Annotated in this window: 99 protein-coding genes (2 of these 99 running past the window's edge); 12 read left to right on the top strand and 87 right to left on the bottom strand. The window is 46.1% G+C overall.

The window, feature by feature from the left end:
- From dctA to MKY66_RS12595, 10 genes are all read right to left on the bottom strand, one after another.
- Window positions 1–475 carry the beginning of a C4-dicarboxylate transporter DctA gene (dctA, locus tag MKY66_RS12640; RefSeq protein ID WP_036670619.1) on the bottom strand. 881 nt of this gene lie to the left of the window's left edge, so only the first 475 of its 1,356 coding nucleotides appear in the window; it begins with the start codon at window positions 473–475; its stop codon lies off the left edge, out of view.
- 238 nt (window positions 476–713) lie between these two features.
- Window positions 714–1,406 carry a metal-dependent hydrolase gene (locus tag MKY66_RS12635; protein WP_076217117.1) on the bottom strand — a complete coding sequence of 231 codons (693 nt, stop codon included), beginning with the start codon at window positions 1,404–1,406 and terminating at the stop codon, window positions 714–716.
- 98 nt (window positions 1,407–1,504) lie between these two features.
- Complete coding sequence (locus tag MKY66_RS12630) at window positions 1,505–3,196, bottom strand: alpha-glucosidase (protein WP_143760412.1); 1,692 nt, start codon at window positions 3,194–3,196, stop codon at window positions 1,505–1,507.
- A 368-nt stretch (window positions 3,197–3,564) separates the two neighbouring features.
- Window positions 3,565–4,023: a VanZ family protein gene (locus MKY66_RS12625; RefSeq protein ID WP_083657435.1), complete on the bottom strand. Its 459-nt coding sequence runs from the start codon at window positions 4,021–4,023 to the stop codon at window positions 3,565–3,567.
- Between the two features lie 41 nt (window positions 4,024–4,064).
- Window positions 4,065–4,934: an effector binding domain-containing protein gene (locus MKY66_RS12620; protein ID WP_076217118.1), complete on the bottom strand. Its 870-nt coding sequence runs from the start codon at window positions 4,932–4,934 to the stop codon at window positions 4,065–4,067.
- A gap of 264 nt (window positions 4,935–5,198) precedes the next feature.
- On the bottom strand, window positions 5,199–7,631 hold the full coding sequence (locus MKY66_RS12615; RefSeq protein WP_076217119.1) for a glycogen/starch/alpha-glucan phosphorylase: 2,433 nt from the start codon (window positions 7,629–7,631) through the stop codon (window positions 5,199–5,201).
- Between the two features lie 560 nt (window positions 7,632–8,191).
- Window positions 8,192–9,295: a glucose-1-phosphate adenylyltransferase subunit GlgD gene (glgD, locus tag MKY66_RS12610; protein ID WP_076217120.1), complete on the bottom strand. Its 1,104-nt coding sequence runs from the start codon at window positions 9,293–9,295 to the stop codon at window positions 8,192–8,194.
- A 25-nt stretch (window positions 9,296–9,320) separates the two neighbouring features.
- Complete coding sequence (locus MKY66_RS12605; RefSeq protein WP_076217121.1) at window positions 9,321–10,490, bottom strand: glucose-1-phosphate adenylyltransferase; 1,170 nt, start codon at window positions 10,488–10,490, stop codon at window positions 9,321–9,323.
- Between the two features lie 525 nt (window positions 10,491–11,015).
- The gene (locus MKY66_RS12600) at window positions 11,016–12,167 is read right to left on the bottom strand and encodes an iron-containing alcohol dehydrogenase (protein ID WP_076217122.1); all 1,152 of its coding nucleotides are present in this window, start codon (window positions 12,165–12,167) and stop codon (window positions 11,016–11,018) included.
- 245 nt (window positions 12,168–12,412) lie between these two features.
- Complete coding sequence (locus MKY66_RS12595; protein WP_076217123.1) at window positions 12,413–14,107, bottom strand: M3 family oligoendopeptidase; 1,695 nt, start codon at window positions 14,105–14,107, stop codon at window positions 12,413–12,415.
- 660 nt (window positions 14,108–14,767) lie between these two features.
- Here MKY66_RS12595 and MKY66_RS12590 point away from each other — a divergent pair.
- Window positions 14,768–15,469 carry a hypothetical protein gene (locus MKY66_RS12590; RefSeq protein ID WP_339807150.1) on the top strand — a complete coding sequence of 234 codons (702 nt, stop codon included), beginning with the start codon at window positions 14,768–14,770 and terminating at the stop codon, window positions 15,467–15,469.
- 105 nt (window positions 15,470–15,574) lie between these two features.
- Window positions 15,575–15,799 carry a hypothetical protein gene (locus MKY66_RS12585; RefSeq protein ID WP_339807149.1) on the top strand — a complete coding sequence of 75 codons (225 nt, stop codon included), beginning with the start codon at window positions 15,575–15,577 and terminating at the stop codon, window positions 15,797–15,799.
- A gap of 50 nt (window positions 15,800–15,849) precedes the next feature.
- Here the strand turns inward: MKY66_RS12585 and MKY66_RS12580 are convergent, their stop codons facing one another.
- Entirely contained in the window at window positions 15,850–18,597 is a 2,748-nt protein-coding gene (locus MKY66_RS12580; protein ID WP_076217125.1) for a PAS domain S-box protein, read from the bottom strand.
- Between the two features lie 210 nt (window positions 18,598–18,807).
- Here MKY66_RS12580 and MKY66_RS12575 point away from each other — a divergent pair, with 210 nt between their 5' ends.
- The gene (locus MKY66_RS12575) at window positions 18,808–19,632 is read left to right on the top strand and encodes a protein-glutamine gamma-glutamyltransferase (RefSeq protein ID WP_076217126.1); all 825 of its coding nucleotides are present in this window, start codon (window positions 18,808–18,810) and stop codon (window positions 19,630–19,632) included.
- 139 nt (window positions 19,633–19,771) lie between these two features.
- Here MKY66_RS12575 and infC read toward each other — a convergent pair whose 3' ends face one another.
- The 22 genes from infC to MKY66_RS12465 all read right to left on the bottom strand — a co-directional run bounded on the left by infC (window position 19,772) and on the right by MKY66_RS12465 (window position 44,214).
- On the bottom strand, window positions 19,772–20,263 hold the full coding sequence (gene infC / locus MKY66_RS12570) for a translation initiation factor IF-3 (protein ID WP_076217127.1): 492 nt from the start codon (window positions 20,261–20,263) through the stop codon (window positions 19,772–19,774).
- Window positions 20,264–20,383: 120 nt separating this feature from the next.
- Complete coding sequence (locus MKY66_RS12565; RefSeq protein WP_076217128.1) at window positions 20,384–21,316, bottom strand: manganese-dependent inorganic pyrophosphatase; 933 nt, start codon at window positions 21,314–21,316, stop codon at window positions 20,384–20,386.
- A 515-nt stretch (window positions 21,317–21,831) separates the two neighbouring features.
- Window positions 21,832–22,584, bottom strand: a complete 753-nt coding sequence (locus tag MKY66_RS12560) for a metallophosphoesterase family protein (RefSeq protein WP_076217129.1) — start codon at window positions 22,582–22,584, stop codon at window positions 21,832–21,834.
- A gap of 99 nt (window positions 22,585–22,683) precedes the next feature.
- Window positions 22,684–23,691 carry an LLM class flavin-dependent oxidoreductase gene (locus tag MKY66_RS12555; protein WP_076217130.1) on the bottom strand — a complete coding sequence of 336 codons (1,008 nt, stop codon included), beginning with the start codon at window positions 23,689–23,691 and terminating at the stop codon, window positions 22,684–22,686.
- Window positions 23,692–23,926: 235 nt separating this feature from the next.
- Window positions 23,927–25,864, bottom strand: a complete 1,938-nt coding sequence (locus tag MKY66_RS12550; protein WP_076217131.1) for an LTA synthase family protein — start codon at window positions 25,862–25,864, stop codon at window positions 23,927–23,929.
- A 115-nt stretch (window positions 25,865–25,979) separates the two neighbouring features.
- Entirely contained in the window at window positions 25,980–28,352 is a 2,373-nt protein-coding gene (locus tag MKY66_RS12545) for a putative PEP-binding protein (protein WP_076217132.1), read from the bottom strand.
- Between the two features lie 261 nt (window positions 28,353–28,613).
- Window positions 28,614–29,708: a fibronectin type III domain-containing protein gene (locus MKY66_RS12540; RefSeq protein WP_076217133.1), complete on the bottom strand. Its 1,095-nt coding sequence runs from the start codon at window positions 29,706–29,708 to the stop codon at window positions 28,614–28,616.
- A gap of 520 nt (window positions 29,709–30,228) precedes the next feature.
- Window positions 30,229–30,408 (bottom strand): YolD-like family protein, encoded by a 180-nt coding sequence (locus MKY66_RS12535; protein ID WP_076217134.1) that lies wholly within the window; start codon window positions 30,406–30,408, stop codon window positions 30,229–30,231.
- A 10-nt stretch (window positions 30,409–30,418) separates the two neighbouring features.
- Window positions 30,419–31,735, bottom strand: a complete 1,317-nt coding sequence (locus MKY66_RS12530) for a HAMP domain-containing sensor histidine kinase (RefSeq protein WP_076217135.1) — start codon at window positions 31,733–31,735, stop codon at window positions 30,419–30,421.
- Window positions 31,722–32,417, bottom strand: a complete 696-nt coding sequence (locus MKY66_RS12525; RefSeq protein WP_076217136.1) for a response regulator transcription factor — start codon at window positions 32,415–32,417, stop codon at window positions 31,722–31,724. The genes MKY66_RS12530 and MKY66_RS12525 overlap by 14 nt, the downstream gene beginning before the upstream one ends.
- A gap of 26 nt (window positions 32,418–32,443) precedes the next feature.
- Window positions 32,444–33,565, bottom strand: coding sequence for an arginine deiminase family protein (locus tag MKY66_RS12520; protein ID WP_083657438.1), 1,122 nt, complete (start codon window positions 33,563–33,565; stop codon window positions 32,444–32,446).
- Window positions 33,566–34,120: 555 nt separating this feature from the next.
- Entirely contained in the window at window positions 34,121–34,501 is a 381-nt protein-coding gene (locus MKY66_RS12515; RefSeq protein WP_083657439.1) for a VOC family protein, read from the bottom strand.
- A 40-nt stretch (window positions 34,502–34,541) separates the two neighbouring features.
- Window positions 34,542–36,095: a helix-turn-helix domain-containing protein gene (locus MKY66_RS12510; RefSeq protein ID WP_256704408.1), complete on the bottom strand. Its 1,554-nt coding sequence runs from the start codon at window positions 36,093–36,095 to the stop codon at window positions 34,542–34,544.
- A 213-nt stretch (window positions 36,096–36,308) separates the two neighbouring features.
- Window positions 36,309–37,307: an ABC transporter substrate-binding protein gene (locus MKY66_RS12505; protein ID WP_076217137.1), complete on the bottom strand. Its 999-nt coding sequence runs from the start codon at window positions 37,305–37,307 to the stop codon at window positions 36,309–36,311.
- A 176-nt stretch (window positions 37,308–37,483) separates the two neighbouring features.
- Window positions 37,484–37,858: a hypothetical protein gene (locus MKY66_RS12500; RefSeq protein ID WP_076217138.1), complete on the bottom strand. Its 375-nt coding sequence runs from the start codon at window positions 37,856–37,858 to the stop codon at window positions 37,484–37,486.
- A gap of 22 nt (window positions 37,859–37,880) precedes the next feature.
- A complete protein-coding gene (locus MKY66_RS12495) occupies window positions 37,881–38,543 on the bottom strand; it encodes a 3'-5' exonuclease (protein ID WP_076217139.1) in 663 nt (220 codons plus the stop codon).
- Between the two features lie 60 nt (window positions 38,544–38,603).
- Window positions 38,604–39,182, bottom strand: coding sequence for a histidine phosphatase family protein (locus MKY66_RS12490; RefSeq protein WP_256704407.1), 579 nt, complete (start codon window positions 39,180–39,182; stop codon window positions 38,604–38,606).
- On the bottom strand, window positions 39,179–41,401 hold the full coding sequence (locus MKY66_RS12485; RefSeq protein WP_076217141.1) for a class I SAM-dependent methyltransferase: 2,223 nt from the start codon (window positions 41,399–41,401) through the stop codon (window positions 39,179–39,181). The genes MKY66_RS12490 and MKY66_RS12485 overlap by 4 nt, the downstream gene beginning before the upstream one ends.
- Before the next feature lie 17 nt (window positions 41,402–41,418).
- Complete coding sequence (locus tag MKY66_RS12480; protein ID WP_076217142.1) at window positions 41,419–42,264, bottom strand: aminoglycoside phosphotransferase family protein; 846 nt, start codon at window positions 42,262–42,264, stop codon at window positions 41,419–41,421.
- A gap of 2 nt (window positions 42,265–42,266) precedes the next feature.
- Window positions 42,267–42,860, bottom strand: a complete 594-nt coding sequence (locus MKY66_RS12475) for a GNAT family N-acetyltransferase (protein WP_076217143.1) — start codon at window positions 42,858–42,860, stop codon at window positions 42,267–42,269.
- 8 nt (window positions 42,861–42,868) lie between these two features.
- Window positions 42,869–43,315: a RidA family protein gene (locus MKY66_RS12470; RefSeq protein ID WP_047842646.1), complete on the bottom strand. Its 447-nt coding sequence runs from the start codon at window positions 43,313–43,315 to the stop codon at window positions 42,869–42,871.
- Window positions 43,312–44,214 (bottom strand): AraC family transcriptional regulator, encoded by a 903-nt coding sequence (locus tag MKY66_RS12465; protein WP_076217144.1) that lies wholly within the window; start codon window positions 44,212–44,214, stop codon window positions 43,312–43,314. The genes MKY66_RS12470 and MKY66_RS12465 overlap by 4 nt, the downstream gene beginning before the upstream one ends.
- Before the next feature lie 127 nt (window positions 44,215–44,341).
- On the opposite strand from MKY66_RS12465, the gene MKY66_RS12460 reads away from it, so the two are divergent.
- Together MKY66_RS12460 and MKY66_RS12455 are read left to right on the top strand one after the other, a co-directional pair.
- Window positions 44,342–45,631 carry a Gfo/Idh/MocA family oxidoreductase gene (locus MKY66_RS12460; protein ID WP_076217145.1) on the top strand — a complete coding sequence of 430 codons (1,290 nt, stop codon included), beginning with the start codon at window positions 44,342–44,344 and terminating at the stop codon, window positions 45,629–45,631.
- Window positions 45,632–46,009: 378 nt separating this feature from the next.
- On the top strand, window positions 46,010–47,656 hold the full coding sequence (locus tag MKY66_RS12455) for a hypothetical protein (protein WP_076216109.1): 1,647 nt from the start codon (window positions 46,010–46,012) through the stop codon (window positions 47,654–47,656).
- Between the two features lie 174 nt (window positions 47,657–47,830).
- On the opposite strand, the gene MKY66_RS12450 is transcribed toward MKY66_RS12455, so the two are convergent.
- Window positions 47,831–48,175 carry a hypothetical protein gene (locus MKY66_RS12450; protein ID WP_076216112.1) on the bottom strand — a complete coding sequence of 115 codons (345 nt, stop codon included), beginning with the start codon at window positions 48,173–48,175 and terminating at the stop codon, window positions 47,831–47,833.
- A 123-nt stretch (window positions 48,176–48,298) separates the two neighbouring features.
- Between MKY66_RS12450 and MKY66_RS12445 the strand changes: the two genes are divergently transcribed.
- Window positions 48,299–48,721: a hypothetical protein gene (locus MKY66_RS12445; RefSeq protein ID WP_076216115.1), complete on the top strand. Its 423-nt coding sequence runs from the start codon at window positions 48,299–48,301 to the stop codon at window positions 48,719–48,721.
- A 199-nt stretch (window positions 48,722–48,920) separates the two neighbouring features.
- Here the strand turns inward: MKY66_RS12445 and MKY66_RS12440 are convergent, their stop codons facing one another.
- From MKY66_RS12440 to MKY66_RS12380, 13 genes are all read right to left on the bottom strand, one after another.
- A complete protein-coding gene (locus tag MKY66_RS12440; protein WP_076216118.1) occupies window positions 48,921–52,094 on the bottom strand; it encodes a bifunctional cytochrome P450/NADPH--P450 reductase in 3,174 nt (1,057 codons plus the stop codon).
- A gap of 300 nt (window positions 52,095–52,394) precedes the next feature.
- Complete coding sequence (locus MKY66_RS12435; RefSeq protein ID WP_076216121.1) at window positions 52,395–52,949, bottom strand: glutathione peroxidase; 555 nt, start codon at window positions 52,947–52,949, stop codon at window positions 52,395–52,397.
- 215 nt (window positions 52,950–53,164) lie between these two features.
- Complete coding sequence (locus MKY66_RS12430) at window positions 53,165–53,890, bottom strand: LUD domain-containing protein (protein WP_017688925.1); 726 nt, start codon at window positions 53,888–53,890, stop codon at window positions 53,165–53,167.
- Window positions 53,880–55,400, bottom strand: a complete 1,521-nt coding sequence (locus tag MKY66_RS12425; protein WP_076216139.1) for a LutB/LldF family L-lactate oxidation iron-sulfur protein — start codon at window positions 55,398–55,400, stop codon at window positions 53,880–53,882. The genes MKY66_RS12430 and MKY66_RS12425 overlap by 11 nt, the downstream gene beginning before the upstream one ends.
- Window positions 55,397–56,125 carry a (Fe-S)-binding protein gene (locus MKY66_RS12420; RefSeq protein WP_076216142.1) on the bottom strand — a complete coding sequence of 243 codons (729 nt, stop codon included), beginning with the start codon at window positions 56,123–56,125 and terminating at the stop codon, window positions 55,397–55,399. Before MKY66_RS12420 ends, MKY66_RS12425 begins: the two co-directional genes overlap by 4 nt.
- Window positions 56,126–56,396: 271 nt before the next feature.
- Window positions 56,397–57,158: a DeoR/GlpR family DNA-binding transcription regulator gene (locus tag MKY66_RS12415; RefSeq protein WP_076216144.1), complete on the bottom strand. Its 762-nt coding sequence runs from the start codon at window positions 57,156–57,158 to the stop codon at window positions 56,397–56,399.
- A gap of 1 nt (window position 57,159) precedes the next feature.
- Window positions 57,160–58,653, bottom strand: a complete 1,494-nt coding sequence (locus MKY66_RS12410; RefSeq protein WP_076216147.1) for a rhamnulokinase family protein — start codon at window positions 58,651–58,653, stop codon at window positions 57,160–57,162.
- A 235-nt stretch (window positions 58,654–58,888) separates the two neighbouring features.
- On the bottom strand, window positions 58,889–59,404 hold the full coding sequence (locus tag MKY66_RS12405) for a DUF2500 domain-containing protein (protein WP_256704335.1): 516 nt from the start codon (window positions 59,402–59,404) through the stop codon (window positions 58,889–58,891).
- A 111-nt stretch (window positions 59,405–59,515) separates the two neighbouring features.
- Window positions 59,516–61,318, bottom strand: coding sequence for an oligoendopeptidase F (gene pepF / locus MKY66_RS12400; RefSeq protein WP_076216149.1), 1,803 nt, complete (start codon window positions 61,316–61,318; stop codon window positions 59,516–59,518).
- Window positions 61,319–61,637: 319 nt separating this feature from the next.
- Window positions 61,638–61,997 carry a helix-turn-helix domain-containing protein gene (locus MKY66_RS12395; protein WP_062833989.1) on the bottom strand — a complete coding sequence of 120 codons (360 nt, stop codon included), beginning with the start codon at window positions 61,995–61,997 and terminating at the stop codon, window positions 61,638–61,640.
- A gap of 267 nt (window positions 61,998–62,264) precedes the next feature.
- The gene (gene hxlB / locus MKY66_RS12390) at window positions 62,265–62,828 is read right to left on the bottom strand and encodes a 6-phospho-3-hexuloisomerase (protein WP_076216152.1); all 564 of its coding nucleotides are present in this window, start codon (window positions 62,826–62,828) and stop codon (window positions 62,265–62,267) included.
- A 4-nt stretch (window positions 62,829–62,832) separates the two neighbouring features.
- Window positions 62,833–63,465 (bottom strand): 3-hexulose-6-phosphate synthase, encoded by a 633-nt coding sequence (gene hxlA / locus MKY66_RS12385; protein ID WP_036670570.1) that lies wholly within the window; start codon window positions 63,463–63,465, stop codon window positions 62,833–62,835.
- 379 nt (window positions 63,466–63,844) lie between these two features.
- A complete protein-coding gene (locus MKY66_RS12380) occupies window positions 63,845–64,927 on the bottom strand; it encodes a lactonase family protein (protein WP_076216155.1) in 1,083 nt (360 codons plus the stop codon).
- Window positions 64,928–65,141: 214 nt separating this feature from the next.
- Between MKY66_RS12380 and MKY66_RS12375 the strand changes: the two genes are divergently transcribed.
- On the top strand, window positions 65,142–66,071 hold the full coding sequence (locus MKY66_RS12375; protein WP_076216157.1) for an AEC family transporter: 930 nt from the start codon (window positions 65,142–65,144) through the stop codon (window positions 66,069–66,071).
- Here MKY66_RS12375 and MKY66_RS12370 read toward each other — a convergent pair.
- The 5 genes from MKY66_RS12370 to MKY66_RS12350 all read right to left on the bottom strand — a co-directional run bounded on the left by MKY66_RS12370 (window position 66,049) and on the right by MKY66_RS12350 (window position 70,078).
- Entirely contained in the window at window positions 66,049–66,639 is a 591-nt protein-coding gene (locus MKY66_RS12370) for a DUF2062 domain-containing protein (RefSeq protein ID WP_076216160.1), read from the bottom strand. The two genes, MKY66_RS12375 and MKY66_RS12370, sit on opposite strands and share 23 nt — an antisense overlap.
- Before the next feature lie 58 nt (window positions 66,640–66,697).
- Window positions 66,698–67,156, bottom strand: coding sequence for an OsmC family protein (locus MKY66_RS12365; RefSeq protein ID WP_076216163.1), 459 nt, complete (start codon window positions 67,154–67,156; stop codon window positions 66,698–66,700).
- A gap of 20 nt (window positions 67,157–67,176) precedes the next feature.
- On the bottom strand, window positions 67,177–67,944 hold the full coding sequence (locus MKY66_RS12360; RefSeq protein ID WP_036608860.1) for a DeoR/GlpR family DNA-binding transcription regulator: 768 nt from the start codon (window positions 67,942–67,944) through the stop codon (window positions 67,177–67,179).
- Window positions 67,945–68,081: 137 nt separating this feature from the next.
- Window positions 68,082–69,212 (bottom strand): NADH-dependent flavin oxidoreductase, encoded by a 1,131-nt coding sequence (locus MKY66_RS12355; RefSeq protein WP_076216166.1) that lies wholly within the window; start codon window positions 69,210–69,212, stop codon window positions 68,082–68,084.
- A gap of 188 nt (window positions 69,213–69,400) precedes the next feature.
- Window positions 69,401–70,078, bottom strand: a complete 678-nt coding sequence (locus MKY66_RS12350) for an SOS response-associated peptidase (RefSeq protein WP_036608866.1) — start codon at window positions 70,076–70,078, stop codon at window positions 69,401–69,403.
- 228 nt (window positions 70,079–70,306) lie between these two features.
- On the opposite strand from MKY66_RS12350, the gene MKY66_RS12345 reads away from it, so the two are divergent.
- Window positions 70,307–70,828 (top strand): hypothetical protein, encoded by a 522-nt coding sequence (locus MKY66_RS12345; RefSeq protein ID WP_076216169.1) that lies wholly within the window; start codon window positions 70,307–70,309, stop codon window positions 70,826–70,828.
- A gap of 43 nt (window positions 70,829–70,871) precedes the next feature.
- The gene (locus MKY66_RS12340) at window positions 70,872–71,543 is read left to right on the top strand and encodes a hypothetical protein (RefSeq protein WP_076216172.1); all 672 of its coding nucleotides are present in this window, start codon (window positions 70,872–70,874) and stop codon (window positions 71,541–71,543) included.
- A gap of 133 nt (window positions 71,544–71,676) precedes the next feature.
- Here MKY66_RS12340 and MKY66_RS12335 read toward each other — a convergent pair whose 3' ends face one another.
- The 10 genes from MKY66_RS12335 to MKY66_RS12290 form a co-directional block, all read right to left on the bottom strand.
- Window positions 71,677–73,587, bottom strand: a complete 1,911-nt coding sequence (locus MKY66_RS12335) for an AraC family transcriptional regulator (RefSeq protein WP_076216174.1) — start codon at window positions 73,585–73,587, stop codon at window positions 71,677–71,679.
- Between the two features lie 236 nt (window positions 73,588–73,823).
- The gene (gene msrB, locus MKY66_RS12330) at window positions 73,824–74,912 is read right to left on the bottom strand and encodes a peptide-methionine (R)-S-oxide reductase MsrB (RefSeq protein WP_076216177.1); all 1,089 of its coding nucleotides are present in this window, start codon (window positions 74,910–74,912) and stop codon (window positions 73,824–73,826) included.
- Window positions 74,913–74,928: 16 nt separating this feature from the next.
- Window positions 74,929–75,510 (bottom strand): redoxin family protein, encoded by a 582-nt coding sequence (locus tag MKY66_RS12325; RefSeq protein ID WP_076216180.1) that lies wholly within the window; start codon window positions 75,508–75,510, stop codon window positions 74,929–74,931.
- A gap of 18 nt (window positions 75,511–75,528) precedes the next feature.
- Complete coding sequence (locus tag MKY66_RS12320; RefSeq protein ID WP_339807147.1) at window positions 75,529–76,254, bottom strand: cytochrome c biogenesis protein CcdA; 726 nt, start codon at window positions 76,252–76,254, stop codon at window positions 75,529–75,531.
- A 34-nt stretch (window positions 76,255–76,288) separates the two neighbouring features.
- Entirely contained in the window at window positions 76,289–77,329 is a 1,041-nt protein-coding gene (locus tag MKY66_RS12315) for a HAMP domain-containing histidine kinase (RefSeq protein WP_076216184.1), read from the bottom strand.
- The gene (locus tag MKY66_RS12310) at window positions 77,326–78,030 is read right to left on the bottom strand and encodes a response regulator transcription factor (RefSeq protein ID WP_074094715.1); all 705 of its coding nucleotides are present in this window, start codon (window positions 78,028–78,030) and stop codon (window positions 77,326–77,328) included. The genes MKY66_RS12315 and MKY66_RS12310 overlap by 4 nt, the downstream gene beginning before the upstream one ends.
- A 77-nt stretch (window positions 78,031–78,107) precedes the next feature.
- On the bottom strand, window positions 78,108–78,587 hold the full coding sequence (locus MKY66_RS12305; protein ID WP_076216189.1) for a hypothetical protein: 480 nt from the start codon (window positions 78,585–78,587) through the stop codon (window positions 78,108–78,110).
- Between the two features lie 166 nt (window positions 78,588–78,753).
- Window positions 78,754–81,303 (bottom strand): glycoside hydrolase family 2 protein, encoded by a 2,550-nt coding sequence (locus tag MKY66_RS12300; RefSeq protein ID WP_076216191.1) that lies wholly within the window; start codon window positions 81,301–81,303, stop codon window positions 78,754–78,756.
- 247 nt (window positions 81,304–81,550) lie between these two features.
- Window positions 81,551–82,582 carry a LacI family DNA-binding transcriptional regulator gene (locus MKY66_RS12295; RefSeq protein WP_076216193.1) on the bottom strand — a complete coding sequence of 344 codons (1,032 nt, stop codon included), beginning with the start codon at window positions 82,580–82,582 and terminating at the stop codon, window positions 81,551–81,553.
- Between the two features lie 188 nt (window positions 82,583–82,770).
- Complete coding sequence (locus tag MKY66_RS12290; protein ID WP_076216195.1) at window positions 82,771–83,718, bottom strand: DMT family transporter; 948 nt, start codon at window positions 83,716–83,718, stop codon at window positions 82,771–82,773.
- A 165-nt stretch (window positions 83,719–83,883) separates the two neighbouring features.
- Between MKY66_RS12290 and MKY66_RS12285 the strand changes: the two genes are divergently transcribed.
- A complete protein-coding gene (locus tag MKY66_RS12285; RefSeq protein ID WP_076216197.1) occupies window positions 83,884–84,759 on the top strand; it encodes a LysR family transcriptional regulator in 876 nt (291 codons plus the stop codon).
- A gap of 45 nt (window positions 84,760–84,804) precedes the next feature.
- On the opposite strand, the gene MKY66_RS12280 is transcribed toward MKY66_RS12285, so the two are convergent.
- The 5 genes from MKY66_RS12280 to MKY66_RS12260 form a co-directional block, all read right to left on the bottom strand.
- Complete coding sequence (locus tag MKY66_RS12280; RefSeq protein ID WP_076216199.1) at window positions 84,805–85,002, bottom strand: hypothetical protein; 198 nt, start codon at window positions 85,000–85,002, stop codon at window positions 84,805–84,807.
- Window positions 85,003–85,032: 30 nt separating this feature from the next.
- On the bottom strand, window positions 85,033–85,515 hold the full coding sequence (locus MKY66_RS12275) for a tetratricopeptide repeat protein (protein ID WP_076216201.1): 483 nt from the start codon (window positions 85,513–85,515) through the stop codon (window positions 85,033–85,035).
- A gap of 239 nt (window positions 85,516–85,754) precedes the next feature.
- Window positions 85,755–86,612 (bottom strand): heme o synthase, encoded by an 858-nt coding sequence (gene cyoE, locus MKY66_RS12270; RefSeq protein ID WP_076216203.1) that lies wholly within the window; start codon window positions 86,610–86,612, stop codon window positions 85,755–85,757.
- Window positions 86,613–86,768: 156 nt separating this feature from the next.
- On the bottom strand, window positions 86,769–87,335 hold the full coding sequence (locus MKY66_RS12265) for a hypothetical protein (RefSeq protein ID WP_076216205.1): 567 nt from the start codon (window positions 87,333–87,335) through the stop codon (window positions 86,769–86,771).
- Between the two features lie 546 nt (window positions 87,336–87,881).
- Entirely contained in the window at window positions 87,882–88,235 is a 354-nt protein-coding gene (locus tag MKY66_RS12260) for a DUF3243 domain-containing protein (RefSeq protein ID WP_076216207.1), read from the bottom strand.
- A gap of 246 nt (window positions 88,236–88,481) precedes the next feature.
- On the opposite strand from MKY66_RS12260, the gene MKY66_RS12255 reads away from it, so the two are divergent.
- Window positions 88,482–88,697 (top strand): hypothetical protein, encoded by a 216-nt coding sequence (locus MKY66_RS12255; RefSeq protein WP_076216209.1) that lies wholly within the window; start codon window positions 88,482–88,484, stop codon window positions 88,695–88,697.
- Between the two features lie 111 nt (window positions 88,698–88,808).
- Here the strand turns inward: MKY66_RS12255 and MKY66_RS12250 are convergent, their stop codons facing one another.
- From MKY66_RS12250 to MKY66_RS12190, 13 genes are all read right to left on the bottom strand, one after another.
- Window positions 88,809–89,726, bottom strand: coding sequence for an NAD(P)/FAD-dependent oxidoreductase (locus MKY66_RS12250; RefSeq protein WP_076216211.1), 918 nt, complete (start codon window positions 89,724–89,726; stop codon window positions 88,809–88,811).
- Window positions 89,727–90,113: 387 nt separating this feature from the next.
- Window positions 90,114–91,745: an S-layer homology domain-containing protein gene (locus tag MKY66_RS12245; RefSeq protein WP_256704337.1), complete on the bottom strand. Its 1,632-nt coding sequence runs from the start codon at window positions 91,743–91,745 to the stop codon at window positions 90,114–90,116.
- Window positions 91,746–91,839: 94 nt separating this feature from the next.
- On the bottom strand, window positions 91,840–92,439 hold the full coding sequence (locus MKY66_RS12240; protein WP_076216213.1) for a nitroreductase family protein: 600 nt from the start codon (window positions 92,437–92,439) through the stop codon (window positions 91,840–91,842).
- 147 nt (window positions 92,440–92,586) lie between these two features.
- The gene (locus tag MKY66_RS12235; protein WP_076216215.1) at window positions 92,587–92,841 is read right to left on the bottom strand and encodes a hypothetical protein; all 255 of its coding nucleotides are present in this window, start codon (window positions 92,839–92,841) and stop codon (window positions 92,587–92,589) included.
- Window positions 92,842–92,977: 136 nt separating this feature from the next.
- Window positions 92,978–93,841 (bottom strand): AraC family transcriptional regulator, encoded by an 864-nt coding sequence (locus MKY66_RS12230; RefSeq protein ID WP_339807146.1) that lies wholly within the window; start codon window positions 93,839–93,841, stop codon window positions 92,978–92,980.
- 65 nt (window positions 93,842–93,906) lie between these two features.
- Window positions 93,907–94,455 (bottom strand): glutathione peroxidase, encoded by a 549-nt coding sequence (locus tag MKY66_RS12225; RefSeq protein ID WP_076216217.1) that lies wholly within the window; start codon window positions 94,453–94,455, stop codon window positions 93,907–93,909.
- Window positions 94,456–94,644: 189 nt separating this feature from the next.
- A complete protein-coding gene (locus tag MKY66_RS12220; protein ID WP_235200745.1) occupies window positions 94,645–95,541 on the bottom strand; it encodes a carbohydrate ABC transporter permease in 897 nt (298 codons plus the stop codon).
- Window positions 95,542–95,558: 17 nt separating this feature from the next.
- Window positions 95,559–96,440 carry a sugar ABC transporter permease gene (locus MKY66_RS12215; RefSeq protein WP_074094700.1) on the bottom strand — a complete coding sequence of 294 codons (882 nt, stop codon included), beginning with the start codon at window positions 96,438–96,440 and terminating at the stop codon, window positions 95,559–95,561.
- A 209-nt stretch (window positions 96,441–96,649) separates the two neighbouring features.
- Window positions 96,650–97,966: an ABC transporter substrate-binding protein gene (locus MKY66_RS12210; protein ID WP_076216219.1), complete on the bottom strand. Its 1,317-nt coding sequence runs from the start codon at window positions 97,964–97,966 to the stop codon at window positions 96,650–96,652.
- A 168-nt stretch (window positions 97,967–98,134) separates the two neighbouring features.
- On the bottom strand, window positions 98,135–98,986 hold the full coding sequence (locus MKY66_RS12205) for a helix-turn-helix domain-containing protein (RefSeq protein ID WP_076216221.1): 852 nt from the start codon (window positions 98,984–98,986) through the stop codon (window positions 98,135–98,137).
- Window positions 98,987–99,168: 182 nt separating this feature from the next.
- A complete protein-coding gene (locus tag MKY66_RS12200; protein ID WP_076216222.1) occupies window positions 99,169–100,989 on the bottom strand; it encodes a sensor histidine kinase in 1,821 nt (606 codons plus the stop codon).
- A 201-nt stretch (window positions 100,990–101,190) separates the two neighbouring features.
- On the bottom strand, window positions 101,191–103,482 hold the full coding sequence (locus MKY66_RS12195; protein WP_339807145.1) for an endo-1,4-beta-xylanase: 2,292 nt from the start codon (window positions 103,480–103,482) through the stop codon (window positions 101,191–101,193).
- 392 nt (window positions 103,483–103,874) lie between these two features.
- Window positions 103,875–104,639: an AraC family transcriptional regulator gene (locus MKY66_RS12190; protein ID WP_076216226.1), complete on the bottom strand. Its 765-nt coding sequence runs from the start codon at window positions 104,637–104,639 to the stop codon at window positions 103,875–103,877.
- A gap of 146 nt (window positions 104,640–104,785) precedes the next feature.
- Between MKY66_RS12190 and MKY66_RS12185 the strand changes: the two genes are divergently transcribed.
- Window positions 104,786–107,035, top strand: coding sequence for an FAD-dependent oxidoreductase (locus MKY66_RS12185; protein WP_076216228.1), 2,250 nt, complete (start codon window positions 104,786–104,788; stop codon window positions 107,033–107,035).
- A gap of 59 nt (window positions 107,036–107,094) precedes the next feature.
- Here the strand turns inward: MKY66_RS12185 and MKY66_RS12180 are convergent, their stop codons facing one another.
- The 7 genes from MKY66_RS12180 to MKY66_RS12150 all read right to left on the bottom strand — a co-directional run.
- Window positions 107,095–108,165 (bottom strand): glycoside hydrolase family 88 protein, encoded by a 1,071-nt coding sequence (locus MKY66_RS12180; protein WP_076216230.1) that lies wholly within the window; start codon window positions 108,163–108,165, stop codon window positions 107,095–107,097.
- Window positions 108,166–108,200: 35 nt separating this feature from the next.
- Window positions 108,201–110,708 (bottom strand): hypothetical protein, encoded by a 2,508-nt coding sequence (locus MKY66_RS12175; protein ID WP_339807144.1) that lies wholly within the window; start codon window positions 110,706–110,708, stop codon window positions 108,201–108,203.
- Window positions 110,709–110,761: 53 nt separating this feature from the next.
- Window positions 110,762–111,586, bottom strand: coding sequence for a carbohydrate ABC transporter permease (locus MKY66_RS12170; RefSeq protein ID WP_017688979.1), 825 nt, complete (start codon window positions 111,584–111,586; stop codon window positions 110,762–110,764).
- Window positions 111,586–112,491, bottom strand: coding sequence for a sugar ABC transporter permease (locus tag MKY66_RS12165; protein ID WP_036609058.1), 906 nt, complete (start codon window positions 112,489–112,491; stop codon window positions 111,586–111,588). The genes MKY66_RS12170 and MKY66_RS12165 overlap by 1 nt, the downstream gene beginning before the upstream one ends.
- 91 nt (window positions 112,492–112,582) lie before the next feature.
- A complete protein-coding gene (locus tag MKY66_RS12160; protein WP_076216234.1) occupies window positions 112,583–113,854 on the bottom strand; it encodes a sugar ABC transporter substrate-binding protein in 1,272 nt (423 codons plus the stop codon).
- Window positions 113,855–113,876: 22 nt separating this feature from the next.
- Window positions 113,877–114,758 (bottom strand): AraC family transcriptional regulator, encoded by an 882-nt coding sequence (locus tag MKY66_RS12155; RefSeq protein ID WP_076216236.1) that lies wholly within the window; start codon window positions 114,756–114,758, stop codon window positions 113,877–113,879.
- Window positions 114,759–114,996: 238 nt separating this feature from the next.
- Window positions 114,997–115,343, bottom strand: partial view of a phosphotransferase gene (locus MKY66_RS12150; RefSeq protein WP_076216238.1) — the 3' end only. Its footprint extends 448 nt past the window's final position; the window shows 347 of its 795 coding nt (coding positions 449–795); the start codon falls outside the window, past its right edge; its stop codon occupies window positions 114,997–114,999.

Here is a 115,343-nt window from a genome sequence, read left to right as displayed (position 1 = left end):
CGAACAGGCATGCCACGAGCAATACTTGCAGAAGTGCATTTTGTGCAAAGGCATCCACAACACTTGTCGGAATAATATTCATGATAAAGTCTACCGTATGCGGTAACTCGGAACCATTGGTTTTCGCTTCAATGCCGCTTGCATCTATGGTTGAAGGGTCCACGTTCATTCCGGCACCTGGGCGAAGCAGATTGGCTGTTCCCAATCCAAGTACCAGCGCCACTGTAGTTGCAATCTCGAACCACACGATGGCTTTCAGTCCGATGCGACCCACTGACTTCAGATCACCGATCTTGGCAATACCTGTCACAATCACCATGAAAATCAGTGGTGCGATGATCATCTTGATTAATTTGATGAAACCTGTTCCGAGCGGTTGCAGCAAGCTACCCAGATCCGGCCACAGGATGCCTACGCCAATCCCGATGATTACCGCTACAATAATTTGAAAAAATAATGATTTCATAAATGACATGAACGCTCCCCCTGTTTGCGGTCAATTCGGATTTCCGTTTGGTTTCCGTGTAACTTTTTATATCATTCTAAAAGGGAGTTCAACAATGGAATTTCAATGTTTTTGTCATTTGTACCAACTCTATCGGTGGAAATTGAACCTGGAACCGAAAAAAGACGAATATCACGTCAGTTATCTTGACGTGATATTCGTCTTTATCCATAAATTCATTATTTATTGAACAGGGGTTAAATGTGCATCACAGGGTAATAGATTCTCCCGGGGTCAGCACACGTCCTTCCAACCCTCTTGCAGCTAGTTGTTGCACGAAGTGTTCCGCATCCTGACGAATCACCGGGAATGTATCATAATGGACCGGAATCGTCAGTTTGGCATTAAACCATTCGGCCGCTTGCAGCGCATCCTCAGGTCCCATGGTGAAATGTCCACCAATCGGCAAGAAGGCTACATCAATATCATGACGATCACCGATCATTTTCATATCCCCGAAGAGACTTGTGTCTCCGGCATGCAAAATCGTTTTACCACCAATATTAATGATATATCCAGCAGGCAACCCTGCATACATGATCCGTTGTTCTTCTTCCAGCACAATCCCGGAAGTATGGAACGCCTGAATCATTTTGGCTTGAGCAAAATCAAGATCTACCGTTCCGCCCATGTTCATGCCGAGTGTATCCAGACCTTTCCAGGACATATATGTAGCCAATTCCACAATAGCCACAACTTTGGCGTTATTTGCTTTGGCAATAGGTTCAGCATCGAGGATGTGATCCATATGTGCATGTGTCAGCAACACAACATCGGTCTTAATATCTTCAGGCTTCGTGACGGCAAGCTCGTTGCCACGCAGGAAGGGATCAATGATCAGAGACTTTTCTTCTGTGCCCAGCTGAACACTGGAGTGACCGTGGAACGTAATATTCAACAACTTGGATTCCTCCCGACATATGTTTTGATTATTTTGAAAACCACTATTTATTATAAATCATAGCTCTTTACCAACGCAAAATTACGCTAGCCTCCGTGTCACCGTTGCTTACGATATACCCTTGCTTCATACGGCTGAAGCTGAATCGCGCCTTCATCGGTAGAGTAACGTCTGCTTACATTGCTGATGATCAGCTTGGCATGCTCGGAATCCCAGCCTTCCGGCCAGTGCATCTCCGGTTCATGCCCACGGAAATTCAGAATGACCAGCATCTGCTCATCTTCCAGCGTTCGGGTATAGGCATAGATATCCGGATCATCCGGCAGTAGCAGTTCATACGCGCCATAGATAAGCACTTTATGTTGTTTGCGAAGGGCAATTAACTTACGGTAATAATGCAAAATGGATTGCGGATCACTTTCGGCATCAGCCACATTAATCTCTGGATAATTATCATTCACCTGAATCCACGGCTGCCCCTGGGTAAACCCTGCGTGTTCCGTCTCATCCCATTGCATCGGCGTGCGGGCATTATCGCGACTCTTCAGCCAGATCGCCTGCATGACTTCATGCTTCGACTTACCTTGACCAATGTAATGATTGTAATAATTTTTGGTCTCGATGTCCCGGTATTGTTCGATATCAGGGAAAGTGACATTGGTCATACCGATCTCTTCTCCTTGATAGATGTAGGGGGTCCCTTCGAGTGTAAGCATCCATGTCGCCAGCATCTTAGCAGAACGTACCCGATATTTACCATCATCACCAAAACGGGAAACCGGACGTGGCTGATCATGGTTGCCCATATAATTGGCGTTCCAGCCTCTACCATGCAAAACCGTTTGCCACCGGCTCATGATTTCTTTGAGATCTGTCAATTTCCATTCCTTATAGTTCCATTTACCAATTCCGGAGGATTTAGCATCGATAAACATATGCTCAAACTGGAATACCATATTAAGCTCATCACGATCCGTCCCGACATAAGCCAAGGCCTGCTCAGGCCCAAGTCCCGAAGTCTCGCCAACTGTCATGGGTCCGTAGGGTTTCAGGATCATGTTATTCAGCTTCTTCAAGATCGAGTGTACCTGTTCCAAGTTGGAAAAGAGCTGATACGCTGGAACTACCGGCAGATTATCCGGATTGTGTGCACTTGGCAGACCCTCTGCCTTGGCGATATGCGCTACTGCATCGAAACGGAATCCGTCTACCCCTTTTTCCAGCCACCAATGCACCATCTCATACATCTCTTCTGCCATCTGTGCATTGTTCCAGTTGAGATCCGGTTGCTGTTCGGAATACAGATGCAGATAATACTCATTTGTCTCGGGATCATGCTTCCACACCGAACCTCCAAAATAGGACTCCCAATTATTCGGCACCTGCCCATTTTTACCTGAACGCCAAATATAATAATCCCGTTTCGGATTCATCTTTGATGAACGCGATTCAGCAAACCAAGCATGTTCATCTGACGTATGATTCAGCACCAGGTCCATCATGATCTTGAGACCACGCTTGTGTGCCTCTGCCAATAATCGATCAAAATCCTCCATCGTCCCATACTTGCGTAAAATGCCGTAGTAATCCCGGATATCATATCCGTTATCATGTCCTGGTGAATCGTAAATAGGACAGAGCCAGATCACATCTACACCTAAATTCTCCAAATAATCGAGCTTCTCATAGATTCCCTGCAAGTCGCCATATCCATCTCCGTCCGAATCTTTAAAGCTGCTCGGGTAAATCTGGTATACCACACTCTCTTTCCACCAAACGATGTCGCCCACCTCGCTCTCATCATTGTTCAATATATAAATTGAACGAAAGAATATTTACACTGGACACTCCGATGACAGAACAACCTTCCGATCGCTGTTATCCCCAAATTTTATGAATTCCCCTTATAAGGGGAAAATCCGGGGATAGCTTATGCTTCCGATGCAGCTTTCTTTCAGAAAGCTTTTAGGCGAACGCTTTCGCTTCTTCAGGTTATTTCTGTCCTCTCCGTTTCGTGTAAATGTTTAGTTAAATTTATATATAATCTCTGCTCACGATATAAATAAGCCGTTAATATGTTTTATCCGAAATGATTCCCTTGTAAACATTTGAAAGGTATCTTATGCAAAAGACCCGGTCATGGACCGCGATCTGCGGTTCAATTCCGAGTCCTTTTTTGTGAACATAAGACTAACTTAAATACGGCGTATCCGATCCAGGCACCGATCGTGTTCAGAATAATGTCATCCACATCAAACGAACCTACACGTGTAATCAATTGTGTGACCTCAACACCCAGCAGAAGCAAAACTACTGTTGATGTAAATGTCAGGAACGAACGACACCTCCGAAACAACCATGGAATCCAGATGCCCAGCGGAATGAACAATACGATATTGCCAAACAGGTTTTTGACCCAGGTATCTGTATTGTACCTCTCCCTCTCCAATAGAAGTGGCCGAATGGTCTCGAAGGGTACGAGATTATATTGATAATACATGCCTGGTGTTCGGCCGCTGATGAACAGTAAAATGCCCATAATCAGTATGTAAAGGACTGCCATGCAAGTAACAATGGTCAGCATCCACTTGGAGTGGAGCCACGACTTTTCGCTCATCCATCTGTCCTCCGACCTTGAATTCCGCGAAGCGGTAAGGTCTATTTTAACGGGATATAGATCTTCATGTCCAGTTGTTCAGGGGTCGATTTCCAGACATCCGTCACTTCAAAGTCCGGCCCTTCCCTCCGTTCATAGTTCGACTGCGGCAGCCAGCTGCCATAGATCATTTTACGAATATCCTGCCCGGAGCCTTCCACGGTGAACTCTGCATACAAGCCGCCCGGAATTTCAATCGAAGTAAAACCGGGTTCAAGTACCTGCGATGCTCCACCGCTTTCTTCACCCACAATAAAAGAAAATGCTCCATCCTCTTCAAAATGACAGGCCACACCGTATGCCATATCAGGGCGTGTCCTCTCCGGGATAACCATGAATCTCTGTTCCAACCCAAAATCGTGATAAAATCCCGGTATCTCGGCATAATGCTGATTGTCATTCAGGTTGGTCTTATAATCATAGCCGACAATCCAGTTTGGTTCCCGTGTGACCAGACGGGGTGTGTTCATGTGGAATGTTCCACCAAGCGAAGTTCGATATTCATTAAAATCAATGTTCTGTTGCATATTCAAAAGAGACCACTGATCCGCTTCCAGCTTACGCAGCTTCGCCGGTGTCATTCCAAAATAAGCTGAAAATGCACGTGTAAATGCCTCTTGAGATTGATAGCCAAAGCTCATCGCAATGTCCAATATGCCTTCCGATGTGCCCCGCAACATCGCAGCAGCCTCCGTTAATCTGCGTCTGCGCACATATTCCAGTACCGTAAATCCCGTGATCGCCTGGAATAAACGCTGAAAATGAAACGCCGAAAAGCTCGCAGCCGCGGACGTCTCTCTGATATTAAAATCATCTTGCAAATGCTGCTCCAAATACTCAATAGCAAGCTGAATTCGTGTGTAATGATCCATAGTGACGGCTCCCCTATCTAATTCAAAATATCAAACGATTTCTTATGTAGTATGACTGAGATCCAGATCTTTTTTTTGATTTTGTGTGCGAACTTGTATGATGAAAAATACGCGAGTTTCGCTTATCTTCAAGTTGAATGACACTATGATACACTGTATGCCAAAATCCCCTTGTTCTACAAGGAGATGCTCTCTACGATGGTTGATTTACCAGCAGAGATGTCTCTTGTGAACAAGGGGACTTGTTAGTCTAACAATCTATTCTTAACCTTTCCAGTTCCCGGACACGGGATGAATACCCCAGATATCTGTCGCATACTCACTAATGGTACGATCACTGGAGAATATGCCGGAATGAGCCGTGTTTAATATCGCTTTCCGAGTCCAGCCCGGAATATCCCGATACGCCTGGTCAATCGCAGCATGCGCGTCTGCATAAGCAGCAAAATCACGCAATACAAAGTATTCATCACCATGGGCCAGCAAGGAGTCATAAATATCCCAGAACTCCCCGTCACGATAACAGAATGCACCTGGATGTACTAATTGCTCCACAACCTCGCGAATGCGTTCATCGTGCTGCACAATCTCATTCGGACGATAGCTACCCGAACGATAGTACTCAAGCACTTCGTCTGCACGCAGACCATAGATGAACATATTTTCTTCCCCAACCTGCTCCGCCATCTCCACGTTGGCTCCATCCATCGTACCAATCGTTAAAGCACCGTTCATCATAAATTTCATGTTGCCCGTACCGGAAGCTTCCTTACCTGCGGTTGAGATCTGTTCACTAACATCCGCAGCGGGAATGATTTTCTCTGCGAGAGAGACGGAATAATTTTCGAGGAAAAATACCTTCAAGCGGTCATTCACGGCCGCATCCCGATTCACTGTGTCAGCCACGGTGTTGATCAGCTTAATAATTTTCTTGGCAAAATAATAACTCGGCGCTGCCTTGGCACCAAAGATGAACGTTCGTGGTACCATATCAAACGAAGCATCATTCTTAAGCCGGTTATACAGATGCATGACATGCAGAATGTTCAACAGTTGACGTTTGTACCCGTGCAGCCTCTTCACCTGTACATCAAAGATGGAATCCGGATTCACTGCTGTCCCGGTATGGTCCAGAATATACGCAGCTAGCCGCTCTTTGTTATCCCGCTTAATCAAACGGAACTGCTCCTGAAATGATGTATTATCCGCAAAGCCAGCCAACTGCTCCAGCTTGCCCGGCTCTGTTATCCAATCGTTACCGATTGTATCCGTAATCAGATCCGACAGTTTCGGATTGGCATGCATCAACCAGCGGCGATGGGTGATACCATTGGTTTTGTTATTGAAACGCTCTGGATACAGTTCATAGAAGGGAGCCATCTCACGCTCTTTCAAAATCTCGGTATGCAAAGCAGCAACACCATTCACGCTATGACTGCCTACAATCGCCAGATGCGCCATCCGTACCTGATCGTTTGCAACAATCGCCAAATTTTGAATGCGATCCTGATCTCCTGGATACCGGTCCAGCAGCATGCCACAGAAGCGTCTGTTGATCTCTTCAATGATCATGTAGATTCGTGGCAGCAGCCTGCTGATCATGGATACAGGCCACTTCTCAAGCGCCTCACTAAGCGTTGTATGATTGGTATACGATACAGTACGGGTTGTGATATCCCATGCTTCATCCCAGCCATACCCCTTCACATCAATCAGGATGCGCATCAGTTCTGGAATAACCAAGGTTGGATGCGTGTCATTAATGTGGAAGGCCACTTTATCAGGCAACCGATCATACGGTAGCTCCAGCTTGTTGAACGTACGCAAAGCGCTCTGTACACCTGCCGAGCACATGAAGTATTGCTGCTTCAATCGCAGCAGCTTTCCTTCGTACTGGGAATCGTCCGGATACAGGAATTCCGAGATTGATTCAACCGATCGGCTATAATCCAGATAACCGTAGTAGTTCGAAGGGGTGTCGAGTGAAGTCTCGCGCTTTGGCTCGGCACTCCAGAGACGCAATGTATTCACATGAGTTTGACCATAACCGATGACAGGCACGTCATAGGGTATGGCGACAACCGATTCGGCATCTTTTGTAACAAACTGATATTCTCCATCCTGCTCATGAGCTTCTACTCGGCCCCAGAACTGTACTTCCACCTTTTTGTCTGGACGGCGGACTTCCCATTCATTGCCCTTATCCAGCCAATTGTCGGGTAACTCTACCTGATTACCATTGATGATTTTTTGCTCAAACAACCCGTATTTATATCGAATCCCGCAACCATGTCCTGCATATCGTAGTGATGCGAGTGAATCCAGGAAACAGGCAGCGAGTCGTCCCAGACCTCCATTACCGAGTCCTGCATCCGCCTCCTGTTCTTCTATCTCCTCCAAGGAGAAGCCCAGCTCAGCTAAACTGTCACGCACCAATTCCAATTCATTCACATTCAACAGATTGTTGCCGAGCAGACGTCCAATCAGGAATTCCAGCGAGAAGTAATAGACCTGTTTATCCTGGCGCTGCTTGAACCCCTGATTCGACGCTGCCCAATCCTGGCCTGCATATTCACGAATCATGCTTCCCAGTACGTGGTATACGTCTTCCTGTGTTGCTTCTTCAATCGGTTTGCCCAATTTGCTGACCAGATTCCGTGTAAAGATACTCTTGAACGTTTCCTTGTTGTCAAACAAAAGTAGGTTCCTCCCGGGGAAATCCTGCAGGATGGTGGCGGTTCATACACTCTGTTGCTCAGCACTCTGCAAAGTGGCCGTTACGGTTACGAATCGTTCTTATGATCGCTGTTGTCTCCAAATTTTCTTGATTAACCTATATAAATTGAACTAGAGGATATTTACACTGGACACTTCGATGACAGAACAACCTTCCGATCGCTGTTATCCACAGATTTTTTTAATTCCTTTTAAAATGGGAAAATCCGGGGATAAAGGCGAGCGCTGCTCTTCTTCAGGTTATTTCTGTCCTCTCCGTTTTGTGTAAATGTTTAAGTTGAATTTATATAATCAAGGGTAAAATTTGAAGACAGCATATGCTTTCGAAGCAGCTTTCTTGCAGAAAGCTTTTAGGCGAGCACTACGCTTCAGAATCGATTTCGTCCCCTCCACTACGTTTGCATGCTGGTGAGAACTTTCGAAGATGCAATTCATGCGTCGAAAGTGTATGAACCTTAAATCCATCCTACAGGATTTTTATTTTATATATATTTATAGAAGATATCGGTTACGTGCGGGCATTAGATAATAGTACTTTTCGCTAAAATGTATGGATTCGACGGGTCGCCGATCAGCGTCTGTCCTCCGGTCAGCTTCACGTCTTTATCGAGAATGACGTTCTCAAGTACGGTTCCTTCACCAATGTAACATTTCTGCATGATGATGGAACCTTTTATTTTGGCACCCTTGGCCACCTGTACGCCCCGGAATAAAATGCTGTCTTCCACCTCTCCAGCTACAATGCAGCCATTCGCGAGAAGTGAATGTTTAACATCGGCGGTATCCAGGTATTTGGCAGGCGCTTCGTATTTGATTTTGGTCTGGATCGGATCTTCCTTGAACAGTTGTTCATATTGCCCTGTGTTCAGCAGATCCATACTATTACGATAATAACTGTCAATGGAATTGATGACTGCGTGATAGCCATCATATGCATACGCAGCGATATTCAATCCATCCGGATTTTTTTGAATCACATCCCGGAAGAAATGGCTCTCGCCATGATCAATGCAGCGCTGCACCTGGCGCAGGAACAATTCCTTTTCCATGATGAAAATTTCTGTATATATATTCGGGTGATTAGCGCTTTGGTGAATGTCCACCACGTTACCGTCCCCGTCATGATCAACTTTGACACAGGCGTCATGCTCAGGCAGCAGCTGATCTACTTTTTTGCAGACCAGTGTAACGTCCGCTCCTTTACTGATGTGATACCTGTAGACATCCTGGAGGTCTGCTTTGGTCACATGGCGACTGCCCGCATGCACTACATATTGCCCTGCACCTCTGCGGAAGAAGTCCAGATTGTTATGGAAATGCTGCAAGTCCCCTTGTGATGTATCTGTTGGATCGTTCCAGTCCGGCGGTAAAATAAACATGCCCCCATGCTTACGATCCAAATCCCAAGGCTTGCCGTCACCCAGATGGTCCATCAGCGAGCGATACTTACGACGGACAAACACCCCTATACTCTCAATTCCGGCATTCATCATATTAGATAGAACAAAATCGATCAGACGGTAACGCCCGGCATAAGGCACCGCGGCTCCGCAGCGAAAGTACGTCAATTCCTTCAATTCCTCAAGTTCATGGTCAAGGTTAATAACTCCGATCAATGATTTCATCGCATGCACCGTCCTTTTGGCTTCATTAGGCCTTGCTGGTTATTCCTTGGCGAAGCTGACGCTCCAGTTCTTCCTGATCGACGAGTAATATATCACTCTCATCTCCCGGTGCGGGCGAAATCTGTGTTCCATCCGGAATAACCAATCCTTCTGCAATGATTGCTCGATGAATACGCACATTTTGCCCGATCTTCACCCTTGGCATGATGACAGAATCGATAACGGCGCTGTTCTCCCCAACCTCAATTCCGTAGAATAGAACAGAATGATTGACCTCTCCATGCACCACACTGCCTTCACTAATAATACAATTCCGCACTTTGGCCGAAGGCGAGATGTATTGTGCAGGTTGGTTTGGATTACGTGTGAAAATACGCCAGTCCGGGTCATTCAGGTTAAACGGGGTATCTTCGTCCAACAAATCCATATTCGACTCCCACAGACTGCGAATGGTACCTACATCTTTCCAATACCCTTCGAACGGATATGCGTATAAGGATTTTTCATTTTCAAGCAATAACGGAATGATATCTTTACCAAAATCATAGGAGGTGGATGCCTGTTGTTCATCCTGGATCAGGAAACGTTTCAGTACATCCCACTTGAAGAGATAGATACCCATGGAAGCCAGTGTGCTCTTGGGCTCAGGAGGTTTTTCTTCAAATTCATAGATGCTATAGTCATCGTTGGTGTTCAGCACACCGAATCGGCTGGCTTCTTCCAATGAGACATCAATGACCGATATGGTGCAATCCGCATCTTTTTCTTTGTGATACTGGAGCATTTTTTCGTAGTCCATCTTATAGATATGATCCCCTGACAGAATGAGCACATGCTCAGGATCGAATTGTTCAATAAAGTTCAGGTTGCGGAAGATCGCATCCGCTGTACCCCGGTACCAGTTGCTACCGTCTTCACGTTCATGCGGAGGAAGTACATATACCCCGCCGTTTTTCCGATCCAGATCCCAGTCACTGCCAATGCCAATATAGGAATGTAAGACAAGTGGTTCATATTGAGTCAATACACCCACTGTATCAATACCAGAATTAGAGCAGTTACTCAGCGGAAAATCAATGATTCGGTACGTGCCGCCAAAATATACTGCCGGCTTAGCCAGTGATTTGGTCAATCCTTTTAACCTCTTACCTTGCCCTCCGGCAAGTAGCATCGCTACAACTTCTTTTTTCGCCATCATTACAGCCTCCTCCACGTGCATTCGTTCTGATTCATTTCAGAGCCCATAATCGATATTCTGTTGTGTGGACACTGTTGTCTTGATTAGGAGCATGCTGTACAGATGTGTAACTGGATGAATCTTATTGCAGTTGAACTTCTTGGATTGTAAAGCCTGAAATAGAAATGATGCTGGTGTAGAATTGCTTGACTGTCTTACAGAGGTGAATGTTAGATGCAGAACTTAAGGTGTAGCTCGTGAACAATGAAATAGTCTACTCCTATTTAACATTAAACACGAAACGGACTGGGGAATCTTACTGGATAACATCGACATCAAGTTCCGGGTGAGATTACCCTTTCTCGTGCCGCTGTTATTCATATTATATTCGATAATAGAGAAGGAAAATCCTTTAGTTTTTGTGCAATCATTAAATGGGAAAATAAGTAAAATACATAAGTTCACATGACAAAAAAGCCGACTTTCGATCTCGATCCCGGCTCATTTTGTCTGTTATTTTGATGCATCCGTTTCTGAAACAGTCTATATAATTTTGCGAAACAACTCCATCACCTCATCCTTGGACGGTTGATAGGGATTGCCTGGTGCACAAGCATCTTTCATCGCGTTATCGGCAAGCAGTTCCACATCGGGATCTTTTACACCCAGTTCAGACAGTTTCTCAGGAATGCCGACTTCCTTCGATAGCTGACGTATGGCCTCTATGACGTACTCCGAACACTCCTCATCACTTCTACCCTTCACATCCATACCAATTGCCTTAGCAATATGACGGAATTTGCCGGGGACATGCTTGGAGTTCAACTCTTCCACATAGGGGAGTAACATTGCGTTACAGACACCGTGCGGCAGATCATATACGCCACCCAGTTGATGCGCCATCGCATGGACATAACCCAGGCCCGCATTATTAAAAGCAATCCCGCCAAGGAAACACGCATACGTCATATGTTCCCGCGCTTCCAGGTCACTGCCGTCTCTCACGGCTCTTGGCAAATATTCAAAGATCAGTTCAACAGCTGCTGCAGCTGTCGCACTTGTCACTGTAAATCCACCCGGTGTAACCATCGCTTCTACGGCATGGGTCAAGGCATCCATTCCTGTCGCCGCTGTGAGACTTGCAGGTTTGCTGAGCATCAGCTCCGGATCATTAACCGACAGGGAGACCAGACTGTTGCGGTCTACCATCACCATCTTCACTTTACGTTCCTCATCTGTAATCACGTAGTTAATTGTCACCTCGCTCGATGTGCCCGCTGTTGTGTTAAAAGCCACAAGTGGTACGGACTTATGTTTCGATTGATGCAGTCCTTCATATTCACGGATATGCCCACCGTTCGTAGCTACAATACCAATCCCTTTGGCAGCATCCTGCGGTGAACCTCCGCCTATCGATATAATGGCGTCACAGCCATGATCCTGGAATACTTGAAGTCCATCATGTACATTCTGACATGTTGGATTAGGCTGAACCTCATCATATACAACATATTCTAACCCTGATTTTCTTAGTATAGACAGTACCTGTTCAGCAACGCCTGAAGTAATCAATTGGCGATCACTTACAACCAGCGCTTTGCGGATACCCATCTGTTCAATCATCTGACCTGCTTCCTGTAAACATCCTCTACCCATCAAGTTCACGGGCGGAACATAATATGCATGTGTTGCCATTTGAACCAGCCTCCTGTAACCCCTGATTTACTATCTCCATTGTAACTGAATCCGTTTTCAGATATAGTGAAATAAATCACAATGATCCGATAAATGTTACACTTGAGGTTGATTTTTCCCTGTAATGAAAAAGACGACCCAGACACCCGAAGGTCTCCAAGCCGTCTTACTTATCTATCTTAAAGCTTTATCCACTACTTATACCTTGCCGAAGGTACTTAAACTAAAAGCATCCTGACGAAGGCTTACAGCGCCTTATCGTTCACGCCGTCAAGCCATGCCTCAATATCGCCAATTACGGAGGATACACAGCCATCCTCGAATGGTGAGTTCAATCCAGCCAGTTCAACCAATCCGGTGAAGGACAGGCTTCCTCCCGCTTTACACAATGTCAGATAGTCGGCCCATGCAGACTTCATGTCCTCATTGCTGCGTTTCCAGAACTGGAATGCACAGATTTGTGCCAACGTATAGTCAATGTAATAGAACGGCGATGAGAAAATGTGACCTTGCTTATGCCAGAAACCACCTTGCTCCAAATACGCATTATCTTTGTAATTGATGTGTGGCAGATAGGTCTTCTCAATGTTGCGCCATGCCTGCTTACGCTCCGTTGGAGTTGCATCCGGGTTCGCATACACAAAATGCTGGAATTCATCCACAGCTACACCATACGGAATGAACAACAGACCGGAAGACAGGTGATCAAACTTGTACTTGTCCGTATCTTCCTTGAAGAACAACTGCATCCACGGCCATGTGAAAAACTCCATACTCATGGAATGAATCTCAGCCGATTCATATGTCGGCCAGTTGTATTCAGGCACTGCAAAATCACGGCTCTCATACACCTGGAAAGCATGACCTGCTTCATGTGTCAATACATCAATATCACCGGATGTACCGTTGAAGTTGGAGAAGATAAACGGCACTTTGTAATCGTTCAGGAACGTACAATATCCGCCGCCCTGTTTACCTTTTTTGCTTACCAGATCCATAAGCTCGTTTTCGGTCATCATCTGGAAAAAAGCATCCGTCTCTGGTGATAATTCAGCGTACATTTTTTTACCATTATCGATAATCCAGTCCGCGTCACCCTTAGGTGTCGGGTTACCCGTCTTGAAGCTGAAGCCCTGATCGTAATAATACAGTGTATCCACATCGATCCGATTACGCTGACGCTCTCTGAGCTTGGTCGCCACAGGTACGATATAATCGCGAACTTGTGCACGGAAGTTGGCAACCATCTCGGCGTTGTAATCTGTACGGTTCATGCGATCATAGCCGAGTTCCACATAGCTTGGATAGCCCAGTTTCTTCGCGATCTGTGTACGTACTTTAACCAGTTCATCGTAAATGCGATCGAATTCAGCCTCATGTTCAGCCATGAAAGTGTATCTGGCTTCCGAAGCACGCTCACGCATGGAGCGATCCGTGGACAGTTCAAATGGATGAAGCTGTGGCAACGTGCGTTCTTCACCTTCGAACGGAATTTTAGCGGATGCGATCAATTGATTGTATTCTGTGGAAAGTTTGTTCTCCTTCTGGAGTTCTTCAATAATTTCCGGACTGAATGTTTTCAGTGAAAGATCTGCCAGCTGGAAAAGCTGTGAACCCCATTTTTGTTCCAACTCATTGCGGAATTTGGAGTTAACCAATGCACGGTAAAAATCCGTGATATATTCCTGCACAATTGGTGCATTCTCATCCAGAAATTCGTTCTCCGCCTTGTAAAACTCATCATTGGTATCAATGGAATGACGGATGTAGACCAATTGGGCTTGTGTCTCAAAATCACTGCGCAGCGCGTTAATCTGATCCATGAACCCACTCTGTTCTTCAACCGTTGCCGCAGCTTCAAAACCGCTCAACAGCTCACGGAAAGATGTCTTGATATGTTCCAGATTCGGACGTGTATACGTATACTCACTAAATTTCATTTATGTACACCCTTTCCTGTTTGGCAGAATTTCGGGAGTATCCCGAGTTAAACTACCCCCTATTATACAAAAGAGCAGCTAAAAAATCCCATAATTACGAAAAATATTTGTCCATCGGTCAAATTGTACAACATGAATGGTTACATATATTACGTGCTAATGTAAGGTCAGCGTCTCAAAAATTTTCCCCACACAAATAAGCCCGCCTCGCGTTAGCGAAGCCAGCTTATAGGTTGTCTCTCTTCTTTTCACATTTAAACAATACTAGCTTTGGTCTTTATCCATAATCTGATAGAACCAGCCCATTCCGACCATGCCCACGACCATAATAACGGCCATAATAATGATATATGTCATGAATGTAACCTCCCTGCTTCCGTATATTCATCACACTACTACTAGTGTACACGGTGAAGCGCCGTTTGAATTGACCGAACATTGACAAAAATACGAAATCTTTAATTTTAATAAATGGATTATTTCCCCGATCACACTAAATCATACGTACCTCGCTGCACGGTGCAAAGTTTCATCCGCCATGCTTACGGTGTATACTATACTTCTATGAAATGGAATTTGGATTTTTACGCAGAAAGGTTGAAAGACATGTCAACTCGCATCCCCTTACGTCAGCTATTTCTTACTGTTTTATTAGCCCTTATGTTATCTGTTTTAACCGCCTGTGCTGATGGAGAAGCCCATCTAACGGTGAATATGGATGGATCAACGGATCTGGATCTCAATCTCAACGTAAAGAACTCCGCTCTTGGAAAAATTGGACAAGACAATCTCATGCCTCTGATCGCAGATGCATTGAATCGAAATAACTTCCAGGCAGAGGTTTCGGAACAGGGAGATCAGAAGCAGCTCACAGCGACCACCCATTATGAAAAAAGCAATAAAACCAGCTTTGCTACGTCCAAGTTACCACAAGGGATCAAGGTTGAACAATCAACTTCACCCGGCTTCTTCACTTCCAAAATGCACATTACAGCAGAAGCCGACCTCATGGAGTCCATGCCCGATGGTGAGATCAAAAATCAGATTAACAAGGTACCCAGCTTTCTAAAAAATCTCTTGTTAAAAGATGTTAACTTTGACTTCAAGTTGTCTTTGCCCATCAAGGCAGCCGATTCCAATGCAGATCAGGTGGAGGATGGCGGAAAAACGCTCATTTGGCACGTTTCACCCCTCCAGATGAATAAACTGGATCTGACTGTACAGGTTCCCAATATTCGGAACATCATCATCATTGCAGTCATTGGCCTACTAATAATCACTGCTCTGCTCATTTGGTTTTTTGTTCGTCGCAGACGGGCGAGACAGCACCAAAGTGCAAGGTCACATCGCGGAAAAAATTAATTCTTCACACCAATTTTATTTGTGACTTGCCAAACGGTGTTATGGATAGTAGAATACATCCGTACTGTATGAACGGTTAATTTTTTATTAAGCAAAGCTAAAGAGGTGACAAGTTTCATGAATATCCGCGAATGCCCACTACCTGGTATCGGAGTTAAGTACCAGTTTGATACAAAGGGCGGCCATCAGTTAGTCATTATTGTGCATGAGGACGGACGCCGTGAATTGTTCTCCGTTGATCCACAAGACAACGAAGAACTCACTCTGATTGCAGATTTGGAAGATGACGAATGCGTAACCCTCTCCGGGTTAATCGGAGGCTGGTCGTAAATGACAGAATAACCTGTACCTTGAATTTCAAGGCACAGGTTATTTTTCTGTTATGTTATCCTTTGAGAACGAATATATGGAACCCATGTATTCAGTACGCGGCTAATCTCCGTGGAATGAAACGGTTTGCTGATAAAGTCCTGCATCCCGCATTTCAGACACTTCTCACGGTCACCGGCGCCTGCAAAAGCTGTAATCGCTGCAATAACCGGTATTTCGGGGTGGCTCTGTCTGATGTGGCAGGTCGCTTCAATCCCATCCATAACCGGCATTTGAATATCCATAAACACCAGGTCATATTGAATCTTGTTCAATGAATCGACGGCCTGTGCACCATTCTCAACGATATCACATACTCCGCCAAACTTGCGCAGCATCTCCTCCAACAGATGACTGTTGACCGCTTGATCCTCAGCAATCAAAATTTTGATGTCATGGGCAAGACTCGCTCGATCCAATTGCAGTTCATCATTTGCGGTGATTTCAATCGGGTCATTACTTTCCTCTAACCACCGCTCCACTACGAGGGTGAACTGGAATTCTGCCCCCTCACCGATCTCACTCTGTACGCCAATCGCTCCGCCCATTAACTCAACCAGTTTTTTGCTGATCGCAAGGCCCAGACCTGTCCCGCCAAACTTACGATTGATGGCTGGATCAAGCTGTGAGAAGGATTGGAACAACTGATGTTGCTTTTCTATTGGAATGCCGATCCCCGTATCTCTCACCTTAAAGGTCAACATCAGGTTATCCTGACCATGCTCATCTGAGAAATCAGCACCTACGCTCACCTTAATGCGGCCCTGCTCTGTGAATTTAACGGCATTACCCACCAGATTAATCAAAATCTGCCGGATTCGTGTCTCATCCCCTCGAATGCGTTCAGGAATGTGATCCGACACTTCACAATAGAGTTCAATATTTTTCTCTGATGCCTTCAGTGCAAACAGCTCGATCACTCCGCCAAGCATCGCCTTAATATCTACAGGTGCGCGCTCAAGGTCCATTTTGCCTGCTTCGATTTTGCTGAAATCCAAAATTTCGTTCAAAATGTACAAAAGGGATTCGCCGCTATCAATCATGATTTCCGCAAAACCTTTCTGTTCATCATCCAGTTCGGTTTCCATTAACAGATGGGCCATGCCCATGATGCCGTTTAATGGCGTACGAAGCTCATGACTCATGATGGCGAGAAACTCGGACTTGGCTCGGTCTGCATGCTCTGCTGCTTCCTTGGCACGTATGATGTCCTTAACAGATGTCATATCACGGAAGACCAACACTGCTCCGCGGGTTCTACCCTGATCCATAATCGGCTTCAATTGGAACTCCGCCAGGAAACTGGACCCATCCTGTCTCCAGAATACCGATTCGGTACGCGGCAGACCTCGTCCCTCACGAACTGCCTGTAGAATAGGTGTATCCTTGGATGGGTAGGGGATGCCATCGCTCTGCATTTGGATCATCATCTGCTCTAATGGTTTGCCATTCAATTCACTTGGACAGAAGTTCATGATCTCCGCAGCGGCCGGATTGGCAAAGTTCAGATTCCCTTCCAGGTCCAGTCCAATAACCCCCTCAGACATGCCATTCAAAATCAATGCCCGTTCATAACTAAGATTCTCGATTTCCTCGACGTAACGTTTGGACTCAGTAATGTCACTCGTAATCCCGTAGACCCCAACAACTTTGTCCTTAAGTATAATAGGAACATTAATCACATTTGTTTCAATTCTCTGCCCATTTTTGTGAATTAAGCCTATCTCGTAACTCTGTGCATTGCCCTTCACCGTTTCCTCAAAATGATATCGAGTCTTCTCCAGATCCACAGGATCAATGAGGTGATCAAAAGGCCGACTCAGCAGCTCCTCCTTGGTGTGTCCTGTCAACTGTTCCTGACCCATATTGGCTTTCAGCAGATTGCCTTCCAGATCAAGAGAAGCCACACCTAGGGGATTACAGTCAAATAACGATCTGTACTCCTGCATGCTTAACTGTTGTTGCTGGCTGGCTGTGATATCCCGGGTTACGGCGACCATCTCCATTAATTCACCTGAATCGTCATATACATAGTGCGTAATCGTATCTGCCCATACCGTAGATCCATCCTTATGTAACAGTCGATAATTGAGCCGTTTGGGAGCCAGACCCTTTCTCTGCTCTTCTACGTACGCTTCAACCAAAGGCACATCCTCCGGATAGATAACAAATGTTCCCGGCTTACCTATGACTTCTTCCAACTCATAGCCCAACATGCTTTTACATGCATTTGATACATATTTAAATGTACGACTTGAATCGACATCATGTATTGCAATCAGGTCTAGTGAAGACTCCGCCAGCAGCCGAGAGATGCGACTGCTCTCTTCCAATTGTTTACGTTGCACAATGAGGATTTCCTCTGCATCTTTTTGTTTCGTAATATCAGCAGCTTGTACCAGCAAATACAAGGGCTCACCATTCGTTTCATCCCTAACAATACAAGCTCTAATGGTTGCCCATAATAACGAACCGTCCTTTCGTTTCAGACGAACCTCCGTCTCGTACATCGGACTTGTTTCATGGGTCATTTCCCAGAACTTGCTGCGGAATTCCTCCATATGCAGATCTTCTTCGTAGATCATATGTATGACCGAAGTATCGATCAGTTCATCTTCACTGTATGCAAGCATCTCGCAAAATGCAGGATTAAGCTGCAACCACCGTCCATTTACATGAGATGCGACAGCAATGCCGATTGGTGCGTGCGTATACAATTGTTCGAACAGATATCGGCTCTCTGTAATGGATTTCGACATTACATGTCCTCCTTTATGAGAATCTGAATGTATTCCGTATGAATAGATCGACCTGAACATAACTTCATCTATAGAGTACTACCCCAAATGCCATGATTGATAAACGAGATCGGACAAAATTGCTGCATGAATCGACATATACTACACAATACCCGTGCTCTCCCGATTATACAATGTTGAATATTCGAATAGGAACGGAGGTTATGGATCATGATCATTGTTGCTAATCAACCCGCCCAGCTGAACCGCTCGGAATGGTCTGATTTTGAATGGTATTGGTTACAGCAACTACAGAATCGTCCTACAAGGTATGTGTACCAATCCATGGATCATCTTCGTTTTGAGTGGGACCTGAGGGGCTCTCTCGTGGATGCAGCGAAGGGATTGGATCGAAGTGGTGTGAGTTTTGCATCCTTTGAAAAATCCAGATGTAACCCTGCCTACTGGAATCGTAATGCGGAAGGTGGGTTCGAACTAAGATCAAACGTGTCCCCCGCCGACGGTATCCGGGATATCTGGAGGAATGGACAGTTATATGCCTTTGAATGTGCAACAGCTACCGTTATTGTGCTGTATGGTGGCGTGCTGGGGAGCATTCGCGAAGACGCCTTTAATTCCCTGTTTCGAAATCTGTTGCTCTTTGACTGGCATTATGACAGTGACCTGCGATTAACTGAAAAAAACGGTAGTGAAACCGCCCTGCCAGGAGATGTGCTGTATTTCAAAAATCCGGATGTTTCTCCGGAAACCCCCGAGTGGCAGGGAGAGAATACGTTCATGTTGCGCGAGAACTTGTATTATGGTCATGGCATTGGTATTGCAAGTGGCGAAGAGATTATACGAACCCTGAATCAGTTCCGCGTTCCAGGTAGCCGGGTCTCCGCCTACTTAATGGATATGGTGATCTATCCGGACTTCTTTTATTTATCCCGATTCGCCAAAAACAGCCAGAATAATATTGCCGCTGGCTCTACGCCTGTATTACCCGGACAGTTATATGTACGACTTGGTGGCAGCCGTTATTTACGCAGCTGAACTACTAATGATGACAAACAAGCCCAATACAGCAGCAGTTAACCTGCCACCTTATTGGGCTTTTTTTACATCAAAAAAATAAATACTATATCGTCATTCGCGTTACCTTTGTGCTACATCAAGGATCGCTCCATGCAGTTTACGTATTCGGGTCCAGTTGCACAACAACCTGTTTACCACTTACCTGAACACCTGTCGTTTTGCTACCGAATTCAGCCAGCGATTTGCTCAGTTGCTCAGCCCACTCCTTACCTGCAACTCCTTCTTTGGCTCCATGCACCTGGATGACGAGTTTTACCGAATCACCCTTCTTCAGAATGCGCTCCGCTTGAGATTGCTTCGTATCCCGGTCATGATCTTCCATTGCAAGGTTCAAGCGAATTTCCTTTACTTTACGTTTATCGGGGGATTTACTCGCTTTTTTCTTCGCCTGCTGCGCTTCCGCTTTGGCCGCTCCAGCTCCAATCAGCTTGCACGGTGGCGGACTCGTCATCAAGGACAAGCACACCAGATCCACTTTATGCTGCTTCGCAAGTAGAAGTGCTTCCTGCGTGGACATCACACCCAGATCTTCACCATTCAGGCCGGTCAACTGCACTTCAGCTGCTTTGATCTTTTCATTTTTGATCATGATTTCTTCCTCCTCTACATCAAAAGCCTGTCCTGACCATTTACGGATCAGAGCAGGCTAGGATGGTGTTGCTACTATTTGTAATACATATCAGCGTACAAATACGCCAATCGGTTTGAGTTACAGCGTGTTGAATGCTTCCGTCAGGACCGGTACAATTTGTGATTTGCGTGATACTACGCCTTTCAAGATAGCTCTGCTATCAGACAGCGTCACGTTGTAGGCTTTCTCCACTGCTTTAGTGGATGTACCATATGCCAGAGCTACGGAATCGTTGTTCAGAATGTCTGTTACGACAAATACAAACAGATCGAGACCTTTGCTGGAAATGATCGCTTCAATAGCTGCTTCAAGCTCAGGTTGCTTCACGAGAACATCATTCACGTCAACGGCATTAACCTGTGCAATTTCCACTTTGGATTGACCCATTACAAATTCTTTGGCATCCAGGGAAATCAGTTCAGCAATTGTTTTTTGGCTCAGATCCGCGCCGGCTTTCAGCATGTCCAGACCATAAGTGTCTGCATCTACACCAGCAATGGCAGCCAGTTCACGTGCAGCGGCTACGTCCTGCTCTGTGCAAGTCGGGGATTTGAACAACAGGGAGTCGGAGATAATTGCAGACAACATCAGGCCAGCAATCGGTGCACTCACTTCGATGCCATTTTCTTTGTACATTTTATTCAAAATGGTTGCGGTACAACCTACAGGCTCTGCACGGAAATACAGAGGTCCGCTTGTCTCAAAGTTAGCAATACGGTGATGGTCGATAACTTCAACAACAGTCACTTCCTCAATATCGCTTACACTTTGCTGACGCTCGTTGTGGTCAACCAGAATAACCTTGTTCACTTCATTTGCAGCTGTTTTAATCAGACGTGGTGCTGCAATTTTGAATTGATCCAGTGCAAACTGGGTTTCACCATTGACTTCGCCGAGACGAACAGCTTCAACGTCCTGACCCAATTTTGTTTTGAGATCCGCATAGGCAATTGCCGAACAGATCGTATCCGTGTCGGGATTTTTGTGACCGAAGATTAACGCTTTTTCCATATTCATAGCCCTCCGTCAATTCTGATTTATATAAGTTTAACCAAAGAATGTTTACACTTGCCACTCCGATGACAGAATAACCTTCCGATCGCTGTTATCCCCAGATTTTTTGATTCCCTTTTTAAAGGGAAAATCCGGTGATAAGCATACGCTTCCGATGCAGCTTTCTTTCAGAAAGCTTTTAGGCGAACGCTCCGCTTCTCCAGCTTTTTTCTGTCCTCTCCGTTCTCGTGTAAAAAGTTTAGTTGAACTTATATAGAAAATAAATGTCATATTTAATCATACCCTTACTGATTATAGCGCTTATAAGGCTTAATTCCAATCCCTTTACAGCGAATTAATTGCAAATCATTCTCAGGCAAGCCATTTTGAAAAATAATATCCGCTCTGTACTTCTAATTCACAGAGTAGCCAAACTTGGTCATTCCCCTCAAGTCGATATGATATGTATCCTGTTTATTCCATCGTACAACCTTATAAATTAGCATACAAAACTCTGATACGCAACGAAAATATTAAATCTCAGGCTCTTCCGCGCTCTGCCCTTGCCGTACAAAAAAGGTCTGTAGACTGCCGTCCTCGCTAATCTCCAGCAGGTTCAATTGTGCTCCGTAGGCACAACCACCATCAATGCCAATTTTGTCTCCGCTCGGGTCAAACCAAATGCCTGTCTCATCATGCAAATGCTTCACGGGGGTGTGTCCAAATACGACCGTCTCTCTAATCGTCGTTGGTCTGGAATAAAATGATTCACGAATCCAGATGAAGTCCCGCTCGGACTGGCTTCTCCAATCCTCGATATCCGGGTTGATCCCGGCATGCACAAAAATATAACCCGGAATTTCGTACACCAGCGGAAGCTGTTCCAGAAAGCGTAGATGGTGTTCATAGTGTGTACGTATCCACTTTTTAGCTTCAGCATAAGCTTCCCAATCTATCTGTTGCTCATCAAAAGTAAGCTCCAGGTCCAGATAACTTGCCATCGTTTGTAATCCGCCATTACGAATCCAGTGTTGATCATATTGCTCAACATCCTGGGTAAGCGCCTTGACCATCATGGCATCGTGATTGCCTTTGATCACCATAATATGGTGCCGTTGCTGAAGCTGCATAATCTGTTCAATGACCTGTTTGCTGCTTGGACCACGATCCACATAATCACCGAGTAAAATTAATTCATCCTGCTGCGGATTATAATCTGCAAGCTTAAGCAGTGCATTAAATTCATCGTAACAGCCATGAATATCACTAATGACACATCTGCGCATGTGAATCTCTCCTCTCCCTGATCACGCAAGAGTATAACCGGAACCTTGCATGAGCAAGATTCCAGTCTATTAAGAGTAGTTATTCCCGCTTGCTCACCATTAGTCCTGCTTGAGTCCAAAAGCTTCTGCAATCAAGCCGAATGAGCGCAGACGTGCTTCAAACGAATGGACCGCTGATGCAATAATGACTTCATCTGCTTCATGGCGTTCTGCCATTGCGGTAATTTTGTCTTTCACCTGATCCGGTGTACCCACGATGGAAAAAGAACGGCGCTGGCGGATCTGTTCCATCTCCATCGCTGTGAATGGATAGTTGTTAACCGTATCCAGAGATGGGAATGAACTTTGTTCAAGACCTCGTCCAAGGCGTAAGAAGAAAAGTTCATTGCTCCGCGCAAGTTCAGCAGCTTCCTCCTCTGTCTCCGCGCAGAATGCCGAGACAGCAATCATTGAATGTGGTTTGTCATTCAAGATGGACGGCTTGAAATGTCTGCGGTAATGTTTCATCGCTTCTTCGCCGCCTGGTGTTCCGAAGAATTGGGCAAACGCATACGACGTCCCTTGCGCTGCAGCAATTCTTGCACCTTCAGAGCTGGAACCCAGCAACCATACTTCTGGTACCGTGGGAACCGATGGTCCGGCTACCAGAGATGCAAACCGATGATCCTCGGGCAACTGCTCGTGGAAATATCCGCCCAGATCCGCGATCTGCTGTGGAAAGAATTGTACATTCGATGATTTCCCCTCATTCAGAGCTCTGCTGGCAATCGGCATGCCGCCTGGTGCTCTGCCAATCCCAAGGTCTATCCGCCCCGGATGCAAAGCTTCCAGCAGACGGAAATTCTCTGCAACCTTATAAGCACTATAATGAGGTAGCATAACGCCACCGGAACCTACGCGAATTCGATCCGTATGGGCAGCCACATGTGCAATCATAACTTCAGGACTGGAGAAAGACAGCGCACCACTACCGTGATGCTCCGACATCCAGAAACGGGAGTACCCCAATTGATCCGCATGTTGTGCGAGTTTGACCGTTTCCTGCAACGTATCCTGTACATTTCGTCCTTCGTTGATATGTCCATGTTCAAGTACACTCAGTTTCATATATATTCAATCCTCTCGTCTGTTAGGTTCATAAGTACTTTGAATATGAGATCTGCGAATATTACGCACTTTTGCTCACTTCATTCTTGCTCATTACATTGTAACATTAATTATTACAGTTTCAAACTTTAGTTATTCTCTTTATTACCACACTTGTGCAAGAAACATGCAAAAAAACGCCACCAGCTTTTGAACTGGTGACGTTTTTGATCTGACCTGTTGCAGAAATATTGATTTATGGTGCACGTTTTGGTAACAACTTCACATACTCGTCAGACAGTTTCATCAAGCTGAGCACATGTTCATAATCGGAACGATACGGTTCCAAATCCGTTACCTGCTCGTATGTCTTCAGCGAATAGGCTGTTCCATCGTCAAAGCCCGCACCCGGGATAAACATAATATCATCGTTGACAAATGAACCCGTCGGCAAGTAATACCGGATACCGAAGGCATTGTGGTCCATGTTGAGCAGATCATGTCCGAAGGCAGTGAACTTCTCATCTTGAAGGGAAACACCCATCAGGTTCATGATCGTTGGCAACATATCCAACTGACCGCCTGGCTGCTCAATCACTTGTCCTTTGGTCTGTTTCGGCGTATGAATCATTAACGGAATGTTGAATCGACTTACTTTACCGTCATAAGGGACGCCCAGATTGGCCTGAATCTGCTGTGTAATCTCTTCATCAGCAGGCAGACCGAAGTGGTCTCCGTAGAGCACCAACGTTGTGTTATCCCACAAACCGTTCGCCTTCAACTCATTAATGAGCTGACCGACCGCGTAGTCCGTATAGTTGATCGCTTGCAGATAATCGTGAAGCAGTTTGTTCGTGATCGCCGCGGGAATTGTAATTCGTGCACGATCAGCTGGAACCGTAAACGGCGAGTGGCTCGATGCCGTTATGAACTGAGCATAGAACGGCTGATTCGCAGCCTGATGCGCAGTCATTTTTTCCACACCTACACGATACAACTCTTCATCCGATGGTCCAAAATCATTGAATCTGTCGTTCTCGAAGCTGGGCTTGTCGAAGTAACGAGTGAATCCGAGTGCCGGATACATCTTGTTCCGGTTCCAGAAGGTGACGTCATTGACGTGGTACGTCTCGGACTCATATCCCTCTTTTCCTAATAACTTGGGAAGACTCGGCAGTTCGCGGTCACTGTACCCTGCTGACATGGGAACAACGCCGGTTGGATAGATAGACGTGTTCGACATGAACTCCGCGTCTGATGTGTTTCCCTGTCCGATCTGTTGGAAGAAATGAGAGAAATAATAACTTTCTTTGGCCAGATCATTCAGTACCGGTGTTAACTCCTGACCGTCCAATGAAGCATTAATCGGGAAATTCTGAAAGGACTCCAGTTGCAGTACAATCAGGTTACTACCTTTGGCCTGACCAAAATATTTGGCTTTCACGGCTGTACCTTCACTTGGTTTATCCTGATACGGATACTGGCTAACCAGCTCATTGATCTTGACGATCGTTTCGTTAATGTTACCATTCGCAATGGCCTCATTCTCTTTGCTCGTCAGAATGGCAGACGATACCTGATAGTTCAGGAAACCGAGATTCTCGGCCCGAACCAGCTCATTATCAATTGTTTCACCTTTGACAATAAAACTGCCAGACAGCACGATGCAGAATGCAGCGGTAAGCGCAACGCCGAGTTTGCCCCAGTAACGTCTGCGAATTCTGCCAAACGTCAAACCGCTATCGCGATAACTGCTGTAGTTACGCCCGCCAGCACGTCTGCGCATAATCAACCATACTGGCAATGCCAGTACGATGTCTGCAAAAAACAGAAAGTGCTCCGGTCGTACCAGTGGTCCGATACTTCCCCGTACTTGGGCAACTTGCCCCAGCTCACTTAGCGCGGTATAGGTGGGTACCGAACTGAAATGAACGTTATACAGCGTAGCCGCGAACAGCACCAGAGAAAACAGAACATTGAACCCTCCGTATACTGCTCGCTTCCAGCCTTTGGGCACAATCAGATCCAGCAGGCATACCACAGTTAGTGCGCCTAATGCGTCAGTTAACAGACCGATGCCGGACAGACCCTGGAAAAAGAAATACCGCAGCAGTGACAGCTTCAACAGCATAAGAATGAATAACACGGCGAATAAGGTCCGTGATGGAGTTCGTTCATTTTTGGAATTATACATGGTCGCTTTCAACCCTTACCCTGAAATTTTACGTTCATTTTACAAAACGCATATTTCAGTATAACAGTTTTCTGGTTGCTATTCCATGGAAGTTCCGTGTAAGACAGGGTGAGCGTTACGCAATTGTGGATATATCCGTGTTCTGCGTGTCCGCTCCCTCTCTCTGTCCTTTAATGGCTACTTGTGCAGCAGCAATTCGTGCATAAGGGATCTGTTCAGGCAAACAGCTTACGTAATCCAGACCAATGCGGTGGCAGAACGTAATCGACTCCAGATCTATAACATTTTCTCCACAGATCCCTGTCTTCAGATGAGGTTTTCGAATTCGACCTTGGACTACCGCCATCTCGATCAGTTGTCCGACTCCCTCAATGTCCAGCACATGAAATGGATTATTCGTTACTGAACGTGAGTCCGTATCACGTTGAAGGAGAAGGAGCCGCTTCTCCGCTTCATGGCGACTATATCCAAATGTCATCTCTGTCAGCTCATCCGTGCCAAACGAGAAAAAGTCAGCCTGGCGAGCAATATGAGTCGCCGTCAGCGCCGCTCTCGGAGCTTCGATCATCGCCCCCACTCTATAGAGACAATGCCGCTTCTCCTCACCAAGCACTTGGTCAGCCACATGATCCACCAGATCTCTCATCTCCTGAAGTTCATGCACATGACCGATCTGCGGGATCATAATCTCGGGACGTACCCACCAGCCTTGCCGGATCCCTTTCACCGCTGCGCGGAATATCGCTTCCAGCTGCATATCAACGATTTCCGGGAACACCGTACTCAGACGACAAGCCTGTTGCCCCAATGTCGGATTATGTTCATACAATTCACAGACTCTGCGAATTACACGCTCCAGTTCCTCCAGTTCAATCTGATGGTCTTTTTGCTCCTGCCACTCCTCTGCTTGTAACCACTCACGTCGTTTCTCCAACACTCCCAGATCCGGTAACAGTTCATGCAACGGCAAATCGAGCAAACGTATCGTTACCGGGTATCCATCCATCGCTTCGAATATCTGTTCAAAATCAGACTGTTGCATCGGCAACAGACGCTCCAAACCACGCCTGCGTTCGGATTCGCTGTCTGCCAGGATCATTTTTTGTACAAATGGGAACCGCGCAGGTGATAACAGCATGTTCTCCGTCCTGCACAGACCTAGCCCCTCTGCCCCCAGTAGCCGTGCTGTCAGGGCATCCTGTGGATGATCTACATTGACCAGTACCTTCAACTCTTTCACTTCATCAGCCCAATTGAACAGTAATTCCAGATCTGATGATAAAAGTGAATCTGAGTTGTTATAAGCTGGACATTCATCATTAGTTAATGGCTGGATCTGTATGGACAAATGTCCGTTGCTCGCTTCGCTGTTAGAATCTGTGTAGTATTGCTTCAACAATTCCGTGATATGCCCAGGTTCGATGCGTAACAGTGCATCCTCTTTGGTGATGAGTCCTTCATGCACAAAATATACAGTACTCCTCAGTGTGGCTGTGGAGGATAATCGTGCGGGCTGGGTCTGCAAAACATACAACGCGCCAGATTCAATCACAAAGGTGATTTCCTGTACTTCTCCATTACGCGTCTCCAACTGGTCTCCAATCTCCAGCAAACTTGTGTACAGCTCAGGTTCGTCATCTCTTAACCGCTCTAGACCTTGATCCGTTTGATGGAAGGTCCCGGTTATGACGTATTGTCCAGTAATTCCCCTCTCTCCCGTAAGTGGATTACATGTATATATTGTTCCGGTCCCGCTTGATTCTCCGCATGTTCCATGCATCATCGTCTGTATAAGAACAGGAGCGTTTTGCTCCGAAGAGATGTAATATGGTTTACGCACGATCTCGTCCTGAGATCTGGATGCTATAATACGCTGTGAATGATATACCGCACGTACTGCTTCTTTGAATTGAATTTGAACATCTTGAGGAAAAGGGTTACGCCCCTCCCCTTCAATTAAATATTTAAACTTGGTAATGCTTAATTCAAGTTCCGTTTCATCCCGACCTTTGACATGACTCGATATTTCTGTGAAAGATTCAGACGGAATTGCATATACCAGCTGTCCATATTCCTTTAAGTAATCCAGATAACATTGGAGTGCATACAACCGATCACCGGTTTGACGTGCGAGTCCTTCCACAGTAACATCATTCAGACCAACATTGAGCAGTGATTGTGTCACAGTTGCTGAGACTCGATCCTGGTCCGTACGTACCGCGAGTAGTAGCGGGTTCTCCGAATGTCCGAAGAACTTCCCGGTTTGCTGTTCCAGATGCCGGATCGCATTAATAATCTCTTCCTCTCCTTCACCGGAAAGATGTCCAAGACGGGTACAGAACTCGCGACAGCATTCCGTTGTGACCACAAATCCGGCCGGGACAGACCACCCTGCATGGATTAGCTCTGCAAGATCAGCCCCTTTACTGCCCATTAGCCCTTTCATCTCTGCCGTACCTTCTTCCAACAGAATTACCCGTTTTGTCATTACAGCTCTCCCATCCGCCATTCATGGCTATGCTTGAAGACTTCAAACTCTGCGTTACAGATCAGCCTTCATTCTAATGGTATGTCGCAATCGTTCAGTCAAGGACATTCGCTTTTGCATTTTGTGCTCGTTATCCAGTTTTTTTGTAAACGCTACACTAAAATAAGATGAAACAAGCCTTTCGAGTAGTTGCATTGGCTCATTCATCAAAGTAAACAACAAAGAAGCCCCTTCAGCTAAGCTGGAGGAACTTCACATTTTCTAGTATTCACTTACCTCAAACGTCAGCACCCGATCAAACAGGATATAATCCTTCCGACTTTTAAAAGGTCCTTTGTTATTGTCGTGTTTATCTATCGCATACGATGCCTTGCCACTTCCAGCTTGCTTGGCTTCATACCAGTCGATGAAATCATTTACTTCTTTCATGCTTAGGTCGAATTCTTTCTCTAAGCCCGTTGTCATGGTAACGACGAAGATGGCACGGTTAGTGGAAGGTTCCTCTGGTTGTTCCGGAGTTGTAGGTTCTTCTGGTTCTGGTGTGGTTGGTTGCTCTGGTTCAGGATCAACCTGACCGTTGCTCTCAATAATTGCCGAGGCTTCATTTGAGTCAATACTTTCTCCAACAGGATTAACACCCGTCACTACGTAATAATAGGTGGTACCTGGAGTTACATCTAAATCTGTATAATTGGCCTTAGTTACTCCAGTTGCCAATGTTGTATATGGCCCATTTGCCGTAGTGGATCTTTTAATCGTGTAACTGGTTGCTGTCGTTACTTCATTCCAGGTCAATCCAATGGATGATTCATCTGCAGATGCTGCGAGATCTAATGGATTAGCTGGAGGTGTCATATTATACAGCTGAAACTCGGATACACTGACTGTCCGTGTATTGGAATAATTAAACAAGTTAACTTTTGCTATTCCTTTGTACGTTGTAGGAAGATAAATTAATCTTCCATCAGCCTGATTTGCTTTTACTGTGTACCAATACGTCGGTAAAATTGCCTTTCCAGTGGAATCGAATAATCCAATTGAAACATCAAAATCTGCTTTTACACGGATAGCATTCGCTGTAACTGTTCCATTAAAGATTCCAACTGCATGATCAACCGCTGTAGATGGAGTGTTCCATTTTTCTATAATCGCGCTTGTAGTTTCATTATTATCTGTTAATGCATATGTAGATTTACTTCCCTTGCTTTCAGTATCGCTGAGTGTCATTAACATCTTATCCATGAGCCCTCCGCTATAATCTACCGCAGCATGTACCCCTGAATTAGGTGCGAAACTGATAGCAAAAATTAATGCTCCAATCAATAATCCGACTTTCTTAAACAATGTTGTTTTCACATGAATCCTCCTAAAGTGTTTATGTACAAACTCACTTTAGTGTACATAGGTTCATGTGTCTAAACATAAACTTGCTCATCTATAAAATTCAGCTAAATTCTTGAAATTTTATTTTTTATTGGATATTGAAAAAGCCCAAGAAAAAGAAATCTCTCCTTGCGCTCCATATTATAAATCTGTTGCATGAGCTATTCCCATTCTTATTTTTCTTCGAGTTTAATTTAATATTGAAACCAGCTAGTTTGTAGTTTTAACTCCCACCCCACACGCCATAAATCTCAGTACATCCTCAATCTTCTTCCCATGAGAGATCACACCGTAGTTCATCCACGGCATACGGCATGTTCTATCTATATTCTCATACATTTTCCTTGAATCGTTTAGGCTGATTTTCACGGTTATTTAGCGGGTTCATCATACTTTAAAGTCGTATGAATTCACCAGCATTCGCAGAGATTGTTATTTTTTCGTGATTTTTTTGTAGTTGTGTTACTCTGGCCTTAAAGGCTAGAGTACTTTTTTAGTTCCCGGCTGAAATAATTTCTTCTAATTTGATCCAACTGTAATCCTCATCACCTCTTACAAGCTTAATTCTCCTGTTGGTTTTTTCAATCGATGTAACAACCCCGCGCATAACTTCATCGTCGAACGAATTGAATACAGTCAACGTGATAGATCTACGAAAACACGTTACATGCAATTTTAGTCAGCTATTTAAAAGCTCGACTTATTTTAAATTTCAGGATAATTTTGTAATTCTCTTGATCTTCAGATGAAGAGAATTGTCCTAGCATCCGATGCATAATTTTTTCTATGATTTTTTCACCCAATTTATAACTTTCTACAGATTCATTATTTATTTTTAATTTGTTTTCTACACAAATCACAAAATGATTATCTTCTATATAAGTAAATAAATTAATTTTCTGCTCTCGATCTGCATATTTCAGTATGTTCGACAGAAAATTATCAAATACACGCCCGATATTTTCCATATCTATAGTAATCATGACATCCGTAGGGGAACCATTTACAAGCACCTGAAATCCTTCCGCTCTGAGTACAGTTGTAATATCTGACAATACATCATGAATTGATTCCCGAACGGAAAGGGTTACTAAGTCTGCCTCCCTCTCTTTATCTAATAAAAAATATGAAAACAGATCGTCTGTACGATTCTTAAGTTGGAGAGCCTTTTGATACGCACTCTCGATTTGAGACCTTGTTTCTACACATAAATCTTCTGGTGTATTACGGGCAAACTCTAAATACATGATGAGAGATGTCAGTGGCGTACGCATATCGTGAGACATTTCGGTTGCAAGATTTCTACTCTCATTTTGCAAATTGTCTATCCTTTCTAACCTGCCTAAAAATGCTTTACGTAGTTCCTCTATACTTTCCGCAATCATCGCCAATTCATCATACCCTCGTACCGTTATAGAGTAGTCTAATGAGCCGCCTTCAAGGATATGAATTTCATTATTAATTGTGCGCAAATATTTGATCCCTCTACGTATTCCAAATAAAACAATGGTTATAAATAACATTGCGGACAGCAATATTTCAAGCATGTAGGCCACATTATAGTAGTGGGAAAAATAAAATCCATAGATTGAAACGTTACCTGTCCCATCCTTAAATTGTACTGGGTAAGAGTTCCGTCGATCATAATCAGTTTCAGGCTGACTTCCATATGCTCCTTCGTCATCAGCATGGTACAAGGAATCATATTGAAGCACCTGGTCCTGAAATACGTATAAAAATAAATTACTCTTCTGACTCTTAATCCAGTCTGAAAATGCAATACGATCTGTCGTTGACAGATCGTTTGCTGAAACATATTCTGAAAATTTTTGGACGTAAACTTGAGATTCGGACTTTAAACGCTCATCAGAAGTAAAATAATGATCCATAACCCGATTGCTTATGGACTGCAAAAGTACAAAACAAAGAACACTTATGGTGAGAGCAATAATTATTAAAATTGTCAACTTTTTAGATATAGTAAGTTTATGAGTGGCCAAAACGGTAACCTCTTCCCCATTCTGTTAAGATATACGCAGGTTTTGCTGGATCGTCTTCGATTTTCAATCGTAATTTTCGGATGTGTACTACTACCGTATTATTTGAACTGTAGAAATAAGGTTCCTTCCAAATACTCTCATAAATATTTTGGGCAGAGAAAATTTTATTTCTTCTGGTCATCAACAGTTTGAGTAGACCGTACTCCAGATCGGAAAGCTCAATCTTCTGACTGCCTTTCCATACATCGTTAAATTGTTCACTTACTTTTAAGCGTCCTCCGATAAGAAATGTTTCGCCATAATCCTTTTTATCTTGATAAATCGTATACCTACGCAACAAAGCAATAACTCTTGCCAGAAGCTCCTGTTCAGAAAAAGGTTTAGTTAAGTAATCATCTCCACCAGCAAGCAAACCTTCCGTTTTGTCCAAAGTTCCGGATTTAGCAGTTAGAAAAAGAATAGGAACATTGTATCGTTCTCTGATTCGTATACAAGCCTCCAGTCCGTTTATTCCAGGCATCATAATATCCAGAATTACCAAATCCAATGACTCATTTACTAATTCAATTCCCTGTTCTCCATCTTTAGCTGTTGTTACTTCATAACCTTCACGGACAAGAGACATACGTAATAGATCACGAATTTCCTGATCATCTTCAACCACTAAAATCCGGCTTGTCATAGTTCACCTCATACTTGATTTAACTTTTAGCTATCCGTGCGAAGCAATGGCTGTGTACTGCAACGGAAAGCTCCGCCGAAAGAACGAGAAATTTCGTAATCAACATATTCTACTTTGATTCCTCTTTTCTCAAGCTCTTTTCCAATTGTATTTTTGAATGCAATGTCCGTAACATATACTTTGCTACTGATTGGCAATCCATTTACCGCCAAATCTTGAGCATCCTTGTAACTCACTTCGATTTTGTCCCAATTTTTAAGTTCTTCTGGGAGCCCATTGGCTAACGAATCCATGCTAACAATCATTAATCCATCTCTTACAAAACTGATAGCACAATCCAGGTGCAATGTGCCAGGCTCTAGCTTCACCTCAACCACCTTATACCCTGATGGTGTCAAATAGTTTCTGAGCCAATCAATACCGGCTTTGTTTGAAGCTAGACCAGAATTACCGACGAATACAGTCTTTCCATACACGAGGATATCTCCACCTTCAAGGTAAGGACCGGCAGCAGAGTTGATTCCTTTAGAAACGTCTGGTTGTGGGACAGCTACATGCGGAACGTTATTTTGGGCTGCTTCCTTATCCAGAATACTTCTAACAGGTAAAACCTCAAGTCTCCGGTAAGCCGATTTAAATGAACCTTCAATTAGATGATTTCCGATTGTGAAGAATGGATCTCTGACAAAGAAATTAGTTACTCCTTCGCCACCTGTAATGCCATCTTTCACAGCCCCTAGTTGTTTTTCTTTTTCATTTAAAAGGCGTGGACGTTGAACCTCAACCCCGTATTTTTCAAGAATTTTTTTAAGGTCTTCACGCTCTTTCTCCCACTTTTTCTGTGCCTCTACCGGATCCGTATTCATAGACATGCCTCCTTCAGGCATAGGCATGTCTCCTTCTGGAAAATCATCAAAATTGAAGTGCATAAAAGCTTCAGATTGTGTCAATACAACTCTTTTTAGCGTGGCGAATTCACTCTCTACATATACATTGTTTTTCTCACTTTTTGTAGTCACAGTTCCATTCACTTCCGTAACTCTATTAACTTTAGACACACCAGTCGCCCCTGCCACTGGTAATATGCTAGCTACCAGTGCAAGTGATAATGCTGTTGATCCAACCCACTTCAAACTCTTTTTTTTCATATTAATGCCCTCCTAATAATTTGTTTTAATGCTTACAGTTTGAATTATAGAGAGCAATTCTTAACAGTTTATGAAGGCATACTATTTTGATTTAAGCAGATGAGATTCGGATATATTGCTTCTAATGGAACTTATAACTTTCTTAACTAATATTAACAAACAAAAAAGATACTGTGGGTGTTATGCCAATAGCGTCCTCTTTGACCGATGCTTTCGGATTCAAATCTTTAGTGCCACAATTATCCCTCTCCTTCAATCTTCTTCAGTCGTGGCATGAACATAGATGAACTTGAAAGCCCGAGCGCATTACAGACTTTATAGATAAGAAGCGAATCATGCCTTTTAAAATTGCAATATCTATCGCCGACACAATTGGATGTAATGTGAACACTCTGTATGAATTAATTTCAATTGAGCTAAGTTGAAGCTTAAATATATATGTCTGTTTCAACAATTAAAAAGGATATAGAGTCTTATCTTAACTAAGAAAAGTTCTATATCCTTTAATATTTGTTCCGTGTATATTTAAAATTACATGTGCGTGGAACCATCATCTTAACTAAACTGCCAAGTAATCCCGAATTTATCTGTTAAGCCACCGTATAATTTGGACCAAAAGGTTTCTTGAAGCTCCATGACTACAGTGCCGCCTACTTTAAGTTTATCGAATGCAGCTTTAATTCCATCCATGTCAGCATTAACTAAGGAAAGGCTTATATTATTTCCAGCAATAAATGGCGAACCTTGAAAAACATCAGAGAACATTACATTGCTTCCATCAATATTAAGTCTTAAGAGCATAACTAAATTTTTGGCTTCTTCAGGAAGCGGATAGTCTGGATAAGGAGCATAGCCAGAAACTCTACTACAGGAAGTTATGCTTATAGGAACTGGTGGTTTCAGTGAACATACTGACGGAACGCTAATGACAGCCATCGCTACTACAAATCAACACATATCTCAGATATTGCATCAGTTAGCCCATATACCGCAGTATATCGTCGATTTTCTTCCCGTGAGAGATCACACCGTAGTTCATCCACGACATGAAATCCACCTCATACACATTGCCACTCTTCACCGCAGGCAGACGTTTCCACTCTTCTCTGTCCAGCAGTTCGCGCTCATCTCCAAGTTTAGCAGAATTTCCAGTGTCAAATGTAATCAACAAGTGATCCGCATGAAGCTGACTTAACTGGTCCAATCCAATGAAAATCCTTCGCTCGTGTCTTGTCCATTGCTGCACACGGGAGTGCGGAGTCAGTCCAAGATCCTGATAAATTACAGGTCCAACGTATCCCTGCTGATCCCCATAGAGAGTAATATCCGAAGCGGATATGCGTAAAAAAGCTACAGTCTGGCCACGCATATAACGTGATAACCGACTCTTACCTTCCATTGCCTTGTCCTCATACGCACCAATTACATCTTGAACCCGATTCACCTTCCCCAACACATCAGCTGTCGATCTCAGAATGGAGCGCCAATCTTCTCCCAGATGTTCTACGTAAAATGTAGGTGCTACCTGCTCAAACCGGTCCAGTTTCCATCGATCAAATCCCTTGTCCAGCATGATAAAGTCAGGTATGTTGCCCACATTAAATTGAGCACCCTGCTGGCTTACATCGAATTCGGGTACATCATCCAACCCCAAATATTGCTGTCTCCCCCAAGAATGATGGGAGCATTGCAGTACAGGTTTTACGCCAAGAGCCAACACAAAGTCCTCCAGATAAGGAGCAAAGACACGAACTTCTTGACGGTGATGACGGCGGTATAACCCAGGTGAAATACCAGCGTATTGCTTGAACCGACGACCAAAATAATACTCGCTGCTAAATCCCACATTTTGTGCAATTTCATGGATGCGATCATCCGTGAGCTGCAATAGTTGCTTCGAGCGCTCTAGCCGAACCGCATTTACATATTCAAGCGGGAGCTTGCCCGTAATTTTTTTGAATTGCCGAGTGTAGCTGGCTCTTGTTAGACCAATATCTGCTGCGAGCTCATCCACGGTTATGGTCTGATCATAGTGGTCGCCAATATAACGAATTGAACTTTGAAGACGGACACGGTCATCGGGTACCTCTGTTTCGGGGGCACTCTGGCGAATTAAGGCACGAAACCACTCCTGAAAACGAAGCTGTACCTCCCATTGCTCCAGCCAATCGCCAGTGACCTGTTGACGCAGTATTTGTTCCAAGGCTTCCAGACAAGAACTCCACGGACTGTAACTGAGTTGCATAAGCGGTAATAATGTCGGAGAATCCGGACTTTGGGAAAGTTCCTGCTGCTCCTCCGTGTTTCTTCTAGACAAAGCGTTCGAAGTCTCTTCGCTTAACTCAGCCACCATCAGATCAAGCTTATAATACTGCAATTCACTTTCTGTCCAAGGCGAACCTTCTATTTTAACGGATGTTCCAGCCGGAACAAACATAATCATTCCTTTTTCCAAATGAGATTCCCGATCTGAGCAAACTATTGAACCCTTCCCAGACGTTACAACAAATATAGCGTGTGAAGACGACATTCTGTATAACAAACGTTTATCGATATGAGATTGATGGTGATCTACGTATTCCATATGCTGAAGTGAGCATAGCCAGGGCTTGGGGATCAATTGTATTATGGTGTGGCACATGTTCATCGTCCTTAACTGAGAATTATTATCATTTAAAATAGTGTATACGAAAAAAGAAAGCTCTTCAACCCTGGCTGAAGAACTTTCTTTATGAGATTACACTTATGGAGTCATTTTTTCCAAGAGATCATCAATTTTCATGGAATTTGCTGTAATCGCACCTGATTGCCAATGTGATCTTTCCATTATATATACCTGATTGTTCTTAACCGCAGGAAGATATTTCCACAATTTGCTGTCAAGTACCTTCAAGGCTTCCTTGTTCTCAGGAGAAGACCATTCACCATTGGAAGGGAAAATAATAAGATGATCTGCATCAAGTTGCGGCACGGCCTCTTCAGACAGAATTTCCTGATATTCTTCCATCTTGCTAACCAGAGGATGAGGTGTTAGACCAAGCTCGGAATAAATAAATCCGGTAAATCGATTCTTCACACCGAACAAAGCCAGTGTGTCATCGTTAACATTCAGCCGGACAACTGCGACCGTCTCGTCTCCAACTGCTTCCTGCAGCTTCGCCTTAGCCTCTGCAATCTTGGCCTCAAATGCCGCAGCAACTTCTTCACCCTTGTCCGGTTTACCTACAACATCGGCAATGGTTTTCAAAATTTGGTTCGAATCCTGCAGTACGCTCTCAGGCAGACGATACGTCGGTGCCACCTTGGAGTACATCTCATATTTCTCCATATCTACCCCACCATCTACAATGATGAGATCCGGATCATACTCCAACAAAGCTTCAATGCTCCCTGTGGTATCAAATTGAGGAACATCCAGTCCTAAATAATCCTGTACACCCCACATCGGATTATACCACTGCACTACAGGTTTAATATCGAGCGCCTTCAGATAATCTTCCACATATATTCCAGCAATCCGCTGTGGTTGAACCGGAATCGTCACATCTCCAAATTCATCCTGTACAACCCGTGTAGCAGGCTCTGTCTCGGTTTCAGTAGTATTTTCTCCAGAGGCTGCACTCTCAGTTGCAGGAGTCTGTTCCGCATTCGTAGCGGTATTTGTACTACATCCTGAAATAACCAGACTCATGAGCAGTAATGTAATCGTCCACCCTTTGAAACCTTTAACTAAACCTACCATGTTACCCTTCACCCCTATGTGATCTGTTGATGTAACCGTGAGAATATTTCACATATAATGATTATCATTCTCATTTATTACTTAGGTGAATTGTACCTTATGCCTCAGCCGACCCACAATGTACATTTGATGCTGTTTTTTTATACAAACGAAACAACCCTTTGGTCCTCCCCCGCTTATCGCAGGGGCAACCTGCCTTGACGATAACTTTCCAACAGCTTCTCCACAAAGGAATCGTTCGCCGTACCCTGTAACAGTGCAGCACCAATTAAACCCATATCATCACTCACATACCCCGCTAACTCAGGTTCGCCGGTGAGAGCCAAGGTCTGTTTAAACGCCTGTTCCCTGCATGCGCGCAGCACCTCTTCTTCAGCTACCGCGGTATCTTGAGCCCATCGTTCAAAAGCTTGCATCCACTCGTCAGCAAATGCAGAGGCATCCCTTTCATCCAAGTAAATTTCCACATCTAATCCTTCGAATGTCTGCTGGGTCAGAATCCGTCCCTCGTTAAGATCCAACAGTAGCTTCTCCACATCCGTTTTGCTCATTGATCTCTCCTCCAGTTCCTCATCATGTCAGATACATCTCAGGTATAACAAACCGCTTCATCATTCGATTAGGATCGGCTGTAAAATGATCCAATTGAAGTTCCTCATATTCGCTAAGAATACTTTCAATGATACGAGCAATCACACCACAATCTGCCAAAGCATTGTGCCTGTGAATTCCATCTGTATTCAGATCGTAATACCGAATCAGAAAATCTGTAGAAACGACCTCGTTAATTTCAGGATGAATGTAGGTGAACATCGCTTTTGTATCGAGCACCGGGTTGGTCAACATCGGAAGCCCATACTCATCACAATGCCGCTTCAAGATGGGCAGGTCATATTCATATCCGGCTTGTGTCACAAGAACGTTATCACCAATAAATTCCTGAAATTCCTGAAATGCTTCTACGAACGACGGAGCCTCTACCATATCCTCATTCGAAATTCCTGTTAATTTCGCCACAGGTTCTGGTATTGGTTTGTTCGCGCGTGTCAGTGAAGAAAATGTTGTATTACATTGTTGACCTCTTTGGTAATGCATCGCACCAAATTGAGTCACACTCTCCACCACAGGATTAATGCCTGTACCTTCAAGATCAAATATGCAGTACATTCTATCCTGTAATGAAGATACGCTTAGATTTTCAATAAAGTATGTATCAGGCAAAAGCGTAATTTTCATCCGCCAACTCACTCCTCCCCACTATCATTCTGGTTAATGAATTTCTCATATATAACTCTGTCACTCCCACAATCGGGTGACCTGCACCAACTTGCGCGTTCCATCAAACTGCAACTTATAGATATCCGGCATCGTAGTCTTCTCCCAGAAATCATACCCGTAGGAAGAATCATAATGTTGTAAAATAAGCGTCATGACATCTCCATGGGTTCCGATGACTACCTTGTGACCCACATGTTTATCCAAAATTTTCTCGATCACCGCTACTGCCCTTGAGCGAGCCTGTTCACCAGACTCTCCTCCAGGATACGCATACGTAGGATCACGGTACAATCGTTGCTTGGCTTCACGAAAATTATGATGCTTCACATCCGAACTCGACAACTGGCGTTCACGCAAATCTTCCTCTGTAACCACAATTCCACCTGACTGATCTGCCAGAATCTGAATCGTATCCACCGCGCGCCTGTAAGGGCTAGAATAGAACAGTTGAATCTGCTCCCCATGGAGCAGACTGGCAACCGTTCCCGCATCTTGATGACCTTGCCCTGTCAGTCCACGCTCGCGTTCCTGTCCTTCAACATATCGAGACTCCGCATGTCTGACAAAATACAAAAACGTACTGGCCTCATTCATCATCCAGCCGCCAACCCTTTTTTCTTCTCAATGACAATCAGGCAGGTACTGTCTGGCAAAGGCGCAGGTTCACCATTTTCCTTCATGAAGATCATTCGTTCTCCAAGTGCTTCCGTGTACCCCTTCTGAAGGAAATGTTCGAAAGTGATAATCTCGGCTTGTTCACCCAGTGCTTCTCGAATACAGTTCTCATAGGCTGTCGGCGTGAATATACCGAACTGTTCCTGAATTTCATGCACATAGGCCTCTTCGCCCCACGTATACGTGTAGAGAAATTCCATCGCATCGTTGATCGGCAATACGGCCTCATTGTCTGAGATCCGCTCATATTGAATTGCACGTCCCTGAAAATCCTCTGCATACCGCTCCAGCCAGCGCATCCCATCCGGTTCCTGGAAACGAATCCGGCGCTTCTGTGCCTCCGGTTCACTCATGATCCCATCCCGAATCAGAATTCTTCCTCCAGGTGACAGCACACGGAATGAACTTCTCAGCGCTGCTACAACCGTATCTGAATTAAATCTTCGACCGTCCAGTTCAATATAGGAATATAATTCATGCAGAATGGATGAAAAAATAACCGTATCTACTGTGCCCGGCTGCACATATTGCTCCAGTTGCAGGGCATCCCCCTTCATAACTTGCCAGCGATGTCCCTCGCGCTGTTTTTTGCGTTCCAGCGCTTCAATGACATTGGCCGAGATATCGATACCAATCGGCTCCACTTCCGGTTTTTCCTGCTCAATCAGATCCAGCAGAATTCCTCCACCTGGACCGATATCCAGTACCCGTTTACCAACGATATAGTCGAGCAGTACTTTTTTATAATCACCGGAGCTGTTCATATCGGACAAATACGTCTCTTCGTTATGGAAACGATCATAGGCATCCCGGCGTAATCCGAACAGGTCAAATAACAGCAGTACAGCCTTCTCGTATAACGGCGACTTTTCTGCTTCAATACAGAATGCAATCAGCTTCTCCGCTGCTGGAGAAAATTCAAAGGTCACAAACAGTGTATCCGGCAGATCCGCATGACGCTCAATGCGATGTGTTAGATGAGGATAAACAATCTGCTCTCCTGCCGTAATCTGTTCCCATGCATACTGTTCCAAATATTTCTCAATCATTCGTTTCTTGTAAATATTGAGCTTCTTGACGCCCTTGTAGTCGTAATACATCGTATTCATCAATGGTTCGAAGCTGATATGCCGAACGATTTCAGATCGGCTCTCCATGGATGTGGGATGCATACTCTCGCTGCGAAGCGTCAACAGGAACACTTTCACCATCTCCTGCAACGAGAAATCCTGCATGGCCGACTCCACATACCATAATGTGCGATGAGCCAGCGGAGCCAGCGCCTGTTCTACATCCAGTTCCGTTTGGAGCCTGGCGTAAGCCGTATCCATAGCTTCTCCCTGCCGAATGGATGAACTTCTTAAGCGGGATAACCGTTCCTTCACGCTCCAGTCTTCATGATCCGGTCCAGCGATAATCCAGTCTACAATTCGCTGCACCTCAGCCTGAACCTGATTCCATAACGCTCGATCAACACCTGCGATAATGCACTCATTTAGTGCCATCAGTATGGTGTGCAACTCATCTGTAGTAAGCCATCCTTTGACGATCAAGGCGTGGAGCGAAGCATTCTCGGCAAATGGAATCTCGCCGCGTATGTATTGACCAATAAGTCCATGCGTAGCAATTAGAGTACGTATAATCTCATGCCTTGGAGTGTGTGTATTCAGCGCATCATGCTCGCTTATATCCACATTCTTACTTAAGGCATCGCCCGGAGAACCAGGTTGATTTATACTCGTCTCTTTGGTCTTACCGATGTCATTATCCAGGTGCTCTGCCACTGCGTATAAGTCATATAACTGAGCGGACCCCACGTTGTGTACAAACAAGTTAACGCCCTGCCTTTGCCATACCCGCCGCTGTTCCCGTGATCCGGCCTTCGCCGTCTCTGACCAGATTAATACGTCTTCCAGAATTTCTCGCACCCAAAAAGAAACCTGAAGCTCCTCCAACACATGCAGTGTACGCTCGGTGTAGTCCAGTACCGGATTTGTTCCCTCAAGTTCGGCAATGGAATGAATGCGTTCGAGGTTAATATGGGGTTTCTCCGCTGCTGCCAGCAGTTGCAGCCATAGCTGCTGGGCTTCCGGCGTATTACCTGACTTGTATGATTGTATGGCCTTTAATGAATGCAGCATGAATATGTCCCCTCTCTTTATCTATCCTTTTTAATAAAATAATTAGATTCGTCTAACCGACGAATTCGTTCCTGAACAAACTTGAGTAACTGTTCCACCTCTTGAGCGGGCAAATCCTCGTCAAGACGCGCGGCAGCAACTGGCAGCATCCAGGACTCTATTGCTTCACGTGTAATCCCGGAAAGTTGCATATAATGGTGGATGTAAAATTCGACCAGCGATTCACGAGCCGTTTCAAACCCCATTCGTATAGCAGGATCTGTATCTTCCGGCAATGTGGCACTCATTAATATTACCCAGCTTCGAGCCACATCACCCGCAGGATCACCCGACATACCAGTCATCCAATCAATGACCCAGTATTGATCGCCAGCCTCACTGAGCATAACATTATCAGGGTGAAAATCGCCATGACAGATCTGTTGTTGATCAGGCAATGTTGTTAAGTAAGAAAGGACTCGCGCTTGATCGTCCTCCGACAATAATTGAACATTGTGAATCGCTCCAGATAAAATCTGCTTCTGTAAGGGGAGTGTTCCTTCATCATCTCGCTCGCAATGAAGTCTGTAATGGCAGTCAGCCATTTTAAACGCCAGCTGCTCTAGTAACTCCGGTTGCTGAATGATAAGAGATAACAGGGTAATCCCCTGGATTCGCTCAAAAACGATGCCTGCTCGCGATGTAGTATGTTCTATTAAGGATACTGCCTGTGGGACGGGGAGTCCTTTTTTGAATGCCAACTCACTTATTCTAAATTCATTCTGGACGGCTTCGTGAGGAAAATCCATTCGATATAACTTCATAATGTGCTCGTTCGAATACGCATAGATTTCCGCAGTTCTTCCTTGACCGATTCGTTCCATATTTACCCTCCGAACTCACTGCCTCTGACTTTGGAGAAAACCATATAATCAACCAGCGTACCTGTACTGTCCCGCCGCATCTTGCGCAGTATACCTTCCAGCGTATAACCCGCTCGTTCGGCTACTTTGGCACTTCGCACATTGCGGGCATCACAGCGGATCTCCAGCCGGTTCGCCTCCAGATGAGTAATGGCAAATTGCTCAATGCCTCTCACCGCTTCCGTCATCAAACCCTCACCAGCTCGCGATGTTCGAATCCAGTAACCGATCTCAAAACAGCGTGCATTCCAGTCAATGCGATGCAACCCGCTGCTGCCTACGAATTCATCCGTATGTCTATCACGCAAATGTAACATCATGTCGGTACGCTCCAGATATTGCAGCCTTGCTTTGCGAACAGTCACTTCAGACTCTTCCAATGAAGGGATTTTCTCGGCAAAAGGTAACCACAACCGCAGCTGCTCCGCACTCTCACGGACCGCTTCATTAACGGCTGCGCCATCCCCCCACTGCGGTGCTCGAATTGTGAGGCGTTCCGTGTGGAAGCTCTCGGGAATCGTTAACATGATCGGATTTAATGAAGACGATTCTGTCATCGTTATACCTACTCCTCTACCTGAAAAATAGAATCAATGATCAGCGGCAAATTATCCCTTACGGACACTGCACCGAATACGGAACGAGCGTGTACCCCCTGATCCCCGAATACCTCCATCATCAGATCCGAGAATCCATTCAGCACTTTATGATGCTCCTGATACGAAGCGGACGCATTGATGAAGCCTTGCACTTTAACCACTCTCTTTACCCGATCCAGTGAACCCAGCACATCTCGAACGACAGCAAGCACCTCCAATCCAGCGTTCCGGGCAAAATCATACCCCTGCTCTGTTGTGAAGTCTGATCCCAGTTTGCCACGTTCGGAGGTATCCGGTCCTTTCCCGGATACATACATAATTCCATTCACAATAACGGCATTGGCGTATTTCGCTGCGGGGGCACTGGCCTGTGGCAAAATGATCCCCAGTTCATTTAATCTCGCTTCAATCATCGTATATTCTCTCCCTCTTTTATGGTCCTCACGGAACCCGATTCCTTGTATTCCTGCCTATAAACTCTTGGTGATACCTGAACGGTACGTTTGAACATCTTGCCAAAATGAGAGAAGTTACTGAACCCCGCAAGCCAGGCGATGTCTGTAATGGATTCTTCACTTTCTCGCAGTAAACGCTGTGCTTCCTTCACCCGTAACAGATTCAGATAATCACTGAAGGTAAACCCCGTCGTTTGTTTGAACAATCGACTCAGATAATGCGGACTAATGCGAAACATGGCCGCCACCTCCGGTAATGTCAGTGGTTTCTGATAGTTCTCATTCAGGTAACGTACAACTGCCTGTGTCTTGGGATGAAGAACCGGCTCACGATCATCGGAGCTTAACCTGCCCAAGTGTTGATTACGATAGGCATGCAGCAACAATTCAATAGCCCGGTGACGGAGCAACTGGTTGCTTCCAGGTTGAGGACAAAGCATTTCATCCACCATTTCGCTAACCATCCGTTCTAGAACCTCAGTGACTTGAGATGGAAACCTTACAATAGGAATCTCCCAGCAAAAGGGTTCCTTCAAGCCTTCAACTAACTCCCCGGAAATAGCCATGGTTGCAAAAAGCTCAGGCTTCATATAGAGTACCATCCGTTCATGGTCAGGCATGCCACTCTCCAATGTTTTATGAACCGTATTTCGGTCAACAAACACCAGATCACCAGCCTTTACCCGGTAGGTCCGGTCCTTAATGAAATAGATACGCTCACCAGACAACAGGTAATATAACTCATAATGATCATGCAGATGGTCATCCGTCATCGAGAAATATCCAATGCGACGATCATATTCGATGTGCAGTAAGTCCGAGGGATCATGAAAATCTGCACTGAAAGGTTCTGTCATGTCGCCCTCTCTCCTTTTCATAAATTATAGCAAAATATGCGGCATTTGAAAGCGGTTACGCATAAAATGCGGCGAAAGAAGTACTCCCTTGTTATAGTCTAGAGCTATATTCAAGGAGGCGATAGACATGAGTAACAAGAAACGTTATGTTTTAGTCGGAACCGGCGGCCGCGCCGAATTTTTTTATGGTGCTTTGACCCGGGATTACAGGGATACATCCGAGCTTGTCGGCTTTTGTGATATAAATCAAATCCGTATGAACTACGCGAATCAACTGTTGAGGGAAAAGTACGAGTATCCTGAGGTACCCACTTATCCTGCAGATCAGTTTGATCAGATGATTGAGAACGAGAAGCCTGACTATGTCATCATAACGAGTGTTGACCGCACCCATCACAAGTACATCATTCGTGCGATGGAACTGGGTTGTGACGTTGTCACCGAAAAACCGATGACCATCGATGAGGAGAAATGTCAGGAGATTCTGGATGCTGTCAAGCGGACTGGCCAGAACGTAAGAGTCACCTTTAACTACCGTTATGCACCGCACCATACTAAGATTCGAGAACTTATTCTGAATGATACCATCGGGAAAGTCACTTCCGTTCACTTTGAATGGCTGCTGAATACCCGCCACGGGGCAGATTATTTCCGCCGTTGGCATCGGGACAAGCGTAATAGCGGCGGATTACTCGTGCACAAATCCACCCATCACTTCGATTTGGTGAATTTCTGGATTGGCTCGCAACCGGATACCGTGTTTGCATTTGGTGATCTGATGTATTACGGCAGAGAAAACGCAGAAGAACGCGGTGTAACGCAATTCTACAACCGGGCAACCGGCAACCCGATCGCAAAGGATGACCCTTTTGCACTGCATTTGGATTCAGACGCACATATGAAGTCCATGTATCTGGATGCCGAATCGGAAGATGGTTACCAGCGCGATCAGAGTGTATTTGGGGATGGCATCAACATTGAGGATACAATGGGTGTTCTTGTGAAGTATCGGAACAAAGCCATTCTGACCTACTCCCTCGTTGCCTACCAGCCATGGGAGGGTTATCGCATTGCCATTAATGGCACCAAAGGCCGGATTGAAATGAACATTGTGGAGCAATCCTATGTCAATTCATTGGGTGACAAAAGTAAAGAAGGTGCTTTAATCGGTAAAACGTTGCGGGTTCTTCCAATGTTTGATGCGCCATATGAGGTTGAAGTGGAAGAGAAAGCAGGTGGACATGGCGGAGGTGACCCGGTTCTGCTGAATGATCTGTTTGGAGAGCCTGTTGAAGATCCGTTCCATCGCGCTGCTAACCACGTGGACGGTGCCAGATCCATTCTGACTGGGATTGCTGCCAATCGCGCCATCGCGACAGGCTTGCCTGTCAACGTCAATAATCTGGTTCGTTTCTAAGTCTCCCAGGTCTGCACTATATAAGTTGAACTAAACATTTACACGAAACGGAGAGGACAGAAAGGACCTGAAGAAGCGGAGCGTTCGCCTTTATCCCCGGATTTCCCCTTTATAAAAGGAATCAAAAAAATCTGGGGATAACAGCGATCGGAAGGTTGTTCTGTCATCGGAGTGTGCAGTGTAAATATTCTTTAGTTCAATTTATATAGATTATTAATTTCATTTAAAGGCTGCGCATATCACGCAGTCTTTTTTTATATTTCTATAATTAATACTGCACGCAAGCTGACTCGGTAAGAACCTTGTCTCCGACTTCTATAACGGGACCGTTCGTATCTTTGAATCGAATCAATAAGCAGACACTGTGAGGAGGAACATATGACAGAAGAGATACTGGATCGGCTGCGCAACATTTCGATGATGGATCAAGTTCAGCCAGTTAAACCGGAAGATCAGCAGTTATTACAAGAATGGCATGCGTCGGGTATCCGGTTTGCGGCATCGGGCGGACAACTGGAAGCTACGTATTATGCAGCGGTGGAGAAATTGCTTGCTTGTATCCTGCCCATGGGAGACAACGATCCTATTTTACAAGAAGGTGGCATCTATCTGGGTTGTTGGTTAGAGAGCACAGGTACCATCAATGCGGAGCTGCTGTCTCGCCTGCTTCCTTCCGTGTCCGAAACAACATACCTCGCATTTGCCAAGCAGCAAAGAGAAGATGGATTGCTCCCGTATAAACTCACGGCAAACGGACCCTCTTTCCGGCAAATCCAGTTGGTAACTCCACTGGCACGCAGTGTATGGAACCACTATCAGCTTCATGGCAAGCACTCGTCTTTCCTGAACACCATGTATAAGGCTATGGTTCGTTACGATAAGTGGATTGCCCACAACCGTAATACCCGAGGAACCGGCTGTGTAGAGGCCTTCAGTACGTTTGACACCGGACATGACTTATCCCCGCGTTTCTGGCATGTTCCGGATACACCTTATATGAATGATGCTTCTGCCTATCACCCGGATTCTCCGATTCTGCCTTTTCTGGCACCGGATCTGACTGCCAATATCTATTGTCAGCGCTTGTATCTGTCCCGCATGGCTGAAGAACTGGGAGAATCGGGAACGGATTGGAAAGCAAAAGCCGAGTCTAGCCTGGAAAGTCTTTTCCGTTATTGTTACGACGAACAGGATATGTTCTTCTATGATCGGGATCGCAATGACGAATTGGTCAGAGTCCAATCCGATGTGTTGCTCCGCGTAATGGCCTGCGAGGTGGGCGACCGTGAATTGTTCGATAACCTACTGCGTCGGTACCTGTTGAATACAAGCAAGTTTTTCGCTAAATACCCGTTTACATCGATTTCAATGGATGATCCCAGATTTGATCCCTTTTCCTCCTATAACAGCTGGGGAGGGGCATCCAATTTTCTGAGTCTGATTCGGGCACCACACGCATTCGAGTATCATCATCGATATGTGGAGCTAACCTGGGTATTGCAGCCAATCTTGTCCGCGCTATCCAAAGATAAGCGATTTGGTCAGGTACTAAGCCCGTGGACCGGAGAACAAGGTTTTACCGAGACTTACTCCCCCTCCATCCTCTGTCTCCTTGATTATGTGGAGCGATTATGCGGAATTATGCCTGTTGGATCGAATCAGCTCTGGTTTACCGGACTGCTCCCCATCGACATGGATCATGGTGAGATCGTGTCTGGCAATACGGCTTATAGCCGAAAAGTCAACGGAGTAGGATATGAATTGGTCAACACGCCTGATCGCATGACGGTATATCTGGACGGCAAGGTTCATCTGGATGGCCCGTCAGGGATTCGACTGGTGACGGATCATAGTGGACATCTGGAAGGCATCATTGGAATGAGCGTCCGCACCGTCGAGGGGGAGCTTTACTATCAAGGAGAGTGCATCCCGATTCGGATCAAAGGAAATGAAATGCAGCGTTACGCCGATGGAAATTTGAAAACTGAACGCGATATTGGCATCATCCATCCTACGTATCGATAATTGTTTGTATACAAAAAGCGCAAGTTGCAGAGGTTTACTGCCCCTGCACTTGCGCTTTTCCCTTTTGCGCGTTTATATTTCTTTATTTCTTATTCATAAGGACACAAGATAGAAAAATTGACTACCACTTCGGAAATCATTCTCTCTCTGGTTACAGAGGAGATGAGTTTCACCTTACACCTTCCGTTTCCAAGCCGGGTGACGATAAAATTCAATCGTATCAATATAATTTACCGTGAACTGCTGTTCCACATCCGACAGGTTCAACAGTTTTCGGTCGATTTGCTTCATCCCCATGACCACATCATGCCTTAGCAGGTCCATCGCAATTTTGCCTACAAACCCGCCTTCCATCTCTTTATGTTTGGCACGGAACTCTTCATTGTAGATCAGTTCAGGCGTGAATGCCGCTTCAACGAATGCATTAACGAGCGTAAGCTCATTGCCATCCATCTGTACTGCCAGATAATAATTGCCACGCTCATCCTTAATGAGGTCTTTATACATCTCTACGATCATGTGAATCACTCCTCTATTATAAAAGAAACCCCGTTAGCCTTAGCGAACATGGGCTATCAAACGTACACCTTCCGACCCCGTGCCTTCATATACTAGGTACAAATGGCGAACGGAGGAATACTTATGAGCTGGCAGCATCTCCATACCGGAAAAACACTTCAGCAGCGCCTGGCAGAACTCCAGGGGCACCTTGCAGAACTGAATACTCCACTCTCCGGGTTGGAACCGGGACGTATTCGTCGTGTCTATCCAAGGCAGTTTATCAAAGTAAACCGTCAATTATTCATTCCTCTCAGTCTGAATTCCATTCGGGTATTTGATATTCCTCGAACACGGCGAGGCGTCAGAGTGGGAATCCGCACGACTTTCCCTTCCAAGAATGCATTTAACAATATCAGACTTGTGGGCGTGGGACTGGATTATCTTGAACTCCAGGGAAAAGGCAGAGTCCCTTCCCGTATATTATTTCCTCTCTCCAGCGTCGAGTCGATCTATCGGCCAACCACCGGAAGAAAAAACCTGAAACGGCCTTGTAGGCGGAAGTAAAGCTGGTTCTTTTCGCAAGCCATACAATGGTTCCCAAATGTCTGCATACGGGTGCTCCCTTCCAATATATAATTATAACCCATGCAACCACTTATCTGCTGAAGAATCATTTTATGTCAAAAAGCGGTGAGAACAGAACTGCTTCTGTATCTCACCGCTCAGCCAGTTACGGATCAAGCTGACCCTTCACATGTGTACATCAGATGCCTGTCCATACATCCTTGGCATAACGACCTTCCTGCTGAAGCTGATTAAGCCAATCTTCTGCTTCCTTCGCGGATTTGCCATGAATATCAGCGTATGACCGCTGGAGTGTAGCTTCCACATCAGGTGCCATCTTGCTGCCATCACCGCAGATATACAGATGCGCACCCTCTTCAAACAAAGGAATCAGATGCTGGGCATCGTCTCTCATCAGATGCTGTACATAACATTTATCCTCCCCGTCTACTCGGGAGAAGGCCGTATGAAGTCTCACAAGCCCTTCTTGCTGGGCTGCTTCCAATTCATTTTTGTACAGATAATCATGCTCGGGATTCCGGCATCCAAAGTACAGGTGGGCTTCGCCAACCTCTTGACCTTGTTCCTTCAATACATGCCTTGCTTGCAAGAAACCTCGGAATGGAGCAACACCTGTACCCGGCCCTACCATGATGACGGGAACCTGTGCATCCTCCGGCAGTTGGAACCCGGATTCCGGTGTCCGCGTGAACATGACGATCTCGTCACCCGACTTCAGGTTAGCCAGATAGTTGGACGCAATGCCTTTGTATTCTCCCTGTCCACTCCATGCCGGGGCGCGAACAACACTGACCGTAATACTCGCTTGATCAGGCTGAACACGCGGTGAACTGGAGATCGAATAATATCTGGCTTTTAATGAAGGCAATAATTCAAGGAAACGCTCAAACGGCAGTTCACATGCCTCATATTTCACCAGATAATCCAGCATGGAGATCCGTTTGTTCCGCACTTCATCCATATACACAGATTCATCAAGCAGCGCTTCAAGTTCTTTCTTATGCGGTGGACATACGGTGTATGCTGCCATTTCTCTCAACTGCGCACGCGTTGCAGCTTCCTGAAGCTCAACGCTATGACTGAGCAGATCATACAGGTTCACCGGTTGATGCAGCGGCAGATGCGCGGCACTGCGACCGGATGCATCCAGAACGAGATGCTCCGTTCCGGTGAATCCATAACGACGCAATACACGTTCCACCAGCTCCGGTGGGTTCTGCGGCAGAATGCCCAGGTGATCCCCTTCCTTGTAGGTTATGCCTTCTGGCAATTTGATCTCCAGGTGACGTGTGCTGCGTTCACTGCCCGCGTCGTGAAGCTCCCTGTTCTCAAGTACTTCTGCCACATGGGCATCATACGTATCCGCAAGCGGTGTTACGGCGAGCCCACTGACAAACTGTACAGATAGGGAACTGCGTTCGCTATTGGAGCTTGTGTTCAGTTTCAGTCCCATCGTTCGTGCGAGATCTGGCCATAATTGCTCTGTCCAATCCCCCACCTGTTTCTCAAAATCTCCACTGGCATCGGACTCACCCAGCGGTGATAACCGCTCTGCTCCTCTGGAAGATAACTGTTCATCTATTAAACGCGGAATACGCTGATAAGTGCTGGCCCAGTTGTGGTCACCGCATCCAAGAACGGCGAAACGCACACCCTTGAATTCATTCGCATCTGCATGTTCGATCCACTCGACAAACATCTTGGCATTACTTGGCGGCTGACCGTTATAGGATGCACTGACAATAATGACGGCACCCTCCTTTGGCAGTTTGCCAACACGATCATCCAGCGTAGCGACCTCACTCCGGAAACCCTGATATCTGGCGGTATCCGCAATTTCACGTGCAATGCCTTCAGCGGTACCCAGATTGGAACCGTACAGAACAAGCATCGGTGTGTGGTGAGCATTGGCTGCATCCGGCTCCGTTCTTTTGGCAACTGCCTTTGGTTCTTCTACCGCTACACCCGGAACGGCCATGACTGGCTGCCCGCCACGCGCACGTACACGAATTGTGAAGTTATCCGGTTTGAGCGTCAGCGTTTCTTTCACTTTTAACTGATAATCAGAATGATCTATGAAGTCAAAATGCTTCAACACCATGCCCAGTACCAGCGTTGCTTCCTGAAGTGCAAACTGCTGACCAATGCAGGCCCGTTGACCGTTACCAAAAGGTTTATAGGCATCATGCGGCACTTTGCTCGGATCTTCGAACCGTTCCGGGCGGAATTCCTCTACGTCGTCTCCCCAGGCTTCGCGGTCGCGATGCAGTTTGGGAATAAGTACACTGACGCTGTCTCCTTTTTGCAAAGGATATTGACCCGCAAGTACCGTGTCCTCTTTTGCATACAGAGAAAATGCCGGGGCCGTTGGCCATAACCGCAATGCTTCATTCAAAACCATGCGAACGTACTTCAGATTGCGAACCTGGTTGTACGTGGGAACCGGATCTTTCAGAATCTGATCCACCTCAGCTTGGGCTTTAGCCAGCGTATCCGGATTCTTCATCAGATAATAAACGGCGAAGGATAACAGCCCACTTGTGGTCTCATGTCCAGCAATCAGGAATGTAATAATCTGATAACGGATGTTCTCATCATCCAGTGTTTCTCCTGTCTCGGGGTCCTTGCCGCTGAGCATGTGGGACAACAGATCATCTGCGCCTTCCTGCGGTTTCTCTTTGCGTTCGGCAATAATGTGATCCACCAAGGAGAACATGGAACGGATATCCTGTTCAAACTGTTTCTTTTTGGTGATCATTAGCTTGTCTTGCAGACGTAGTCGCTGCAATGAACTCATGGATTCATCCAACGCACGAACCATGCTCGTAATGAATGGATGTGGTTCTTCCCGATAGAAGCTGTTAAACCGATAGTTGAACCCACACAGGCCAATCGTGTCGAGCGTAAGACGTGTCATATCATCCGGAACGTTAACTGTCTCATCCGGGTTCAATCGTGACCATTTCTGAACCAGCTGCACAGCCAGATCAATCATTTTGTTGTGATATCCCTGCATGGCACGTTGACTGAAACTTGGCAGCAGTACGTTATGGGCTTTTTTCCAATTCGGCTCCTCGGTCCAACTCGTAAATAGTCCATCTCCTGCAAATGCACGAACCTTCGCAAGGGGGGCCCACACACGTTTGTCGAATTTGGATTCATCTGTTACCTCGGCGACCAGTTCGTGACCTGAAATATACAATTCACTTCGCCCGGGGTACTCCATACGAAAGATCGGTCCATATTCTTCGGCAAGTTTCACCAAGGATTGCACCGGCTCTTCAAAATTCAATTGCGGCAGATTGCCCAGTGGGCCAAATGTTTTTGGTTGAGGCACTGAAATTGGTGGCATGACACTCACTCCTTCTTTCCAAGTTAAGAGTTCTACAACTAAAAAATTATGACTTGGTTTACAGACGCGATTACACTTACTCTTCAGATCAACAGATTCAAGTTATTTTTTGCACATTTTCATATTTCATCCAGATAACGATAAAACCATTTAAAGAACTAACTGACTGAAATGGTATATTGGTCATTTTTGATTAAAAAAAATGGATGACTTCGTTATCTTCTTTTACCCTAACATTTCCAGTTCCAATCTTCAACAGTCCCAAAGTCATAGGACCTCAGGACAGGGATTAAGGTATACTTATGAATTCTTTAATAGATTCTGAATAGCCAACTCCATCTCTAATGGAGCAACTGTCGTTTCATAACGGCCATGGACGTTACCACTGCGGTCAATCAGAAATTTGGTAAAATTCCATTTGATCCCGTCCCCTTGATACAATTCTGGATGCTTCTCCTTCACAAAAGTGTCCATCCACTGTCCTTCCTTTGTGTCCAGATCATAACCTTGAAACGGCGATTCTTCAATCAGGTAACGGAACAACGGATGCATCGATTGCCCAACGACCTCAACCTTCTCCAAGATTGGAAAGGATATCTGAAACTGACTCCTGCAATACTCGGCAATCTCAACGCTACTGCCAGGTTCTTTGTCGTTAAACTGATTACAAGGGAACGCCAGAATCTCCAGCCCCTGATCACCATATTTCTCATACATCTGCTGAAGTTCACTGAATTGCCGGGAGTAGCTGCACCGACTTGCTGTATTCACAATAAGCAGAACCTTTCCTTTATAAGCAGAAAAATCACCCTTATGTCCATCCATAAACGGAACTTGGTAAGAAAATATACTCATCTGTATTCATCCTCCTCTTTCTCTTTTGTACTCATATGAATTCTCTCTTGAGATGGATTATACACCTCCATTATTAATAGGTGAAATATATAATTAATATAATTTTAATAGTTTTTAACTATAGTAGACAAAATAAAAAAACTGTCCTTAGCAGTGAAATACTGCATCTCGGACAGTTATCAAAATCATCAAGTGCCATCACACTCAACACACCGTTAACCCATAATTAAACCATATACAATGCCTGGTCCGTGTACCCCAATGGTTAAATCATTTTCAATATCGGAAGAGCGGCTTGGCCCGGAAATAAAGTGGATGCCTGCCGGAAGATTCTCTCTCCCCGCTTCATCAAATCGATCCAGCGTCTCACCCAGTCTGGTGTACAGTCGATCTACTGGAATAATGATGATGAGTACCGTAGGCAAGAGACTGACCGAACGACCTTTTTCCGGTGAAGAAAGTACAGTGACCGAGCCTGTGTATGCTGTTGCATAATCCGCCATGACCACACCGATATCAGCCTCAGCTGCCCGAGCCTTCCAGTTCTCATCCGCCTGACTATTCCAGACTGAGATCTGTACATCCGGTAACTGCTCTTCCAATCCGAGATCCTGTAACGCCTGTTCATTCTGACGAATGATATATCTGGCACTCAGTTCATGAGACTTGTTGGCAATAAATTGAGATACTTCTTCCATGTTCTGAACCCGGGCGATGTGTGCGCCTACACTCACAAAGTTATCCGTAAATGCTTGAATACGCTTCTCTTCATCCCATTCCAGCTCAGTCCAAAAGTCGGGTGCTCCCCGAAAGGGTTGGGTCGGCGCATGTCGTTGCCTTGGTCTTCTCAATTTCGAAGCAATGTCATTCATGAACTGCTCCTGTTTCTCCATGGACTTCTTCTCCAATTGTGCAAGCCATTGCTGATGTTCAGTGACCATGCTTAGTACCCTCCCCTTCTTCTCGTTCACGAATAATCTGCTCCATACGGCTGCGAACGGAAGAATCCATGGCTGGTTGCTCCTGGTTCAGTTCCTGATCCAGCTTGTTCCATTGTTGCCGGAAGGATTTCTTGGCGAGGCTTGGCGCAACCCGATATTTGTTCCAGCCTTTAAGTGGACCCAATTTGAGAGAAATGCCGTTGTTGCGTACAACTGCCTTCTGCCCGATCTGTCCGAGACGTATGGCCGCACTGAAGCGTTTGGAATTGGATACAACAGCGGCAAATCCCTTCATGCCCATGCTTTCCATTTTGTTTCCATGACCGTCTTCCACTTTACGCCTGCGTAGATAAACGAGCATATCATGCAATGGAATTTTAACTGGACATGCTTCATAACAGGCTCCGCACAGACTCGAAGCACCCGCAATATCGTTCCATTCATCAATGTTGCCATTAAGTGCAGGTGTCAGTACTGCGCCAATTGGACCACTGTATGTTCCACCGTAGGCATGACCTCCAATATGACGATATACCGGGCAAGCATTCAGACAAGCACCACAGCGAATACAATTCAGCAACTCCTGGAATTCAGGATCACCGAGCTGTAAGGATCGACCGTTGTCCACGATAATAATGTGCATTTCATCCGGTCCATCCGCATCCGCTGTTCGGCGAGGACCTGTGATGCCTGACATGTACATCGTTAATTTCTGACCTGTTGCGGAGCGTGGCAACAAGGTTGCCATGACCTCCAGATCCGTCCACGACGGGATGATCCGCTCCATGCCCATCAGTGTAATCTGCGTTTTTGGAACAGTGGATACCATACGGGCGTTGCCTTCATTTTCGAACAAAACCATGGAACCTGTCTCTGCAATCGCAAAATTGCAGCCGGTCATGCCGATATCTGCTTCGAGGAACTTCTCGCGCAGCTTTTTGCGAACAAATCCGGCAAGTACCGTTGTGTCCGGCTCCAGAATTTCGCCCGCTTCCTTCGATAACAACTCTGCGATCTGATAGCGGTTCTTATGGATCGCTGGAATGACAATATGAGAAGGAGCTTCGCCTGCCAGCTGAATGATGTATTCACCCAGATCGGTCTCGATGGCTTCAATGCCAGCCGACTCCAGCACATGATTCAGATGTACTTCCTCCGACACCATCGATTTGGACTTCACCACCGTAGAAGCCTGCTTGTGCGCCGCAATATCCAGCGCAATCGCCGCTGCTTCCACCGATGTATCTGCAAAATGAATATGAACCCCGTTCGCACGAGCATTATTCACAAACTCATTCAGATAATAATCAAGATACGCAATGGTATGCAGACGAATCTGACGTCCACGCTCCCGCCATTCATCCCAGTTTCCATGTTCTTCTGAGGCAGACTTCTTCCCGTTACGCAATCGTTCTGTCGTGAATTTGACCGCTTTACGCAGAAAATCATCATTCAAGGCCAGTCCGGCACGTTCTTTGACCGTCGTATCCATAACTCCCGGTTGGCTCATCCTGTTCGCACCCCCTCATACAGTAGTTCCGCCAGATGCATCACACGCACCGGTTCATTCCGATAACGCAGATTACCTGCGATATTCATCAGACAGGCCATATCCAGCCCAACCAGTACTTCGGCTTGTGTCTCTTTGACATGATCGACTTTTTCCGTAACCATCGCTCCTGAAATATCGGACATTTTGATGGCAAACGTACCCCCAAACCCACAACAATCCTCAGCAAATGGGAGTGGAACCAATTCCAGTCCTTTCACCTGAGAGAGCAGCGCCATCGGTTCATCCTTTACACCCAGCAGACGGCTGCCATGACAGGATGGATGATAGGTTACTTTGTGCGGAAAATGTGCGCCCAGATCGGTTATCCCGAGTACTTTAACGAGAAATTGAGTAAACTCATAGGCTTTGGCTTCCAATCGTTTTGCCTTCTCCAACCATACTGGTTCATCCGCGAACAGCTCGGGATAATGATGAATCATATACGTACACGATCCCGAAGGGCATACCACAAAATCACTGTCGTCAAACGCTTCAAGAATCGTTTTGGCTGCTACCCGAGTCTCATCCCAGTACCCGCTATTGTAGGAAGGCTGACCGCAGCAGGTCTGCACCGGCGGGAAATCCAGCCGAACGCCATGAGCGGCGAGCAATCTGACCATGGCTTCCCCCACTCGGGGATAGATGGCATCGCTGAGGCAGGTAATGAATAAGGAGACCTTCATAATTACACGCTCCTATTAACTGATTAGTAGATGAATTGACTAAGAATATTTACACTGGACACTCCGATGACAGAATAACCTTCCGATCGCTGTTATCCCCAGATTTTTTAATTTACTTTTTAAAGGGTGAAATCCGGGGATAAAGGCGCAGTATATGCTTCCGATGCAGCTTTCTTTCAGAAAGCTTATAGCTTCGCTTCTTCAAGTTATTTCTGTCCTCTCCGTTTCGTGTAAATGTTTAGTTCAATTTTTATAGATAAAATATAAAAGCTTAAACTGTAATAATCCCTATGTCGTATCCGCTCAACCGGTCTGTCTGTTCAGCCTCCAATGGCTGATTGGTAACGATTGTATGGACTGCATTTAACCCGGATACCCGGGCAAAAGCACGGACACCAAATTTACTGGCATCTGCAAGTAAGATGACCTGATCGGATATGCCAACCATCTTCTGCTTCAGCCTTGCCTGGAGTTCATTGGATTCACTGATTCCTCCACCTTCGAGATGTACACCTTTGCATGACATGAACATTTTATCCACGTGATACGTTTCTAGAGAACGCTCCGCCAGCGGCCCAACAAAAGACAACGAGCGCGATGCCAGCTGCCCCCCTGTTGAGATGACCTCAACCTTGTCACGGCTGCTGAGTTCAGTGGCGATTTGAATCGAATTTGTTAAGACCGTCAGCGGGAAATCCGGCATATTCGCTGCCATATAACCTGCCGTTGTGCTGGCATCCAACAGAATGCGATCACCCGGATTAATCATCGCCAGAGCCGCTTGTGCAATCCGCTTTTTCTCTTCCGCATGGGTTGTCTCCCTGATCCGGTAAGGGATCTCCGGTTGATCTTCCTTCACACTCACTGCACCACCGTGAGATCGGCGCAGTCGCCCTGCCTGTTCCAGCCGATCCAGGTCCCGCCGGATGGTTTCCTCCGTCACCCGGCAGCGCTCACTAAGCTCGGATACACGCATACTGCCCTTTACGTTCACCATCTCCACAATTCGGTCATACCGCTCGGCTGCCAGCATGTTACACCTCACTCCCCGCTTGTGAATTGGATGAAGCCGTCACACGCAGAAATCTGCCGTAAGCATCTTCCCAGATTGACTTGTCCTGCGGCTCATACGTAGTTACCGGAAATGAATCTCGAATGGCCTTACGAGCCTCCCAGATATCTTTAAAAGCTCCGCTCGCCATCCATTGCACAGCCATATTCCCGATGGCACTTCCCTCTGCCGGACCTGCCCATACCGGCTTGCCAATGGAATTTGCAGTCCACTGACATAACAGGCGGTTCTGGATGCCTCCACCGACCATATGCAATCCGTTGAACATCTGACCCGACAATTGCTCCGTCCATTCCAGAACTCTCCTATACTTCAATGCCAGACTCTCCAGAATTGCCCGGGCAATAGCCCCCTGATCCTCTGGTACCACTTGCCCTGTATCACGGCAATACTGACGTATACGCTTCGTCATATCTCCTGCGGGCATGAACAGTTCATCATCCGGGTCAAACAAACTAGCAAATGGAGGTGCCTGTTCAGCCTTTGCCAATAACACATCATAGCTAATTCCCTGCCCCTGGCGGTCCCACTCCCGCATGCTTTCCTGCAAAATCCATAAGCCCATAATGTTCTTCAGCAGACGGAATGTTCCGCCCGCCCCGCCTTCATTCGTGAAGTTCAAGGCCAGACTCTGGCTACTTATCGCAGGATGATCTATCTCCGTACCCATCAGGGACCAGGTTCCACAGCTCAGATAAGCAAATGAACGTTCCGTTGCAGGAACAGCCACAACGGCTGAACCCGTATCATGCTCCGCAACAGCAATCACGGGAATCGGGGACAATCCCAGATCGTTACAGATACTGCTTCGCAATTGTCCAACACGGGTACCTGGCAGCACGGCTTCACCGAACAGTTTCTCCGAAATGCGAATATGCGCCAGCAACTCACTATCCCACTGCCCCGCTGATGGATTGTATAATTGGGTTGTGGTTGCATTGGTAAACTCATTCACCGCTTCCCCGGTCAGGAAATAACGTAGTAAATCCGGAATCATGAGAAAACGCTCTGCTTCATGAAGTAACGGGGAACCGCTGCGTTGAAGTGTCGCCAATTGATACAAGGTATTAAAGCTAAGAAACTGAATCCCTGTACGTTCGAAGATTCGCTGGGAGCTCAGCTCTTGGCGCACCTGATCCATCATGCCGTTAAACTGTGTATCACGGTAATGATACGGGTTACCCAGCAACTCACCATTACTGCCAAGCAGACCAAAATCAACGCCCCACGAATCGATCCCCAGGCTCTCTGGTTTTTCTCCCTGCTGTTTCACAAGTGTAAGCCCTTGCAACAATTCATGATGCAATCGCAGAATATCCCAGTGCATCCGCTCGCCAACCTTCACTGGTTCATTCTTGAACCGATGAATTTCGCTCGTTTCGATCCCTCGATCATTCAGATGTCCCAGTAACGCTCTCCCGCTCCCAGCGCCCAAATCATAAGCCAGCACACTCACCGCGCTTCACCAACCTTTCGAACCCATCCTATTTTCCAAACGGTATCACTTGATTCAGACCGTAACCCTGTACTTTATTCTGTATTTATTGTTTGTTTGTTTTTGTTTAATACTGTTTTACTTTATTTTACGAGTATATCACCATTGTAAGCGTTTGAATACCCTTCGGTTTTTCTTTCTTTTGGGTATACCAAAAACGACTCTCTCCCACTTGGGAGGAGCCGCATTTCTTTTTTTACGTATAAAATTGACCTTTGCTTACCCCAGACTGGGGCTGTACATCTCTCTCAAAATGCTTGAATCGTGTCCCCTGATACGTCAGCATCCCTCGATCATTTTCCACCATCATGCCATAATGGTTTCCGCCAACAATTAGTTCAGTGCGCTCCCCATTGTCGAATTCAAATGTAACATAATACCGGGTAGTCGCACGGCTATCCCCGCTGCCACCTGAAACTTCCGTTCGTTTGGTCACCACCGTTGAGTGCAGGGTTAACAAGGCTGCCGCGTTATTTGACATCCCTGAGCGTATGCCTGAAATAATAACAAAAACAATAACTCCCGCAATGATGAGAAATATGGCGCCAATGAAAATCGAAGCAAATGCATTCATTGCAGCAAACTCACTAAATCCCGAAAAAAAACCACCCTGATTGCCTTCAAAACCTGGTACTCCATTCATGTCGTCAAACACACCAAAGCCGTCTACGCTTAATCGGCCCATCGATGAGGACTCGCTTGTTAACGCCATTCATCATCGTTCCTTTCCCCTTGCAAAAATAAGATGCACCGCCCCCCACGCAAGGAAGGCGGTGCATGCAGACAACCCGTTCTGCCTTGTCCGTATACTATATGAACCAGATCAGGAATACAGACGTTCAAGTTCGTCGACCAGACTGCCGACATAAGCAACCGCAGAGCGAATCGGCTCAGGTCCGGACATATCCACACCCGCAAGCTTCATTAACTCCTGTGGCGTGAGACTTCCACCAGCTTTGAGTGCATCAAGCCAGCGATCTACCGCAGGCTGTCCTTCTTCCCGAATCTGCTGTGCTGCCGCGGTGGAAGCCGTCAAGCCTGCCGCATAGGTATATGGATATAGTCCCATATAATAATGAGGTTGTCTCATCCACGTGAGTTTGGCCCCTTCATCAATTACCAGGTCAGGTCCCCAGAATTCGGAAAGGATGTCTCCTTTGAGCTGACTTAACGTCTTCGCCGTAATGGGCTCATCATTGGTTGCGCGTGCATACACCCTGCGCTGTAATTCACCTTCCAGCAGATGTGTAACGAAGTTATGGTAATACGTGTTCAACAGTTGCAAAATGACCCAGCGACGCATTCTCGGATTATCAGAACGCTTCAATAGATGATCTGCCAGCAGCATTTCATTCATCGTCGATGGTGCCTCAATGAAATAAAGAGATGGGCGTGTATTCGTGAGTCGTTGGTAACGACCCGCGAGCATGAAATGGCCTGCATGTCCCACTTCATGGGCAAGCGTAAAGGCTCCGCGCATGTTGTTCGCCCATGAAATCAGGATATAGGAGTGCGAACCATATATGGAAGAACAAAACGCTCCTGTGGATTTGCCTGCGTTATCTGCGTAATCCACCCAGCGATCACGGAATGCTCGCTCTACGATCTCGCCGTACTCCGGACCAAGCACATCAAGTGCTTCTCGAATGAGTGTGCACGCCTCATCATATGTAATGGCAGGGCTAAATTCAGGATCAAGCGGAGCCTTCAGATCACAGAACATCAGTTTGTCCAGACCCAGCTCACGTTTCTTTAGAGCCGCCAGTCTGCGCATATGTGGTGCGAGTTCCTGCTGGATAATATCGAGCACATTATTGTACATCTCTTTGCTCACTTGCTGTGGGCTGAGAAGCATATCTGTAACATCGTCGTAACCACGCAGCCTGGATAGAACAACCTGTTTCTTCACTTCGGTTGCATAACCTTCTGCGAACGTATTTTTGTAATCATTTAATGTCGAGCTGAATGCAGCATAAGCAGAACGGCGCAGCTTTGTATCAGATGACATCTCATAATTATTTTCATAGAATGACCAGGACAGTGGACGATTGTTGTCCTCTCCATCAAGAGCATCGTCAAACGTCATGTCTGCCAGTTTACCGCGCAGATAGATACGGTATGGCGAATCCAGTACCTCTCCTAATGAAGCAAGTACCTTCTCGGTCTCTGGCGTGAGCCGATGTGCTTTTTCTCGAATCAAACGCTCCAAACTGCGCGCATACGGCTCCAATCCCGGAAGTTCTTCAAGGTACCGTTCAACGGTTCCCTCCGGCAGATCAACGATCTCCGAATTGACAAAAGACAAGGACGACGACAGATTTGATAGGATATCTCCTGCTTTAGCTGAATTCTCAATATTGACCGGATTGGTGCTGTCCTCGGACTGCTTCAGTCGAGCATAAGAAGCCGTCTTGCTGATTCGCTCCTGCAAAGCTTCACGCGCATCCAGACAAGCCAGCAATTGTTCAGCGCCTTCGCCCAGACGTCCTTTGAACGTTTCGATCTGAGCAGCAGCCAGTGGAAGTGATCGAAGCTCCTGCTCCCACTCTACATCGGTTACAAACAAGTCTCTCAAATCCCAAGTCGTTTCCTGATTTACCTCAGCACGTGTACGTATTTTTTCCATCTTTAGTTGTCATCCTCCTTGTATTTCCAATATCTCTCATCGTATCATATTCTGCTCATCTATACATTACAATGATTACTCCTTATTACTCCGCTGGCAGAATAGCCCTTCGATCGCTGTTATCCCCGGATTTTTTGATTCACTTTTTTAAAGGTGAAAATCCGTTGATAAAGGCGAACGCTTCGCTTCTTAAGTCTATTTCTGCCCGCTGCGTTTGGAGTAAACTATTGATCCACTGACCAAAATTTAAAAGTAACTAAAAAACCGCTGGTTTATGGAAGTATCCATTTACCTAGCGGTCATTCTGAATATAACTTATTTAGCTTTCTTTCCAAATTACATTTTCACCGTAGTTTTTACCCCAGTTATACATCGCGTGCAGGACGGGCATCAGACTTTGACCGTGATCTGTCAACGTATATTCCACCCGAGGTGGTACCTCTGCATACACCTTGCGTTCAATCAGTTTGTCTTCCTCCAGCTCACGCAGCTGGTTGGTCAGCATCTTCTGGGTAATATGAGGGATTAGGCGTTTCAGCTCACTGAAACGTTTGGTGCCTTCCAGACCCAAATGCCACAAAATAATCAGTTTCCATTTGCCACCGATCACCGCAAGGGTCAATTCCTTCTCACAGTTGATTTCTTTCAGATTAATCCGTTCCTTGACTTCGGCTGCCATGGCTCCGAGCCCCCTCATCTTCAATCTTATATCGCGTATATTACACATATCACGGGGACACTTCACACGAGGCAAGCTTTCCGCTCCATGCATGATGTAATAAGTACATTCATTCGATACAGCTATCTATTAATTCTACTACAGCCTGGTCGGGATGCAAAGTTTAACTGTAAATCACGGATAAAACCTATACAGATGACTGATTATGTATCGCAGAAAAGACCAGAACCCTTCATAATCAAAGGATTCCGGTCTTTCATCTATTCACTATTCCAGGTTCGCGTGGCGGCCAAACATATCCGCTCCGGTCATACCCTTCATTTCCATCATCGTAAGAATGAGAGCATCCATGCCGATTAACAGTCCTTGTTCGAACAACGAGCCCATCGGCTGAATGGTTACTGCCGCTCCGGAAGTTGCTGTGTCCTCTTTGGCTGAAGCCGGAAGGCGCACTACCGTAGTTGCCAATTGCCCAATCGTGGACTCTGGCTTAATTGTAATGAGTCCTACAGGTGCACCTGCTTGACTGGCCTTCTGAGCCATGGCTGCCAGACTGCCTGTCTCTCCTGAGCCAGAGCACAGCAAGAGGAAATCCTTCGAGCTGATCCCCGGTGTTACGGTCTCGCCCACCACATATACACGAAGCCCCATCTGCATCAGTCTCATGGCAAAAGCCTTTCCCATAAGTCCTGACCGGCCTGCTCCTGCTACAAAAATCTGTTCCGCAGCCAGAATGTGCTCAGCCATCGCTTGCATCTCTGCATCGTCGATCTGGCTTAACGTACGTTCCAGCTCCTTCAAGATGTCAGCTGCGTACTGTGTTTTGCTCATCTGCTTACCCTTGTTTAACGAGACGTTGCATTTCAGCTGCAACTGCCGCTTTGTCTGCTTGTCCTGTGATACCGCCACCTACAATAACCAGATCCGGTTGTGCTTTGATCACTTCTGGCAATGTTTCCAGCTTGATTCCACCAGCTACAGCCGTTTTAGCGTTTTTCACAGCTGCTTTGATCGTTTGCAGATCTTCGAACGGGCTTTGTCCTTCAGCTTGTAGGTCATAACCTGTGTGTACACAGATGTAATCTACGCCAAGCGCATCAATTTCACGAGCACGTTGTTCAAGGTTAGGCACGTTGATCATGTCCACAAGAACTTGTTTGTTTTGTTTCTTCGCTTCTGCTACTGCACCTTTGATCGTACTGTCATTGGTTGCCCCAAGCACAGTGATTAGATCCGCACCAGCTTCAGCTGCTTTCATGATTTCATAACCACCAGCATCCATGATTTTAAGGTCTGCAAGAACTTGCAGATTAGGGAATGCTTCTTTCATTGCTTTAACCGCGTGCAAACCTTCATTAATAACGATTGGAGTACCAATCTCAACGATATCAATATATTGTTCAACCTCTTTAACCAATGCGATACCTTCAGGGATATTCACCAAGTCAAGCGCCAATTGCAATTTCATCATTTATTTCTCCTTTGTTGTTCAAGTATGATTCGTTCCTGTAAAAATAATAATCAGATATTTAGCCTGCACCAATTTGTCTGTTCAGATGCATGCAGTGTTTGTTTTGGCTACTCACTCATTGTAGACCCTGACTATCCATTCAGGAAGTACGCACTTTGAAGTGGGGTAGTTACTTGGGGGATACTATTGATAATTATTCGTTGTTATGTGAATCCAATATAGAATTTATTAATCCTCTATTCCAATCACCCGCTTACAGCAGAGCAGCAGCCTAATCATCCAATTAGATATGCAATATAAAAGACCCCGCCAAATGGCAGGGTCTTTATCTTTATCATTTTCAATCCAGTCAGGGCTGGTTTAGAAATTTATCATTTTACAGATATACAGGTTTCACGCATACAGGCTTGGATACACCTGTGCTGTGACCTGTGTATTTCAGACGTCCGCTCTCCTGATCCACCGTGAATGTCACGAGGTTGTTCGTATCGCGGTTAGCGGCGATCAGCAATTTGCCGTTAGGTGTCAGAGCAAAGTGACGCGGATGCTCACCTTCAGCAGATACATGCTCAACCAGTGTCAGGTGACCTTTGTCTGCATCTACTGCAAATACAACGATGCTGTCATGTCCACGGTTAGATCCATATACATAACGTCCATCATTGGAAACAGTGATTTCCGCTGTTGTATTCTCTTTGCCATCATATCCATCAGGCAGTGTGGACACAGTGGAAACCTCTGTCAATGTGCCCGCTGCTGCATCATATTGGAACGAAGTAATGGAAGAATCCACTTCGTTGATCACATACGCGAATTGACCATTCGGGTGGAACGCCAAGTGACGTGGGCCTGCTCCCGGATGTGTTTTGGTTTCACTGTGCAGCACAAGTTCATTTTTGTCTGCATCGATGGAATAGATCGCGATGTTATCTGCGCCCAGATCCTGTACCATCATGTATTTACCATCCGGGCTGAAGAATGCGGAGTGAACATGTGGCTTGTCCTGACGCTCCGGATGCGCACCTTGTCCTTCATGTTTCTTCTCGTCCAGAAGCGCTCCAACTTCACCGTTATCCGTCAAGGCTTGCAGACCTACCAGACCACCGTGGTAGCTGGAGAGGATCAAGTATTTGCCGGAAGGGTCACGCTGGATGTGACATGGCGGAGCTGAAATGGAGTTATTCCGGTTCATCAACGTTAATTTTCCTGTAGAAGGATCAATGCTCAGAGCTACCGCTTCAGACATTTTGTTGCCTTCAGCTGACGCTGTTTCACCAATCGCATACAGTTTGTTTCCTTCAGCATCCACGTTGACAAACGTTGGGTTTTTCACGCCCGCGATGCCATCAAGCTTGGACAAGCTGCCTGTATCCTCATTCAATTCATATGCATAAATGCCCTCATTTTCCGCTTCGGCGTAAGAGCCGGCCAGTACGAGCAAGCGTTTTGATTCACTCATTACAGTTTCCTCCTCTATGTGTATGTAATCTTGTTGCACCTCTTCTATAATAAATCTGCCATATCAAAATAGCAATCGGCTGTCGCTGCCCATCAGGGAAATCCTTAGTTAAACAAGGCGATTACTACACATCATCATACTGAAATCCATTCATATGAGATGCATCTTCTGCTATGATAAGATTGGTTTTTCATCCAGAAGGGACTGAATTGCATTGCTTCACTCATTTTTACTCACGTTATACCATGTCTTCCTGCCGATCTCACTTCCCGTGATTGGAGGTATTCTGTTAAAACGCTTCAAAAATTGGGATACCCGGTCGCTCTCGACCTTTTCCCTTTATATTTTGAGCCCTGCGCTCATCTTCAATACATTGCTGCATGCAGAGATTACCTGGACGGACGTCACCAGCACGTTCTGGTTCTCTATTATTAATCTGATTGCCCTGTGGGCCCTCGCCGAGCTGTTAAGCCGGATTTTCCGTCTGGGTGCAAGCGAAAAAGCGGGTCTCACCCTCGTCTCCACGTTTACAAACTGCGTGAATTACGGGCTCCCGCTTGTGCTGCTTGCCTTTGGTCAGCTTGGGCTCGACAAGGCTTCCGTCTACGTCATTGGACAGATGATTATTGTTAATACGGTAGGTATCTTTTTTGCTGCGAGATCCGAATTCACGGTAAAAGATGCGATCCTGTCCGTTTTCCGCATGCCATCCATCTATGCTGCCGGCATCGCCATTGCGCTGCGTGCATCCAATCTGAGCCTGCCTGAAGCACTGGATGGAGGGATCTCTATGCTGGCTGCGGGCTACTCTCCTGTCGTACTCGCCATTCTGGGAGCCCAGATGCTCAGACCAAAAGGTGCAACGGTGCCTTGGCTACCCAATGTACGCCGAGCTTTCTGGACCGGGCTTGTGGTCCGTCTCGCAGCTGCGCCGATCCTGTCCTGCCTGATACTGACCGCTCTTCAGGTCGAAGGTACGTTGTTCAGTGTGCTGCTGATCCTCGCATCGATGCCAACCGCAGTGAACGCCGTTATTTTGGCTGAACAGTTCAATGCTTCTCCGCAGTTTGTATCCCGCTGTATTCTGTGGACCACCGCTGCATCCATGTTGATGCTGCCCATTATGATTGTGATGGCTTCCTGATTAATACCGGAGGTGATACCGAAGCGATGTCCGCTTGTCGGCGTTTCTCCAGCCGGCGTTCATAACGCCGGTTGAGCGCTCTGACGTAGAAGAATTTCACGACAAAGTACGAAATCACACCCAGAATGACACCAAACACGGACATACCTGCCAGAATATCCAGTCCACCAAGCAACAATTCACTCACGGCCGACCAGTTCCCGCGAAACAGCTCCATGAATGCACTCTCATGTACCAGTCCCTGTCCCATGCTGTGAGCAGGCAATATCCATGAGCCAATTTGTTTGGCGAGTGGCATCAGAATAATAGGTAAAAACGTAAGTTTCCCGATCACATTGCCAACAATCGCTGCTGGCACCGAACCCCCAGACAGTCGCACAATCGGATAAAATACAAGATAGATCAGGGAAGCGGTCGAGATCACGATCAGTTCCAGTCCAAACCCTATGGCAAATCCGGTAGATACTTTATGGGCACCTCCGGGAGCACGTAACAATTTGAGAAAATTCAGCTTCATAACACGTGTTAAACGTGCCCAGCGGTTAGTCTTGCGCTTCTGTGTGTTCATACCGAATTACTCCTTATTTTACACAAATGACAACTTGAATCGTCTATTCTTCAGTATATCACACTGCGTTAGCTCCTGTAGTAACAATGACCGGCTGTGTCTCCATCTGGACATTACCTGCCACCGCTCGGGAGATCATACAGGAGGATTCAGCCTTATGCGCCAAGCGCTCAGCCTTGGTCAGATCCGCTTCTGAAGCATCTTGGCTGAGTACAATCCGGGGTCTATGTACGATCCGTTCGTACGTAAATACGTTATTCGTAACATCTACCGTTGCTTCCGATTCAAGTGTCAATTCATCCGGCGTAATATCCGAACGCTCCAGCATCGCTGCCAGTGTGATCAGGTAACAGGTGGAGGCTGCACCCAGCAGCATCTCGTCCGGGTTAGTTCCCGTACCGGGTCCGCCCATCTCCTGCGGAATCGATATGACCGTTTTTAATCCACCTGCATCGATTGTTCCCTCACTGTTACGCCCACCATTCCATACCGCTTTCAGATGAAAAGGATGTTTCATGTCATTCATTCCTTTCTTGTTTACACACGTATACACGTAATATTCTGCTCGATCAATGCGCTAACGTGCTCTTCATCTACACCCTGATCTGTAATCACTTTGCCCACACTGCTCATCTCAGCAACTCTGGTAAACGCCTGTATGTTAAATTTGCTGGAATCTGCAAGTAAAATGACCTCATCCGCAATATGGATCATTTTTTGCTTCACCAAAGCCTGTAATTCATTGGATTCACTGATGCCTTTGGTCAGATGCACTCCTTTGCAAGACAGGAATACTTTATCCACATGATAAGCATCCAGCGAACGTTCTGCCAGCGGTCCTACAAAAGACAGTGACTTCGAAGCCAGCTGCCCACCTGTGGCAATCACACGAATCTGTTCCTTGTTACTCAGCTCAGCGGCGACCTTAATCGAGTTGGTTAATACCGTCAGTGGTATGTTCGGCAATCCTGCCGCCATATACCACGCCGTTGTACTTGCATCCAAGGCGATCCGGTCGCCGGATTCCACCATTTTCACTGCTTCGCTTGCAATTCTGCGCTTCTCTTCTGCATGGGCTACAGCCCGTTCCGGATATGGAATCTCCGACTGTAACTCATCCTTGTATTTTACGCTGACCGCCCCGCCATGGGACCGTCTGAGCCTGCCCGCCTGTTCGAGCTTGTCCAGATCACGACGAATCGTCTCTTCCGTCACCCCGCAGCGCTCACTAAGTTCGGTCACACGCATACTGCCTTGCGTATCCACCCATTCCACTATTTTCTCATACCGTTCAGCTACGAGCATATTCCTTCACTCCAAACCGTTGATTATCCAGTTAATCCTGTTCATCCATCATACCACAGAGCGATGACAAGGAGAATTTGGACCATGTGCAAAAAGAGGGAGCTTTCGCCCCCTCCATTCCAGTTCTGAAGTGTATCTTATTTATCTTCTGCCATAGGGAACCAGCCCGGTGTGTGGATGATTGCATTCCACAACCCGTCAGGGATAACCAGACGTTCCTGATCCGATTTGATCAGAATCGTCTCAATATCTTCTTCCCGTCCACTCTCGATTTTCTCAACCCAATCCGGTTCAATAATCAGCTCACGTCCAATGGCAAGCAGAGGTACTCCCGTTTGAAGCGCCTCAGCGGCCTGATCAGCCGTATGAATTGAACCTACGCCAATAACAGGCAGTTTACCGTTCACACGATCCAGAATGAATTCCATTCTCGAACGCGTATCTGCTTCGCCACGTCTTGGTTTGGACCAGAATTCGTTTAGGGAAACGTGCAGGTAATCCAGGTTTTTATCTTTCAGCGCATCCACCAGTGCATACGTATCTTCCATTGTGAGTCCCGGTGTTTCCGGTTCTTCCGGAGAGAAACGGTAACCAATGATGAACGGCAGTTTGGTATGTTCGGCAACCACTTTCTGAATCTCATCCACTACAGCAAGTGGGAATGTCAGACGTTTCTCTACACTTCCGCCCCAACGATCTTCACGCCGGTTGGAATGCGGGGAGAAGAATTGCTGGATCATATAACCATTAGCACCGTGAATCTCAACACCATCAAATCCGGCTTCAATGGCACGACGTGTCGCTTCACCAAAGTCTTTGATAATCGAAGTAATCTCGGCATCCGTCAACTCTCTTGGTTCAGGAGATCCCGGACGCTCACTTGCAACCGCACTAGGAGCAACTACTTGACCCGCAGGTACAGCTTGTTCAGGCGTAAGACGGCCCGCATGGAAAATTTGCAATACGGCTACGGAGCCCTGTTGTTTCATGGTGTCAGCCAGTTTCTTCAGACCAGGAATGAAGCGATCATCATAAACGCCAAACTGAGCCGGGAAACCAATGCCATGCTCTGTTACATGCCCTACAGCCGTAATTGACATGCCAGCACCACCGGTGCGACGTGCATAATAAGCAAGTTCAGCGTCGGATATCGTACCATCAGCATTCGAGGACATATGAGTCATGGGAGCGAGCACGATACGGTTTTTCAGTGTAATACCAGTCGGCAGTGAAACTTGTTCAAACATCTGGTTAAACTTTGGATTCATTCGTGGTTCCCTCCTGATTATAAATATCTCTTTTAATAGATATATGAATATGTGCGTTCACTTACTGTAATGATTATAGTTACGTTTCATTGCAATTGCAACTTTTCATTTTCTGAAAGAAAAAAAAAGGGCAGAGTGTCTCCAGACTCTCAGCCCTCTTCATCTGCTTCACATCATGCAAAGGATATTCAGAAACTCCGAACGTAAGCCAGCTTCTGATCCATCTCTTCTACGCATTCGTAACAATCGTGTTCATCGTTGGCGACCATTGGGGTGACAGGATACAGATTCATCTCTGTACTGTTATACGATTTCAATAGCGGTAACAACTGAGTCACCCGTGTATTGGCAGGGTCAAGCCAGGTGTTGATCTCTTCTTCGGAGAGAATGGCTGGCATTTTACTGCCAAATTCGCGTGTAACCATGTTTGCGCCTGTCATAAGCATCGTGCAGGTACGAAGCGGCTCTTTCCGTGTATCTCTCCACACCTCGTATAACCCGGCAATGCCGAACAGACCGCGATCTGGCATGACAACACGAACTGCATAACTTTTTTTGCCCTCTTGCCGCCAGTAATATAATCCATTGCAGGGAATGACGCAGCGCTTGGTCTCTACCAGTTTGTAATAGGAAGGATTCTCATGTACCGTCATAAGATTTGCGTTAACTGCATCACGACCCCAGAATGGAATGAACCCCCACCGGAACTCATCCAGTACACGCTCACCATCCTGATGCAAAATAATCGGCGTATGCTGGGTTGGGCTGATATTGTATCGGTTTTTGTAATAATACATCACTCGCTGAATCTTGAAATGATCTCTGACATCGTCCAAATCGGCTGCCAATGAAAATCGGTTGCACATGTTCAAGCACTACCTTTCCCTATGAGAAGTTGAACGTATTGTTTGTAATTTTAGGGAAATTATGCATGCATATCGAACAGAAAATGACTTATTTTGACACCATTAGGGTCTGATCAAGATATATTTCATGTTTTTCACAACAAAAACAACGACCTCGGACTCATTTCAACTCCAATATTACTTGTTACTATAATAGAGAATTAAATACATTTATTGGAGGTTTTAAGTATGAAAAGGAAGTTTTTGATGAGCATCATGTTGCTCTCAGCGATTGCGATGTTTGGCAGTACCATCTATGCGGCAACCTTTCTGACCTACGGTTATCCCAGCACCACCATTCCCATTCGTACGTATAATTACGCCTCCGCATGGCAGACTCCCATGGACGCTTCCCTTACCAACTGGAACAATGCAGGTGCCAAAGTTAAATTCACCAAAACAAGTAACTCCCCAAACACCATCACCGCAGGAAACTTCAATAATACAGCATATGGTGTCAACTACGCCTCTGTATCCGGCAGTCAAGTCGTAAGCTTCCGCATCGAACTCAATGCATCCACGATCACCCCTGACGCAACCAACTTATCCAACTTCATTCAAAGCGTATTTGTCCACGAACTCGGGCACTCCATATGGCTCGGTGACAACCCAACAACAAGCAGTCCTTCCATTATGTCTTACTCCCGCAACCGCAATTCCATGACCCAACCCCAAACTTTTGATATCAATAACGTAAGATCCAAGTACTAATCTGCTACGAACTTATCCCAAAATCCAAGGAGGATTCCTATCCATGAACAAAAATCGAGTATTAACGCTGCTTCTTTCTTCCATTTTCATTTTATCTGCTGTTGGATGTTCTTCTGTCACACCTACCGCGTCCCCATCCGATGCACCCATGACCATTATTGCTTCTGAAGATTACCCGAGTTATGCCAGCATTGGCGACCTGTCCGAGAGAGCAAATACCATTGTGAAAGGCAGTGTTGTTGAGACTCGTGTGGAAGCTTTAAACGATATTGTACAAGTTACTGATGCTGCCAATGAGAACGAGTTAAACCCCGCGTCCGATCCGGGCGGAGAGCCATCTTCTTTTGACAAAATCTATACGATCCACACGATTCAGATCGCTGAATCCTATAAGGGCAGTTACACTGCCGGGGAAAAACTTGAAGTGAAGCAACTTGGCGGACAACTAGGCAACACCGAGATTATTAATGATGACAACCTCAAGCTGATTCCTACCAAAGACTATGTACTCTTCCTGGAAACGTATGAAGACACCCCAGCCAGCCTGCTCAACTCCGTTCAAAGTCTCTACGTGATCAAATCTGCCGCCAAGTCGAACCAGCCAGGTCAGCAACAAACAAAGTCAGAAGTCATTGTGAGCGCCAACCCCGAGAATGACCTTACACTCCAGCTGAAGGATCTGCAAGAAATTCAGAACGAACCAAAGAGCGAATAAACTCTTATACGGTAATCACACTGTTATTTCATCTCCCTACAGGCAGTTAATCCCCTCTACTGTTCAGTCCTACATAAAAATATGAAAACCGTGCTGCTCAGCAAACTGGGCGGCACGGTTTTTCTGAAGTTCCTTACTTAGACGGTGTATTAAGTCCAATAATCCATTCAGCCAGATCCTGTGTCTGTTTCAACAAGGCGATCGGATCACGGAACCAGGATTGCTCTTCCGTCCATATGTACACTTTTCCATTTTTGATTGCAGGCAATGAACCCCAGATCGGATCTGCCTGAAGCTCTTTCAGTTGAGAGTTGCTGGTCAGCACAATGTAATCTCCAGCGTATTTGGAGAGCAGTTCTATGGAGAATTCATGATAAGCGCCCTGCATCAACTCGGATGGAATGTTCTTTGGTGCTTGCAATCCAAGCAATTCATAGATGTTACGTCCTCCTCGGCCCGACTGATTGCCAAAAATGAACACTTGGCGATCATATTCCTGCATAACGGAGAATGTAGCATCAGCTGGAACAACGCTCTGCACCTCCTGTTTGATTTTGGCAACCTCCTCATCAAAATCAGACAGCCACTTCTCTGCTTCCGCTTCTTTGCCAAGGACTTTACCGAAATAGTTCACTTCATCCTTCAGTGTCTGAAATGTGATGGATGCGATCGAAACGGTTGGAGCAATCTTGCTGTATTTCTCATAAGCGGCCTTGTCCGGATTCAATGTAATAATGAGATCAGGTTCCAGCTCCATCAATTGTTCAACGGAATCCCCTATCGTTTCAAGACCATCCATGTGACCTTCCAGATAAGGACTGTTCATCAGAAATTGGCCTCCACCAATCGGTTTGACACCAAGAGCAAGCACCGTTCCCAGATAATCTATGGCAGCAACTCGCTCGGGATGTGCAGGAATCTCTACCTCACCAAAGGTCGTATTTACCATTTGGGTTTCCACGACTGCCGGTTGTTCGGGTTCAGCAGCAACTTCGGATGTTTCTGCCCCCTGCTGGGCTGTTCCACAAGCACTTAATGTGAGTACAAGCGCAAGCGACATAATCGCTGATTTAAAATGGTTAAACATGTTGATTTCCTCATCTCCCTTATATTGATAATGATTATCATCATCAATTAAAGGATAACGTTCATCCCCTCCTGTTACAATGGATTCATTTGTTGCATTTAATGTACTTTTTGAAACTGATTTCGAGTTTTCCCGCTGCTTCAACCGATATTGCCCCGGTGTTATACCAGTCTCTTTTTTGAATATGCGATTGAAATAAAACGGGTCCATATAACCCACATACGCAGCAACCTCCTGTAATGAAGCTTCTGTGGACGCAAGCAGACTCCTTGCCTCACCCATTCGTAACCGAATCACATATTCTGTAGGTGTACATCCCGTCTGTTCCTTGAATTTGCGTGATACATATTGCGGACTGTAACTCAAGGACTGGGCAAGCAAATCAAGTGAGATGGATTCCCGGTAATGAGCTTTGATATATCGCAAAACCTGATCGGTAAGCGAAGGCTGTTGAACTTCGTTGTACATGCGACTCCGCTGTAACAAGACAAGCTCTACCAGTTGAAAGAAATACACTTTGACCTGAATTTTGCCCACACGCTCCTGCCCTGACCAGCATTCATGTATATTCCGCACAAGCTCACGCAACTCAAGTGTATGATCCGGCACTGTCGCCCAGGACTCTTCAAACGGATTACGCTGGTTCAACATCATTCGATACTCCACAAGCACGTTGGAGGGCAAGGTTGATTTGTACAAAATAAGATGTACCTCCGTAACCCCTGACGCTTCAAGTGTCAGATGTCTTCCTTTTCCTCCATGCAGTAGCAAGAACTGGTTTGTAGTCCATACCTCTTCATCCAGCCAGACCTGACTCCTGCCTTGAACATACACAAATGCACTGGTCGGTAACACATAATTGCGTATGAACTCGTGTGTTGCGAGTGATATAAGACGCACATCAAGCACGCGAACCTGTACCTGATCCCACAGCTTGATGTCATTCTGAATTCCCATATAAACTCCCTCTCCTGAGCGATCCAACACACACAATACCTTGGCATTGTGACTAAAAGCCTACCCATAATTGATAATGATTATCAATTATAACAATGATGGAACCATCTTTGAAGCCTACCTCCGTTTTTGTGAGATGCCGCAAAATAAAAAACGGTCGAAATCCCTCATAGAGAGATCTCAACCGTTCTAAAATTATGGCCTTAAAATCTTTTGATAAAGTCAGCTGCCCTTCTCTACTCGACAAAAGACAATAAATACCCGTATCGTTCTTCCTCCATCTTGTCTAACGGAATAAACCGGATCGATGAACTGTTAATGCAGTAACGTTTGCCGCCGCGATCTTTGGGACCATCATCGAACACATGACCGAGGTGGATGTCACCTGCCCGGCTTCGTACCTCCGTGCGATCCATCCCAAAGCTCGTATCGGTTGTATAGGTCACAACCTCAGGTACAATCGGTTTTGTAAAACTTGGCCACCCGCAACCGGAATCATACTTATCCCGGCTGGTGAATAACGGCTCTCCCGTTGCAATATCCACATACAGACCGGGCTCCTCATTATCCCAGTATTCGTTACTGAACGCATGCTCCGTATCATTGTTTACCGTGACCGCATACTGTTCGTCTGTTAATCGTTCCTTTAATTGTTCATCTGTTGGACGTGGATATTGAGCGGGATCAATTCCAATCTCCAGGTCATCCAGGACAGTCATATCAATGTGACAATATCCGTTCGGATTTTTTTCCAAATAATCCTGATGGTACTCCTCCGCCAAATAATAATTCTGCAGAGGCATCACTTCCGTTACAATGGGTTGGTCATATTTTTCTTGCTCTACCGCTACAGCCTGCTCAATGATTTTGGCATCTTCAGGCAACGTATAATATATGCCAGTCCGATACTGAACGCCACGATCATTGCCCTGCTTATTCAAGCTGGTAGGATCAATAACTCGAAAATAAGATTCAAGCAATTTCTGCAAAGATACTTGCTGCGGATCATATTTTACATGAACAGCCTCCGCAAACCCCCGGTCCCCGCGAATAACCTCCTCATAGGTTGGATTCTCTCCTTCACCGTTGGCATAACCGGAAGTCACATCCTGAACCCCTGGAATACGAGCCATATAAGCCTCCACACCCCAGAAACAGCCTCCTGCCAAGTACAGGTTACTCAGGTTTTCCTCGGAGACACTCGATGCCTTGACAGGTTGAGTGGATATCGTAGATGAAGATGAATGACTCTCAGCCCTGTTTCCACAAGCAGACACAACTATCGCTATAACAAGGAGGCACAAGCCGAGCAGCGTCCTTTTCATGACACTTCCTCCCTTCTCACAAAATCTCTTGTAATGATTCCATGATCTGTTCATTGGATGCATGCCCTGGCTGCGATTTCGTTAAAATACCATCAGAGCCAATATAAAAGGAACTAGGATACGCTCTTACGCCAAATTCCTTGGCCCATACACCTTTCTCATCCAAAAGAACAGTTATGTTATCATACGGCTGTTGGTCAAACCATTCGGTAAACGCTTGGGAGGATTTCTCCCCTTTGTAGTCTGGCGTCACAATCGTAATGACTTGAAAATCATTGTCTTGACCAGCTAGATTGTTCAGGTCTTCCAAACCCGCAAGGCAGATGGAACACCAGGAAGCCCAGTATTTCACATACACTTTCTTGCCTTGAACATCAGAAAGTCCAACCGTGTTTCCTTTCAGATCACGCAATGAAAATTCAGGAGCCGTCTCGCCCTTGTTCATCATGGTTGACAAACTCATATCGGATGTTGATGTCGGGGTTGATGAAGACCCCATTTGTTTTGATTCAGTTTGCTGTGATCCACATGCGCTCAAGATCAACAGGACTCCAGCAAATACGATTACAGATACCATCCATTTCCGTGCCATCTTCATACCAAATTCCTCCAATGATTATTGAAACCAGGTCACCAAGCTGTTTAGTCGGTCTGTCATTAACAATAGTCCCATGACAATAAGAATACAGCCGGAAGTTATTTTGATGACGCCCATGTACCTGTATAAACGACGTATCCGCTTCATAACATATTCCGAAAAAACTGACAGAATCAGAAAAGGAATCGCTAATCCAAGGGTATACAGGAACATGAGAAACCCACCATACAGTGGAGAGCCTTCTCCTGCGGCGATACCAAGAATAGCCGCCAGCACAGGCCCGATACAAGGCGTCCAGCCAAAACTAAACGTCAGACCCAACAGGAACGCTCCGACATACCCTCCCCGTTTGGCTTGATCACTCGACAGCTTTCTCTCCCGTTCCAGCCAGGATAGTCGGATCAACCCGGTTTGATAAATCCCAAAAAGCACCACGATTGCTCCGCAGATAGCAATAAACACAGGACTTGAGATCATATTACCAACGATGCCGGAACCAAAACCAAGTAATACAAATACCAGGGACAGCCCAAGAACAAATAAAAATGTCCGCAAAACAAGTGTAGACCGCAACTGAACCGCATTGGTATCAGACTGCTGCTGATTCGTACCGTTGACCATACTTCCGGATAGATAAGACACGTATACCGGGATCAGCGGCAGAATACATGGCGCAAAAAACGATAACAATCCTGCACCAAAAACGCCAAAAAGGAATACTAAATCACTGGTCAAGTCATTCACCACCTGAATAAATACTGCGCTTGATTAACCTAGGTTAACGACTGACGTAGATCGGAAGTGTGAACCAGAAGCAGCTTCCTTCTCCTTTTGTACTCTGAACCCCGATCTCGCCACCATGGAGTTCAACAATTGATTGAGCGATGGCAAGGCCAAGCCCGGCCCCCCCATTGCTCTTGCTGCGTGATTTGTCAATTCGATAAAAACGTTCAAATATACGCGAAGTTTCCTCCGCTTCAATGCCTTCCCCTTCATCCGTAACTGAAATTCGTATAAACTGCCCCTTCTCTTCGGCAGCCAAAATGATTTTTCCTTCAATAGGAGAGTATTGAATGGCATTTTGCAGCAAATTGGAAAGGACCCGCTTCATTTGTGCAGGCATCATGACCGCGGCTGGTAATTTATCGGGCAAATCGATTTCAACGTTCAGCGTTTTCTCGGCGAGATGAAACGAAAAACTCTCCAACGTACTGAGCAGCAACTCATCGACGTGACAAGGTTGAGGCTCAAATACCTCCCCTTGCGCTTCCAGGCTGGATAATTCGAACAAGTCTTGAATAAGCCCTCCCAAACGCATCGTTTCAAGTCGTATTGTGTTCAGGTAACGTTGAAAGGTTTCTTTATCCTTAATGACATCATCCTCCAACGCTTCAACGAAGGACTGAATGGATGCCAAGGGAGTCCGTAAATCATGGGAAACATTGGCGATCAACTCTCGTCTCGCGGTTTCTGAGTGATGCAGATGATCAAAGCTTTCCTTCAGCTTGGAACTCATTTCATTAAATTGCTGTGCCAGGAGCCTAAATTCCTGCGTACCGATGAGAGGGACTTCCGTATGGAAATCCCCTTCGGCAATTCGTATCGTCTGCTGTGTAATTCGCGCAATTGATTTCTCTAATGGCTTAGTCAGCAAATATTGAAGAATAAACGAAAGTAAGCCTACCCCTGCCGTTATAGCCGATAACCAATACAATTGTTCGATCGTAAGCAGCATTTTGGAATAACTGATGAACAAACAAATTAATAATACGCCAATGCCTGTGAGACTGGACAACACCAAGTATGTGCGAAGTTTCATGAACTGCCACCCGCAAACTTGTAGCCTATACCCCAAACTGTTTTAATATATTTTGGATCAGAAGGATTCTGTTCGATCTTCTCTCGTAATCTCCGAACATGTACAGTCACCGTTGTTGTATCTCCCTCATAGCTAAAATCCCAAATCTTGCTTAACATCTGATTACGGGAGAACACCTGACCCGGGTGACTTGCCAGCAAATACAACATCTCAAACTCTGTAACGGTCAATTCAATGGCCTGCCCGCTGATGTGCACTTCACGCTTGGTAAAATCAATGGTAAGCCCTTCATAATTGATCGTATATTCAGAAGTTGTAACAGGTGATGCCTGCGCAGTTCGCATTCTCCGCAGGATTGCCTTTACACGCAAAACAAGTTCTCTCGGACTGAATGGTTTGGTCAGATAATCATCCGCCCCCATCGTCAGTCCCATCAGACGGTCCTGTTCCTCACCCCGGGCCGTCAGCATTACAATGGGCACATCCTCAGTTTGCCGAATCTCGTTGCAAACTTCCCAGCCATTCTTATGTGGCATCATCAGGTCGAGCACAATCAAGCTTGGTGTTTGACTGTGCCACAGCTCAATAGCCTCCAAACCGTCCTTGGCCGTCACGACAAGATAACCTTCCCGTTCCAGATACCTGCGACAAACGTCCGTAATATTGGTATCATCATCAGCAACCAGTACACATTCATTCAAACGAACCCACCCCATATTCCAGAAAATACATTTGAGCCAATCATATCATATGGTGATGGCGATGCTTAGCCCTTAAATTACTTCATTCCCATGGCGGGCATCATGTATTGTTTAATTACAGACTCAGCCGCATACGAATTCCCTTCATGGATGACAGGCATCGATTTCAAGTTGACTTGCATACCGTCTACCATGATTTTTTTCGATCCAATCCACAATTTAATCGTTTTCCCCGCAGGCATCATCGTTTCTTCCATCATCATGTCGTCTTTCATCATCTTATCGTCTTTCATCTTCATGTCATCTTCCATCATGTTGTCGTCTTTCATCTTCATGTCATCCATTTGGCCCATATACATCAAAGTTACAGATCTATCCTTGCTGTCCCACATAATGCTGTAATCATACATTTTCGCCGCCTGTCTCAATTGAACAAGCTCCATGCCATCCTTTTTAATCGTTTTCATATCTGCAGCACTTGCCAATCCAGAAAAGGCCATAGACATCATCAATACCGCTGCTACCATCACTTTTTTGCTCTTATTTGTTTTCATCATTCTTATCACTCTCCATTGGTTTATTTCTTACATGGATTACAATAAGCAAGACAGCTTACGATTCTCTAAGCGAAGTATTACGAAACCATTACGATATATAAATGGGGTCAGGTTTCAATAAAAAAACGGTTGAAATCTCTCTTACGAGAGACTCCAACCGTGTCTTCTAGGTCAAACGAATAAAATCAATCATGGATCGAACCTCGATCGGTCCCGGATTTGATATCACATCATTAGACTGCATTCCCTCTCTGGACGTAAAGTGCACCTTCACCGGAATGCCAGGAATCAGGTCGAAGAAGTTATCCGAGAAGACACCCTCCACATCCGAAGATAGCCATACCTGTTTAGCAAGCACATCACTTTCCAGCACCAGATGAACGCCGTTCTCATCCGCTCCCCCGCTTACATTGATGTTTGCAGGCTGCAGAGCAAGGTCTTTGGACGGTACAAAATAGTGTTCCTGTACGATATTCGCCGCACTTTCCTGTTTCAGATCCAGGCGCAGCAGCGTGTTAGCTGTATCATGACCTTCAAGCCATTCCGTGTTACGTAATGACAGCACTCGATCACCTGTATTAGGTGCCAAGGTCACGTCATGTGTTTCATCACGATGCACCGTTCCATCGAACCCGAGCAAACGAATCTGTAACTGCCCTTTTACAGGTTGTAATTGATCCGAGATGATATATATATCTGTTGTATCTTCTTTTGTTCCATCTACGGATACCAACACATCGCTGAAGCTGCGTTTCGCATAATATTGCAATGCTTTCCAACGACCAAGGTAGTCCATACCTGCCCATGAAGCCACCGGCCAGCAGTCATTCATTTGCCAGTAAAGTGTGCCCATGCAGAATGGTTTGCGGCGACGGTGCGCTTCAATGGCTGTCTTCATCGCTTCTGCTTGAAGCACCTGGCTCATATACAGGAACGATGGGAAGTCCTTCGATTCATGCATGTACATATCCATGTACTGTTTGATCAGACGATTACCTGCCCCATTCTTTTGATGAGCCAGCATGACTTCCGATTCCAGAGCCAGATCCTCTTCTTCTGCGTAAGTGCGTACTGACTTGTACTCCGGGAAAGACTGGAATCCGTATTCACTCATGAAACGACCCACATGCACGTTGTAGTTTTCGAATGGTTCTACATTGTGCCACACGCCCCAGTAGTGGATATCCCCTTCGGCTGTGGACGGGTGCGCATGTTGCGTCTCATCCCCTGTCAGTGATACCAGTGGTGAAGAAGGCCAGTAATCCACACCTGGAGCATACGCTTCAACCACTTCTGGCAGCAGATCATGGAAGATGGCTTCGTAATCGGCCCAGATGCTTTCACGCTGCTCGGCAGTAAATTCCTTTTTCCAACCCCAGCCACCATTTTCAACATAGTGAGCCCATGCCGAATCAATCTCGTTGTTCCCACACCAGAGTGCAATACTTGGATGATTGCGCAGACGTTTCACATTATCAATGGCTTCATGTCTCACACTGTTCAGGAACGCTTCATCTCCTGGATACATGCTGCATGCAAACATGAAGTCTTGCCATACCAGGATTCCGTATTCATCACACAGTTCGTAGAACACATCCTGCTCATAGATTCCGCCACCCCACACACGCAACATATTCATATTGGATTCGGCTGCGGATACGATCTCATGACGATAACGTTCATGAGTAATTTCAGTGATGAAGCTATCATTCGGAATGTGATTGGCCCCTTTGGCAAAGACCGCAACACCATTTAGTTCAAAGTAAAAGGATGCTCCTGCTTCATCTTTGTCACGTACCAAGCGAATGGAACGAAGCCCAGTCTTCACTGTAGATTCAGCCACAGCTCGCTCACCTTGAAGCACTTCGGTAAGGAAGGTGTACATATGCGGATCACCAAGCCCACGGCTCCACCACAGTTTCGGTTCATCAATGGAGACTGGAATCTCCACAGTCTGAGTTCCGGGTTGTAGCGATACGGATTTTTCCCATCTTTGTCCATCTGCGCCGATACGAATAATCGTATCTACCGCTTGTGATGTCTCGACTTCCACAACAGCAGTTAATGAAGCTGAGGTAGCGCTTACTTCATTTTGCTGGATATACACATCATTGATTCGTACCTGTGTCCAACCTTCAAGACGTGCTTCACGCCAGATCCCACTGGTTACAAAACGCGGACCCCAGTCCCAACCATAGTGATACGGGGCTTTACGTGCAAAAATACTTACTCTCTTGTCGCCAAGTCCACCAACATCGGACTGATCATTCGATGCCGGTAATGCATATCCGAGCTTCTCCAGCTTAGGCAGGTCTTCCTGAATTGGAGACCGAAAACGTATTCGGAGAATGTTGCCTTTCCCCTTCAATACAGACTTTACATCTGCCTTCCATACTCGGAACATATTATCTGCTGATAACACATGCACCTCATTCACATACACATCCGCATATGTATCCAGACCATCAAACACCAGTTCCAGATGTTCCTGCGAGAACAACGTTTCGGGAACGTCAAATTCCGTCTGATATTCCCAATCTATCTTATCAATCCATTGTACTTCCTTCTCGTTTGTTCCATAAAAAGGATCTGGAATCTTGCCCAGCTTCAGCAAATCTGTATGCACACAGCCGGGCACCTGAGCCGGCATCCACTCTTGATCTTCGCAAGCCTTGAACGTCCAATTCTGAAAAACATGTGATTGTATTGTGCTCATGACAGCCTCCATTGTTGTTAGAGTTGGTAAATATTATTTTGTTAGGTTTTGTTATTATAAAAACAAATAACTTACAAAACAAAATTAACACGATATGCTTCTTATAGTCAATCTGTTTTGTAATTTAATTTGTTAAATGGTTTCTGCATACCAAAAAGACATGAAGCTCCAACCTCTCCATGTCTTTCACCTGATTTCATCTACACGTATGTTCATTGTTAGAATAGTTCATCAACTTTATATCACATTACTCTATACTGGCGTTATATTCATCACGAATAATTAATTCGGAATAGATCAGCTTGCGTTCATAAGGTTCATCCAGATGTTTGATCCGCCACAACAGCTGATCTACTGCTCTTGTTCCCAGATTCTCTTTGTTAATATGTACCGAAGCAAGAATGGGTTCATCCGTCTGCGTATTGTCAAATCCGGTTACAGCACAGCGTTCAGGCACCTGAATGTCTCGACTTTGGAGTGCCTGAATGACAATGACAGCTGTATGGTCATTTGCACACACGAATACTTCAGGGATATCCTCCAGCTCCATTTCAGCAATGGATCTCCGGATCTCATCATACTCTGGTCCCAGCAACCCTTCTTGCTGTTCCCCCTCCAACTGCTTCTCTTCCAGCACCGTACGATATCCAAGCCAGCGTTCTCTAAAACTTGCCGCATCGGGCAGTTGCCCGGCAAACTGGAACTTTCTATACCCTTTTCCAACGAGCATCAGAACCAGTTCTTTCATACATTTCATATTGTCCGTAAAAACCGAGTCAGCGTATATGGCAGGGTCTTCATGATCCACCATGACAAGCGGAATACGCAGCCTATAAATCTCCAGCAATACCGATGTCGAGATGGTGCCCACGGTAATGACTCCGCTGATTGCGTCGGGATTAAGGACCGAGAACATCCGATCTGAAGAGGGTTCTGTCAGCGTTAGAATATCCATTCCCTTCTCATTCAGCCTCTCAGAAATGCCATCAAACACTGGACCCCAGTATAAGGAAGATCGATTCTGAGAACGAATGTTGGGAAACAAAATCAATATCGTGCCTTGTCGCTCCGCTTCTGGCTTCATCTCCGTTGATATCTGTGTCTCGCTCGGATAACGCTTAGGCTCAGTTCTGAAATATCCGAGCTGCCCCGCTGTTCTGACAATCATCTCGCGTGTATGCTCACTCACACCAGGCTTGCCCGTCAGCGCACGGGAGACTGCGAATTTGGACACCCCCGCAGCATCCGCAATTTGCTGCATCGTTACTCTTTTGGCCATCCTACTCACCCGTTTTTCCTAATTTTCCATTCAGTGTAGCATAAAAAATAAAAATCAACAAAACAAGGTTATGTTATTTTGTTTTTGTTAGGTAGATGTTTATCTGTTTCACAAGGTGTACGACATAACCAAAAAAGGCCCTCTCCCCACCTTCATAGAAGATGACGAAAGAACCCTTTGTCCTCCAATTATACACTTGGTGCTCCCTGATCGCCGAGTTCCGACTGTAAAACCGGGCGTTTTCTGCGCCAGAAGATAGGCTGTGGAAGTTTGATCTCTGTGATCAGAACACCGACCAACATCAAAGCTGCTCCTGCATACCCTTGCAACGTTAGCGACTCTCCTTGAAAGGTAAATGCAAAGGCCGCTGCAAATAGTGGTTCGAGTGAAAAAATCAGACTTGTTCTTGTAGGAGAGGCATGACGCTGCGCGAGTGTCTGCAGAATATACCCCAAGCCACTACACAAAACACCTAACCCGAGAATGGCTGCCCAGGATTCAGCCGTATCGGGCATACGTGGCGTCTCCAGCATAAATGTAGCTGCAATTCCCCACACCGCCGCAACACCCAATTGAACTGTCCCTAATGTTAATGGATCATGCTTCGGTGTGAACTTGCCAGCAATCATGATATAGATGGCATACACAAGTGCTGCTAGTATACAGAGAATATCTCCCGTGTGCAGACTAAGCTCATGTTGAAGCGTCAACAAGCCAAGCCCGGTAACTGCAACCAGGATACTGAGCGTCAATCGTTTGTCTGGCATACGACGATGCTGGATGGTCGTTAGGATCGGTACAAAAATAACGGCCAAACTTATCAGGAATCCCGCCTGCGATGTCGTTGTTCGTTGCACACCATAGGTGATGAATACAAATGCAGCGAATAAAGCTGTCCCCATAATCGCTCCTGCCACAAGTGTTCTGCGATCCATCTTAAACAACCGCCGATGAAAAAGAAGTCCTGCGGCAATAAAGGCAATTCCAAAACGAAATGCGACCAGATTCAATTCTTGCATGGACTCCAGGCCCGATTTCATAAACAGATAGGATGATCCCCATATGACCGTTGCGAGCAGCATCTGTATGTCCGCTCTTCTTGTTGCCTGACCTTGATTAACCTGTACACCATTCATCTTGCTTCAACCTTCATTCTATGTATTCTGATCTGTGTGATCGTGCGTCAAACTAACTCGCCTTGGCAAGTATAAACGATCTCTTTGCATTATAAAAATGAATATTTATAATAGATTATATGAAATAAAATCATGTATTGAAAATGGGAAGGAACGGGACCATTCATGTCACTGATCAAATACGAAATTTTGAATACCGTTGTAGAGTATGGCAGTCTCACCAAAGCAGCTGAAGCGCTGAATATCACCCAATCCGCAGTCAGCCATGCCATTGCAAGTCTGGAGACAGAATGTGGTTTTTCACTGCTTCATCGCGGCCGCTCCGGTGTGCGTGTTACCGCTGAAGGCGAACGCATTCTGGGATACACCCGTGAAATTCTGCGCTGGACGGAACTCATGAATCAGGAAATCTCCCTCATTCGCGGCGCGGAGATTGGTACCGTGCGTATTGGTACTTTCGCCAGTGTGTCCACACAGTGGTTGCCGGGCATTCTGAAACAATTTCGTCTACGTCATCCCGGAATTGAGATTAAGCTGTGGGAAGGTGATTATGCTGAGATTGAGGGCTGGTTAGCTGGAGGTGCCATCGATCTTGGATTTCTGTCCCTTGGCGATTCATCACCTTTTGAGACGATCCCATTACAAAAAGACAGGATGATGTGCATCCTGCCTCTGGATCATCCTCTCGCCTCAGAGGAGTCTGTTTCGTTTGATATTCTGCTGGAGCAACCCTTTATTCTGCCCAAGTGGGGCGGAGATAACGAGATAGAACGACTGATCCGGCAGCATGCAGCCAAGCTCAATGTTGTCTATGAAGTCGCAGAAGATCAAGCCATCATGGCGATGGTCCGTAATGGTCTTGGTATCAGCCTGCTTCCGGAAATGGTACTTCAAAATCATACTGATTCACTCGCGCTCGTTCCACTCTCTGGTGATCCTTATCGTACGATTGGCATGGCCTGTCCGTCTTTGGGCAATCTATCGCCAGCTACGCGCCGGTTCATTGAAGAGGTGCAACAGTGGCTCGGCCAGGCTATGTAAGTTAATGTGGAGAATCACTACCTTTGTAGTTAAGATCGATTTCTCCTATCCGATACTCACAAATTGGATAACACCAAGAGTCAGCAGCAGTACAGATATAATCGCAATCGTGATGCCAAAACCAATCAGGAAGCGCACGCTAGGTGAGCGTTTGTTCCGCTGGCTGCCTCCCAGGTTATCCAGCTTTTGCTCAATCTGATCCAATCTTTCATTTACCTGTTTCAGTTCTTGATTGGAGTCCATTCATCCATCTCCCTTTTCTGTGTATTCGATCTATTCCCACACCCGATCGAGCTGATCTGCGTAGTAACGGATTGCTCTGTTATAGTCATTGATTCTCTTGTCACTTGATGTGTCCGCAAGTTGCACGAGCAGTCTTTGCATCGCTTCTGCATGTTCACCCAGATTGTAGAGCACCATGGCATAGAAAACTTCAAATTCCCGGTACGCCGGGAATTCTTTCATGCCCGTTTCAAACCAAATCTTCGCCTGCTTATACTGTCCAAGCGTTCGATATGTACTGCCTAGTCCAAGTATTGCACCTGCTCTGTCCTCGCCAGAAAGTCCAAGACTTAGTGCCTTCTCATAATGCGGGACAGCATCCCGCTCTAACCCAAGCGAATCATGCGCCCAAGCCAGCTGATACCAGACATTGGCATTCTCGGGTTCCTGGACTGTAATCTCTTGCAGTAGTTCAATCGCTTCCTGCACCTTACCTTCTTGTCTCCATCGCACGGCCTGTTCCAAATTACTCATGCTGTCACTTCCCATCTTGCATTATAATTTCCACATATATGATTCAATTGTTTTATTATACCAAAAAAGCACCCCAGAGAATATGTTGTAACAACTTAAGGTTGTCCAAACGCTATTCCATCGTGTGCTTTTTCATTCGATGCAGCTTGTTATAAAAAATGGACTAAAGCATATTTCCACTGGACACTTCGATGACAGAACGGTGAAATCTCTCTGAAAATGATCTGTTCATCGTCTGATTAAGACCATACCGTATTTGCTACCATGACAATAAATACAAGCATGAGATAATTAACCGAGATCAGAAAGTTTACTTTTGCCCACTTCTCATCATCCTGTGTCTTCAGTCCGCTAAGTGTATGCACAAACCAGATCAGTCCACCGACCAGAGATACAATCAGAAATACCAGACCAACGTAGTCGTAATAATACAACAGAAATACAGCAGGAAGCAGCAGAAAAACATAAGGAATCATCTGAAACTTGGTGCGTTTCACCCCTTTAACCACTGGCAACAACGGGAAGCCCGCAGCGCGATACTCCTCTACCCGGCGAATACCCAATGACCAGAAGTGTGGTGGCTGCCACAAGAATAATAGTGCAAACAGCAACCAGGCACCTGCATCAATCTCATTGGTTACAGCCGTATAACCGATGACAGGCGGCATCGCTCCCGCAATTCCACCGAGCGACGTGCTCCACGTTGAACTGCGTTTCAACCACATCGTGTAAATCACGATGTAAGCGAACCACCCAAGCAGTGCCATCCAGCCTGATAACGGATTCACCAGGAGATACAGTACTGCTAGTCCCACAACACCAAGGATAATGCCATAGCCAAGTACAAACCCTGGCTTCAGATGGTTAATGTAATCCATCCTTTTTTTGGTGCGCTCCATCTTTTGATCCAATTCACGATCCCAATAATTGTTGATAACACAAGCTGAAGCAATAACCAAAGTTGATCCAATCACGACCATGAGCAGAGATAACCAGTTGATATCCCATTTTGAAGCTACCCAGAATCCTACCGCCACCGCAAACACATTTAACCTTAGTAGTCCGGGCTTAGTTAATGCAATCATGTCTTTAAGCATGAGGCTCCTCCTGAACTATGTAAAAACGCCATTCCAATAATGATACATGTACCTACCATTAATTACAATCGCTTTCATGAATTTGTCATAACCAAAAAGCATCCCTCACCGTTCCAATGAACAGGAGGAATGCTTGATGATGAATTTCATCTTATTTTATGGGATGTATTGTTGCACAATTTTAGTCACTTTTCCATCCTGCACCGTCAGATGATACGGGAATACGGACAGATCAAGAATACGAGTATTCTCATACAACGATTCGAACTTGGATAATGTCACGGGTTCGTTCCACTGAATGTCTACGCCCTGCATCGTACCATCCCGATCATACAACTGCATCAACACTTCAGCATTGGCACCAACCTCAACTTGTTCCTGCTCTTTGCTGTCATTGACAATATAGTAACCATCTGGAGCACCGTCTATACCTGCTTCCGGATTACGCTGTGCAAAAATCGCATCGGCTTCTTCACCCTGATACCAGCCAATCTTGTCCACTGTCATAAACAATTTGCCGTCTTCTATATGCATACCTTCAACATAGGCTGTAAACATCTCGGAGTTCGCAACCTGTGCGTCTTTGCCAGAAGGCTGTTGAGCATCCGTACTACCTTGAGCATTCGCAGGGGTAAGTAAATATGTAGTCAGCACAATCATACCAAGTAAAGCAACAACTGCACCGATCATTCGTAGTTTCCATTGTTTTGTCGCGTTCTTCATAGGTAACATCTCTCCTTAATATGAACGTTACTATTCCTTAACCGGAAGTCTTGCTTCTCAAACGCTCATGTGAACTATCAATTCCAACGTTCTTTCTTTTCCTATCATACTTGGAACAGGGATTATAAAAGTATCAGCCAGATTAAAAATAGTTACAATGCGCGTCATTACTTCTGTCTATAGTCTCCGTAAACAGCAAAGAACCAATGAAGGCATCGCCATTCAGAGGTTCTTTACTAGGGTGTGTCTTTTAAACTCAGGCAAGTGATACGTTGAAGGATGTCTGTGTCCAAAACATCTTGAAGTCCAAGCTGCCTAGTCCTGACGAATGGTCCAGACAACTAAGGAACCGAGGACGTCTTTTTTGCTCTTCTGGCGCTCCTTTTATTTTGAAAGGAACATGAGACACGTTATTTGCCAAAATCCCCTGAAAACACGCTATAAACGGCTGTTTATACCATATAGCGTGTATCAGATTCCTTAGATTGCTGCTGGGCTTTCTAACCCCTGAATAAGACGTCACAGGTTCCCGCATAGATACTAATCTTAATGATTGGGTGTGGAGCTTTGTGCCAAACGAACGAGCATATGAGCCAGCATGTGACGTTCATTTTCCTTACCGACATTCCACAACTCCTGAAGCAGTTTTTCTTCACGATTCCGGGGTTCCTCCCGAGCTGCCAGATAATCCGCTACTTTCTCGGCAATTTTGGCCATCTGCTCCTCACTTAGTCCAATAGATTCTCCCATGGCAATTCGCTTACCCAGGTATTCTTTGAATGCATCAAAGTTCTGTAGAATCTGTTCTCTTTCTTCCGGCGCAATCTTCTCGATTGCATTGTCCACCTTGTCCGTTGAAACCTGGCCATCTTTATGGATTACATGATTTTCTTCATTCATCTGAATAACCTCCTGCATAATAGTTGTTTATTGGTTTGGAGCTTTAAACTTAATACTCACTGGTTATCTATAATATAAACGTATTGCAGAAGTTTAATCAGTACGTTCAATTCTGTATATATCTTCTATATATGAGCAAGTACACGTTTCAAAAGAACTACAGCGGTTAATCGTTTACATATACGTAACGGTGTTTGGATATGTTAATGAACACCTTATACAATATCGAACCAGGAGGGATTTCCCATGCGTGATAAAACCAAACATGAGAAGACAAACGATGAACTTGAACCAGGAGTAAATACCGTTATCCATCCAGACAAAAATAATCCCGGACCAACCGATATGATCGAAGGCGTGGTTGGTGATATCGTGGACAACATTCGCAAAGATTTCTCACATGACTCAAAGGACGAGAAGTCTTCTTCCAAGTCAACGGATTCATCAGACAAACAAGCGTAATCCTTTTCTCCATAGCAAAAGTTAGCTTAAAAAGTCCTCCTGCCATACGCATGGCTTGGGAGGACTTTTTGGTAATAATTGAGTAATCAACCTCATATCTGGAGGTGCAATTCAACGTGAATCTTTTGTCATCTGCTGTAACGCCTTATGAATCCAGATCGCGGCAATGGAACCTTCACCCATCGCAACGGTTGCTTGTTCAGCGTGCAGGCCCAGATCCCCGGCTATCCATACATTATTCGCTGCCTGCAAGCTACGTGGATCAGCTTCTACATGTTTGTTATCTGCGATTACAGCTCCAAGCTGCTCCGCCAGTTCATAGTGTACACGATTGCCTCCAAATGCAATAAATCCACGCTCCGACTCAAAAATCTGACCATCTTCGGTCAGAACACCGGTGATATGACCATCCTCAATCTGTTGCACTTCCTGGACAGCCGCTTCCAGATAACGCACTCCCGCCTCTTTCATGCTGCGATGCAGCTCTGCAGATATGGGAGCCTGCTCATGATTAATATATAACAGATCATTCGTACGCTGAATTAAAATCATCGCCATATTGGCACCTGGTTCGCCAGATCCCAATAGTACCGTACGTTGATCCTGAATCTCATAACCATCACAATCAGGGCAGACATACACGGTTCGACCCAGCGTAGGGGTTAGTCCCGGAATGTCCGGAACTCTATCCGTGAGCCCCGTTGCCAATAACACGGTTTTGCTCCTATATTCAGTTCCTGAAGTACCGAACAATTGGATCTTCTCTCCATGACGTCCTGCTTTAACAATACGGTCTTTCTCAAAAGATACACCGGTCCGCTCTGCCTGCATCCTGCCTCGTTCTCTAAGCTCTTCACCGGATACCCCATCGGGGAAACCGAGGATATTATGATAAGTCCGGCACAACGTCGATCTGCCTTCTCCCGCGTCGATTACCAACACCTGATGAGCTGAATAACGTCCAAGCTGAATGGCTGCCTGAAGCCCTGCGAGCCCTCCACCTACAATTATGCAATCAACCTCTCGCATGCTCCTTCTCCTCCTGAACTATATACATTGAACTAAAGAATATTTACACTGGTCACTCCGATGACAAAACAACCTTCCGATCGCTGTTATCCCCAGATTTTTTTAATACCTTCTACAAAGGGTAAATCCGGGGATAAGCGTATGCTTTCGATGCAGCTTTTTTTCAGAAAGCTTTTAGGCGCACGCTTCGCTTCTTCAGATTCGTTCTGTCCTCTCCGTTTTGTGTAAATGTTTAGCTCAATATATATATATTTTGTCCTTATATACATTAAACCGTTCAGCCAAGCTTAAACGATTCCTGATATTGCTTATCTTATACCAAAACAAACAGACCCAAACCATCCGGCAACATCCCGGTTCGCTTGAGTCTATCAAATTCATGAATATTTAGAAGTTATACGATTCAAATCGCGATGCATTCGAAATCGCGTTCCATACATCCGCTGTTTCGCCGCCCATATACCAGTAAGCCAGTCCAGCAATTTGCCGTTGCTCACTCATTAACACTTTGGCTGATAAAGAACGACTATCCTCTGCCCATATATATCTTGGCTTACCATTACTGTTGTACCCGATAATATATTGAACCAGACTTGCATCCCATCGTCTTACAGATCCCGTAGCATGCGCACGCATTCCCTGGTCTGCCAGTGTAATGTCCCAAGAGCTGGTTGCTGGATTCACGGAAGACCAGTCTCGTGTATACAATGGAAGGGCCAAAATTGTTTTGGCACGTACCACCTCGGAGAGCATGGTATCCAAAGCTTTTTCCACCCATGGAAGAGAGGCCACAGACCCTGCTTTTGGATCACCGTTCCAGTGTTCCTCGTATCCCATCAGCACCATATAATCCGATACAGCGCCCAGTTTGGCATAATCAAATGCATCCGTCCAATCAGTACCCAGGTCTGGCGATACATCCACAGAAACAACTGCACCCAGTGCGTGCAACGTAGCCGTCAAGGAGGTGACAAATGCCGTCAGACCTTCACGATCCGCAGGATCAACATTCTCGAAGTCCACATTAATGCCGTCCAGTTTATAAGTTTTGACATAAGCGGCTACCTGTGAGATCACTGCTGCTCGGTTGACTGAACTCGATAACATCTGATGGGTAAGTGCCGAATCGGAACGATTGCCAAGCAATGGCCATAGTTGTCTGTTGGTAGCGGATGCCCAGGAGATCAATGCAGGGTCCGCGTGATCTGTTACTTTCATACTGCTGTTCAGGAAAAACCAGCGTGGGACAAGTGTATTGACCTCAGATTGTTCCACTTGCTTCTTGAATTCAGTTGTAGTGGAGTTATATTGCCAGCCCAGCTGAATGCCAAGTTCATCCCCACGTTGTAACTGCTCAGACCATGTTTTCTTTTGTAAAATGGCATCAAGCATTACGGCTGCTTCTTCCCGCGTTACCTGGTCATGTGGTCGGAACACGCCTCCGCTTCCCCGCATTAGTCCAAGTTGATATACTGTCTGCACATAAGGACGTGCCCAGTCCGAGATATCCGCTGCGTCAAAATACGTTGAAGATAAGAGTGATGTCTCTACGGGTTGTTGTTTTAACATCCGCACAAGAAGGGCAGCCGCTTCTTCACGCGTAATGGAAGCATTAGGCTGGAAAGTTCCCTGACCCTTACCCTCCAAAATAAAAAGATTCGTCATGGCGGCAACGTTGCCGTAATACCAAGCATTCATGCTTATATCCTGATAGGGATTTATATTATTTTTTACGGACTTCAAACCTAGCAATCTAACCGCAAACGTCGCAAACTCTGCACGAGTAACGGCTTTCTTCGGTTCAAACGTAGTCTCTGACGTACCGGCAGCAATACCTTTGGCCACCAGATGTGTAATGGCATCCTTAGCGTAACTGGTGTGCGTATCCTGAAACTGTTGCTGCACGCTTGCAGCCTGAACGGTAGAGCCGTATCCAGCCACCGATCCAAGTGTTAATAACCCGCATAAAGCTATTTTCCATATCCGTTGGTTCGTTATGTCTTTTAATCTATTATTCACATCAAAAAGCCTCGCTTCATTGGATTACGATCAACTATCATCGTATCAAATTGAAGCGAGGCCGTATGTGGTTAAATGTTGGGAAATGCGAAGCTTACTTGTGTACTTTTACGCGCTCTTCAATGGGTTGGAATTCTTTCTCACCCGGTGCTGCCGTTGGTTTACCAAATGGCATCTGAGCGATCAATCTCCAGCTCTCAGGAATGCTCCATTCTTTCTTCACTTTCTCGTCAATCAACGGGTTGTAGTGCTGCAAAGATGCACCCAGACCTTCTTGTTCCAGAGCAGTCCAGATTACCAGTTGCAACATACCGTTGGATTGGTTAGCCCAGATTGGGAAGTTATCTGCATAAGCTGCAAAATTTTGTTGAAGCTGTGCGATCGCATTGTTATCTTCGAAGAAGAGAACCGTACCATATCCGCTGCGGAATCCAGTCATTTTTTCTGCTGTGGATTTGAAGGCTTCTTCATTACCTACCACTTCACGCAAAATTTCTTCTGTGTGATTCCACAATTTATCATGTTGTTCACCGAGCAATACAACGGCACGGGATGTTTGTGAGTTAAAGGAAGTTGGTGTATATTTCACCGCTTCTTCTACGATTTCCTGGATTTTAGCATCCGAAATTGTAGATTCCTTGCTGATTCCATAATAAGATCTTCTGTTTTTCAACGCATCAAAAAAAGTCGTCATTCTTATTCGCCTCCCAAAATTTTTTTCAATTGCCAACATAGTAACTATAATATAGTAACATACATTAGTCAACAAACTAATTTATTTTCACTAAATATACATTCACCGAAAATAATTCAACAAGTTTGCCCAATGCAGCAATTGAACTTATCCTTCGCCCGTCTTTTTACGATAATCCGCCCGGTATTTCTCTTCAGTAGACGAGTTACTTTTTGTCTGATCTTTATTCTTCTCTTCCTGAGCTTCCATATTCAGATCTTCCATCGGAATTGGATCTACAGTCTGTTCTTCTTCATATCTGTCAAGCAGACTTTCGTGCTCTGTCTTATATTGTTCAGGATTGTCACGGGATTGTTCCTGTTGGGTATCGTTGTTATTCTGATCCGGTGTGCGCTGTTTCATTCATATTCGCCTCCTCTGGGTTCATTACCTTTCTTTACCTGTTCTGCGTGTCCTCTAAACACAGTGGTATGCATTCCTCAAACGAAAATCAACAAAAAAAGCCAACCAGACAAGCTGGTCAGCTCAAAGAAGACTTCTATGATTGGCGATGCAATTGGGTACGGTACAGATCAGGCGAACATCCCACACTTTGTTTGAACATCCGACTAAAATGCGAAAGGCGTTTGAAACCGGACAATCGACTTGCTTCTGTCACGGTGATCTCAGGCTGAAACTGAAACAAAAGCTTCGCCTGATTGATGCGACGGTCATACAGATATTTAAATATCGTCAAACCTGTCATTTCCTTAAACATACCTGCCAGATATGGCTTGGACAGATGTAATTCCAGTGCCAAATCATCCAGACCAATGTCCTTCATATAATGGGTATCCACATAACGAATAATGTGTTGGACATGCCGCTCTCTCTCCGATGAGGGAAGTTGTTCCTGGACATCACCCTGGCAGATCTCTGCTACAAAATACAACAGATCACACAGTCTGACATTCATTCGCTCTTGCCTGAAATTGCTCTGACTTTGAGACAGACGATGAAGATCATGCAATAGAGCTTCGAATTCAGAGCGGTTATCTCCCTTCAGATTGACCCGACAGTTTCTGAGTTCTTCAAATGGTCTCAGGACCTCAACCATACGGTCCGGATGCAAGCTGCTGCGGATTGCAGACGGATCAAAATGCAGTGTGCTTCGCTCATAAGCACTGCCTGGTTTCGGATGCGGTCGATGAAGAGTCAAGCCATGCATCAGCACCAGATCGCCCGGCTCCAGGTTATATACCCGGTCCCCTATGATGTAAGTACATTCTCCATCATGAAAATAATATATCTCATAATGTGGATGTGAGTGGAATCCATCTGTCTTGCCTGGGTTAAACGTGCTGGTGGATCGGTAACTATACTCCAGTGAAGCACTAAATTGCATCATGCTCGGCACATTCATGCACCTCCTGTTCGGAAGAGGGATACGATTTGTGTCATGCCCCTGTAGGATATATGAAAGTGAAATTATAGAAGCTGTTTAATACTCTCTTGAATCTCGTCGATGGAGTCGATAGGTTCGAAGCGTCTGACCACACGACCCTCTGCATCAATCAGGAATTTCGTGAAATTCCATTTGATTGCATCGCCGTGTAACCATTCTGGTGCCTTCTCAGCCACCATTAATTTCAATAATTTGGCCTGTATATCTGTTTCATCAAAGCCAGCAAAAGGCCCTGATCTTTTCAAAAAGTCGTAGAGCGGGTGCGCCGCTTCTCCATTCACATCCAGTTTGGAGAACATCGGAAATTTCACACCATAGTTAATCTGGCAAAACGATTCCGCTTCCGAACTGCTTCCAGGCTCTTGCTCTGCAAACTGGTTACATGGGAAACCAATAATCTGAAGCCCTTGATCCTTGTACTGGTCATACAGCTTCTGCATGTCATCAAACTGGTGCGTATATTTACATTTACTTGCCGTGTTTACGATGAGCACAGGTTTTCCTTCATATTGATAGAGCGGGAAACGCTCTCCACTGGTTCTGGTTACGGTAAAGTCGTAGATGGTTGGCATAAGTCTAGTGCACCTCGCGATAGTTATGTAGTCATACAGCATCATATGTCATTGTTAATTATATACGAAGTTTGAACTATTGTATTGGAGAAGATAAGTTACTCTCCCTTTCAACAGAAAACCCTTCTGCCGCGAAAATCTCTTCGTTCAGCAAAAGGGTTATTATATGGGATCACAGTGACAGCAGCTTCAGCCCTTCACAGCACTTCCGGCCACGCCTTGGATGATATAATGCTGACCCACGAGAAAAACGATGATCATCGGAATAATGCCTGCCGTGGCAGCGGCCATCATGCCGTTGTAATCCACATTGTTCTCCAGAATAAAGTTCTGCAGTCCGAGCGGCACAGTGTACAGGTCTTTGTCGATCAGGAACACTAGCGCATTCTCATAGTCATTCCAGTGCCAGGAGAAATCGATAATCGCCAGGGTAGCCAGCGCAGGCTTCGCCAAGGGCAGAATCAACCTGAAGAATATGCGCAGGTGACCGGCACCGTCGATGAACGCCGCTTCCGAGATCTCTGAAGGCACTGACAGGAAGAATTGCCGCAGCATAAACACCCCAAAGATCGTGAACATTCCGGGCAGGATCAATGCCCAGTGCGTATTATATATGCCGACCCATTCAAACATCAGAAACTTCGGTACAAAGAGCACCTGCGGCGGCACCATCATCATTGAGAGATAGATCAGGAACAATGTCTCCCGACCTTTGAATTGAATCCGTGCGAAGCCATAAGCGGCAAAAGCTGAGAGAAATACAGCTCCGATCGTGCTAATTAGCGATATTTTCAACGAGTTCAGATAATATGTCGCAAAGGTATCCGCTCCGCTCCAGACCTTAATATGATGCTCCCAGTTCAGGCTGGAGGGTATCCACTGGATGGGATAGGTGAATACGTCCGCAGGAGATTTGAACGACGTGCTGATCATCCAGATGAACGGCATAATCATCAGCAGGGCAAACCCGGACATCAGAATTGTCAGTATGATTTTTCGAATCTGGCTCAAGGACTCCATGCGGACTTTAACTTTAGGTGAATGTGGAGCTGTGGGCTTCGCATTCGCGGCAATTTGTTTCTCCATAACGATCCCTCCCCTCCTTAATAGTGAACCCAACGTTTCTGACCGAGCCACTGCAAAACAGTGAAGACCATAATGATGGCAAAGAGTGCCCAGCTAATGGCAGCAGCGTAGCCCATCTCGTAGTAGCGGAAGGCATTCTGGTAGATAAACAGCGACAGGACGGTTGTACTGTTCCCCGGCCCACCCTGGGTAATCGCTTGAATGATACCAAAGTTTTTGATGGTCATAATCAGCCCGGTAATCAGCAGCAAAAAGGTAGTTGGACTCACAAGAGGCCAAATCACTTGGCGTATCGTCTGCCATGGACGGGCTCCATCTATCCGTGCAGCCTCAACCAGTTCCTCCGGAATTTCCTGCAAAGCGGCCAGATAAATAATCATGTTGTAACCCAGCATGAACCAGATCCAGATGATATCAATCGCATACATGGACCATTCGGTTGTTGATAACCAGCCGGGAGGGTTCGTAATACCGATTCCGCGCAAGAAACCATTAATTGGCCCCGATGTTGGCTGGAACAGCAGCATCCAGACAAAAGCAATGGCAACACCGCTGGTGATATAGGGCATGAAATAGAGGGCACGCAGCGTTTTTTGCCAGTACACCGACTTATTCAGCGCCACAGCTACGATAAATGCCAACCCCATCGATACCGGAACCGCTAACAGAAATACAAATGTATTTCGCAGCGCCACGCCAAACAGATCATCATTCAACATCCGGCGGATATTGTCCAGCCCGACGAAATTCGTCTCCGGGCTCATGAATTTGTAATCAGTGAACATGAGATAGAACGAATAGACAGCCGGTATAATAAAAAACAACAGCACGCCAATCATATTGGGCCCAATAAACAGATACCCGAGTCTGCTCTGCCGTTTCATCCAGGATTTATGCATATGCTCCCCCACTCCTTAACATCTGTTCTGGAATTAAGCATAACAAGATGTCCTCTAACATTTAAGGAACATAACCCTGTACCTGATATCACAGATATATGTATTTCGGCAGTGCCTTTCGGGAGAGAAATAACATGGAATTGTTCTATTGCTTATATAGAAAAAACCGTCCCATTGGGGACGGCCTTTGAACTCATTACTTTTGCAATCTATTGATTCTGCTTCAGCCAGTCATTATGGCGTTTGACCATGTTCTGTACCGTTACTTCGGCAGTCTGGTTACCAAGGAAGAACTTTTCATACTCCTGTGCACGCAGATCGACCACTTCCTGCGCAATGCTGCGGACAAACGTAGGTGTCTCGTCACCGTACAACACAAATTCCAGAGACTCTTTATCATAAGAATCGGCATAATCGCCCAGCAGATGATCGATCGCAGTCTGTTGATCAACGGCATTGGAGGAAGGCAAACGTCCACCCGCAGCCATCGGCATCATTCCCCCATCGGCGTACCATTTCAGGAACTCCCATGCGGCTTCTTTATTTTTCGACTTGGAATTGATCGCAATAAAGTCACCAAGTCCTCCACTCTTCACCATATCTGCTTCTTGTGCAGCCAATCTCGGTACAGGGGCAAAGGCGATTTTCCAATCCCGCGGGAACTCGGTCATATTGTTGGATGTGCGGATCAGCCATTCGCCGATATTAATCATGGCAGACTCACCGCCAAGGAACATGTTTTCCACCGGCATTTTGGAAGTCAGCTGCTCCCCGAGTGGAGGCGTGGTTGCATCCTCCTTCATCATCCCGTTCAACGTCTCCAGCCATTTGGTAACGAGCGGATCATCGAGGTTGGAAGAACCGTCTGCCTTAACATAACCGTTCTTCACCAGAACGGAATCGAGCGGGTCTACATAGGAAGCGGTATGCTGCACCAATCCGTACTTGAAGCCAGCTGTCTTCAGTTTGAGTGCATATTCACGGGCTTCATCCCATGTCCAGGCTTTCGGTACACTCAGTCCGGCCTGATCAAGCGCTTTCATATTTAAAGCGAAGAAGGCAGCGTTTTTCTTGGTTGGCATCCCGTAATATTTTCCGTCCACTTTCCAGGAAGCCGCATCTTCACCCATTTTCTCATCAATGTTGTAGTCGGTGAACTCGCCCAGATCCAGTGCTGTACCGCCCTTGATGCGTTTATCCAGATTTGTAAGGGTATAGTTGACATACAGGTCAACGTTCTGCCCGGTGGACAGCGCCGTATCCAGCTTCAGGTTGCCATCATCGTCATTCACAAACCGCACATATTCCACCTGAATATCAGGATGCTCCGCATTCCAGGTATCCACCACTTCCTGTGGACCATTCTCGGGCGGCACCGCGCCCCACATGGTGAGCTTCACTTTTCCCTCTGCCGCTCCACCTCCGTTATCCCCACCGTTCGTCTCATTTTTACCTACACAGCCGGCAAGCAATCCCAGCATCAGCGCACCTACGATTAACCCCGTTAATCCTTTTTTGATTCTCATCTGGTCACATGACCTCCCTGAATTGAAGTGTACCTTCCGTTACATCGTAGCAGGGACCTTGCTGGGTTCATAAGATACATATCCATGATTCGGATTGAACAAAAATACGGATTTACTTGTGTTTGCCTGAGCACTCGGTACACATATTCCTTCTACTCATCCTGTGAGTCACGAACGATGGCGATACTGGCTGGGCGTGCAACCGGTCCAACGCTTGAATATTTTGATGAAATAATTATCACTTCCGAACCCTACCCGGTAACCAATCTCCTGTACAGGAAGGTCCGTCTCACGCAAGTATTCAGCCGCTTTCTCCATCCGTACCCCATGCAGGTAATGAATCAGGGTATGACCGGTTTTCTTTTTGAACAAAGCACTCACATAATTCTCGCCCATCATCACATATCGTGACATGGATTTGACGGTAATGTCCTGGTCGTAATGCTGTCCGATATACTGAATTATTTTGCTAATCTCCGGATGCTTCACAATCGGCTCGCGAACAGGTGTAAATGGAAGATCAGGTTCAGGTGAGGGCGCAGAAGAGACCGTAAGAGAATTAGGCAAATCAGGCGTTGATGTTATAACCGGTGTGGAAGGTGGCACTTCATGATGGTCTGCCTCCGTTCGGACTTCCGCCGAAGCTCCCAGTTCTGCACTTACTTTACGAAGTGTATCACGCAGTGAATTCACACTCATCGACAGCTTCAAAATATAATTGGAAGCCCCGTATTCCATTGCACGGCGTACATATTCGAACTCCCCCATACAGGTGAGCATGACAAACTTGGTTTTTAACCCGGCCTGACGGGTCTGTTTGAGTAATTCCAGACCATCCATACCTGGCATGACAATATCGGTCAGTACCAGATCCGGTGTATCCTGTATAATCATCGCCAGCGCTTCGGTCCCGTTACCGGATTCTCCGATGACCGTGAAGCCCAGCTCTTCCCAGGAAATAATCTCTCTCACCGACTCTCGTACGAATACCTCATCCTCTACAAGTAATACTTTCCACATGCCAGATTCCCCTCTCCAGTCGTAGGGCGTTTCTCAAAACTCGCGAAGTGCATCTTTTACCGCCTTTTCGCCCCATGCTTCGTCACTTTCCCTTGACGTGCCTCGGCACGCCTGCGGAAAACTTCCTTGCTCGGAACGAAAATTCAGCAAAATCTGCTTCCTTCGGAGTTTTCAGACACGCCCTAGTCTGACCGCTTCTGTAAGTAAGGCGTCGACAATAAAAAAGGAATGCTGAACCTCACTAATGTCCCCGGCTTGGTATCAATCACTTCAAGTGCACTTTGGCCTTTGAACAATAATCGCAATCGTTCCTTAAGGTTAGACAGGCCGATCCCCGGACGTGTGCGGGTCATCTGCTGACGCCGGGATTCCTCCATTCCAATTCCGTTGTCTGCCACCTCCAGCATCAGCTTTCCTGTGTCTTGCCTATAAATTCCAATGCGGATCTGACCAAGCTGTTCCAGTGGCCCAACACCGTGGTGAATGGCATTCTCCACCAGTGGCTGCAAACTCAGCTTGGGCACGAGCGCATACTCCAGTTTATCGTCAAATTCACAAGTCACCTCAAAACTATCGCGGTAACGAATCCGCTGAATATGAAGGTAGGCTTGAACCAACTCGATCTCATCCTTCAGGTATACCAATTCAACCTGTGAATTCAGGCTGACCTCCAGTAATTTGCCCAAGGAAACACACATTTCGGAGATCTCTTCATTTCCGCTGCGGATCGCACTCCATTTCATTGTATTCAATGTATTCAGGAGAAAGTGCGGATTCATCTGGGCCAGGAGCATATGAAAATGTACCGCTTCCTTCTGGCGTTCTTCCGCCTTGAGTCTGTTGATCATCTGATTGGCATCATCCAGCATGGTATTGAACGTACGGGTCAGTTCCAGCACTTCTCCGCGGCTGCGGCCTTCAGGGATACGGACCTTGAGGTTTTTGCGTACAACCTCCTTCATCTGGTTCTGCAGATGTGATAAAGGCCGAGTGAACGTCGCCGAGATCATAAAGGCCATGAGCACAAATGCTGCTGTGAAGCCAAAAAACGTTAAAAAATAGCGCTGCTTAAGCCCCGATATCTCCGTAAACAACACAGCTAGTGGAATACGATTTACCATGTACCAGTCCAGTGACTCGATGTATACGTAGTTAATCAGCGTATCTGAATCATTATCCGTCAGATAGGCCTCTGCCGGATGAAGTGCAATTTCCCGGGTCACATCTGGGGAAAGTACCGCTTTTTCGGACGAGCGGGCAATCGTTTCCCCATTGCCAGTAATCAGGAAATACTCCTGATTGCTCTGCGAATCCTTCAGCATAGACTGAAACCAGTACGAATAATCGATGCTGATCCGTGCCATTCCGTACCTTTTGCCGCCACTGTCCTTCATATACGCATAGAGGGACAACAGATACGGGCTGGAGGATAGCTCCCGCAGGACATGGTTGGTATCCCGGGCATCCCAGCGGTAGAGCAACTCTTCTGATGGAAACGAGTTTGAATCAGTGTTGCCTTTGATGAAGGTCATTTCTCCAAGATGCTTGCGAAATTGTTCCCGATAAGGGCCATAGGCCAGAGCTTTTTTGGGCAAATACGAAGTGTAAACGTTATCATGAAAATCTAACAGCGTGAAGTACACGGAAGGATTATATAGAAAAAAGCTGTTGTTGATCATCTTGAACTTCTCTTCCACCAACGACTTATTCTCAAGCGGAGAACGATTGTCTGGAGAAGTCAGGACGTTTCTTACGGCTGAATCCTGTTCCAGAAAAATCAGGGTTTTGAATGCAATACTCATCTGGTCCTCCAGAGAACCATATATCTGCACCAGTTGCTCGTGGCTCTGTTCGCTGATTTTTTGCTCAACCAGAGATTCGATCTGTCCATAGTTGTAGACATTAAGTACGCTGAATGGCAGCAGAATCAACACCACAAACGCACCAAACAGCCGATACCTGAGCTTATGCGGCAAAAAGGTCTTCCAGTCGGGCTTTGTCATCCCCTCAGCGCTCCCCCTGCAATTATTTAGATCATTATACCATCAGTTCCCCCGCTTCGGCCGGGGCCGGGCTCATTCGCATGGATATGTGATACCAGTTGCCAGGGACGGGATAGGGATACACAGATTTGTTCTATTGAATTAAAAAAACTGCCGGAGATCTGGGATCTCCGGCTAGGCTAGATATAACGACTTAGCAAATTAGGATATAGGCTCCACTCCCCAGACAAGCTCGCCGTTCCGGTAAAGAGTTACCTTGGTCCAATCGGCAAAAGAGGTCTGCAGCGGGTTAAAGGAATAATCATCCCCTTCGCTGTAATTGGACCAGTCCGCTTTGTGCAACCGGGTATGTATCTCCCCAGAGGTTCCTCCGACCGGGATCACGCCTGCTCCGGTACCGAACTTCAGTTCCAGATAATGGTCCGCTCCAGGAACAGGTCCAGGCAGTTTCACTATGCTGCCGCTGATCTGACTGCCTCCAAGCTGTGCATAATCACAGAAAAAGGATTGTTGTTTCTCCCCGTCCACTGTATACCAGTAACGAATTGTCAGTTCATTCAGGCTAACTGTGGAGGTACCGTTGTTGTGAATGACAAACTGCGGTTTCATTTGGTTATCGAGCAGATTTGTATCCCCTGCACGATAGGCTAGAGTCAGATTGCCAGCAGGCTCTGGCGGCCCTCCACCCTGGACCTTTGCGGAAGCTTGAACGGAGTTCACACTCTTCCCAACGCTGTTAACCGCATTCACCACATAGTAGTAGGTGGTTCCAGCAGATACCGCCATATCCTTATAGCTTGTTCCCGATACAGCGGCCACAGATGTATACGGTCCGGCTGCTGTCAGCGACCTGTTTACCGTATAGGAGGTCGCACTTGCAGATGCACTCCAGCTTAGATTGATGCTGTTGTCGCTAACCGCAGTGGCGGTCAGATTCTGGGGAGCGGCTGGTACTGCCTCGACCTGAACCGTCTCTAATACGGACCAATAGGCTGGCTTGGACTGGAGTCGCTCGTCGAAAAGCAGCGGCCAGTTGTTGCGGGCGACCGGGAAGGTTCGTAGCCAGGTATTGGCATCATCCTTGCCCCACAAGGTAACATTTTTGACTGTGTCCGTATGCCTCAGGAAGATCTGGAACAGGGACTTGTACAGCGCCGCCTGCTGTGTCTTCAGTTCTTCCGGGAAGATATCATAAGATTGCGAATCATTGGAATATACACTTACATCAAGCTCAGTAATATGTGTTTCGAGGCCCAGCGCCTTAAATTTAACAATGGAACTCTCAATTTCCGAAAGGGTTGGATAAAAGAGGCTGATGTGTGTTTGATGGCCGACTCCGTCAATAGGCACACCCTTGGCTTGAAGGCGAGTGATCAGATTGTAGAGGGCCTGGCTTTTGGCCGGCTCATGGGTATTGTAGTCATTAATAAACAACTTGGCATCCGGGTCGGCTGCATGGGCGAATTCAAATGCTTTCTCAATATATTCTTCCCCGGCAATCTGGTACCACAGACTGCGCCGCAGGCCATCCGGCTCGGAGGCATCAATGACTTCATTCACAACGTCCCAAGCGTAGATCTGGCCTTGATAACGCTCCATTACCGTCTCAATATGCTGCTGCATCCGTTCATACAGCACCGTTTTGCTCACCAGATTGCCGTTGGCATCGTGAAATACCCAATCCGGAGTTTGTGTATGCCAAACGAGGGTATGCCCGCGTATTTCTTGTCCGTTCGCTGCTGCAAAAGCAACTGCGGCATCCGACCCGCTGAAATTATACATACCCTCTTGCGGCTCGGTACTGTCCCATTTCAGAACATTGCCTGGTGTCAGACTATCAAAATGCTTCGTAAGCAGCTGCTTGTCCGGTTCGGTCAGCAGTTCATTGTTCGTGAAGGCCGTCCCAATTCGAAACTTGCCCGCAAAAGCATCCTGTAGGGAAGGAATGTCTTCTTCGATCACAATGGGTCCGAGATCTGGCAGCTTCTCCAATCGGAAATCATCCACATAAAAAGAAGCTGTGGCACGGTCTGGCACTTCAAAATAAACCGATAACTGATTCGCTGGTTCCAGCATTTTAAACTGTGCAGTAAGCTTGGTCCATCCGCCTGCGGATGCGGTACCGAATGTTAAATTTTCATAATGTGTTGTATCTGGCAGGGTACGCTGTAAAGACATATTGAGGTTTGTGCTGGACGCTCCCGCCGGAAGCTTCACCCAGCCAGTGAACACATACGTCTGTCCCACCTCCAAAAGTTCTGTCACATCCAGCGCTGGCCCATGCCATGTCATAGCACGCCCGCTCACTTCCAGTCCATAATCTCCGGTACGAGCTGCAACGGCGCTTGCATGAAGCGTTTCTACTTCACCGCGTCCGCTCCAGCTCTGGACCGTGCCGTCTTCAAAATCATGACTCAGAATCAAGGTATTCTCCTCTTCTGCCGCATGAACAGATGGAGCTGCCCAATACAAAGGAACTAACAAAGTTATCATCAAAACAAATTTAAGCGCTTTCAAAAATATCATTTTCTTCATCGCTTCCATTCTCCTTTATCGAATATTAGGATGAATTCCTTATTCCAAAGGCTAAGGCCATATCCACCTCCTTGGTTTTAGTTATAAAATCAGAGTCCTCATTCAAACGGATACGGGGGGCATACGTTCGGATAAGGACTCCATATGGTAAATTATAGTATAAATCGTCTATGATCTACAACTGAAATGTACTTCCCCTCTAATTTCGGTTAGAAATGTAGTATCCGTTGCTTCTGCATTCATTCACACCAGCTCCTCCATAATCTGGGCAACCCGTAACGAAGGTGTATACCTAGTGCTCCGCTGGCTTCAAAAGTTGTCTTCAAATCTTTCTGCTCTCTTCTTTCAGCTTACACCCTGTGTCTCCTGCGATACTCAGATGGACTTATGCCCAACGTTTTGGAGAACACTCTACTCAGATAAAAACCGTTCTCATATCCGCATCGCTCGGCAATTTGGTTAAGGGTCAGGCTGCTGTCAGCCAAGAGGTTCTGCGCTTTTTTCAGACGGACCCGTTTGAGATAGCCTGATGGCGTCTCCTGAAAAGCTTCCCGGAAACGCCTTGTCAACTGCACCGGACTCAAGGCCAGTCGCTGTGCCAATTCCTGAAGGCTGATCTCCTCTTCCGCCCGCTCCTCCAGCAGCGCTGCCGCTTCAGCCATTCGTGCGTCTTCGGTAAATCTCCGCTCCTTTAAGCGATTCTGTCTGCGTTCCACCTGATACAACTGCCACAAATCCATCATAAAATGTGTCTTCCAACGGACAACTTCCCCCTTATTCTCCTCACTGTCCTGGCGTAAATAAGCGTACGTCGAGGCTAACCGCTTCGTGTCATTAATCAGCGATTTTCCGGCTGGTGGCAGAAGCTCCTCCTCCTCCAGGCTACTGCTAAACTGTAAATAGTGAAATGTTAGTGGGGTAATGACTGTCCGCCGAAAAGGAACCGCCGGGGGGCACAGCACCAGATCGCCAAAACTCGCTTCTCCGATCTGACCCCCAATCTCATAATGGAATATTCCCTCTTCGACGGCAAAAGCCACCCAAGTCGTATAGATATCTTCCGTAAGAGCAAATTCCCCTTTTTGCTTCCAGTAGATGTGGTTAAGCAGCTCCATGACTTGACCACCCTTTCTGTGAAATAAAGTATATGTTTGATGATAGTATAGTGCATTTAAAAAGTGAATATATAAATCTAAGATGAAATTATAGATATGTAGTTGGAGTCAAGGTGGATCTAACTTCAGTTAAGGAGGTCACAGATATGAAACAAGAGCATGTACAATACGACATCACCGTCATCGGCGGAGGACTTGCTGGTGTATGCGCCGCGATAGCCGCTGCCCGCATGGGGCAGCAGGTGGCGCTGGTGCAGAATCGCCCCGTGCTTGGCGGCAATTCCAGCAGCGAGGTTCGGGTCTGGGTGTGCGGTGCCACCGCCCACGGGATTAACCGTTATGCCCGGGAAACGGGTATTATGGGAGAACTATTTGTAGAGAATCAGTATCGTAATCCAGAGGGCAATCCTTATCTCTGGGACTTGATCATTCTGGAAGCCGTTCGGGCTGAATCCAACATCAGCCTGTACCTGAACACGGATGTACATGAAGTCGAGGCCACTGGGGATGGGGATGAACGCATGATCACCTCCGTTACCGGGTGGATGATGGGTTCTGAGCGCAAAATCCGATTCGAAAGTCAGATCTATCTGGACTGTACGGGCGATGGATTGGTTGGCTTTCTGGCAGGTGCCAAGTTTGCACTCGGTCGGGAAGCCCGCAGCGAATATGGCGAAGAGTGGGCACCAGACGTGGCTGATCAGATCACGCTGGGCAGTACACTTCTCTTCTATACCAAGGATGCTGGTGCGCCTGTCCGTTATATCCCGCCTTCTTTTGCCAAGGATATTACACAGACGAGTATTCCGATTCGCCGGGTCATTCGCAGCGGGGATTCCGGTTGTCATTATTGGTGGATTGAATGGGGCGGTGAACATGACACCGTTCATGACAATGAGCTGATCCGTGATGAACTGTGGTCCGTGATCTACGGGATCTGGGACTATATCAAGAACTCCGGCAAGTTTGATGCAGATCATATGACGCTGGAGTGGATTGGTTCTCTACCTGGCAAAAGGGAGTACCGCCGCTTCACGGGTGACTATGTGCTCACCCAGAACGATATTATCAGACAGCGGGAGTTCCCGGATGCCGTTGCCTTTGGCGGCTGGTCCATTGACCTGCATCCCCCGCAGGGCATGTACGCCGAAGCGAGTGGCTCGAAGCATATGCATGCTCATGGCGTATATCACGTGCCGTTCCGCTCGTTGTATTCCGCAAATGTGCGGAATATGCTCATGGCCGGGCGCGACATCAGTGCATCACATGTCGCCTTCGGCACAACGCGCGTCATGGCAACATGCGCGGTCATCGGCGAAGCCGCGGGTACAGGCGCGGCGCTCTGCGCGGCCATGGGGGTGTCGCCGCGCGAGCTGCACGCGAGGCATCTGGCGGTGCTGCAGCAAACGTTGTTGCGGCAGGACGCTTCCATCATCGGGGTGCGCAGCCACGATGAGCTGGATCTGGCCCGGCGTGCCAAGGCTACAGCCTCCAGCACGCTGACGGGCATCGCCCTTGAGCAGCCTGGCGAGACGTACCCGCTGGGTACGGATGTTGCCCTGCTGTTGCCTGTGCATCCAGTGCTCAGCGGCCTGGAGCTGCTACTGGATGCATCCAGCGATACCGCGCTGACGGTAGAGCTGTGGGATACGGGGCGGAAGGAGAACTACGTCCCGCATTTGTTACAAGTTACGGCGACTGTTAACGTTACAACAGGAACTGCGCAGTGGGTGAAGCTGCCGCTCGAATGGCGACCGGAAGAACCGCAGAATGCTTTTATAATCATCCGCTCCAATAAAGCCGTCTCACTCTATCATTCGACAGAAGCACACAGCGGCGTGCTGATCTTCTTCAAAACAGAAGAAAACCACGTGTCCAAAAATCTGGAGGATCATGCCACGGATCAGCCTGTCGTATTATGGTCCATGCTGGGGTTGGCGCGTCAGCCCTTCTGCTGTCGTACCCTCTCTGAGACCACGGCCTATTCAGCGGACAACACGATTAACGGTTATCATCGCCCTTACGGTGGGCCGCAACAGTGGATGTCGCAGCCGATGCAGTCTGGCAAGCCGGAATGGGTACAACTGACATGGGAAGAACCACAAACCTTGGCTGAATTGCACTTGACGTTTAATGATGATGTGAACGAGGATCTGGTTAATTTACATCACCATCACACAACATTCCGTGTGATGCCTGAGCTGGTGTGTGATTATCACGTGGAGGTACTGACTCCGGCTGGCGAATGGACACAAGTCGCAAGTGTGCAAGAAAATCACAAAAGAAAAGTTATTCATTCCCTGGAAGTCCCTGTGTCAGCTCAGGCTCTGAGAATCATAATTGATGCCACAAATGGCAGCAGATATGCGGAATTAATCGAGATTCGAGCTTACTAAAACAAAAAGGAGGATACAGGAAACTGTATCCCCCATCCTCCGTACAAGTCCACCTGATTCTAGTCGGCGGTTGGAACCCGTAAGCCCTCAATCAGGATAAACAACGTAAGTGCTTGTCCATATCCCATCGGACTGATCGCTATATCTTTATAAAACTGAGCATCCTGCCCCACAGGTGTACCATAGGACACCTGCTGTACAACTCCGTGATCATCAATTTGTTTCAACACCGCTTCAAGCGCACTCAAGCCATTCTGGCGATAGGATTCATCCAGGTATCCATACCGGATTCCCTTGAGAATGCCGTATCCAATCGCTGCCGTTGCCGAGGTTTCTTTGTAAGAGGTTGGATCATCCAGCACAGTGTGCCACATGCCATCCTCACCTTGAAGCTTGCTCAGTGCTCTGACTTGAGCGGTTGCTGTATCCAACAGATATGCCTTTAGCCCGTCTTCGATCGGAATGATATTCAGGAAATCCATAACTCCCGCCGTATACCATGCATTGCCTCTTCCCCAATGAACAGCACCATAGTTATGATTTTCATTGAAATCCCAGCCATGATAGAACAATCCGGTTTTCTTGTTATATAGATATTTGATATGAACAAGGAACTGTCGTTTGGCTTCTTCCACCATGTCGGGTTTCTTGAAGTATACCCCTGCCTTGGCCAAAAATAGCACCGTCATAAACAGGGTATCAATCAGAATTTGACCATCATTGGCATCTCCCGTGATCATATGTTGAAACGCACCATCTCCGGTTCGCAGCAGTCCATCCATGATCCAACTGCTCCACTCCTCACAGACCTGTTCGTACTCCTTGTTTCCGGTCAGCTCGCATAATGAGATCAAAGTAAGGAGCGGAGCGCAGGTGTTCACATTTTTTTCCGGTAACCCTTCCATCAGCCTTGCATTATACCATGATTCCAGAAATTCTAGCACTTTGGGATCTTTCGTTGCCTCATGGAGCTGAAGCAAGCCATACAGACCGACACCTTGCGGCCATTCCCATAGATGTATGTCGATTAGTCCGATGGGAAACTGTTCATTGATGCTTGTGTTTTTCATAGACTCCATCGCTTGGGATACCTTGCTTATTCTCTCCTGTAGCACCATTTGATTCAGCATGTTGGTTATCACTCCCTTGGTTTCTTGCACACGATTCAGCGCTCCATGTCCAGTAACTTCAGTTGTCCCTTCACTCCATAACCTTCGTGTATAATTTCCTCTTCTTTAATAAGAAAAGGTTTGTTCATTCCCCATTGAATTGGACCATATACCGGGTCTGTTAGAGTGAGAGTTAAAGCTTGATTATCGAATTGCGGGCTTGCAGAACGAACTTGGTTGATAAAAGCGTCAAATGACCCGAATTGCTGTTCGCTTCCTGCTCTTATAATCCAGGCGTTACGCAAGCCAGGTGAAATAAGCTCACGTTTTCTTGTCACCCCGCTGCTCTCCATACTCGTCCCGTTGGCCGCATATATAGCTGCATAACCCTTATCCAAACGGGCAAAGTGCCAGTTCTCATGCCTTACCCATTCCGTGAAGGAGTGCGTAGGAAAATAAGCATGTGTCCAGTCAGAGTTGTTATCCGCAGGAATATCAAACATCATCAAAGCGATCCCCTCATGCTGAACAACATCGGGCAATACCCCATTCCCAGCCCAGAAGCAAGGTCGACCATCCCCATGCTTGTATATTTCTGCCGGATGATTCACCCAGATCAGCGCCTCAGGTGACAGAGATAAATGCTGGACATGCTCCTGATAACCTGGCTTGCCTGGACGGAAGCGAATGATTGAGGATAAGGAGTATTCCCTGGTCCGACAATGATAGAGCTTGGCGTAACCTCCCTTGCCCTGCTGATTAGCGAACACCAATTGCTGATTCTCCCCAAGCAACAGATGCTCCTGATATGCTGCTGGAGGACTGTAATCGGATAAACTCAAGGCAACATTGCTTATTGAATAATTGTTTACATTGCCAACGCCGTAAGCGATCCAGCACATTGAAGTGGTTCCCGCTGCATAACCACCCAGCAGTTCCTTCTCATAGCTGCGCCCAAACGTTGTGGACAAGACTCCTTGATGCATCTGAACGGTAATATAATAGAATAACAGGTCCATTGCCTTTTTGGCTTGCTGCCTGAGCTGTTCATTATGGGCAAATTCATAGATATGCAACAACCCAACCGCATCAATCGGAATGTATGCACTTGAATTCCATTCTGCCAATCCCTCATCCAAAAAGCGCTCAAACCATAATGCAAGCCTCTGCTCTGCTTTTTGACGGTGTACTTCACCGGATTCACCACTGTTGCTGAACGTTTCATCCCCAAACAGCTGTCCGGCTAACAGTTCATTGGTATGGAACAACAAGGCATGGTTCTCACTGAAGAACCACATCACATCATCGCCAGGTTCATCAATCCAATATCGATAGCCCAGAATGCTTGCTTTTACCCGATCCCAGAACGATTCACTGAACAGACCACTATTTCGTTCATCTCTCCAAAGACGGAACAGTCCCACCAGATAGAAGTCACTGCAATCCTTCCGTTGCTCAATCCCTTCCACACCATCAAGCAAAATGTTCTCCGCTTCTTGCAGATTACCTCCTGTTTTCAGCATGGCGATGGCCTTATGAATATTGGGACTGCCCTTCTCGGCAATACATCGCAGAGCCAGGGATTTGCGTGCTTCAATATCCGCAGCTTGCTGAGCTCCCTCATCATAGCTGGTATCATAGGATTGGCAGCCAAACTTCTTGGTTAGTACAACATTTGAAACTGAAATAGCCAGCGTGAAGTATACGTAATGATGACCGAGTTGATTCGTATGTGCCAGGACCAGGTCCGTTTCCTTTTCGGCTATGTGTATCGTCTTATTTTCGGTACCGTCAAAAAAATTGCCATACTGAATATCAACCTCTCTAACGATGTCCGGTAGAGGAAGCGGTAGCTTGAGCTTAATCTGCTCACCTTTGAAGAGATCCGAAGGAAAATAAGCCTGTTCGAGGGCTTCCTCTGCGGATTTTACAGACTCCGCCAAATGAGGAGCAATAGGCAGGGAAATCACCAATTCCTCGTCTCCCAGATATTCCACCGCAAAAGCATACATGGTATCCCGCTCAGCCAGATCCTCCCAGCAGGCATAGATCTCATTGATTCCAGCTACAAGTTCAGCTTTAATAACGATTTCCTGCTCCTTGTTACGCATGAGTGGCGCAAAATCCGTTACCATTTCCCCATTCACCCACAACGTCAGACTGCCATAGGTCTTAATCCGCAAAGAGGCGGTATGAGCAGTCGGAGAAATGAGTCTTGTCGCCGCGTAACTGCGCAGATGTGTCGGTACAAACCAAAATCCTGATTGCTCCACCCGTGGATTATTCCAAGGAGAATACAGTGCCCAAGGCATTCCGTTTTCTTCTCCAAGGAAGTCGTCTCCCGGGCTAGGAAACTCGCTCCATTGATCAAAAAATCGGTTCACAGGCTGCGTTCTCCGATGTTCTACAAATTCCTTTCTGCATGGATTCTCATGAATGGCAAAACCATCGATAAGCCAATCATTAATATCTCCCTCCATCGTTGTTGGAACAAAGGCAACAGGCTTTGTATATATGCCGCTGATCATCCAATGATTAATGACCTGATTGTGACCTAATTTCATAGGTTTATAATTCAAGGTATCCATCCCACTCCCGGTGGTATCTGACATTCAACTCATCCTTTCATTCCTGAAGTAATCATACCGCTGACAAAATACCGCTGGAAAACCATAAAAACAATGAGTACCGGAAGCATCGTGATGACGGACATCGCAAGCAAACTTCCCCAATCCACGTTGTATTCTCCAATAAAATTAGAGAGCGCAAGCTGAATCGTATATTTCGATGGATCACTAATCGCAATTAACGGCCATACAAAATCATCCCATCTCCACATGAAGGAGAAGATTGCGAGCACCGCAAGAATTGGCTTCGCTATCGGAAGAATAATGCTCCAGTAAATTTTCCATTCGCCCGCTCCATCCATCCGGGCAGCTTCCAACAGCTCATCCGGTACGCTCAACAAATACTGCCGCATAAGGAACACACCTGTTGGGGTTGCTGCTGGCGGGATAATAATCGCGAGCAGGCTATTATACAACCCCAGTGCACTCAGCACTTTGAATATAGGAATCATGATTACCTCAATCGGAATCATGAGTGTTGAGACAAAAGCAATTAATATGATCGCGCTTCCGCGGAAGCGATATTTCGCCAATGCAAAACCTGCCATGGAGTTAATCAATAACAGTAGCAGCGTTGAGCTTACAGTTACGATCGTACTATTCATAAAATACAAGCCAAAATCACCTTTACTGAATGCCTCCTTGAAATGCTCGAAGGTGATTGGCTGCGGCCATAGCTTGGGAGGGAAGCTGTACAGATCGCTATTCGTTTTCAAAGCAGAAATCACGACCCACAGGACAGGCAGGAGCCACACCACTGCGGCAACACTTAACAGACTGTAGATGAAGATTTTGACCATAGGTTTCATTACCATTACGTAGCCCCTCCTTTTGATAGACGGAATTGCAGAGCCGAGAATCCACCAATAAGGATAAACAGTATCACCGACATGGCACTGGCCAGACCGAGCTCCTGTCTGTTAAAGCCAATCTCATAAATATATTGAACAATATAGGTGGTATCTTTGCCCGGACCACCACCTGTAAGCGCAAACATAAGTGGAAATGCTTTGAACGCATCAATCAGAGTCAGCATAACAACAAGCAAGCTTGTGGGCTTCAAAAGCGGGAGCGTGATATAGCGAAACACCTTCATTCCCGTTGCCCCGTCCAAGCGGGCAGCCTCATAATAATCCGTAGGTATAGCCTGCAAACCCGCGATAAAAATGACCATGAAAAAGCCTGCACGTGACCATACTGTCGCGATGATTACAGCCGTATTTGCCCAAAAGGAAGAGGTTAAAAAACCTACAGGTTCCACACCAACCACGGTTAACAGATGATTCAAAATGCCAAATGAATCTCCGAAAATCCACTTCCAGGTCAATCCTACGATAATGTAAGAAATCATGGTCGGCCAGTAAAATACGGCCCTGAAGAACCCGCGCATTCTAATCTCGCGCGCAAGCAGCAAAGCAATGCCTAATGCTGCTGCATATATTAGCGGGACAACAATTGCTGCATAAATCCCCGTTCGTCCGATGGTCGACCAAAATTCCCGATCTCCTATAATTTTGATATAATTGTCCAGCCCGTTGAACTTCATCGGGTTCAATCCATCATAGACATGGAAGGAATAATATAGGCCCAATAAAGATGGAAATACGATAAAGGTTCCAAAGATCAGGAGGTTGGGTAATATAAACAGATAAGGAGCAATAACGAGCTTCCTGTTCTGTTTTGCCAGCGTATTTTTGTTTAATCGTTGTCCTTCACTCATCTGCTTGCCCCTTCCTTATGCGTTATTCGAAAGAGAGGCTTCACAGGAATCGCTAAGCCCCCGTATACGAATGAACCACATGGCTTTACGTTTATTGACTGCCAATAGCCTCGTTAATCAGCTTGGCTGTTCGATCCAATGCCTCCTGCGGAGTTGCCTTATCGGATAGAACTTCAACAATATTATTTTTCAGGTCCGTTGAAATTTTGGATATAATGGTCTGTCTGGACCAGTCATTAGCTGCAAGAGGTGAACTGTTCTTCAGTTCATCCGCGAAAATTTCAAACATCTCCTTGCCGAATTCATAATTCAATACAGAGCTGTCCTTCCGAGGACTCATAAACAATGATTCCTGGTTATATTTTGAATTCACTTCTTTGGACGTTAAGTATTCAATAAATTCTGCCGCCTCCTGCTCATATCCGCTGCCTTTGAAAGCCATCAGAAACTTCCCGCCGGGTACTGAAGAACGTTGTGTTCCTTTTGGCATATAGGTGACTCCCCATTCAAAATCGGTGATATCCTTGTAATTACTGATCATCCAGTTGCCAGCCCAGTGGGTAGCCACCGTCCCGGAACGGAACAGGTTGTTTGGATTTTCCCCTCCGAGCCATACGGATTCGGGCATGATCCCTTCTTGATGAAGCTGCTTGAACTGCTCCATGCTGCGGATTCCGGCTTCACTGTTAATCGCTGCTGCAGTGCCATCCTCTGTTAAGATGCTTCCGCCATTCTGATACAAAAGAGTGGACCATCTATGCGGTGTGACATCCCATACCATGCCATATCGTGCTCCGCCTTTGTCCATAACCTCTTTTAACGCAGCTGTGTATTCATCCCACGTCCATACCTGGTCAGGAGAGGTCGGTACTTTGACGCCAGCTTTATCAAATAAGGTTTTGTTATAAATAAGCCCATTCGCTGTAACATCCATAGGCGCCGCTACCAGCTTGTCATTAATAACATAATAAGGTTTAAGTGAGTCAATAAATTGATCCTCGAATTGGTCCGCATTGTCCACGTAAGGTGTCAGATCAACCGCCTGATTAGCAAATGATCCAGTATCCGTGACCCGGCTCAGGGCAGGTGGCTTTCCACCGGATAACATTGTTTTTAATTTGGTTTGGATATCCTTGAAGCCAACTTCAATCAGGTTGATTTTAACCTTGGTATTGGTCTGCTCATACTCTTTAATGATTTCCTTGATGACTTCTCCTTCTTTTCCGTCAGAGAACCACAGGAAATCCAGGGTTGTTTGTTTTGGGTTAGCATTGGTACCTGAATTTCCGCAAGCAGTCAATACGATGAGTAACATGACCAATACCATGCTAGTGATGAGCTTAAACGTTGTTCTTCTTGTCATATCAACATCTCCTCGGAAGGTTCTAATGAATTTTGGCTTCGTTGAGCAATTCACTTTTACGGAATAACTGTGGTGATACACCCACATATTGTTTAAAGGCCCTGCTAAAATATACAGGTGTGTTAAAACCTAGCGTCTCAGATATGGACAAAATCGGCGCATCCGTAGACAGCAACAATTTTTTGGCCTCTGCAACTCTTTTCCGTATAACATAATTGCTTATGGTATATCCCGTTGTCTCTTTGAAAGAATGACAAATGTAGTACTTATTCAAATGGAGTGTTTTGGACAGTTCATCCAATGAAACATTCTCCGTGTAGTTCTGGTTTAAATAATGAAGAACCCGGCTTACGCTTGTTTGCTTCTGGGAAGAACATAAGATAGGATTGGCGGATTGCTCACTGGTCGTTTTCCGGTAAATCCGCAGTAGCAATTGGGTAAGACTTAATTTGACCATTGTTTTGTACCCTGTATTTCCTGCCCCCATCTCCTCCTTGATTCCCTTAAATATACCTGTGATATGCTCACGCTCCTCTGGAGGCCAATGCACCAATAACCCATTGGGATGACGGAATATGGACATCAGATTCTCTAACTGACTGACAGCAAGCATGTCCAAAAGCAATAATTCCGTGAAATTGACGAAACTTCGCTTGTACACGATTTCTCTTGAAGGATTGATTCGGTGGGGCACACCGCCTCTGAATATAAACATATCTCCAGGCAGCGGCTTATATATTCGGTCACCGATTAAGAAGGTTGCATCTCCTTGAATAAAATAATGTATCTCATACCCATTATGCGTATGAACAGGCCATTCATCCTGAAAATTATCTGCTTCTGATCGCACATAAACTTCATTTTCCTGCAAAGCAATATTCGTCGGGGTGTGTATGGTTAGCATCAGTAAAGATCTCCCTTCCCAGAATATAAAAAGCAATATAGTTTAATAATTTACAATGATAGCGCTTTACAATGAATTGTATCACAGTTATTTCGATCTAATCCGAACAATATTGCTGTATTGTTGATCACAATTGTTGAAAATGAATAGAATGGAATTCATAGGGATTCGAAAGATGGACACAAAAAAAACCGCTGTCCAGCCCGTAGGCTATCACGCAGTCCATTAGCATTACCTTTCAAACCCATTCATCCCAATGGTTTTCAAGAAAAATGACTTCTTTCTCATAGTGGGCCAGATGACCCTCTTCGACCATCTTCATAAAAGCGACATCTCCATCAGCCGCACGATCAGTCAGTGTTTTACACATGAAACGGATACGGGATATGACCCAATCCTTCAAATCTGCTGGAACACTCAGCCCGTACGTAGCCATAAATAAGGCAATCCGTTCTTTCCGAATAGTTCCGTGCGCCTGGCTGGCGTATGGCATTACACCCTTTCCGTCCATATCTGGTGAGAAATCTGCGAGTGGAACGGATGTATACAAGACATAGGCGATATCCCACATTCGCGGACCCGGAC

This window comes from Paenibacillus sp. FSL R5-0766 (assembly GCF_037971845.1).
GTDB lineage: Bacteria > Bacillota > Bacilli > Paenibacillales > Paenibacillaceae > Paenibacillus.
The sequence above is the reverse complement of the archived record's forward strand: the minus strand, read 5'-3'. Positions and strand labels throughout refer to the sequence as shown.

What these genes read in the sequence shown, in the direction of transcription:
- infC (WP_076217127.1), bottom strand. Translation starts at nt 20,263, where the DNA reads ATGATCAAAAATGAAAAGATCAAAGCAGCTGAAGTGCAGTTGACCGGC.
- MKY66_RS12555 (WP_076217130.1), bottom strand. Translation starts at nt 23,691, where the DNA reads ATGAAACTGAGTGTACTTGAACATGGACATATCAACGAAGGACGAAAT.
- MKY66_RS12405 (WP_256704335.1), bottom strand. Translation starts at nt 59,404, where the DNA reads ATGGCGTTAACAAGCGAGTCCTCATCGATGGGCCGATTAAGCGTAGAC.
- MKY66_RS12325 (WP_076216180.1), bottom strand. Translation starts at nt 75,510, where the DNA reads ATGAAGATGGCACGGAAATGGATGGTATCTGTAATCGTATTTGCTGGA.
- MKY66_RS12475 (WP_076217143.1), bottom strand. Translation starts at nt 42,860, where the DNA reads ATGACAGAATCGTCTTCATTAAATCCGATCATGTTAACGATTCCCGAG.
- MKY66_RS12455 (WP_076216109.1), top strand. Translation starts at nt 46,010, where the DNA reads ATGACAGAAGAGATACTGGATCGGCTGCGCAACATTTCGATGATGGAT.
- MKY66_RS12465 (WP_076217144.1), bottom strand. Translation starts at nt 44,214, where the DNA reads ATGACAGAACCTTTCAGTGCAGATTTTCATGATCCCTCGGACTTACTG.
- MKY66_RS12190 (WP_076216226.1), bottom strand. Translation starts at nt 104,639, where the DNA reads ATGGAGCTGCTTAACCACATCTACTGGAAGCAAAAAGGGGAATTTGCT.
- cyoE (WP_076216203.1), bottom strand. Translation starts at nt 86,612, where the DNA reads ATGCTTAAAGACATGATTGCATTAACTAAGCCCGGACTACTAAGGTTA.
- MKY66_RS12490 (WP_256704407.1), bottom strand. Translation starts at nt 39,182, where the DNA reads ATGATGAATGAGGCCAGTACGTTTTTGTATTTTGTCAGACATGCGGAG.
- MKY66_RS12360 (WP_036608860.1), bottom strand. Translation starts at nt 67,944, where the DNA reads ATGCTCGTAGCTGAACGGTATGAGAAAATAGTGGAATGGGTGGATACG.
- MKY66_RS12525 (WP_076217136.1), bottom strand. Translation starts at nt 32,417, where the DNA reads ATGACAAGCCGGATTTTAGTGGTTGAAGATGATCAGGAAATTCGTGAT.
- MKY66_RS12365 (WP_076216163.1), bottom strand. Translation starts at nt 67,156, where the DNA reads ATGAAACATCCTTTTCATCTGAAAGCGGTATGGAATGGTGGGCGTAAC.
- MKY66_RS12395 (WP_062833989.1), bottom strand. Translation starts at nt 61,997, where the DNA reads ATGGCAGCCGAAGTCAAGGAACGGATTAATCTGAAAGAAATCAACTGT.
- MKY66_RS12600 (WP_076217122.1), bottom strand. Translation starts at nt 12,167, where the DNA reads ATGGCAACACATGCATATTATGTTCCGCCCGTGAACTTGATGGGTAGA.
- hxlA (WP_036670570.1), bottom strand. Translation starts at nt 63,465, where the DNA reads ATGAAATTGCAATTGGCGCTTGACTTGGTGAATATCCCTGAAGGTATC.
- MKY66_RS12470 (WP_047842646.1), bottom strand. Translation starts at nt 43,315, where the DNA reads ATGATTGAAGCGAGATTAAATGAACTGGGGATCATTTTGCCACAGGCC.
- MKY66_RS12205 (WP_076216221.1), bottom strand. Translation starts at nt 98,986, where the DNA reads ATGTGGAAAGTATTACTTGTAGAGGATGAGGTATTCGTACGAGAGTCG.
- MKY66_RS12485 (WP_076217141.1), bottom strand. Translation starts at nt 41,401, where the DNA reads ATGCTGCATTCATTAAAGGCCATACAATCATACAAGTCAGGTAATACG.
- MKY66_RS12215 (WP_074094700.1), bottom strand. Translation starts at nt 96,440, where the DNA reads ATGCATAAATCCTGGATGAAACGGCAGAGCAGACTCGGGTATCTGTTT.
- MKY66_RS12415 (WP_076216144.1), bottom strand. Translation starts at nt 57,158, where the DNA reads ATGCTGGCAGCCGAGCGGTATGACCGAATTGTGGAGATGGTGAACGTA.
- MKY66_RS12275 (WP_076216201.1), bottom strand. Translation starts at nt 85,515, where the DNA reads ATGAGTAATTTGGAACAGGCCGTGCGATGGAGACAAGAAGGTAAGGTG.
- MKY66_RS12520 (WP_083657438.1), bottom strand. Translation starts at nt 33,565, where the DNA reads ATGAAAAAAAAGAGTTTGAAGTGGGTTGGATCAACAGCATTATCACTT.
- glgD (WP_076217120.1), bottom strand. Translation starts at nt 9,295, where the DNA reads ATGAAATCATTGATCGGAGTTATTAACCTTGACCATGAACTTGAGGAA.
- MKY66_RS12590 (WP_339807150.1), top strand. Translation starts at nt 14,768, where the DNA reads ATGTTATCTGTTTTAACCGCCTGTGCTGATGGAGAAGCCCATCTAACG.
- MKY66_RS12240 (WP_076216213.1), bottom strand. Translation starts at nt 92,439, where the DNA reads ATGACGACTTTTTTTGATGCGTTGAAAAACAGAAGATCTTATTATGGA.
- MKY66_RS12180 (WP_076216230.1), bottom strand. Translation starts at nt 108,165, where the DNA reads ATGCTGAATCAAATGGTGCTACAGGAGAGAATAAGCAAGGTATCCCAA.
- MKY66_RS12565 (WP_076217128.1), bottom strand. Translation starts at nt 21,316, where the DNA reads ATGGAAAAAGCGTTAATCTTCGGTCACAAAAATCCCGACACGGATACG.
- hxlB (WP_076216152.1), bottom strand. Translation starts at nt 62,828, where the DNA reads ATGAGCAAAACACAGTACGCAGCTGACATCTTGAAGGAGCTGGAACGT.
- MKY66_RS12445 (WP_076216115.1), top strand. Translation starts at nt 48,299, where the DNA reads ATGAGCTGGCAGCATCTCCATACCGGAAAAACACTTCAGCAGCGCCTG.
- MKY66_RS12250 (WP_076216211.1), bottom strand. Translation starts at nt 89,726, where the DNA reads ATGCGAGAGGTTGATTGCATAATTGTAGGTGGAGGGCTCGCAGGGCTT.
- pepF (WP_076216149.1), bottom strand. Translation starts at nt 61,318, where the DNA reads ATGGAAAAAATACGTACACGTGCTGAGGTAAATCAGGAAACGACTTGG.
- MKY66_RS12235 (WP_076216215.1), bottom strand. Translation starts at nt 92,841, where the DNA reads ATGAAACAGCGCACACCGGATCAGAATAACAACGATACCCAACAGGAA.
- MKY66_RS12425 (WP_076216139.1), bottom strand. Translation starts at nt 55,400, where the DNA reads ATGAGCCAACCGGGAGTTATGGATACGACGGTCAAAGAACGTGCCGGA.
- MKY66_RS12200 (WP_076216222.1), bottom strand. Translation starts at nt 100,989, where the DNA reads ATGACAAAGCCCGACTGGAAGACCTTTTTGCCGCATAAGCTCAGGTAT.
- MKY66_RS12380 (WP_076216155.1), bottom strand. Translation starts at nt 64,927, where the DNA reads ATGAGTGAATCAAAACGCTTGCTCGTACTGGCCGGCTCTTACGCCGAA.
- MKY66_RS12345 (WP_076216169.1), top strand. Translation starts at nt 70,307, where the DNA reads ATGAAAAGGAAGTTTTTGATGAGCATCATGTTGCTCTCAGCGATTGCG.
- MKY66_RS12550 (WP_076217131.1), bottom strand. Translation starts at nt 25,864, where the DNA reads ATGTATAATTCCAAAAATGAACGAACTCCATCACGGACCTTATTCGCC.
- MKY66_RS12430 (WP_017688925.1), bottom strand. Translation starts at nt 53,890, where the DNA reads ATGGTCACTGAACATCAGCAATGGCTTGCACAATTGGAGAAGAAGTCC.
- MKY66_RS12595 (WP_076217123.1), bottom strand. Translation starts at nt 14,107, where the DNA reads ATGAAATTTAGTGAGTATACGTATACACGTCCGAATCTGGAACATATC.
- MKY66_RS12500 (WP_076217138.1), bottom strand. Translation starts at nt 37,858, where the DNA reads ATGAGCAAAACGGATGTGGAGAAGCTACTGTTGGATCTTAACGAGGGA.
- MKY66_RS12350 (WP_036608866.1), bottom strand. Translation starts at nt 70,078, where the DNA reads ATGTGCAACCGATTTTCATTGGCAGCCGATTTGGACGATGTCAGAGAT.
- MKY66_RS12285 (WP_076216197.1), top strand. Translation starts at nt 83,884, where the DNA reads ATGTCACTGATCAAATACGAAATTTTGAATACCGTTGTAGAGTATGGC.
- MKY66_RS12335 (WP_076216174.1), bottom strand. Translation starts at nt 73,587, where the DNA reads ATGGGAATTCAGAATGACATCAAGCTGTGGGATCAGGTACAGGTTCGC.
- MKY66_RS12230 (WP_339807146.1), bottom strand. Translation starts at nt 93,841, where the DNA reads ATGAATGTGCCGAGCATGATGCAATTTAGTGCTTCACTGGAGTATAGT.
- MKY66_RS12420 (WP_076216142.1), bottom strand. Translation starts at nt 56,125, where the DNA reads ATGAAGGTCTCCTTATTCATTACCTGCCTCAGCGATGCCATCTATCCC.
- MKY66_RS12480 (WP_076217142.1), bottom strand. Translation starts at nt 42,264, where the DNA reads ATGGAACGAATCGGTCAAGGAAGAACTGCGGAAATCTATGCGTATTCG.
- MKY66_RS12155 (WP_076216236.1), bottom strand. Translation starts at nt 114,758, where the DNA reads ATGCTAACCATACACACCCCGACGAATATTGCTTTGCAGGAAAATGAA.
- MKY66_RS12435 (WP_076216121.1), bottom strand. Translation starts at nt 52,949, where the DNA reads ATGAGTATATTTTCTTACCAAGTTCCGTTTATGGATGGACATAAGGGT.
- MKY66_RS12620 (WP_076217118.1), bottom strand. Translation starts at nt 4,934, where the DNA reads ATGGATCATTACACACGAATTCAGCTTGCTATTGAGTATTTGGAGCAG.
- MKY66_RS12495 (WP_076217139.1), bottom strand. Translation starts at nt 38,543, where the DNA reads ATGAAAATTACGCTTTTGCCTGATACATACTTTATTGAAAATCTAAGC.
- MKY66_RS12220 (WP_235200745.1), bottom strand. Translation starts at nt 95,541, where the DNA reads ATGGAGAAACAAATTGCCGCGAATGCGAAGCCCACAGCTCCACATTCA.
- MKY66_RS12315 (WP_076216184.1), bottom strand. Translation starts at nt 77,329, where the DNA reads ATGAAACTTCGCACATACTTGGTGTTGTCCAGTCTCACAGGCATTGGC.
- MKY66_RS12580 (WP_076217125.1), bottom strand. Translation starts at nt 18,597, where the DNA reads ATGTCGAAATCCATTACAGAGAGCCGATATCTGTTCGAACAATTGTAT.
- MKY66_RS12560 (WP_076217129.1), bottom strand. Translation starts at nt 22,584, where the DNA reads ATGCGCAGATGTGTCATTAGTGATATTCATGGCTGTTACGATGAATTT.
- MKY66_RS12195 (WP_339807145.1), bottom strand. Translation starts at nt 103,482, where the DNA reads ATGATAACTTTGTTAGTTCCTTTGTATTGGGCAGCTCCATCTGTTCAT.
- MKY66_RS12355 (WP_076216166.1), bottom strand. Translation starts at nt 69,212, where the DNA reads ATGAATCCAAAGTTTAACCAGATGTTTGAACAAGTTTCACTGCCGACT.
- MKY66_RS12210 (WP_076216219.1), bottom strand. Translation starts at nt 97,966, where the DNA reads ATGAGAATCAAAAAAGGATTAACGGGGTTAATCGTAGGTGCGCTGATG.
- MKY66_RS12510 (WP_256704408.1), bottom strand. Translation starts at nt 36,095, where the DNA reads ATGTCGTCTTCACACGCTATATTTGTTGTAACGTCTGGGAAGGGTTCA.
- MKY66_RS12225 (WP_076216217.1), bottom strand. Translation starts at nt 94,455, where the DNA reads ATGCCAACCATCTACGACTTTACCGTAACCAGAACCAGTGGAGAGCGT.
- MKY66_RS12280 (WP_076216199.1), bottom strand. Translation starts at nt 85,002, where the DNA reads ATGGACTCCAATCAAGAACTGAAACAGGTAAATGAAAGATTGGATCAG.
- MKY66_RS12440 (WP_076216118.1), bottom strand. Translation starts at nt 52,094, where the DNA reads ATGCCACCAATTTCAGTGCCTCAACCAAAAACATTTGGCCCACTGGGC.
- MKY66_RS12300 (WP_076216191.1), bottom strand. Translation starts at nt 81,303, where the DNA reads ATGAGCACAATACAATCACATGTTTTTCAGAATTGGACGTTCAAGGCT.
- MKY66_RS12305 (WP_076216189.1), bottom strand. Translation starts at nt 78,587, where the DNA reads ATGATGAAAACAAATAAGAGCAAAAAAGTGATGGTAGCAGCGGTATTG.
- MKY66_RS12370 (WP_076216160.1), bottom strand. Translation starts at nt 66,639, where the DNA reads ATGAACACACAGAAGCGCAAGACTAACCGCTGGGCACGTTTAACACGT.
- MKY66_RS12260 (WP_076216207.1), bottom strand. Translation starts at nt 88,235, where the DNA reads ATGAATGAAGAAAATCATGTAATCCATAAAGATGGCCAGGTTTCAACG.
- MKY66_RS12505 (WP_076217137.1), bottom strand. Translation starts at nt 37,307, where the DNA reads ATGGTAGGTTTAGTTAAAGGTTTCAAAGGGTGGACGATTACATTACTG.
- MKY66_RS12265 (WP_076216205.1), bottom strand. Translation starts at nt 87,335, where the DNA reads ATGAAGAACGCGACAAAACAATGGAAACTACGAATGATCGGTGCAGTT.
- MKY66_RS12575 (WP_076217126.1), top strand. Translation starts at nt 18,808, where the DNA reads ATGATCATTGTTGCTAATCAACCCGCCCAGCTGAACCGCTCGGAATGG.
- MKY66_RS12515 (WP_083657439.1), bottom strand. Translation starts at nt 34,501, where the DNA reads ATGGCTGTCATTAGCGTTCCGTCAGTATGTTCACTGAAACCACCAGTT.
- msrB (WP_076216177.1), bottom strand. Translation starts at nt 74,912, where the DNA reads ATGAAAAGGACGCTGCTCGGCTTGTGCCTCCTTGTTATAGCGATAGTT.
- MKY66_RS12170 (WP_017688979.1), bottom strand. Translation starts at nt 111,586, where the DNA reads ATGGTAATGAAACCTATGGTCAAAATCTTCATCTACAGTCTGTTAAGT.
- MKY66_RS12605 (WP_076217121.1), bottom strand. Translation starts at nt 10,490, where the DNA reads ATGGCGAAAAAAGAAGTTGTAGCGATGCTACTTGCCGGAGGGCAAGGT.
- MKY66_RS12295 (WP_076216193.1), bottom strand. Translation starts at nt 82,582, where the DNA reads ATGGCCAAAAGAGTAACGATGCAGCAAATTGCGGATGCTGCGGGGGTG.
- MKY66_RS12340 (WP_076216172.1), top strand. Translation starts at nt 70,872, where the DNA reads ATGAACAAAAATCGAGTATTAACGCTGCTTCTTTCTTCCATTTTCATT.
- MKY66_RS12450 (WP_076216112.1), bottom strand. Translation starts at nt 48,175, where the DNA reads ATGATCGTAGAGATGTATAAAGACCTCATTAAGGATGAGCGTGGCAAT.
- MKY66_RS12290 (WP_076216195.1), bottom strand. Translation starts at nt 83,718, where the DNA reads ATGAATGGTGTACAGGTTAATCAAGGTCAGGCAACAAGAAGAGCGGAC.
- MKY66_RS12625 (WP_083657435.1), bottom strand. Translation starts at nt 4,023, where the DNA reads ATGAGCGAAAAGTCGTGGCTCCACTCCAAGTGGATGCTGACCATTGTT.
- MKY66_RS12165 (WP_036609058.1), bottom strand. Translation starts at nt 112,491, where the DNA reads ATGAGTGAAGGACAACGATTAAACAAAAATACGCTGGCAAAACAGAAC.
- MKY66_RS12160 (WP_076216234.1), bottom strand. Translation starts at nt 113,854, where the DNA reads ATGACAAGAAGAACAACGTTTAAGCTCATCACTAGCATGGTATTGGTC.
- MKY66_RS12185 (WP_076216228.1), top strand. Translation starts at nt 104,786, where the DNA reads ATGAAACAAGAGCATGTACAATACGACATCACCGTCATCGGCGGAGGA.
- MKY66_RS12175 (WP_339807144.1), bottom strand. Translation starts at nt 110,708, where the DNA reads ATGAAATTAGGTCACAATCAGGTCATTAATCATTGGATGATCAGCGGC.
- MKY66_RS12545 (WP_076217132.1), bottom strand. Translation starts at nt 28,352, where the DNA reads ATGACAAAACGGGTAATTCTGTTGGAAGAAGGTACGGCAGAGATGAAA.
- MKY66_RS12460 (WP_076217145.1), top strand. Translation starts at nt 44,342, where the DNA reads ATGAGTAACAAGAAACGTTATGTTTTAGTCGGAACCGGCGGCCGCGCC.
- MKY66_RS12255 (WP_076216209.1), top strand. Translation starts at nt 88,482, where the DNA reads ATGCGTGATAAAACCAAACATGAGAAGACAAACGATGAACTTGAACCA.